Below are 109,751 nucleotides of genomic sequence, written 5' to 3' on the forward strand. Positions count from 1 at the left end.
CGCCACCCGCCACCCGCCACCCGCCCGCCACCCGCGTACGTCGGCCGGCGGGCGCTGGTCCTGCGCGAACCCACAGTTTCGGGGGTTAACCTCCGAAAGTGTGGGTTGCTTGCGTGCATGCAGGCGACCAACCCGCACTTTGAGGGGTTGGCCTCTCAAAGTGCGGGTTCGCGCAGAGTCCAGGTGTTGCGCGTGAGGGGCCTCAGCTCGTGAGCGGTTTCTGCATGACTAGCTCGCGGGTGACGCCGTCCGGCATCACATCGCCCGGTTCATCAGTGTCGACGTAGCCGTTGCGGACGTAGAGCGCGTGGGCCTTTTCGTTGCCTTCGACAACTGAGAGTTTGAGGGTGTGGGCGGACGCCGCGCGGGCCCAGGTTTCGATCTGGGTCATGAGTTTGTCACCGATGCCTTTGCCGCGGCCCGTGGGTGAGATCCACATCGAGATGAGGTGGGCTACGCCTTCCTCGTCCGGGGGCAGGACGCCGCTGGCCATGCCGACGGGGGTGCCGTCGAGTACGGCGATCAGGTTGTAGGAGCGCGGCAGGTCGAGCCTGCCGCGCCACCGGTCTTCCTCGGCGTTCTCCCAATCGGCGAGCCGGGAGCCGAAGGCGAAGGGGGCGTCGGCGAGGGCGGCCAGTCGCAGGTCGCGCCAGGTCTTCCAGTCGTCCGCGGTCAGTTCAACTAGTTCGATCACGGGAGCAAGCCTCGCAGACCAGACGGCCGCCGAGCGACCGCTATTCGGCTGGCTGAGCCGGCTGGGGTTTGCGGAACCAGTGCATCGCGGGTGGCAGCCAGTAGTACGGGATCAGCAGGGCGAACACGGCGATGCCCAAGGCCGGCACCAGAGCGCCGAGGAGCGTGCCCACGCCGTACAGGATCGGGCCCAGGTAGAAGCGGCGGGCGATCCGTTTTGCCTCGGCGGGGGTGATGGTGGGGCCGAGGAGGCGGTGGTTCCGGCGGGCGTATTCCCAGATGGCGTTGAAAGGGATGCCGCCGGCGATGAGGACCACGCCGTACAGGACGACGGCGGTCCGCTCGGATTCGCCGGTGCGGAAGCCGGCCGCGAGCACGCCGGCGCTGAACGGGATGAAGACGACCAGCATCAGCAGGACGGTGTTGAGGAACAGCAGCGTCCGGTCGGCCGTGACGATGTGATCGAACATCGCGTGATGGTTCGCCCAGATCAACCCGATCACCAGGAAGCTGATCACGAAGCCGAGGTACGACGGCCAGAGCTCGCCCAGCTTCGTCAGCAGGTGGCTGGTGTCCTCCGGCACCTTGATCTCGATGATCAGCAAGGTGATCGCGATCGCGAACACCCCGTCGCTGAACGCCTCCAGGCGCGCCGTTTTCACGGCCAGACCCTAACCCAGGGTCCGGCCGGTGTTCAGCGGATTTTGGAGGAGACCCAGTCCTTGACGCCGCCGAGGCCCTCGCCCATGTCGCGGAGGAGTTTGGCCAGCGGGTCCTGCGAGCGGGCGAAGGCGTCGGAGTACGACTTGGCCGCGTTCTTCGCCTCCTGCGACATCGAGGCGTCGCCGTCCTCCTGCCGCTTCGGGTACGTCCCGGAGACGATCGCCGTGTACTCGCCCTCGTCCACCCAGCGCCGCAGTTCATGCGCGCGTACTACGGCCAGCGGGTGCGTCGCTGCTTCCAGCAACAGCAGCTTGAGCACGCTGTCGCGCAGGTCGCCCGCACTCTCGTACTCCGTGCCCTGCGCCAGGAACGCCGTGGTGTCCAGCTCTTCCAGCTGCCCACCGCTGGCCAGCTTCATCTGCACTCGCAGCGCGGCAGCAGGATCCTGTACTGCGAGCAGGCCGGCCCGATCGCCGGACAACTCCGCCTTGCGGGCCCACTCGTGCAGCGCGGCGATGATCGCGCGCAGGCCGAGTGCACCGATCGGCATCCAGTTCAGCGCGCCCGTGAGCCGCATCAGCCAGAACAGCAGCGACTGGTAGAGCGCGTGGCCGCTCTGTGCGTGACCGAGCTCGTGGCCCAGGACGAACCGGAGTTCCTCGTCGTCGAGGCCCTTCACCAGGCTGCTGTTCAGCACGATGAACGGCTTGTCCATGCCGATCGTGACGGCATTCCAGAGCGGGAAGTTGGTGATGAACAGCTCCGGCAGCTCCCGGACGTCGAGCGTGGTCGCCGCCTCGGTGTACAGCCGGTGCACCTTCGGGAACTGCCGCTCGTCGACCCGGATCGCCGACCCGAGGAACTGCAGCCGGAACGCCCGCTCGTTGATCAGCCCGGACATCTTGCGCAGCACGAAGTCGAAGCCCTTGAGCTGGCGCAGCGCGACCAGCGCGCCGCGGTCCGCGGGGTGCTCCCAGGCGCGCGAGCTGATGTCGGTGAGCGTGACCCTGGTCCTGGTCGGCCGCTCGTCGTTGTCGGTCATCGTTCCCCCACAGGTCGGCGTGTGCGTTCCCAAGGTAGCTCGATCCGGGGTCTGGTCGAGTTTGGTCGATCTGCTCGTCGTGGTCGCGCGCTGCTCCCAGGCTGGGAGCGACAACTCTCCTACCGCCCTATGGAGGACCCGATGTTCAAACCCGCCCTTGGTGCGGCCGTTGCCCTGGCCGCCCTGACGATCGCGCCCGCGTTGACCGCGAGCGCAGTACAAGCGCCGGCTGCCGGCGTAGCCGCAGTACAAGCGCCGGCGCCCGGCATGAGCGCAGTGGAAGAGGCCGCGCCGGCTCCGCAGAGCTACGAGGCGCAGCGAGCCGCAGTACCAGCTGCGAAGGCTGCTGCTGTGCGGACTCAGGTAGCCCAGTCTCTGACTGCGCGGCCGTTGCTGCGGGTGCCGTTCCGGTGTGGTGAGACCTGGTCCGGAGCCAGTCGCGTCGGCCACAGCCCGTCGTACTACGCCGTCGACCTGAACTGGGGTTCCGGTAGCGACGACCTGGGCAAGCCGGTGAAGACCAGCGCGGCCGGGACCGTGGTGCGCTCGTCGTACGACGCCGGTGGGTACGGCAATTACATCGAGATCGCCCACGGTGACGGCTGGCACACGCTGTACGCGCACCTGCAGAACCGTGGGGTGGCAGTCGGAGACCACGTGACCGACAGCCAGCAGATCGGGCACGTCGGCGGCACCGGTAACGTCACCGCGCCGCACCTGCACTACGAACAGATCAAGGACGGCGTAGTGGTCGCCGCACTCTTCGGCACCTCCACCTGGGTCGATTACCCGGGCCCGGCAACCTACAGCCGGATCCGCGACTGCTAGCGCCAACCCGGCACGGTACGGCTAGCCTGCTCCCATGAGTGAGGTCAACGGGGTCAGCAAGCCGCTACCGTGCCGGGAGTTCGACCGGCGCGACGACAAGGATCGGGCCTGGGTGTCGGAGGCGATCCGGATCGTCGACGCGGACGCCAATCGCAGCGCGGACACGCACCTGCACGTGTTCCCGATGCCGGAGATCACCGGGGTCGACCTGTACCTCAAGGACGAGTCCGTGCACCCGACCGGCTCGCTCAAGCACCGGCTGGCCAGGTCCCTGTTCCTGTACGCGCTGTGCAACGGCTGGATCCGCGAGGGCACCACGGTGATCGAGGCCTCCAGCGGCTCGACCGCGGTCAGCGAGGCGTACTTCGCCCGCATGCTCGGGCTGCCGTTCATCGCGGTGATGCCGGCCTCGACCAGCCAGGAGAAGATCGACCTGATCGAGTTCTACGGCGGCACCTGCCACATGGTCGAGCGGTCCGGGCAGATCTACGGCGAGGCCAAGCGGCTGGCCGAGGAGACCGGCGGCCACTACATGGACCAGTTCACGTACGCCGAACGCGCCACCGACTGGCGCGGCAACAACAACATCGCCGAGTCGATCTTCGGCCAGCTCTCCCTCGAGCACCACCCGGTCCCGACCTGGATCGTGGTCGGCGCGGGGACCGGCGGTACGTCGGCCACCATCGGCCGCTACATCCGCTACCAGCGGCACGACACCTCGGTCGCCGTGGTCGACCCGGAGAACTCGGCCTTCTTCCCCGCCTTCGAGTCCGGGGACGGCGATTTCGCGACCGGGCGGCCGTCGCGGATCGAGGGCATCGGCCGGCCGCGGGTGGAGCCGTCGTTCGTGCTGGGCGTCGTCGACCGGATGATCGCCGTACCGGATGCCGCCTCGATCGCGGCGATGCGGTTCTGCTCGAAGGTGATGGGCCGGCTGGTCGGCGGATCGACCGGAACCAACCTGTGGGGGTCGCTGCGGCTGGCAGCCGAGATGCGGCGTACCGGCGTACGGGGCAGCATCGTCACGCTGCTCTGCGACGGTGGTGAGCGCTACAGCGACACGTACTACGACGACGAGTGGCTCAAGCGCAACGGGATCGACCTCGCGCCGTACGCCGAGACGCTGGAAGGTTTCGCTGCCACCGGTCGCTGGCGCGAGCCGGTGCGCTAGCTACCGAGGGCCAGGCCGACTGCGAGGCCGATGGCGTAGACGAGCTCGGTCAGGCCGGTGTCCTTCAGTACGGGGATCAGTGCCGGGCCGACTGCGTCGCTGACGACCACCTTGATCGCCCGGAAGCCCAGTGGCAGGGCGATCAGAGCCAGGAGCGTCCAGGGCGTTGCCAGCGCGGAGACAGCCGCTAGTACGAAGGCGAGCAGCACAAGCCCCGCATAGAGCCTGCGAGACCGCGCAGCACCCAGTACTACGGCCAGTGTGCGCTTGCCGGTCACTGTGTCGGTGGGGATGTCGCGAAGGTTGTTGGCGACCAGTAGTGCGCAGGCGATCGCACCGATGGCTACAGCACCCGCCACAGCGGTCCAGCTGAGCTTGCCGGCCTGCACGTACGTAGTACCGAGTACTGCGACCAAGCCGAAGAACAGGAAGACGCTGACTTCACCGAGTGCGCGGTACCCGTACGGCTTCTTGCCCCCCGTGTAAAACCACGCACCGACCAGCGAAGCGGCTCCAGCGATCAGTAGCCACCAACTGGAGGTCGCACAGAGCACGATGCCGAGCACTGCGCCGACACCGAAGCAGATGAAGGCCGCTGTCTTCACCTGCTTCGGGCTGGCGACCTTGGAGCCCACCAGGCGGAGCGGCCCGACCCGGTTCTCGTCCGTACCGCGGATGCCGTCCGAGTAGTCATTGGCGTAGTTGACGCCGATCTGCAGCGCCAGGCCGACTCCGAGGGCCAGTAGCGCCTTCCACCAGACGAAGCCGTCGAGGTAGGCGGCAGCGCCGGTCCCGACGAGCACGGGGGCGATGGCGGCAGGCAGCGTGCGCGGGCGAGCGCCTTCGATCCACTGGGCAGGGGTGGCCATGACCGACGATTCTGTCAGCCCGCTGGTAAGGGGTTGCAGGCGGGACAGGCTGCGGCCGCGTCCGGGCCGCGCCGTACGCTCGGAGGGACATGGCTACGCCGAGGGAAGGACGGAACGCGGTGTTACGGCTGGTCCCTGGCACCCCTGATGCCGTATTGCCCGCCCTGACGGCCGTACTGGACGGCGCCGGTACGCCGTTCGCCCCGGTACCGGCGGACTCGGCGTCGGCCGAGCGGGTCAAGCAGGCCGTGGCACCGGACGAGCCACTGGAGTCGGACGACTGTGCAGTGATCCTGACCACTTCTGGCTCGTCGGGTGAGCCGAAGGGCGTGATGCTCTCCCGCGCGGCCCTGGTCGCATCAGCCACGGCTACCCATGAACGACTGGGCGGACCGGGCCAGTGGGTGCTGCCGATGAAGCCGTACTTCGTCGGTGGGCTGCAGATCCTTACGCGTTCCCTGCTCGCCGGGTACGCGCCGGTGATCGCCTGGGACCACCCGGACCTGACGGCGGCCGCTGCGGCGATGACTGCGCCTCGGCGGTACACAGCGATGGTCCCGACCCAGCTGGCGCGCTACCTGGAGACCTCCGCGGACGCGCTGCGGCGCTTCGACGCGATCGTGATCGGCGGCGCGGCGATGCCCGCTTCGCTGAAGGAACGCGCCCTGGCGGCTGGGGTCGCCGCGATACCGGCGTACGGGATGACGGAGACCGGCAGCGGATGCGTGTACGCCGGGGAGCCGCTCGCGGGGACCTCGCTGCGGCTGGAGGACGAGCGGATCCTGATCAGCGGGCCGACCCTGTTCTCCGGGTATCGGCTGCGGCCGGAGGTGACGGCGGAGGTGCTCCGGGACGGCTGGTTCCGGACGCAGGATCGCGGGAGGTTCGTCGACGGGCGGTTGCAGGTGATCGGGCGGCTGGACGATGTGGTGATCTCGGGTGGGGTCAACGTCACGCTGACCGCTGTGCAAGCGCGGCTGCTCGAGCATCCCGCGGTGAAGGACGCTGTCGTGCTCGGTGTTCCGGATGCCGAGTGGGGGAGCCGGGTTGTCGCTTTCGTCGTTGGAGACGTGGCGCTTGCCGAAGTGCGCGACTTCGTGGCGGAGGTGCTGCCGCGGACCTGGGCGCCGCGGGACGTGATCGGTTTGACGGCGCTGCCGATGCTTGCCTCGGGCAAGGTTGACCGGCAGTCGCTGCTGGAAGGTGTGCGGTGATCACGTACGCGATCGGGCTGAAGAACCGCTTCCGCGGCATCACTGTCCGCCAGGGGATGCTCTTCGAGGGGCCAGCCGGTTGGGCGGAGTGGAGTCCGTTCCTGGACTACGACGACGCTACCTGTGTCGCTTGGCTTCGGGCCGCTCGTGAAGCGGCAGTGGACGGGTGGCCGGCGGCAGTGCGTTCCGTCGTACCGGTGAACTGCACTGTGCCTGCTGTGGGTCCGGAGAAGGCTGTTGAGATCGTTCGGGCTTCTGGGTGCCGCACTGCCAAGGTGAAGGTGGCTGAGCCCGGGCAGACGTTGGCGGACGACCTGGAGCGAGTCGAAGCCGTGCGGGATGCGATCGGCGACGGCCGGGTCAGGATCGACGCAAACGGTGCTTGGTCGGTCGACCAGGCGCTGCGTAGCTTGAAGGAGCTCGCGCGGTTCGACCTGGAGTACGTCGAGCAGCCGTGTGCCTCGGTAGAGGATTTGGCTGCGGTCCGTCGGCGTACCGACGTACTGGTGGCTGCGGACGAGTCCATCCGGCGGGCTGAGGATCCTTTGCTGGTAAGGAAGTTGGGCGCCGCCGACATCGCAGTGCTGAAGGTGCAGCCCATCGGGGGAGTGCGGGCGTGCCTGGAGATTGCTGAGCAGATCGGCCTGCCGGTGGTGGTGTCCTCGGCGCTGGAGACGTCGGTGGGCATCGCGGCCGGGGTGGCGTTGGCAGCGGCGCTGCCCGAGCTTCCGTATGCGTGTGGGCTGGCCACTGTCTCCATGTTCACCTCTGAGGTCGCTGCGCAGCCGTTGCTGCCGGTAGATGGCTTCCTCCCCGTCGGTAGGGTGCAGCCCGATCCGTCGTTGCTTGCGGCATCTACTGCCGACCAAGAGATCACTGCAGCTTGGGAAGCCCGGTATGCCCGGGTCGAGAGCCTCCTGAAGGGGAGTGTGGGATGAACCCGTCCACGGCGTTTGCGACTGTGGTGGTCGACGAGCTGATCCGGTCCGGCGTACGGGAAGCCGTGCTGGCGCCCGGGTCGCGCAGTGCGCCGCTGGCGTTGGCCTTAGCTGCAGCTGATCGCGAGGGTCGCCTGCGACTGCACGTGCGCATCGACGAACGTACTGCGGGGTTCCTGGCGATCGGCCTGATTCGCGGCACCGGGCTGCCGGTGCCCGTGGTGACGACGTCCGGTACTGCGGTGGTCAACCTGCACCCGGCTGTTCTCGAGGCGTCGCACAGCGGGCTGCCGTTGATCGTGCTGAGCGCCGACCGCCCACCTGAGCTGCGGGGGAGCGGGGCGAACCAGACGACGGACCAGCTCAAAGTGTTCGGCTCTGCTGTGCGGTTGTTCCACGAGGTCGGTACGCCGGTGCGGGAGCTCGGGCAGATGGCGTACTGGCGGTCGACGATCGCGCGTGCTGTCTCTGCTGCTGTCGGGGCGCGTACTGCCGATCCGGGGCCGGTGCAGCTCAACTGTGCATTGGCCGAGCCGCTGGTGCCCGATGAGTCTGCGGATTGGCCCGAATCGCTTGAGGGACGCAGTGGTCCTTGGACGAGTGTTCACGCGGGTGCTGCGCAGCCGACTGCGGTTTCTGCTGGTCCGAAGACGGTTGTGGTCGCTGGTGACGGCGCGTCTCAGGCAGCGCGGCTCACTGCCGAGGCTGGGCGCTGGCCGCTCTTCGCGGAACCCTCCAGTCGCGCGCGGACGGGGCCTGCGGTGATTTCGGCGTACAGGTTGTTGCTGTCTTCCGAGCTAGGCGACGAGATCGAACGGGTGCTGGTATTCGGGCATCCGACGCTGTCCCGGCCGATCTCTCGGTTGCTTGCCCGGCCGGATGTGGAGGTCGTGGTCGTCGCGCCGACCGGGTTGTGGCCGGATGCCGGTCGTCGCGCTGCTGCAGTGGTGACTGGGCTGGAGGTGACCGCTGCTGACGACACGGACTGGCTGGCGCGGTGGCAGCACGCGGACCAGGTGGCCCGGCCCGCTATCGACAAGGTGCTGGCCGAGGGGCTCACCGGCCCGGCGATCGCGGTGATCGTGGCGGAAGCGGCCGGAGCGGACGGCATGCTGGTCGTTGCCTCATCGAACTCCGTGCGCGACCTGGACCTCGCGCCCGTCGTACCGATCCGCACCATCGCGAACCGCGGCCTCGCCGGCATCGACGGCACCCTGTCGACCGCGGTGGGAGCCGCCTTGGCGAACGGCGGCGCAACCCACGCCCTCGTTGGCGATCTGGCGTTCCTGCACGACTTCAACGGCCTGGTGATCGGCCCGGACGAACCACGTCCCGATCTACGTATCGTCGTCGTCAACGACAACGGCGGCGGCATCTTCTCCACCCTCGAGCAAGGCTCCGAAGCCCACGCCACCCACTTCGACCGCATCTTCGGCACCCCCCACAACACCAACCTCGCCGCCCTCTGCGCCGCCACCAACATCCCCCACCACCTGGTCACCACCCAAGAAACCCTCCGCGCCGCCCTGACCCCCACAATCGCCGGCATCACCGTCATAGAAGCCCACCTAAACCGCACCACCCACCGCCCCTTAGCCAGCCAACTCCTGCAAGCAGTCAGACAGTCGTAGCCGGAACGCGCGCGGGTCGTGCGGGCTGCAGGGTGGGGAGGTTGGTTAGGAGGGTGGTTAGGAGCAGGAGGACGAGGGAGGTGGTGACGAGGATGGGGATGGCGGCGCCGCGGAGGGAGGAGTTGAGGGGGGCGGCGATGGTGAGGATGGTGCTGGCGCCGATGAGGGCGGTGGTGAGGCGGCGGCCAGGGCGGGCTACGGCGAGGAACGGTAGGCACCAGACGAAGTACCAGTCGTGAGCTGTGGGGCCGAGGAGAATCACCGCCAGTAAGGCGATTCCTACAGCGCGGGCTGCGTTGTGGATGGAGGAGCGCAGGCTTAGGGCGGCGATCAGGGCCAGTGCCATGAGCATGCCGATGAGGCGGACGAGCTGCAGGGCTTGAGCGGCTGCGGTGGTGTCGCCTAGCCAGCTGAGTAGGGCGGAGGCGCCCAGGCCGATGAGGTTGGCGATGGACAGCGGTGAGCGGACGAGGCCTGGTACGCCGAGGGCGCTCAGCCAGCCTGAGCCGACGCCTGTCAGTTCACCGATGGTTGCCAGGGTTACTACGGCGACCACGCCGGCTATGGCGAGACTGGCCAGCCGTAGTCGAGGTCGAGCCAGTGGGCTCATCACCGCGGCGATCGCGATCACCACCAGGCCGCCAGGGAGCTTCACAGCTGCTGCAGCTCCCGCTAGTACCGCAGCAGTTCCCCAATGACCAGTGAGAGCCACCGCGAAGGCTGCGCAAGCAATGCCGAGCATCAGTACGTCGTTGTGCGCAGCACCCAGGCCGTGCGTGATCAGCACTGGGTTGGCGACCACCAGCCAGGTCGCGATCGTCGGGTCCACTCTGCAGGCGACGGCGAGTCGCGGTACCGCCCAGGCGATCAGCACGATGCCCAGCAGCGCCAGGGCGCGGTGCGCGAGCATCAGGAGATACGGGTCGAGCGTCAGGCGCGCCAGCGCACCGCCGTACGCGAGTGGCACGGGTCCGTACGGCGCTGGAGTCGCCATCCACATCGGATCGACTGCCTCGACGATGTGGCCTGACAAGGCACCCGGCCCCACGGCGTACGGGTCGAAGCCCTTTGCTACCAGGGCTCCCTGCGCGGCGTAGCTCCAGGCATCCCTGCTGAACAGTGGAGGCATCAGCAGCAGCGGCGTGCTCCAGGCGATCACCAGGGGAGTGATGCGATGCCGTACGCCGGCCAGTACATCGCGGCCGATCGACAGCCACGCCCACACCATCAGCCCGAGCCCACCGACCATGAACGCCAACCCGGTCATCCGTCCGGGCAGTGTTGCTCGCAGCTCGCTGGTGATCGGCAGTGAGGCCACCCAGGAGGACTCCGGTACTACGGACGTCACCAGCGAGGCGGCTGCTACTACGCACGCGCCTACCGCACCACGGACCAAGGGCGAAGGCAGGCGCATGGTCGCGACGATAGAGGCCGCAGGCGACGCAGTTATGAACAACCGCTTGCGCCCGAAGAACGTCTTCGGGCGCAAGCGGCTACGGCATCAAGGCGGCTACGGCATCAAGGGCTAGGCGGATTCCTTGCGGAATGTGCGGGCGCCGACGGTGAGGCCGACGATCGTCAGCAGTACTACCCAGAACAGACCCCACAGTGACGAGCTGCTGCCGATGTCACCGCGGAAGAGCGCGCGTACGCCGTTCACCACGTGCTTGAGCGGGCTGATGTCGGACAGCCGCTGCAACCACTTCGGGCCGATCTGCATCGGCAGCAGGATGCCGGACAGCAGCAGCAACGGCATCGCGATCCCGTTGAGCAGCGGCGCGAGTGCGTCCTCGCTCTTGGTGATGAGCGCTACGGAGTACGACAGTGAGGCGAACGTCGCGCCCAGCAGGGCCACGATCACCAGCGACAGCAGTACGCCGCCCCACGGCGCGCGCAGGCCCATCGGGATCGACACCACCAGCAGCAGGATCGACTGCACGACGAGGACCACCACGTCACGTAGTACGCGGCCTGCCATCAGTGCGATCCGGGACGCCGGGGTGACCCGGTCCGCCTCGATCACGCCGGCCCTGTACTCCGCGATCAGGCCGAAACCGACGAACATCGCGCCGAACATGCCGAGCTGAACGATCAGGCCGGGGATGAACACCTGGTAGGCGTTGGTGGTCGCGCCCTGGCTGATCTGCGCGGTGATCGGCTTCAGCAACGGGCCGAACAGGAACAGGTACATCAGCGGCTGGCTGAGCATCAGGATCGACCACATCGGATTGCGCAGCGACAACCGCATCGCCCGGTTGAACACGATCCACGTCTCCTGCAGCGTCCTCATGCCGCGGCCTCCTCGTCAGCCGGTACTGCGTGGTCCTCGTCGCGCAGAGAGCGGCCGGTCATCGTCAGGAACACGTCGTCCAGTGTCGGGCGGCGCACCTCGACCCCGTTCAACTCGATGCCCTGGGCATCGATCGAGCGGAGCAGGCCCGGAAGGATCGAACCACCCTTCGGGATCCGGAACGCGACCACGTCGCCATCGGTCTCGATCGCGACCGCGCCGTCGAGTTCGGCGACGATCTTGCTGGCGGCCGGGGCCTGTGAGGCGTCGGTGAGGCTGAGCCGTACGCCGTCGCCGGAGACCTGCTGCTTCAGCTCCTCGGGGTTGCCGGAGGCAACGATCTTGCCGTGGTCGATGACCAGGATCCGGTCGCAGAGCGCGTCCGCCTCGTCGAGGTAGTGCGTGGTGAGGAAGATCGTCGCGCCGCGCTCGCGGAGGCCGCGGATGTGCTCCCAGAGGTTGGCCCGGGCCTGCGGGTCGAGACCGGTGGTCGGCTCGTCGAGGAAGATCAGCTTCGGGTCGTGGATCAGGCCCATCACGATGTCGAGGCGGCGGCGCTGACCACCCGACAAGGTTTTGCACTGGCGGCGCCACAGGCCGGGGAGATCGAGCTCGTCGAACATGCGCTGACCGTCAGCGATCGCCTGCTTCTTGCTCACGCCGCACAAACGCGCGTGGTCGACGACTTCGTCGCCGGCGATCGCCTCGGGCAGCGTGGAGCCGCTCTGTGGCACGTAGCCGATGCGGCGGCGGACGCCGACCGGGTCCTCGGCGAGGTCGCAGCCCGCGACGGTCGCGGAGCCGCTGGTCGGCTTGATCAGGGTCGCCAGCATCCGCATGGTGGTGGTCTTGCCGGCGCCGTTCGGGCCGAGGAAGCCGACGATCTCCCCGTCGGCGACGTTCAGGTCTACCCCCTGCACGGCCTGCACCTGGCCGCGCTTGGTCTTGAAGGTGCGGACAAGCCCGCGAGCTTCGATCATCATGGTCGGTAGTCTGACCGCTCAACATTGACTAGTCAACATTGATTAAATCCCCAAGCGCTGGTGGCCCCGTCAGGAGGGCGGCTCCGGGATGGTTTGCCAGTCTTCGAGCATGGCGGGGGTGGGCGTCCAGTCGGGGGGCTCGCCCGCGAAGGAGTAGGCGCCGGCCGCGACTCGGTCGTGGAAGGAGCGGGTCCACTCGAGCTCGCCGCGGTCGCGGGCGGTGGTGATGCGGAACATCTCGACCACGTGGTTCGGCGTACCGGGGTCCTCCTCGACCTGGCGTTCGGCGAAGGGTTCGGCCTTGGCGAGCTGCTCCAGTTGCACGATCCGCGACTCGAGCGCCGCGAGCACCTCGTCGCGGCGCAGTGACCACAGGAAGCTGAGCGCAGCCTGCATCTGGTCCGGCCGGAACCCGTCGACGTTCCACAGCGACTTCCGCAGCAGCGTGAAGTACTCCGCCTCGCCGTCGACGGTCAGCTTGTACGACGTACGCCCCGGCTTGTTTCCGGCATCTCCTTCGAGTTCCAGCAGCAACCCGTGCTTGGCCAGCGTGCGCAACCCGGTGTAGATCGAACCAGGGTTGATGTTCGCCCACTCCTGCACGTTCCAGGTCAGCAGCTCGCGGCGCAGCTGGTAGCCGTACGCCGGCTGAAAGATCCGGACGACCCCGAGGAGCAGCAACCGCGTGGTGGACATGGTCGCAGTGTAAATCGGCTGACCACGACCCCGCGCCAGGCGTAACGTCCGTACGCATGGAGTTGCGTGTGACCACCGATCCGGCCGAATTCCAGGCGACCACGTTCGCCTTCCTGCAAACCGATCCGGTACTGCACACGATCATCATGAGCAACGTCGCCGAGCGCGCAGCCGGCACCTACCGCCGCGAAGACGGCGTCGGACATTACGTCTCCGTCCACGACGACAGCGGTGCAGTGATCGGGGCCGCGATGCGTACGGCGGGTCGGCCGGTCTACCTCGGCGCACTGCCCGAGTCCTTGGCCGGCCCGGTGGCCGACTCCTACCTCGGCGTACTGACCGATCTCAGCGCCGTCGCAGGAGACCGCCCTGCCGCGAGCGCCTTCGCGAAGCGCTGGACCGATGCCCGTGGCGTGACCGCCACCGAGACCAAGGCCACCCGGCTACACAAGCTCGGCGAGCTCACAACCCTTGAAGCGACTGGCGGAAGTCCTCGGCTGATGACGGCGGACGACGTACAGCTGGCCGCTGAATGGGTGGCAGTCGACTTCCGGGAAGAGCTCGGCGGCGTCGATGTCGAGTGGGCCGAGCGTCACCTGAAGGACGGCACGCTGTGGTTCTGGGAGGTCGACGGTAGGCCGGTGAGCATGGTCGGCCATCACCTTCCGCTGTTCAGCGTCTGCCGGGTGGGGCCGGTCTACACGCCCGCCGAGTTCCGCCGAAACGGGTACGCCGGTGCGCTGACCAGCCACGTCTCCGCCAGGATCCTTGCCGACGGCAACCAGTCCTGCCTCTACACCGACCTCGCCAACCCGACGTCGAACAAGATCTACCACCAGATCGGCTACCGCCCCGTCGCCGACTTCGTCGATCTCGTCTTCACCGCATGACGCCGGCGATCCGCGCGACCGGCGACCCGGTCGAGTTCAAGGCAACGGTCTTTCCCTTCCTGCAAAGGGATCCTGTCCTCAACACCGCCCTGCTGAGCAACGTCGACGGCCGGATCCAGGGCATCATGCACGACCCCGAGCCACCGCTGTTCGTCTCGCTCCACGACGGCGACGAGGTGGTCGGCGCAGTCGTCAGTACTGCGTTACGGGGCATCATCCTGGGAGCCCTCGCCGACGACTTGGTCCCGCCACTCGTCGACGTACTGGCTGAGCTGGTTCCTGGAGCAGACTCGGTGGAGGGTACGCCGAGCGCGGCGCGCCTCTTCGCCGAACTGTTCGCCGCCCGCGTCGGCAAAAGCTTCCAAGAGATCCGGGGCCTGCGATTGCACCAGCTCATCACCTTCGCCGAACAGAAGGCCGCCGGCACTCCCAGGCTGGCAAAGGAGACGGACCTCGAGGTCGCGGCCGAACTCTTCCGTGGCTACAGCGCCGAGCTAGGCCACGACTCGACGGGCGCCACGGCGCACGAGTGGCTCCGGCGCAGGATCGGCCTCGAGCGGGTCTGGCTCTGGGAGGACTCCGAACGTGTGGTGAGCCTGGTCGGCCAGAACGCCACGATCTTCGGTGCGACGCGGGTCGGCCCGGTCTACACGCCACCGAAGTACCGCGGCCACGGGTACGCGAGCGCGTTGACCGCTCATGTCACGCAACAGATCCGCGCGACCGGCTCGGAAGCGTGCCTCTTCACCGACCTCGCCAACCCGACCTCGAACAAGATCTACCACCAGATCGGCTACCGCCCCGTCGCCGACTTCGTCGGCTTCTCCTTCCAACTCTAGAAAGAGTGTGCGGATGCCCCTCCAGGAGCAACGACTGCAGGCTGTCCTCGATTCGCTCGTCAGCGCGGGTGCCGCCGGAGTACTGGCGCAGTACCGGGACGGGGACGAGGTCTGGAGCGGGGCGAGTGGTGTCGCGGAGCTCGGTCGTCCGGATGCGGTCGATCCGGCCGGGTCGTTTCGGATGGCCAGCGTGACCAAGACCTTCACTGCGACCGTTGTCCTGCAGTTGGTCGGCGAAGGCGTGCTGAGCCTCGACGACTCCTTGGAGCGTTGGCTTCCGGGCATGGTTCCTGGTGGCGACGGGATCACCCTTCGCCACCTGCTCAACCACACGAGCGGGCTCTACAACTACACCCAGGATCTACCCGACGCCGCCGGGATCGTCAGGGATCGCTTCCTGCATTGGGATCCCGCTCGCGCGGTCACGATGGCGACGTCGCACGACCCGCTGTTCGAGCCCGGTACGGCGTGGTCGTACTCGAACACCAACTTCGTCCTGCTGGGACTGGTGATCGAGGCGGCGACCCGCAGTACCTATGCGACTGAGCTGGAAAGCCGCATCCTGAAGCCGCTCGGGTTGCAGCAGACCTCACTCCCCGGGGACGAGGTCGCCCTGCCGGAACCGCACGCCCACGGATACCTGGCAGTGGACGACGAGCTGGTCGACATCACTGAGTTCAACGCCACCCAAGCATGGTCCGCAGGCGGCATGGTCTCAACGGCGGCCGACCTCAACCGCTTCTTCGCCGCCCTGCTGACCGGCAAACTCCTCCGCCCGGCCGAGCTAGAGGCCATGCTGACGACCCGGCCCACGGACGCCGACCACCACGCCAACGGCCTCGGCATCAGTCGCCTAACGCTGGCGAACCTCGTCGTCTGGGGCCACACCGGCGGCATCTTCGGCTACTCCACCTGGAGCTACCACTCCACCGACGCCACCCGCCAAGTCACCCTCTCCCTCACCACCACCGACAAACCAGGCCCAGAAGCCGAGGACGTCCTCACAGCGCTGTTCGGCTGAAGGCAGCTCGTAGTACCGGACGCCGAGTTCGCGGCGGCTGGCTCAGGGTTGCACGTGATCTTCTGAGCGATCTCCAGCACGCGCTCTAGTGAAAGCGGTGCGTCGTGCGTTGCATCCTTCGGCTTCTGCGCTGCGCTGTCGACGGTGACACTGATCCCATCCGAACGATCCAGCCGAACCGAGTAGCCATGGCCGGTGCCACCGAAGACGGTGAAGGCGTGCAGGTAGGCGGTCGACCCGTTCGGGAGCCGGCGCACCTCGGTACATGGAGTCGATCCGGTTGCGCCGTCGCACACGGGCGACACGTGTCCCCGGCGACCGACGACGACGTCCACCGTCACTTGGTTCGCCTGGGCCGGCCACCGCCAGTCCGATCCGGCATGGACCGTGCCGTCGTCGGGACCACCGACCTCCTCCATGTCGAAGAGCCGGCCGCCCGGTGTCTGCGCCAATTCGGGGATCAGAGTCACGACCTGGGCTCTGAGCGCCTTGGACTTCTTCGTCGGTGAGAACGTGCCCTTGTCTCCTGAGTTCAGAGGTTTACCCCCTGCCGGTCGCTGGGACACCACCGTGGCGTCGGACGCTGTCACTGTCGGCGTTCCCCTGGATGCAGGGCATCTGAAAGGCCGCTCGGCGTTACGACGCTTTCAGCGTGCGACGCGGGAGCTCGTGTCGGCCGTGCGTCCACGGCGTCTTGAGGAACTGGAGCTGCGGGCGAAACGCATTTCAGCGCGCGACGCAGGAGCGCGCTGCCACGCAACCGGGCTGCTTCGGGATCGGGCTGTGGCGCAACCGGGCTGCCACGTAACCGGGCTGCCACGTAACCGGGCTGCGGCGCAACGCATTTGAGCGGGCGACGTAGGAGCCCGCGACCCGGAGCGGAGGGAGCGACGGAGGAGCGAACGGGGGCGACCGCGCGGGGGATTAGTTTATCTCGACCGACTCGGCTGGTTTGAGGGCGACGTACGGTTTGTTGCCTTGGGTACCTATCCAGCGTTCGCCCATGGTGAGGCCGATCTCGCTGAGGAGGGCGTCGTGGATGCCGATGGTCTGCTGGGCGGCGACCTCGCGGACGTAGCTGATTGCGTTCGGCAACGAGAACCACGGGCCCGAGATCGGGACGAGGTTGGTGTGGACTTCGCGGTCGGGCTTGGTGAAGGAGTCGCCCGGGTGGTAGACCGCGTCGTCGATCAAGTAGCCCACGTTCTGGCACGGAACACCCAGCTCCGGCAGGATGATCGCGTGGTCGTTGCCGTAGGCACTGATCTGGAATCCGGCCGCCTCGAAGGATTCGCCGCCCTTGACGACGGCGATCCGGTCGGCCACGTCGCCGCCGTCCTTGGTCAGCTCCGCGGCGACACCGGCGTTCGTCCAGATCGGCACATCCGACGCCCGCACGCGATCAGCGTCGAGGTGGTCGAAGTGCTCGTGCGTGACCAGGATCGCGTCGATGCCCTCGAACGCCTCGTCCTCGGCCCAGATCCCCGGATCGACGAGCAACTCCTTGCCGTCCTTGGACAGCCGGACACAGGCGTGCTTGTACTTCGTGAGCTTCATGAGTCAGTCCCCTAGGGCGTCGCGCATCGGAACAAGCTTGGCGATCGTCTCGGCGAGTTCGGCCTCCGGATCGGAACCGGCGACGATGCCGGCGCCGGCGAAGATCCGCATCCGGGTCGGGTCGGCCGGGTCTGCCTGGCCGCAGCGCAGGGCGATGCACCACTCACCGTCGCCGCCGGCGTCCATCCACCCGACCGGCCCGGAGAACCGCCCACGCGACATCCCCTCGATCTCGCCGATCAGGTCACGCGCGGTGTCGGTCGGCGTACCGCAGATCGCGGCCGACGGGTGCAGAGCAGCCGCAAGCCCAAGCGCTGACGCCCCATTGGCCGCAACCCCGGCAACGTCGGACGCGAGATGCATCACATTCGGCAGGTGCAGCACGAACGGGGTCTCCGGCACGTTCATCGACTTGCAGTGTGGCTTCAAGGCGTCGGCGACCGACCGTACGGCGTACTCGTGCTCCTCCAGATCCTTGCTTGATCGGGCCAGCGACGCGGCCAGCGCGAGGTCGTGCGCGTCGTCGCCCGTACGCCGGATCGTGCCGGCCAGGACGCGCGAGGTGATCAGACCCTTCTCGCGCCGGACCAGCAACTCGGGAGTCGCGCCGATCAGACCGTCGACGGAGAACGTCCAGCAGTTCGGGTACGCCGCGGCGAGGCGGCGCAACGGCCAGCGCAGGTCGATCGGCTTCTCGGCGAGCGCGATCAGGTCGCGAGCCAGCACCACCTTGTCGAGCGCGCCGGTGGTGATCCGGCTCACCGCGTCGGCGACGATCCCGGACCATTCGGCACCGGATCGCGAGCCGTCGGCGAAGGCGACGAGGCCGACCGGATCCGGCTCGTGCGTGGTCAGCGAAGGCGCAGCGGCCAGTGAGCTGGCCGGTGAGATCGTGGTCACCCACGTGGTGCCGCCGCGGCGGCCGACGATCACCTCGGGGACGACGAGTTCGCTCGGATCGTCGTCGGTGAAGCCGAACGAACCGAAGCAGAGCAGGCCGGAACCCGGTACGCCGACCTCGTCGCGGATCACCGCGTGGCCGACGAGTTCCTGCCACCAGGACTGGGCCTGCACGAATCGGTTGCTACCGGCAACGTCCAGTCGCGCGGCCACGCCCCAGCCGACGTGACCGTCGCCGCGGCGTACCCAGGCCAGGCCGCCCTCGTCGGGCAGATGGTCCATCAGCCGGTCCGCGACGCCGTCGGCCGGCTGACTGCGGACCACCAGCTGTGGTGCCGGGAGACGGCCGGGTGGAACCGGGTCAGACAAACTCACGGCAACACTCCTCGCTCGCGCTCCGGCCCCGGGTCGCGACGGCCGGCCGACTCATCAGTGATGCACTCACGGCATGCAAGCGTATGCCTCCCTTGTGTCCAGCGAATTTCGACGCCTGTCCCGGCCGTGATCAACTAGACAAGTGAACCGCGCAGATCTCACGAAACAACCGCAGGCCGTGGCCGCGATGTTCGACAACGTGGCCGAGGGCTACGACCGGACGAACGCGGTGGCCACGATGGGGCTGGAGAAGCTGTACTGGCGGCCGCAGGCGCTGGCGGAGATCGCGCCGCGGAAGGGGATGAAGATCCTCGACCTGGCGGCCGGTACCGGCGCCTCCAGCGTGCGGCTGCGCGAGGCGGGCGCCGAGGTGGTGTCCTGCGACTTCTCGGTCGGGATGCTCCGGGTCGGCAAGCGCCGGTACCCCGAGCTCGACCTGGTCGCGGGTGACGCGCTGCGGCTGCCGTTCGCGGACGAGACCTTCGACGTGGTGACGATCTCCTGGGCGCTCCGGAACGTGAACGACGTCACGGTCGCGCTCAAGGAGATGCTGCGGGTGACGAAGCCGGGCGGCCGGCTCGTCGTGCTGGAGAACTCGCACCCGACCTGGAAGCCGTTCCGGGTGGCCTACCTGGAGTACATGATGCGCGCGGTCCCGGTGGTCGCGAAGGCGGTCTCCACCAACCCCGACGCGTACGTCTACCTGGCCGAGTCCGTGCGCGCCTGGCCTGGTCAGGCGCCGCTGGCCACTACGATCGAGGCCGCCGGCTGGACCCACGTCCAGTGGCGAAACCTGACCGGCGGCCTGATCGCCATCCACCGCGCCGTGAAGCCGCTGGGGCAGACCAGCTGGGCCACTGGTCCGTACTAGCAGGCAGGCTGAATTACGCAACGAGGGATGCGCGTAAATCGACGGTGGGTAAGGGATTCCGGGCCGGTTTCGTGTCGGAGTCAGGCAGTCCTAGACTGTCGGATGACCAGGCCTCGTGAATCCCTTCACGAGTGAGCAGCCCCCAACTTCCAGGCCGGGATGAGATGAGTCAGAGCACGTCGCCACGGCAGGCCGAGACCGCGGATGTGATCGTCGTCGGTGCCGGGCCGGCCGGCTCGTCGGCCGCCTACCATCTGGCCAACGCCGGGCTGGACGTCCTGCTGCTGGAGAAGACCGCGTTCCCGCGCGAGAAGGTCTGCGGTGACGGGCTCACGCCGCGCGGCACCAAGCAGCTGATCAACATGGGCATCGACATCTCGCCCGAGGCCGGCTGGATCCAGAACTACGGCCTGCGGATCCGCGGCGCGGGTCACACCCTGCAGCTGGACTGGCCCGATCTGGCCAGCCACCCGAACTACGGGCTGACCCGCAACCGGATGGACTTCGACGACCTGCTCGCCCGTCAGGCGGTCAAGGCCGGCGCCCGGCTGCGCGAGCGGACCAACGTCGTCGGCCCGGTGCTGGACGACAAGGGCTTCATCGTCGGCGTCAAGGCCAAGCCGGTGGACGACAACGGCCGGCGTGACGGCGACGACATCGAGTTCCGGGCGCCGCTGGTGATGGCCGCCGACGGCAACTCGTCGCGACTCAGCGTCTCGATGGGCCTGCACAAGCGTGACGACCGGCCGATGGGTGTCGCCGTCCGGACCTACTTCACCAGCCCGCGGCACGACGACGACTACCTCGAGTCCTGGCTGGAGCTGTGGGCGGACGACCCGGAGCACCCGGGCCAGCGGCAACTGCTGCCGGGCTACGGCTGGATCTTCGGGATGGGCGACGGCACGGTCAACGTCGGCCTCGGCATCCTGAACACCTCGGACGCCTTTGGCAAGGTGGACTACTCGGACCTGCTCAAGCAGTGGCTGAAGAACACGCCGGAGGAATGGCAGTTCCGCGACGAGTTCCAGACCATCCCGATCCGCGGCGCCGCGCTGCCGATGGGCTTCAACCGGCAGCCGCACTACACCCGCGGCCTGATGCTGCTGGGTGACGCGGGCGGCATGGTCAACCCGTTCAACGGCGAAGGCATCCCGTACGCGATGGAGTCCGGGTCGTTCGCCGCCGAGGTCGCCGCCCAGGCGCTGCACCGGCAGCCGAGCCAGCGCGAGCGCGCGCTGTCGGCGTACCCGAAGGCGCTCAAGCAGGAGTACGGCGGCTACTACACACTCGGCCGGGTCTTCGTGAAGCTGATCGGAAATCCGGAGGTGATGCGGCTGTGCACGAAGTACGGTCTGCCGCGCACCACCTTGATGAAGTTCACCCTGAAACTCCTGGCCAACCTCACCGATCCGCGCGACGGCGACGTGATGGACAAGATCATCAACGGGCTGACGAAGGTCGCGCCCGCCGCCTGAAAGCGGTGGGGCGAGTGACGTGAGCCACAGCGTTACTGATAACACAGTGCAGGCGAAACAACCACGCAGTACGTGGCAGCAGCAGGTCCATAGCCGGCAGTACGGACGCAAGTAAGGAGGGAGCAGCAGCCGATGCACCCTTACGTACCGATCCTGATTCTCGGGATCCTCGCGACGATCTTCGTGGCGGGCACCCTGGTGACGAGCTTCCTCGTCGGCCCGAAGCGCTACAACCGGGCCAAGCTCGACTCCTACGAGTGCGGGATCGAACCGACCCCGCAGCCGGTCGGTGGCGGGCGGTTCCCGGTGAAGTACTACATCACCGCGATGCTCTTCATCGTGTTCGACATCGAGATCATCTTTCTCTACCCGTGGGCGGTGGCCTTCGACCAGATGGCGCTGTTCGGGTTGGTCGAGATGGTCATCTTCATCGCAACCGTCTTCGTCGCGTACGCCTACGTCTGGCGCCGCGGCGGGCTTGAATGGGACTGACCAATGGGTGTTGAGGAACAGCTTCCGGCCGGCGTACTGCTGACGACCATCGAGGGTCTGTCGGGATACATGCGCAAGGCATCGTTGTGGCCGGCAACCTTCGGGCTGGCCTGCTGCGCGATCGAGATGATGACCACGGGCGCGCCCCGCTACGACGCGGCCCGGTTCGGCATGGAGGTCTTCCGGGCCTCGCCGCGCCAGGCCGACCTGATGATCGTGGCCGGCCGGGTGAGCCAGAAGATGGCCCCGGTACTGCGCCAGATCTACGACCAGATGCCGAACCCGAAGTGGGTGCTGGCGATGGGCGTCTGCGCGTCGTCCGGCGGCATGTTCAACAACTACGCCATCGTGCAGGGCGTGGACCACGTCGTACCGGTCGACATGTACCTGCCCGGCTGCCCGCCGCGGCCGGAGATGCTGCTGGACGCGTTCCTGAAGCTGCACGACGACATCCAGCACGGGAAGCTCGGCGCCAACAAGAAGGCGCTGCAGTCCGAGCAGGAGACCGCGGCGCTGACCGCCGCGCCGACCCTGGAGATGAAGGGGCTGCTCCGGTGAGCGACCACCAACCAGAGAACCTGCCGGCGACGACGGCGGCCGGCGACGCTCAGACGCCGGCAGCCGAGGTGGTCGACCAGCGCGAGGGCATGTTCGGCGTCCGCGGTACCGGTGACACCTCCGGCTTCGGCCGGCTGCGTCGCCAGGTCGCGCTGCCGGGCGGATCGGCCAAGCCGTACGGCGGCTGGTTCGACGGCGCCACCGAGCGGCTCGAAGGGCTCGTCGGCGACGACGCGATCGAGAAGGTCGTGGTCGACCGCGGCGAGCTCACCCTGCACGTCGCCCGCGAGCGGCTGGTCGAGGTCGCCCAGCACCTGCGCGACGACGAGGCGCTGCGGTTCGAGTTCTGCTCCGGCGTCAACGGCGTGCACTACCCGAACGAGACCGGCCGCGAACTGCACGCGGTCTACCACCTGTTCTCGATCACCCACAACCGGCGGATCCGGCTGGAGGTGTCGGTGTCCGAGGCGGACCCGCACATCCCGTCGGTGGTCTCGGTCTACCCGGCCAACGACTGGCACGAGCGGGAGACCTGGGACTTCTTCGGCATCATCTTCGACGGGCACCCGGCACTGACCCGGATCCAGATGCCCGACGACTGGCCGGGGCACCCGCAGCGCAAGGACTACCCGCTCGGCGGCATCGACGTCGAGTACAAGGGCGCCGTCATCCCGCCGCCCGACACGCGGAGGTCTTACAACTGATGACCGATACACACACCGCCGACCCGTACGCGCAGGGTCGCGACACCACCGAGGGCAAGGTCTTCACCGTCACCGGGCAGGACTGGGACTCGGTCGTGTCCGGCCTCGGCGACGAGCCCGAAGAGCGCATCGTCGTCAACATGGGCCCGCAGCACCCGTCCACGCACGGCGTACTCCGGCTCATTCTCGAGATCGAGGGCGAGACGGTGACCGAGGCCCGCTGCGGCATCGGTTACCTGCACACCGGGATCGAGAAGAACATGGAGTTCCGGTCCTGGACCCAGGGCGTCACGTTCGTCACCCGGATGGACTACCTGTCGCCGTTCTACAACGAGACGGCGTACTGCCTCGCGGTCGAGCGGCTGCTCGGCATCGAGGACCAGATCCCGGAGAAGGCGAACGTGATGCGGGTGCTCCTGATGGAGCTGAACCGCATCTCGAGCCACCTGGTCTGCATCGCCACCGGTGGGATGGAGATCGGCGCGCTGACCGTGATGACGATCGGTTTCCGCGAGCGCGAGATGACGCTGGACCTGTTCGAGCTGATCACCGGTCTGCGGATGAACCACGCGTTCATCCGGCCGGGCGGCGTCGCCCAGGACCTGCCGGCCGGTGCGCTGGACAAGATCCGGGAGTACATCACCTGGATGAACAAGCACCTGCCGGAGTACGCCGAACTCTGCAACGCGAACCCGATCTTCAAGGCCCGCCTGCAGGACGTCGGCTACCTCGACCTGACCGGGTGCATGGCGCTCGGCATCTCCGGCCCGCCGCTGCGCGCGACGGGGTACGGCCTGGACCTGCGCAAGACCCAGCCGTACTGCGGTTACGAGACCTACGACTTCGACGTACCGACCTGGGACACCGCCGACTCGTACGGGCGCTTCCGGGTCCGGCTGCAGGAGATGCACGAGTCGCTGAAGATCGTCGAGCAGTGTGCCGACCGCCTGGCCAAGATGGAGGGCGAGCCGGTGATGGTGGCCGACAAGAAGATCGGCTGGCCGAGCCAGCTGGCCGTCGGCAACGACGGGATGGGCAACTCGCTCGACCACATCAAGCACATCATGGGCGAGTCGATGGAAGCGTTGATCCATCACTTCAAGCTGGTCACCGAGGGCTTCCGGGTACCGGCCGGCCAGGCCTACGTAGCGATCGAGTCGCCGCGCGGCGAGCTCGGCTGCCACCTGGTCTCCGACGGCGGCACCAAGCCGTACCGGGCGCACTTCCGTGACCCGTCCTTCTGCAACCTGCAGGCGATGCCGATCCTGTGTGAGGGTTCACAGGTCGCCGACGTGATCGTCGCCGTCGCCAGCCTTGACCCGGTGATGGGTGGAGTGGACCGCTAAATGGCCGAGAACCACACGACAGCGACGAACAAGACCGTGCCGTACAGCACGGGCGACTCGAAGATCACCGACACGACGATCGCCGAGCTGCGCGAGCTGGCCGGCCGGTACCCGGTCGCCCGCTCGGCCCTGCTGCCGATGCTGCACCTGGTGCAGTCGGTCGAGGGCCGGATCACCCCCGAAGGCATCGAGGCCTGTGCCGACGTGCTCGGGCTGACCGGCGCCGAGGTGTCGGCGGTGGCGACCTTCTACACGATGTACAAGCGCCGCCCGGTCGGCGACTACCACGTCGGGGTCTGCACCAACACGCTCTGCGCGGTGATGGGCGGCGACCTGATCTTCGAGCGGCTCAAGCAGCACCTCGACGTCGGCAACGACGAGACCACCGAGGACGGCAAGATCACCCTCGAGCACCTCGAGTGCAACGCCGCCTGCGACTACGCGCCGGTGATGATGGTGAACTGGGAGTTCTTCGACGACATGACGCCGGAGTCGGCCACCCAGCTGGTCGACGACCTGCGTGAGGGCACCGAGGTGAAGTCGCCGCGCGGTGCGACGATCTGCACCTGGCGCGAGGCCGAGCGCGTGCTGGCCGGCTTCCCCGACGGCCGCGCGGACGAGGGCCCCACCGGTGGCAAGGCCACGCTGGCCGGCCTGCGGCTGGCTCGCGAGCGCAACTGGACCGCGCCGGCCTCGAACCACAGCGGCGGTTCGCCGGAGTTGCGCGACACGGTCTCCCCGGAGGCCGCTTCGGGCCCGCGTCCGGGCGACCAGCCGGGCAAGGAATCAGGCACCGGATCCCCGGCGACTCCCGACTCGCGGAAAGAGGACTGATCACCGTGCTGACCCCGGTACTGTCCGACAACTGGGACCAGATCCGCTCCTGGCAGCTGGCGTCGTACCAGCGCTCCGGCGGTTACGACGCGCTGAAGACCGCGCTGCGGATGCAGCCGGCCGACGTCGTCACCGCGGTGAAGGACTCCGGCCTGCGCGGCCGTGGTGGCGCGGGCTTCCCGACCGGGATGAAGTGGTCCTTCATCCCGCAGGACAACCCGAACCCGAAGTACCTCGTCGTGAACGCGGACGAGTCCGAGCCGGGGACCTGCAAGGACATCCCGCTGATGCTCGCCTCGCCGCACACCCTGGTCGAGGGCGTCATCATCTCCGCCTACGCGATCCGCGCGTCGACGGCCTTCATCTACGTCCGTGGTGAGGTGCTGCACGTCGTACGCCGTTTGCAGCAGGCGGTCGAGGAGGCGAAGGCGGCCGGCTTCATCGGCACCGACATCCTCGGCACCGGCTACGACCTCGACGTGATCGTGCACGCCGGCGCCGGCGCGTACATCTGTGGCGAGGAGACGGCACTGCTCGACTCGCTCGAAGGTCGTCGCGGTCAACCCCGGCTGCGTCCTCCGTTCCCGGCGGTGGCGGGCCTCTACGGCTGCCCCACTGTGATCAACAACGTCGAGTCGATCGCTTCGGTTCCCGCGATCATCAACAACGGCCCGGACTGGTTCGCCTCGATGGGCACCGAGAAGTCCAAGGGCATGACGCTGTACTCGCTGTCCGGCCACGTCACCCGGCCCGGCCAGTACGAGGCGCCGCTCGGCATCACGCTGCGCCAGCTGCTCGACTTGGCCGGCGGGGTCCGCGAGGGCCACACGCTGAAGTTCTGGACGCCGGGTGGTTCGTCCACGCCGCTGCTGACCGGCGAGCACCTCGACGTACCGCTGGATTACGAAGGCGTCGGCGCGGCCGGCTCGATGCTCGGCACCAAGGCGCTGCAGATCTTCGACGACACCACCTGTGTGGTCCGGTCGGTGCTGCGCTGGACCGAGTTCTACAAGCATGAGTCCTGCGGCAAGTGCACGCCGTGCCGCGAGGGCACCTGGTGGCTGGTCCAGATCCTGGAGCGGATGGAGGCCGGCAAGGGCAGCGAGGAGGACCTCGAGACCCTGCTCGACCTCAGCGACAACATCACCGGCCGGTCGTTCTGCGCCCTGGCCGACGGTGCGACCGCGCCGATCACCAGCTCGATCCAGCACTTCAAGGACGAGTACCTCGCGCACTTCACCAACGGTGGCTGCCCGTTCGACCCGATGGCGTCCACCCTCTTCGCGACCGCTGGAGCAAGCGCATGACCATCCAAGCGAACCCGCCGGCCGGGGCCGAGGTCGAGAAGACCGACCTGATCACGGTCACCATCGACGACATCGAGGTGAAGGTCCCGAAGAACACTCTGCTGATCCGGGCGGCGGAGCGGATCGGCATCCAGATCCCGCGGTTCTGCGACCACCCGCTGCTCGACCCGGTCGGCGCCTGCCGGCAGTGTCTGGTCGAGATCACCGATGCCGGTAACGGCCGCGGTATGCCGAAGCCGCAGGCGTCCTGCACGATCACCGTCGCCGACGGGATGGTCGTCCGGACCCAGGTGACCTCGCCGGTCGCGGACAAGGCCCAGCACGGGATCATGGAATTCCTGCTGATCAACCACCCGCTGGACTGCCCGGTCTGCGACAAGGGTGGCGAGTGCCCGCTGCAGAACCAGGCGATGACCAACGGCGCCGGTGAGAGCCGCTTCAACGCGGTCAAGCGGACCTTCCCGAAGCCGATCAACATCTCCGCCGAGGTGCTGCTGGACCGCGAGCGCTGCGTGCTCTGCGCCCGCTGCACCCGGTTCTCCGAGCAGATCGCCGGTGACCCGTTCATCGCGCTGATCGAGCGCGGCGCGCTGCAGCAGGTCGGCATCTACGAGAAGGAGCCGTTCGAGAGCTACTTCTCCGGCAACACGATCCAGATCTGCCCGGTCGGCGCGCTCACCAGCGCGGCGTACCGGTTCCGGTCCCGGCCGTTCGACCTGGTCTCGGTGCCGTCGGTGGCCGAGCACGACGCCTCCGGTTCGGCGATCCGGGTCGACTACCGGCGCGGCAAGGTGATGCGCCGGCTGGCCGGTGACGACCCCGAGGTGAACGAGGAGTGGATCTCCGACCGCGACCGGTTCGCGTTCAACTACGCGTCGACCGGTGACCGGCTGACCCACCCGCTGATCCGCGAGGACGGCGAACTGCGGCCGGCTTCCTGGCCGGAGGCACTCACCTTCGCGGCGTCGAGGCTGACCGCCGCGCGCGGCAACGCCGCAGTACTGACCGGTGGTCGCCTGACGCTGGAGGACTCCTACGCGTACTCGAAGTTCGCGCGGGTCGCTCTCGGTACGAACGACATCGACTTCCGGGCCCGGCCGCACTCCGCCGAGGAGGCCGACTTCCTGGCCGCCGCGGTGGCCGGCACCGGACTCGGTACGACGTTCGCCGACCTCGAGCGGGCCGGTTCGGTGCTGCTGGTCGGGTTCGAGCCGGAAGAGGAAGCGCCGGCCGTGTTCCTGCGGCTGCGCAAGGGTGTCCGCAACACCGGTACCAAGGTCTTCACCGTCGTCTCGCTCGCGTCGCGGGGGATCGAGAAGCTCTCCGGCGTCGTCGTCCAGGCGTCGCCGGGTACCGAGGCCGCCGTACTGGGCGACCTCCGCAACACCGGTGAGGCCGGCGCCGCGGCGCACGCCTCGCTCGGTGCCGACTCGGTCATCATCGTCGGCGAGCGGCTCGCGACCGCGCCCGGTGCGTACTCCGCGGCGCTGCGACTCGCGCTCGACACGGGTGCCCAGCTGGTCTGGATCCCGCGTCGTGCGGGTGACCGGGGTGCGCTCGAGGCCGGTTGCCTCCCGGGTCTGCTGCCGGGCGGCCGCCTGGTCAGCGACGCGGCGGCACGGGTCGACCTGCAGGCCGCTTGGAACGTGGAGAGCCTGCCGAGTACGACGGGCCGGGACACCGGCGAGATCATCGCGGCGGCCGGATCGCTGCAGGCGCTGGTCGTCGCGGGTGTCGAGATCGACGACCTGCCGGACCCGGCGGCGGCACTGGCCGCTCTCGAAGCCGCGCCGTTCGTGGTCAGCTTCGAGGTTCGTACCTCGCAGGTCACCGAGCATGCCGACGTCGTCTTCCCGGTCGTACCGCCGGCCGAGAAGGACGGCACCTTCGTGAACTGGGAGGGCCGCGAGCGGCCGTTCCCGGTCGTGTTGAAGGTGCCGGTCGCGATGCCGGACGTGCGCGCACTGGCCGCGCTGGCCCAGGAGATGAACTCGTCGCTCGGGTTCAGCACCCCGGCCGGGGCGAAGAAGGAGTTCGACGAACTCGGCCGCTGGGACGGCGACCGGGCCGGCGAACCGTCGTACCAGGCCGGTCCGGCGCTCGGCGCGTTCGACTCGACCCGGCTCGCCACCTGGCGGATGCTGATCGACGACAGCCGCAGCAACGACGGCGAGCCGCACCTGGTCGCCACCGCGCGCAAGCCGGTGGCCAAGATCTCGCTGACCACGGCCCACCGGGTCGGGGTCGCCGACGGTGACGAACTCGTGGTCTCGACCGACGCCGGCTCGATCCGGCTGCCGGTCGTCATCACCGCGATGGCCGACAACGTGGTCTGGCTGCCGACCAACTCGGCCGACAGTCACGTCCGCCGGTCGTTGCACGCAGACCATGGCTCGATCGTGACGATCGCCGGAGGGAACGCATGAGTCTCATCCCCCTTGCAGCGCCGGCCGACGCCGGCGTCGGCCACGATCCCTGGTGGGTCGTGGGCATCAAGGTGCTGCTGATCTTCGTCTTCCTGGTCGTGCTGACCCTGTTCAACATCTGGTGGGAACGCCGGGTGGTGGCGCGGATGCAGCACCGGATCGGCCCGAACGTGCACGGCCCGTTCGGTCTGCTCCAGTCGCTGGCCGACGGTATGAAGCTGATGTTCAAGGAAGACCTGATGCCGAAGGGCGTGGACAGGTTCGTCTACGTCGCGGCCCCGGTGATCGTCTCGATCCCGGCCTTCCTGACCTTCGCGGTGATCCCGTTCGGGCCGACGGTGAAGATCCCGTTCACCGACACCTACACCCGGCTGCAGCTCACCGACCTGCCGGTCTCGGTGCTGTACGTGATGGCGATCGCCTCGATCGGCATCTACGGCATCGTGCTCGGCGGCTGGTCGTCCAACTCGACGTACTCGCTGCTCGGTGGTCTGCGCTCCAGCGCCCAGATGATCTCCTACGAGGTCGCGATGGGGCTGGCGCTGGTGACGGTGTTCCTGTTCGCCGGCTCGATGTCCACCTCGGAGATCGTCGCGGCACAGGGATCGCACCAGACGCTGCACCTGTTCGGCGCGGACATCCCGGTGCCGGGCTGGTACGCGTTCCTGCTCTTCCCGTCCTTCGTGATCTACGTGATCTCGATGATCGGTGAGACGAACCGCGCGCCCTTCGACCTGCCGGAGGCCGAAGGCGAGCTGGTGGCGGGCTTCCTGACCGAATACTCGTCGATGAAGTACGCGATGTTCTTCCTGGCCGAGTACATCAACATGGCGACCGTTTCGGCGCTCGCCACGACGCTGTTCCTGGGCGGCTGGCGGGCCCCGTGGCCGATCTCGATCTGGGACGGCGCGAACTCCGGCTACTGGCCGGTGCTGTGGTTCGTCGGCAAGATGATGTGCTTCATCTTCTTCTACATCTGGTTGCGCGGAACGCTGCCGCGACTGCGCTACGACCAGTTCATGAAGCTCGGCTGGAAGGTCCTGATCCCGATCTCGCTGGGCTGGATCCTGCTGGTCGCCACGGTGCGCGCGGTCAGCCGCGAGTCCAGCGGCTCCACCCAGCGCAGCTACCTGCTGGTGGTCGCCGGGGTCATCCTGCTGTTCGCGATCGTCCCGATGTTCCTGCCGCAGAAGAAGACCGAGCAGACCGAGCCGGTCACCGAGGCCGAGTTCGACGCCTTCGCCGGCGGCTTCCCGGTCCCACCACCTCTCGTCGACTCCAAGAGCGAGACAGATATTCGCAGCAAGGAAGGCAGCCGTGGCTAGCGTCAAAGAGTCCCTCTGGGACCCCGTAGCCGGGTTCGGCGTCACCTTCCGGACGATGTTCCGCAAGGTGTTCACCGAGCAGTACCCGTTCGACAAGAAGCCGACCGCGCCGCGGTTCCACGGCAGGCACCAGCTGAACCGCTGGCCCGACGGGCTGGAGAAGTGCATCGGCTGTGAGCTGTGCGCGTGGGCCTGCCCCGCGGACGCCATCTACGTCGAGGGCGCCGACAACACCGAAGGCGGCCGGATGTCGCCCGGCGAGCGGTACGGCCGGGTGTACCAGATCAACTACCTGCGCTGCATCCTCTGCGGACTCTGCATCGAGGCCTGCCCGACCCGGGCGCTGACGATGACGAACGAGTACGAGCTGGCCGACCGCACCCGCGAGTCCCTCATCTACGAGAAGAAGGACCTGCTCGCGCCGCTCCTGCCGGGGATGGAGGAGCCGCCGCACGAGATGCAGCTGGGCAAGTCCCAGACCGACTACTACCTCGGCCTGACCGGTTCGGCCGTCGTACCGCAGAGCGCCTCGGTCCACCCGGAGAGCTCGCTCAAGGGTGGTGCCGACCAGTGATGGTTCCCCTCGTCACCGGCGGCCAGGTCGCCTTCTGGATGCTGGCGCCGATCATGGTGCTGGCCGCGATCGCGATGATCCTGGTCCGCAAGGCGGTGCACTCGGCGTTGCTGCTGGCAACGGTGATGATCTGCCTCGCCGTCCAGTACGCCGCCCAGGACGCACCGTTCCTGTTCGCCGTGCAGATCATCGTCTACACCGGCGCGATCCTGATGCTGTTCCTGTTCGTGCTGATGCTGGTCGGCGTCGACGCCTCGGACTCGCTGGTCGAGACGATCAAGGGCCAGCGGCTGTGGGCCGGCATCGGCTTCCTCGGCATCGCGGTGCTGCTGATCTTCGCCACCGGCAACTCGTACTACGGTGACCCGGTCGGGCTCGGCAACGCCCAGCCCGACGGCAACCCGAAGGGCATCGCGCAACTGCTGTTCGGCAAGTACGTGTTCGCCTTCGAGGTCACCTCGGCGCTGCTGATCACGGCGGCGCTCGGCGCGATGATGCTGGCGCACCGCGAGCGGCTGACCAAGAAGCTGACCCAGCGCGACCACGCCGAGGAGCGGATCCGCAAGTACGCCGAACTCGGCGTCCACCCCGGCCCGCTGCCGACCCCCGGCGTACTGGCCCGGCACAATGCCGTCGACACCCCGGCGCTGCTGCCGGACGGGTCGATCGCACCGACCTCGGTTTCGCGAGTACTGCAGGCGCGTGGCACGGTGTTCCCCGAGACGGAGGAGCGCGAGGAGCTCGAGACGGTCCGCAGGATCGCCGACGGCGACGCGGGCGACGAGGTCCCGGCCGAGCCCACCGGCACGGACCTGACCGGATTCGGCGAAGGAGACAAGCTGTGAAGACAGAGCCGTACATCGTGCTCTCGGCGATGTTGTTCAGTATCGGCGCGCTCGGCGTGCTGGTACGCCGGAACGCGATCGTCGTCTTCATGTGTGTCGAGCTGATGCTGAACGCGACCAACCTCGCGTTCGTCAGCTTCGCCCGCCAGCACGGCAACCTCGACGGCCAGATCGCCGCCTTCTTCGTGATGGTGGTGGCGGCGGCCGAGGTCGTGATCGGGCTGGCGATCATCATGGCCATCTTCCGCACCCGTCGCTCGGCCTCGGTCGACGACGCCAACCTGCTCAAGTACTGAGGTAATCACCGATGAGTCATGAGCTGACGTGGCTGCTGGTCGCGATTCCGGCGGTCTCCGCGGCGATCCTGCTGATTGGTGGCAAGGCCACCAACGGCTGGGGTCACCTGCTGGGGACCGCGGCGTCGCTGGCGTCCTTCGTCTGCGGGGTCCTGCTGTTCTTCCAGATGCAGGGCAAGTCCGGCGAGGAGCGGTCCGAGACGGTCCGGCTGTTCGAGTGGTTCTCCGTCGGCAGCATCAAGGTGGATGTGACGCTGCTGGTCGACCAGCTGTCCATCCTCTTCGTGCTGCTGATCACCGGTGTCGGATCGCTGATCCACATCTACTCGATCGGCTACATGTCGCACGACCCGCGGCGGCGCCGCTTCTTCGGGTACCTGAACCTGTTCATCGCCTCGATGCTGCTGCTGGTGCTGGCCGCGGACTACCTGCTGGTCTTCGTCGGCTGGGAAGGCGTCGGCCTGGCGTCGTACCTGCTGATCGGGTTCTGGCAGCACAAGCACTCGGCCGCGACCGCCGCGAAGAAGGCGTTCGTTGTGAACCGCGTCGGTGACATCGGCCTGTCGCTCGCGGTGATGAGCATGTGGGCGCTGTTCGGCTCCTCGGCCTTCGCCAGCGTCAACGCCGGCGCCCAGGGGATGTCGAAGACGTGGGCGACGCTGCTCGGCCTGATGCTGCTGCTGGCGGCCTGCGGTAAGTCCGCGCAGGTGCCACTGCAGTCCTGGCTGCTCGACGCGATGGAGGGCCCGACCCCGGTCTCGGCCCTGATCCACGCGGCGACCATGGTCACCGCGGGCGTGTACCTGGTGGTCCGCTCGCACGCGATCTACGCGGTCACCGAGTCGGCCTCCACCGCGGTGGTGATCGTCGGTACGGTCACCGCGCTCGCCGGTGCGATCATCGGTTGCGCCAAGGACGACATCAAGAAGGCGCTGGCCGGTTCGACGATGAGCCAGATCGGCTACATGATGCTCGCCGCCGGCCTCGGCCCGGTCGGGTACGTGTTCGCGATCTTCCACCTGCTCACGCACGGCTTCTTCAAGGCCAACATGTTCCTCGGTGCCGGCTCGGTGATGCACGGCATGAACGACGACGTGAACATGCGCCACTACGGCGGCCTGGCGAAGTACATGAAGGTCACCTTCGTCACCTTCGCCTTCGGCTACCTGGCGATCCTCGGTATCCCGCCGTTCGCCGGCTTCTTCAGCAAGGACAAGATCATCGAGGCCGCGTTCGCGGACAACATCGTGATCGGTCTGTGCGCGCTGCTCGGCGCCGGCATCACCGCGTTCTACATGACGCGGGTGATGCTGATGACGTTCTTCGGCGAGAAGCGCTGGGAGAAGGACGTGCACCCGCACGAGTCGCCGGCCGTGATGACGGTCCCGCTGATGATCCTGGCGGCCCTGTCGCTCGGTGGCGGTGCGCTGTACTTCGCGGGTCACTGGATCGTCGACTGGCTGGAGCCGGTCGTCGGCCACGAGGAGGACCACGCTCCGGTCAGCGCGCTGGTGATGACGCTGATCACCCTCGCGGTCGTTGCCGTCGGCATCGTCATCGCGGTGCTGCTGTACCGCCGCGACATCCCGCGCGAGGCGCCTGTCCGGGTCTCGCCGGTCACCACCTTCGCCCGCCGTGACCTCTTCGGCGACGCGCTGAACGAGGCAGTCCTGATGCGCCCGGGTCAGTACCTCACCCGGACGCTGGTCTGGCTCGACAACCGGGGCGTGGACGGCCTGGTCAACGGCCTGGCCGCGCTCTTCGGTGGACTGTCCGGCCGGCTGCGCCGGTTCCAGACGGGCTTCGTCCGTTCCTACGCACTCAGCATGGTCTTCGGCGCCGCATTCGTGGTCGTCGCCCTCCTCGCGGTGAGGTTGTCGTGAACATCGGTTGGCTGACCCTGACACTGCTCCTGCCGTTCGTGGGAGCCCTGGCCACGATGGCCGTGCCGAAGTCGAAGGCCCTGCTGGCCAAGCAGGTCGCGCTCGGCTTCGCACTGGCGACGCTGGTGCTGACGATCGTGATCGCGATCGGCTACCACCGCAACGGCCCGGCCGACTACGCCGAGGACGTCACCTGGATCAAGGCGTTCGGCGCGCACTACGCGCTCGGCCTGGACGGCGTCGGGATCGTGCTGGTGGTGCTCACCGCGCTGCTCACCCCGATCGTGCTGCTCGCCTCCTGGAACGACGCGAAGACCGGTCGCTGGAGCGAGAAGTCCTTCTTCGCCTGGGTGCTCGGCCTGGAGATGCTGTCGATCGGCGTGTTCGCCGCCACCGACGTGTTCCTGTTCTACGTGCTGTTCGAGGCCACGCTGATCCCGATGTACTTCCTGATCGGTGGCTTCGGCGGCGCCCAGCGCTCGTACGCCGCGGTGAAGTTCCTGCTCTACTCGCTGCTCGGCGGGCTGCTGATGCTGGCCTCCGTGGTCGGCCTGTACGTCGTCTCGGCCAAGCACGGCGACCCGTCGTACCTGCTGGCCGACCTGGTCAAGGTGGACATGAGCCAGAACACCGAGCGCTGGCTGTTCCTCGGCTTCTTCTTCGCCTTCGCGGTGAAGGCGCCGATGGTGCCCTTCCACACCTGGCTGCCGGACGCCGCCGCCGAGGCGACGCCGGGTACGTCGGTGCTGCTGGTCGGCATCCTGGACAAGATCGGCACCTTCGGGATGATCCGGTTCTGCCTGGGCCTGTTCCCGGAAGCCTCGAAGTGGGCCACCCCGGTGGTCCTGGTGCTCGCCCTGATCAGCGTGCTGTACGGCGCGTTGGTGGCGATCGGGCAGACCGACATCAAGCGGCTGATCGCGTACACCTCGATCTCGCACTTCGGCTTCATCGTGATGGGCATCTTCGCGCTCACCTCGCAGGGCCTGACCGGATCGACGCTGTACATGTTCAACCACGGTCTCTCCACCGCGGCCCTGTTCCTGGTGGCCGGCTACCTGATCTCGCGGCGCGGATCGGCCCGGATCGCCGACTACGGCGGTGTCGAGAAGGTGGCTCCGGTGCTGGCCGGTACGTTCCTGTTCGCCGGGCTGTCCAGCCTGGCGCTGCCGGGGCTGTCGCCGTTCATCTCCGAGTTCATGGTGCTGGCCGGAACGTTCAGCAAGCACAAGGTGATCGCGGTGATCGCGGTCCTCGGCATCGTGCTGGCCGCGCTCTACATCCTGATCATGTACCAACGCCTGATGACCGGTCCGGTCCGGGACGGCATCGAGAAGCTCAAGGACCTGAACTACCGCGAGGTGTTCGCGATCGCGCCGCTGGTGGTGCTGATCATCGGCTTCGGCGTCTACCCCAAGCCGGTGGTCGACATCATCAAGCCGGCGGTCGAGTCGACGATGCAGCAGATGGGCGTCACCGACAAGGCCCCGCAGGTTCCCGTGACGGAGGGACAGAAGTGAGTGCAGTACTCATGCCGCTGGTAGCGCAGGCGTTGCCGCTGGCGGACTTCGTCAAGCCGAAGATCGAGTACAACGAGTTGGCTCCGCTGCTCGTCGTGTTCGGTGCGGCGTGTGTCGGCGTCGTCGCGGAGGCGTTCCTGCCGCGGGCCTACCGACACCTGGTCCAGGTCGCGCTCGCGATCGTCGCGCTGCTCGCGGCCGGCGTACTGACCGGGATCCTGATGCACGACAAGAAGTCCCTGGTCGCCGCGCAGGGTGCCATTTCGGTGGACGGCCCGGCGCTGTTCACCTGGATCATCCTGCTCGCGCTGACGCTGATCAGCGTGCTGCTGTTCGCCGAGCGCTCGATCGACGGTGGCCTGTCCGCCTTCGCCGGCCAGGCTGCCGCAGTACCGGGTAGTGAGGCCGAGCGGGAGGGCACCGCTGCCAAGGTCGAGCACAGCGAGATCTTCCCGCTGACGCTGTTCGCGGTCGGCGGCATGATGCTGTTCGCCTCGGCGAACGACCTGCTGGTGCTGTTCGTCGCGCTCGAGGTCTTCTCGCTGCCGCTCTACCTGCTCTGCGGGCTGGCGCGCCGTCGCCGGCTGATCTCGCAGGAAGCCGCGATGAAGTACTTCCTGCTCGGCGCCTTCGCCTCGGCCTTCCTGCTCTACGGCATCGCCCTGCTCTACGGGTACGCCGGAACGATGTCGCTGCCCGGTATCGCCGACGCGCTGGCCACCAAGACCGGCGGCGACGCGATCCTGCTCGCCGGTACCGGCCTGATCGGGGTCGGACTGCTGTTCAAGGTCGGCGCGGTCCCGTTCCACTCGTGGACGCCGGACGTCTACCAGGGCGCCCCGACGCCGATCACCGGCTTCATGGCGGCCTGCACCAAGATCGCCGCGTTCATCGGGCTGATGCGGGTCTTCTACGTCGCACTCGGTGGAACCCGCTGGGACTGGGCGCCGATGATGTGGGTCGTCGCGATCCTCACCATGGTGGTCGGCTCGATCGTCGCGATCACCCAGACCGACGTGAAGCGGATGCTCGCCTACTCCTCGATCGCGCACGCGGGCTTCCTGCTGACCGCTTTCGTCGGCCTGGCGCAGAGCGGCTCGGGCGTGACGAGTGGGATCACCTCCACGCAGGCGGTGCTGTTCTACCTGGTCTGCTACGGCTTCCCGACCATCGGCGCCTTCGCGCTGGTGACCCTGGTCCGCGACGCGGGCGGCGAGGCGACTCACCTGTCGCGCTGGGCCGGCCTGGGCAAGAAGTCGCCGCTGCTGGCGGGCATCTTCGCCTTCTTCCTGCTGGGCTTCGCGGGTATCCCGCTGACCGCAGGGTTCACCGGCAAGTGGGCCGTGTTCACCGCAGCCTGGACCGGTGGCGCTTGGCCGCTGGTCGTCGTCGCGGTGCTCTGCAGCCTGGTCGCGGCGTTCTTCTACGTCCGCGTGATCGTGCTGATGTTCTTCTCGGACCTGCCGGCCGACAGCCCCGACGTGGCGCTGCCCGGCTGGCAGACCACCACCGCTGTCGCTTTGGGGCTCGCGGCAACCGTCGTACTGGGCCTGGTGCCCGGGCCGGTGCTCGACCTGGCTTCGCGCGCGGGTGAGTTCATCCGGTGAGCACATCGCCTGCTGAGAGCCTGGGGTTCGAGTTCGTCGACGCGGCGCTCGAATCCCGGGTTCGTGCTGGGCTGGAGGCCGTCGAGCGCGCGCTCCGCGACTCCTCCCAGTCCGAGGCTGCCTTCGTGACGGAGGCAGCCCAGCACGTGATGGCCGCGGGCGGCAAGCGGTTCCGCCCGTTGCTGGTGCTGCTGGCCGCTGAGTTCGGTCCGTCGCCGGCTTCCTCGGAGGTCGTGGACTCGGCTGTTGTCGTCGAGCTCACGCACGTGGCGACCCTGTACCACGACGACGTGATGGACGAGGCTGCGCTGCGCCGGGGCGCGTCCACCGCGAACGCGCGCTGGGACAACTCGGTCGCGATTCTCACGGGGGACTGGCTGTTTGCCCGGGCCTCCGACCTGGTCGCTTCGCTCGGGCCGGAAGCGGTCCGCATCCAGGCGCGAACCTTCGGCCGGCTGGTCGAGGGGCAGATTCGCGAGACCCTTGGAGTGACCGAGGGTCAGGACCCGCTCGCGCACTACCTGTCGGTGGTCGCGGACAAGACCGGCTCGCTGATCGCTACTTCGGCGCTCTTCGGTGCTCGGTTCGCAGGTGCTTCTGAGGAGATCCAGGAGACGCTGCGCGCTTTCGGTGAAGAGATCGGCGCGGCTTTCCAGCTCGCCGACGACATCCTCGACGTCACCTCGGAATCGGGCCAGTCCGGCAAAACTCCGGGCACGGACCTGCGCGAAGGCGTACCCACGCTGCCGGTCCTCATCTTCCGCGCCCAGGCCGACCCCACGGACCCGGCCGACGCCCGGCTGCTCGAGCTGCTCGACTCGGACCTCACCGACGACGCCCGACTCGCCGAGACCCTCGCCGTACTGCGTGAGCACCCGTCGCTCCGCCAGGCCGAAGACGACGTACGCCGCCGAGCCGACGATGCCCGCAAACTCCTCGAGGACCTCCCCGTAGGCCCGGCCCGCGCGGCACTCGAGTCCCTCTGCGACATGGTCGTCACCCGCTCGGTCTGAAGCTCGTACGCCGACGCTGTCTCCCCTACCGCCAGTCCTGAGCAGCGAATCGAATGCCGGTGACCCGGTTCGCCTCGTCGCGGTTGAGGGTCAGCGCCGTGGCCGCGCCCGGAATCGCTTGAGCGGGGTCGGTGGCGGCCAGGTCTCGTAGCACCGGCCAGCGGCGGGTGTGGGTGGTCATGCTTGCTTGTCGGACGACGCGGGAGCGGGCCTGCTGGCCGAGTCGGGCGACGTCCCCTGGGACGTCGAGCATGATCAGGTGGAGTGGACGGTTGGCGCGCTGGGCGGCTCGGCCGATCAGATGCCTTGCCAGCGGGCGGGTTGCGCAGTCGTGGATGACGAGCGCACCGTCGGAGCGGATGGCTCGTAGTACGCGCAGGTAGTGGGTCAGGTGCAGAAGTGGGCGCCAGACGGCGTACGGGATGGGGCGGAGTAGTGGCATCCAGCGATCCCGGAGGTGTTCGGAGTCGAGGACACGTACGGTGCCTGGATCGCGGAAAAGCCTTCTGAGCAAGGTGCTTTTGCCGGCGCCGGGGATGCCGGCGACGACGACGATCGAGTTTTCGGGGTAGTGGAGTTCGGTGGTGCCCAGGTCTTGGCGGGCACTCGGTGGCATGAGCAGAACAGTCACGGGAGCCTCCCATCGGCCTTTCCCCGAACAACGGGAGGGGTGATGGGAGGCGTTCCGTGATCAGGGCTCAGAGCGCTAAGAACTCGATGAGAATCGGCTGAGGACTAGCGGCCGGTCCAGGCAGGGCTGTTGACGTAGTGGTTGTCGTAGAGGTCGCTGGTCGCGGCGAGTTCGGCCGGGTCGGTCTCGCCGCGGTACACGCCTTCGAGTAGGCGGTAGTAGTCGAAGCGCGGCTTGGCGTGCGTGAGAACGAAGAGCACCTCGGCGTCCGTAGTACCGGCTGCTTCGAAGGCGTGTGCGGTGTTCGGCGGTACTACGAGGAAGTCGCCTTGCCCCAGTGTGATCAGGTCATCGCCGGTGAGAACGCGGAGACTGCCGTTGAGAACGAAGAACATTTCGGAGGCCTCCTTGTGCAGGTGCGGGGGAGCTCCTTCCTTGCCCGGCTTGAAGATCGAGCGGTGGCTGGTGAGGTGGCCGCTCGTGGCCGGGGTGTCGGCGAGCAGGGTGACGCCGCTGGCTTCGAGTACCTCGGCGTCGGTCGAGCGGACGAGAACGGTCATGGCTTTCTCCTCTTGTTGTGGATGGCAAATATCCAGAATTACCGCATGGTGAGATCGGCGGGAATGCCCGTCGGGCTCAGGACTTGAGGTTGGCGAACCAGTGGCGGGTGTTGTCGGCGCTGTCGGGGTAGGCCGACTCGACCTGGGCGACGATGTCGGCGACGGTCTGGCTCGCCAGTTCGCGCCGGTAGGTGAGCTCGGCCTTGCGCATGGCCTGCGAGACCAGGCAGGTCTTGCGGTAATCGGCCTTCGGGTTGGCGCCCGGGCCGGCGTGCAGGATCTCGGTGCATCTGAAAGCGTCGTCGGCGCCGTCGATCGCGATTACGACGTCGAGCAAGCTGATCTTGTCGGGCCGCCGAGCCAGCTGGAAGCCGCCCTTGGGTCCCGAGGTAGAGCTGAGGATGCCGGCTTTCGCGAGGGCCTGAAGCTGCTTGTTGAGGTAGGCGGCCGGTAAGTCGTAGAACGCAGCGAGCCGCTTCGCGGTCACCGCCTCGCCCGGAACGAAGCACAGATTCACACAACTGTGCAGCGCCCACTCCACGCCCTCGTTCATCTTCATAACCTGGACATTACACATCCAGAATCAGAACCGCAACTCCGATTGACTGACACGATGTTCTCTCAGCTGAGACGCTGTATTAGTACAGCTGTCAGACCGCTGTGGCGGTTACTTGTTCCGGGGCTGGGCGGCGGCGGGCTGCTAGGCCGCTGGTGGTGAAGATGGCCAGCGCCAGCCAGACGAGGGCGAAGCCGGCCCAGCGCATGGGGGACATCGCTTCGTGGAAGACGAGGACGCCGACGATGAACTGCATGATCGGGGCGATGTAGTTGAGCAGGCCCAGTGTGGTCATCGAGACCCGGGTTGCCGCGGAGCCGAAGAGGAGTAGCGGTACGGCGGTCACCGGGCCGGCCAGTACGGCGATCGCCAGGTACCCCGGTCCGTGATGGGTGACCGTGCTGTTGCCCTGGATCGCCAGCACGATCAGGGTGATCACGGCCAGCGGGGCGACGGTCGCGGACTCGATCGCCATTCCCTCGATCGCGCCGGCGTCAGCCTGCTTCTTGGTCAGCCCGTAGAAGCCGAACGAGAAGGTCAGCACGATCGCGACCCACGGCGGCCGGCCGTTCTCGATGGTCAGCCCGACCACTGCGATGAACGCGACCCCGAGCGCCACCCACTGTCCGACCCGGAGGCGTTCGTGCAGGATGACGACGCCGAGCAGCACGGTGAACAGCGGCGTGATGAAGTAGCCGAGCGACGTCTCGACCACGCGGCCGTGGTTGACGCCCCAGATGTAGGCGCCCCAGTTGACCGAGATCAGCACTGCCGCCACCATCAACGCCCAGCGACTGCGTGGATTCCGCAGCAGTTCCCGCACCCGGCCGTACCGGCGCGTGGCAACCACCAGAACCGCGATCGTGAGCACGGCCCAGACGATCCGATGGGCCAGCACCTCCACCGCACCGGACCGGTCGAACAGTTTCCAGTACAGCGGGAACAGGCCCCACATCAGATAGCTGAGGACCCCGTAGACAAGGCCTTTTCGCTGTTCGGGCACGACCGCGAGTCTAGACCCGCGGTCATTGGTGTCCAAGGAGTTTGCTCATGACGTGAGATGGGCTGGCGTGATGAGGTTGGATAGAGGGGTGAACACGAGGAGGCTCGCGTGGCTGTGAGGACCGGTTTGGTCTCGGTGACGTTCCGGCAGTTGGCGGTCGAAGAGGTCGTCGAGGTGGCCGACCAGGCCGGGCTGGCGGCGATCGAGTGGGGTGGCGACGTGCACGTCCCGCTCGGCGACCTGCCGGCCGCCCGGAAGGCGCGGGCGCTCTGCGAGGACCGTGGCCTGGCGATCGCGGCGTACGGGTCGTACCTGCGGGCAGGCAGTGTCGACCGCGAGGAGATCCGTACTGCGGTCACCACCGCGGTCGAGCTCGGCGCGCCGCGGATCCGCGTCTGGGCCGGCACGGTCGGTACGGCGGAGGCCGGCGTGGGCGACCGGATGGCGGTGACCCGGGGGCTGGCGGAACTCGCCGACGTGGCCGCCGGATCCGGGATCGAGATCGCGATGGAGTTCCACCGCAACACGCTCACCGACGAGGTGGACTCGACCATCACCTTGCTGCTGGACGTCGGCGCGCCCAACCTCACGACGTACTGGCAGCCCCCGGTGGATCTCGACGACGCCGAGTGCCTGCAGCAACTCGAGGCGCTGATGCCCTGGTTGAGCACGGTGCACGTCTTCTCCTGGTGGCCGTCGAACAACCGGCTCCCGCTGGCGGCCCGCGAGTCGCTGTGGCGTCCCGTCCTCGACCGGCTCGCCGCCGAGCCGCGCGAGATCAACGCGCTGCTCGAGTTCGTCGCCGACGACTCGGTCAGCCAGCTCACCACCGACGCCGCGGATCTGCACTCCTGGGTCTGAGGCCGGGCCGCGGGCGATAGCATGGCGGGTCCCCGCAGTGGGTTCACCGGCAATGTGCAGGAGACATGGCTCAGTACGCGTTACTCATTCTTCCGTCGACCAATCGGGTGTACGCCGAGTCGTCCACCGAGCTGACGATGGCGGAGCTGGCCCTGTTCGGCCGGACCGCGCTCGAGACGCCGGTCGACGACATCGCTCGTACGACGATCGGCGGCGTCCCGTACGTCACCTTCGAGGCCGACGACCTGACCGAGGCCGACGCGGCCAAGCTGGCCAACCTGTCGTCGATCTACGCGCTGTTCCGCTTCGACGGGAAGCTGCTGGAGCCCGTCCACCTGCAGTCGCTCGATCGGCTCGACAGCGACCTGATCACCATCCCGAAGTACCAGGGCAAGACCAACGAGCTGTTCACCAAGCTGCTGCTGAACGTCACGCTGCTCTCGTCGGACTTCGCCGGTGACCTGCTGGAGCGCAAGTTCTCGGTGATCGACCCGCTGTGCGGACGCGGTACGACGATGAACCAGGCGCTGATGTACGGGTTCGACGCGGCCGGGGTCGATGTCGATCGCAAGGACTTCGAGGCGTACGGGACCTTCGTGCAGACGTGGCTCAAGCGCAAGCGGCTCAAGCACGAGGCCGAGGTGATCCGGGTCCGGCGCGACGGCCGGGTCGCGGCGCACCGATTGCAGGTGTCGTTCGGGCTCACCAAGGAGGACTGGAAGGCGGGCGACAAGCTGAACCTCAGCTACGTCAACGCCGACACCACCAAGGCCCTGGACTTCTACAAGCCTGGCACCTTCGACCTGGTGGTGACCGACGCGCCGTACGGCGTGCAGCACGGCAGCCGTACTGCGGAGAGCGGGTTGCACCGCAGCCCGATCGACCTGCTGAAAGCTGCTGCTCCGGTCTGGGCGAGGCTGTTGCGCCGAGGCGGCGCACTCGGCATCGCCTGGAACACCAACGTCGCCAAGCGCGACGCGGCGATCGAGATCCTGGCCGGCGCCGGACTCGAGCCGCTCGACGACCCGCCGTACCAGGACTTCGTCCACCGCGTGGACCAGGCCATCGTCCGCGACATCCTGATCGCCCGCCGACCTTCTTAGCCCGGGCTGCTCTGCTCAGTCGGCGGGTAGGTAGAGGCCGATCATCAAGGTGCCCCGGGTGGGAGTGCTGCCGACCGGGCGGGCCTCGACCTGGCCGGCGGCTTGGGCTTCGACCGCGACCGACTTCAGGCCGGCCAGCGGTCCGTCGCCGGGGCCGACGGTGAAGGTCTGGCCTCCTGAGACCCCGGCGATCTCGAAGGTGTGCAGTTCGGGGACGTCGAGCGTTCCGAAGACCACGACGAACGGCTTGAACGCCGGCGTCTGGAGGCTCACGCCCGGCTGGGCCTGCGACTTGGCGAACTCCGTGGTCATGCTGTCGGCCCAGCGATAGAGGTGTCCCTGGTGCTCGATGAGCGCAGGAAAGGACACGTCCGGCTTGGTGAAGATCGGCCGGTCGTCCGAGCGGCTGTAGATGCCGAAGCCGACCTGCTGATCGGGTGAGACCGACGGTATGCCGTTCAGGTCGACGATCTCGGCGCTGATGTTCGCAGGTCGCGTCGGATCTGCGAACAGCTTCTTCGCGGTCAGCCGGGCGGTCACGATCGACCCGGGGTCCGTGGCCGGGTAGGAACTGCAGTCCTCGGTCGTGATCACCCGGCCGTCGATGCGCAGGACAACCTTCCGGCCATCTTCGCCTCGAGCGATCGGGCGGTCGCAGAACACCCTGATGTCGACCTGCCGATCGCCTGGAACCCAGCGCAGAGTGGCCGCTCCTTGGCCGACCTTGCCGACCGTCGCGGCCTGCAGGGCATCACCGGCGACCTCGGCGCGGTACCGGATCCCGTTCTGGACGTGGTCCTTGCCCGAGGTCTTGGGCGCCTGGCTCGGCAGGCCGTCCGACGGCTCGGTCGGTCGCATCGACGGACTCGAGGCCGGGGGCGCATCGGTGACGACTCGAAGGCCGTTGCCTAGAGCAACTAACGCGATGACGGCGACGACTGCCGAACCAGCGGCGGTGGCTATGGCGCGGCGACGACGGAGCTGGGCCCTGCGCCGTCGTACGGCGAGCAGCGGGACCGGTTGGGTCGGGTCGATCTCTGTGGCCTGGTCGTGCAGGTGATCCCGCAGGTCGTTGAGGCTCATGACTGCTCCCTGGCGGCGTCGAGGAGGGCGGGGTCGATCCGGAGTTTGGCCAGCGCGCGACTGGTCTGGCTCTTCACCGTGCCGACCGAACAGCCGAGGATCCGGGCGGCCTCAGCCTCCGTCAGGTCCTCGTAGAACCGGAGCACGATGACGGCGCGCATCTTTCGCGGCAGCCGGCGGAGGGCCTCACCGAGGTCGGTGCGGTCGTCGGCGCCGAGGTGATTGGTGGTGGGGGTGTGGGGTAGGTCGGCGGTCGGGTACTCGCTGTTCCAGCGGCGGCGCCACCAGGACGTGTAGGTGTTCACCAGCGTTCGGTGCACGTACGGCGCCGGGTCGTCGATCCGCCGCCAGACGGGCCAGCATTTCGCCAGCACCGTCTGCAGCAGATCCTCGGCGAGGGCGCGGTCCTGGGTCAGCAAGTAGGCCGTCCGCAGCAACGCGGCATAGCGAGCCACGACGAAGTCCTCGAACTCCACGCCCTCGCTCATCTCTTCCACCACGATCTCCACACCGCCTACCAGCGGTCAAACCCCCGAAAAGGTTGCATCACTCCGATGGCAAACAGACAGCGAGTGCTCACGTCGGCGTGCCGGCCGGTGCGGGGAGTTCGTTGGTCGGTGAGGTGTAGATGCCGAGTGCGAGCTGTGCGTTCTGGTCGCCTTCGCGGTGGCTCAGTTCGTCGACGACGGCCAGTCTGACCCGGGCGGGTTTGCCGATCGGCGTGTCGGCCCAGAGCGCGTCGGTCGGGATCAGCCGCCGGACCGCCTCGCCGGAGGCGTTGGTGTCGCTGGTGCATTCGAGCTCGGCGACGAGTCGGGTGTTGATCCAGATCCGGATCCCTTTCGGGCTCGAGGTGGTCGAGCGGCAGGCGCTGCGCAGTACGACGTTCTTCGTCGTGGGCGTCCAGGTGAAGGTCAGCGGGCCTTCGCCGGGGCTGCCGATCCAGGCCTTCTCCAACCGGTCGTCGCCGACCGTACCGGGGAAGGTGATGCCGTCCTTGGCGTAGTCGGCGGGTGGCGGGTCGGCCGGTTCCGGTGTGGTCGAGGTCAGGGCGGGCGTCAGCAGCCCGGCCGTCAGGAGGGCGACGACGGCGGTGCCGCCGAGGGCAGCGGCAAGGCGGCGTTGTTTGGTCCGCCGGATCTTGCGCCGCGTGCCGGCCACCAGGTCGGTGGGGTGTTCGTCCGCCGATGTGGCGCGGGAGTCGAGTTCGGCGCGGAGATCGGTGAGGTTCATCGGCTGACCTCCTGGTCGGCAGGGGTGCCCGCGAGCAGGGCCGGGTCGAGACGGAGTTTGGCGAAGGCCTTGCTGGTCTGGCTCTTGACCGTGCCGGCGGAGCAGCCGAGGACGCGGGCCGTCTCGGCTTCGGTGAGGTCTTCGTAGAACCGCAGTACGACGACCGCGCGCTGCCGGCGGGGGAGCCGCTGGAGGGCCCGCCAGATGTCGGTGGGCTCCTCGGCGCCGGTCTCGTGGGCCTGCTCGGGCAGTTCGTCGGTGGGCTGCTCGCCGTTCCAGCGGCGCCGCCACCAGGTGGCGTACGTGTTCACCATGATCTTGCGGACGTACGGCTCGGGATCGCCGCCCTCGATCCTGCTCCAGGCGAACCAGGCCTTCGCGAGGGCCGTCTGGACGAGATCCTCGGCCAGCGCGTGGTCCTGGGTGAGCAGGTAGGCGGTTCGCAGCAGGGTGCGCGATCGGGCCACCACGAAGGCGTCGAAGCTCTCCGCTGCGGTCACCTGATGCCCCGTCCCCCGTGCACGCAGGGTAAGCGCGCTGTCGTCGATGGTCACATCATGGCTGACCATCCGGTGCAGGGAATTGGTTGTCCATTCGGCGAAAAGTTTCCGGTGGGCTCTGGTCAAGCGGCAGATAATGACGCGATGCTGACCGGTGACCACGCGTTCCGCCCCTCGCGTCCCCGGAGGTTGACCATGCAGCTCAGCAGCAGACGACTCCCCAGGATCCTCGCCGTACTGGCCCTGTTCGCGGCGATGCTCGCGACGAGCATCACCACCTCGATCGTCACGGCGACCAAGGCCCACGCCGACGGTTGCTACACCTGGAACCGCACGTTGAGCGAAGGCGCCAGCGGCGAAGACGTCCGGCAGTTGCAGATCCGGGTCGCCGGCTATCCGGCGTACGGCGGTCATATCGCTACCGACGGCGCTTTCGGGCCGGCGACCAAGGCGGCGGTGCAGCGGTTCCAGTCCGCCTATGGGCTCGGCGCGGACGGCATCGCCGGCCCGGCGACGTTCAGCAAGATCTACGCGTTGCAGGACGACGACTGCACGCCGATCCACTTCACCTACGCCGAGCTTGACGACGGTTGCGGCGGCAGCGGGTACGACGGTGGGCCGCTGTCCGAGGCGGCGACCAAGGCCAACGCACTCCAGACCATGTGGCAGTTGGAGGCGCTCCGGCACGCGCTCGGCGATGTGGCGATCAACGTCAGCAGCGGCTTCCGGAGTATCCCGTGCAACAACTCGGTCGGTGGCGCGAGCAACAGCCAGCACCTGTACGGCCGGTCCGCCGACCTGACCGGATCGCCTTCCCTGTGCACGTTGGCGAAACAAGCGCGCTACCACGGTTTCGGCGGCATCTTCGGCCCCGGCTACCCCGATCACAACGACCACACCCACGTGGACATTCGCACCACGAACTCCTGGTCCGCGCCCAACTGCGGCATCTGAGCAAAGCGCCGGTACTGCAGGGCGCCGGTACTGCGGAGGCGCCGGTGCCCTGTACTACGGGGTGCCGGCGCTCCGGATCAGCTGGGTGAGGGTGATCCCGGCGGCGCGATCCAGATGCTCCGCCGTCAGCCCCGCGGCTCGTGCACCGAGGACGTCGAGTTCGAAGTTGTCGCCGATCATCAACGTCTCGGCCGGTTCCACCCCGAGCGCGTCGCAGGTCAGCCGATACGCCTCGACGGCGGGCTTGCTGTACCCGAGGCCTTGTGACGTACAGACCACGTCGACCAGGTCCGCCAGCCCGATGTGCTCGAGCTTGGCGTTCTGCTGCGGCGTACTGCCGTTGGTGAGTACGCCGATCCGCCATCCGTTGCTTCGGGCAACTTCCATCGCCGGGCGTGCGTCGTCGAAGGCGGCCCAGTTCCGGCGGTACCAGGCGAGGTAGCCGTCGAAGGTGACGTCCAGGTCGTCGTCCGTGCCGGGCACCGCCTGCTCGATCAACGGCAGGAACTCGCGCAGCCGGGCCCGGCGCTGTCCTTGATGGGAGTACGTGCCCGCCAGCCAGGCGTCGAAGGTGCGGCGCTCGATGTCGAACCACTGTGCGAGCAGCTCGGCGGTCGGAGTACGGCCGAGTTCCGCCACCCAGGCGTTGACCGCGTTGGTGGCCGACGTGGTGTGGTCGAACAGCGTGTCGTCGAGGTCGAAGAGGACGGCCTTCATGCGGCTCGCACCGAGTCGCGGTTCAGCTCGCGGTGGTTGGCGTACCCCGACAGGGCCAGCGTCAGATCGAGCTCCGCCAGCAGACAACGCAGTACGTGTTCGACTCCTGCCTGCCCGGCGAGCGCCAGCCCGTACAGGAAGGGCCGTCCGAGGAGGATCGCCTTTGCGCCAAGGGCAAGCGCCTTCGCGGCGTCGGAGCCGGTCCGCACACCGGAGTCGAAGAGCACGGTGATCTGCTCGCCGACCGAGTCCGCGATCGCGGGCAGCGCGTCGAGTGCGGCGATCGCCCCGTCGACCTGGCGGCCGCCGTGGTTCGACACCACGATGCCGTCGACGCCGTGCTCGGCCGCGAGCTTGGCGTCGTCGACCGAGGTGATGCCCTTGAGCACGATCGGGCCGTCCCAGTTGTCGCGGAGGAAGGACAGTTCGTCCCAGCCCAGCCCGACGTTGGGGAACATCTGCGCCCAGTGCATGACCGCAGCGGTCGGGTCTTCGGCGATCGGCTTGGCCAGCTTCGCCTGGAACGCGGGATCGCTGAAGTAGTTCGCCAGTCCCTCGCCCTTGAGGAACGGCAGGAAGCCGCGATCCAGGTCAGCGGGCCGCCAGCCGATCGTGCCGGTGTCGAGGGTGAGCAGCAGAACGGAGTACCCACTGGTCTTCGCCCGCTGCAGGAAGCTGAGGCAGACGTCCTTGTCGGTCGGCCAGTACAGCTGGTACCACTTGCTGGCCGCGTCGATCTGCTCGAACGAGTGGCTGGCCTGCGTCGAGTGCGTGTAGGTCAGCCCGAGTGCACTGGCTGCTCTTGCTGTTGCCAGTTCGCCGTCGGGATGCGCGAGCGTCTGTACGCCGATGGGCGCGATCACCACCGGCGCGGGCATCTTGGTGCCGAGGATCGTGCAGGACAGGTCCCGCTCGGTGCTGCCGCGAAGCATCCGTGGGATCAGCCGCCACCGGTCGAAGGCGGCCAGATTGGCGCGGGTCGTCGAACCGCTGCCCGCGCTCGGGACGATGTAGCCCATCGCCTCGGCCGAGAGGTTCGCCGCCGCCTGGGACTCCAGCCGGGACAGGTCGGTGGTGATCTCCGGCCTGGTGTTCTGGAACATCCCCTGCACGTAGATGCTCAACTGGTGATCGCCGTAGTTGGCCATGCCGGGATGTTTTCACGGATCCCCGCCGGCCCCAATCCTCGAGGGGGATCAGTAGAAGAGGTGGCGGGGCGAACGCGCGGTGATCCTGGTCGTCCGCACGCTGACCTGCCGGTGATCGGCGCCCTGGTCGTCCGCCGGGTCCGAAGCCGGATCCGTGCTGTCGGAGGACGCGGCGGCGAGCGCGGCCTCGCCGGTGAGCTGCAGGGCGATCAGGGTGAGCGCCGTCATGGTCAGGACGGTGGCCGCCAGGGGACGGGGTTGCTCCATCGGTGCGTCCTCTCCTCGAGTGGTGCGATCAGCCTCGGTCAGGGCGCTCTCGGGGCGCTCTCGTCGTGATCCCTGCGTCGGGCAGACTGGAGCGGTAGAGGCCGACAGGAGGATCGTGGAGTTCAGGGTCCTGGGGCCGGTCGAGGCCGTCGAGGAAGGCCGGCAGGTCGTGATCCCGGCCGTGCGGGTGCGGACATTGCTCGCGGTGCTGCTGGCGCGGGCCGGCCGGGTCGTCTCGGTGCCCGAGATCGTCGACGGCGTGTGGGGCGAGTCCCTGCCGGCGAATCCGAAGCCGGCGGTGCAGAACTACATCGGCCGACTGCGCGACTTCATCGGCGCCGACCTGGTGCGGACGCGGACGAACGGCTACCTGATCACCGTCGAACCGGCTGACCTCGTGGCCTTCCGCAGCCTGGTGGCCGCGGCAGGCGAAGCCACCGACCCGAAGGCTGCGGCCGACCTGTTGGCGCAGGCGCTCGGCTGCTGGCGTGGTGAGCCGTTCGCCGATGTGGACTCGGAATCCCTGCGTCGCCACGAGGTGCCGCGCCTGATCGAGGAGCGGCTCGCCGCCGTCGAGCAGCACCATGACGCCCTGCTGGCGCTGGGGCAGCATGCCGCGCTGGTTGCCCCGCTGACCGCACTCACCCAAGAGCACCCGGTCCGTGAGCGCTTCCACGGCCAGCTGATGACCGCACTGTACCGGTCCGACCGGCAGGCAGACGCGCTCGCTGTGTACGACGACCTCGCGGCGGCGCTGGCCGACGAGCTCGGGATCGAGCCTGGTCCTGAACTCCGCCGGATCAGGCAAGCGGTGCTGACCGGTGAACTCGACCGCAACCCGTCCAGCAGCGGTGCTGCCGAGCGTGGCCGGTCCGCGGATGGCTGGAGCACGGTCGCGCAGTTGCCACTGAAGACCGCGGGTTTCGTCGGCCGCGGCGTACTCATCGACGAGGCGATGGGCGCTGTCGCCGATGGCCGGCGACTGCTCGTCGTGACCGGGGCGCCGGGCGTCGGCAAGACCAGCCTCGGGGTACGGATCGCTTACCTGCTGGCCGAATCGTTCCCGGATGGTCAGTGGTTCGTCCGGTTGCGGGACACCACCGCGGAGGACGTCCTGGGCGCGCTGCTGCGGCAGTCCGGCGTACCGGCTCCAGCGATTCCCGACGGGCTCGACGCCCGGTCGGCCGCGTTGCGTTCGCGACTGGCGGACCGGCGCGTGCTGCTGGTGCTCGACGACGCGGCCGACGCCGATCACGTCCGGGCGTTGCTGCCGGGCTCCGGCGAGAGCGTGGTCCTGGTGACCAGTCGGTCCAGTCTGCACGGCTTGTCCCTCGACGGCGCCTACCTGATTCCGCTGGAGGTCCTGCCGCCCGACGAGGCCGGTGGACTGCTGGTCCAGTTCCTCGGTCCCGACCTGGTGCGGGCCGAGCCCGTTGCCGCCTCTGAGCTGATCGAGCTGTGCGGATCGCTGCCCTTGGCGTTGCGGATCGCGGCGGCGAACCTGGCGAACCGTCGCGGCGCACCGATCTCGGCGTACGTCGCGGAGCTGCGCAAGGGGAACCGGCTGAGCAAGCTGGCGATCAGCGGCGACCCACGCAACGCAGTACGAGCCGCCTTCGATCTCTCGTACGCCGGGTTGCGTCCTGCCGAGCAGCGATTGTTCCGGCTGCTCGGGCTGGTGCCGGGAGCCGATTTCACGCTGCCCGCAGCTACTGCGCTGGCCGGGGATGATTCGGAGGATGCGCTGGAGGCCTTGGTCACGGCGAATCTCGTTCAGCGGGTATCGCTCGAGAGGTATATCTTCCACGACCTGGTGCGGCTCTATGCGGCGGAACAGGCTGCGGACGAACCAGCTGACGCAGTACAGGGGTTGTTCGACTGGTACCTCAGTACTGCGGATGCAGCGGTGCAGTTCGGGCTGCGGCACGGAGTACAGCTGCCGCGGCCCGCGCTGCAGCACCAGCCGTTCGCTGATGGAGTCGAGGGCAAGGCCTGGATCACCAGCGAACTGGAGAACCTGGTTGCGGTCGCTCGCGTTTCTCCGGCGCACAGTTGGCAACTGGCCGACGTACTGCGGCAGTACTTCGTCGACGACCTGCGGATCGGGCCGTGGCGGGCTGTCACCGAGGCGGGGCTGACCGCTGCAAGGCAGACAGGGAATGTCGCAGCCCAAGGGGTGCTGCTGCAGAGCCTCGGGATCTTGTCGCACACCGTCGGTGAGGTGGAGACGGCGCTGGAGCAGTGGTACGAAGCGCTGGACTGTTATCGACGATCGCGGCTTCCCGACGCGGAGCCGTCGCTGCTGTCGAACCTGGGCGTCGCCCACATGATCCGGGACGAACTGGACCGGGCCGTCGCCGTGTTGACCGAGGCCCAGCAGGCGACGACGAACCAGGTGCTGTCGGCAACGATTCTGATCAACCTCTCCTACGCGCACTGTCTCGCCGGCGATCTGTCTGCCGCGGTCGACGCGGCAACCGCCTGTCTGGAGATCGCGGTAGCCAACGAGCGGCAGATGTTGTCGGCCCGGGCGAACCGCGGCACAGCCCTTCACCTGTTGGGCGATCACCAAGCGGCGCAAGACGATCTGCGGCAGGCGCTGCCGGTGGCGAACCGGCAGACCGCCGTCGGCGTGCGGGCCGAACTGGCGCACTCGCTCGCGGCGACGGGGGAGCTCGACGAGGCGCTCGCGATGGCGGAGGAGGCGCTCGAACTCGCCGGCGACAATCCGTGGGGTAAGGCCGAGGCGTTGATCGCCCGCGGCGTCGTACGGAGTACTGCGGCAGGCGCCGCGTCGGCGGTCGCGTCCGGCTCAGCGGCCGGCGCCCGGCCCGGCTCAGCCGTCGACGATCTGGTCGAGGCACGACGGCTGGCGGAGCTGCACGGCTTCCCGCGGTTCCTGGCGGTGGTCGACCGCCTGCTCGCCGACCGCGGACATGACATCCGTCAGGCCTGAATCAGGACGCACGGCATCCGCGCGCTGACGGCCCTTCGCCGAAGGTGGAGGCAGTCCACGAGAGTGAAGGAGTCTCAGATGAAGCGGCGCTTCTGGCCGGCAGTGGGGTTGTTCTTCCTGGCGCCGTTGGTGGCGGAGTACCTGCTCGGGAACCTGCCGATCACCGCCCTGTTCGCACTGGTCGGCCTGGCCGGCTTGTACGGCGGTGGCGCGGTGCTGATCCGCGAGTTCGTCCGGCGGCGGGGTTGGGGCTACCCGAGCATCCTGGTGCTCGCGCTCGCGTACGGCGTACTGGAGGAGGGGGTGACCACGCAGTCGCTGTTCAATCCGAACTACGCGGATCTGCGACTGCTCGACCCAGGCCACATCGGCTTCCTCGGCATGGGTGCGCCCTGGACGCTGATGGTGCTGACCTTGCACACGGTGTGGAGCATCACGGTTCCGATCGTGCTGGTGGAAGCCGTCTCCAAGCGGCCGCGCGAGCCCTGGCTCGGCAAGGCCGGCCTCACCGTCATGAGCGTGCTGTTCGTCCTCGGCGTGGTCGCGACAACGGCGATCCAGTTGAAGAACGACTCGTTCGTGGCGTCGCCTGCGCAGTTCGCCGGTGCCGCGCTGGTGTTCTTCGCGCTGATCGGCCTGGCCGCGAGGCTCGGATCCAATGTGTCGCGCCGCGGGCCCGGAGGGGTGCCCGCGGTGTGGCTCGTCGGGCTGAGCTCCTTGGCCGTCACGTCGGCGTTCATGCTGGTCAGTGATCTGGACCTGCCGGGCTGGCCGACCGCGGCGATCTATGTCGTCGGCTGGGTGGTTGCGAGTCTCATCGTCTTGTCCTGGTCGCGGCGTGAAGCGTGGACCCGGCAGCATGTGCTCGCCCTGGCGAGCGGAGCGCTGCTCACCTATGCCTGGCACGCGTTTCCCGAGTCGCCGGTGTTCGACGCCTCGAAGACGGTCGACCTGATCGGGAACGCGGTGTTCGCAGCGCTGGCCCTGATCCTGCTCTGGTTCGCCTGGCGCCGGGTGGCAGTGGTCACACCCGCGGCCGGTACGACGGCTGGTACTCCGGCCGTGGATGAGACAATCAGGCGTGACGAGTTCAGTGACTCCTGACAGCCGGCTGGCTGCGCGGCATGTCGGACCGGCCCTGCTGGCCCTGGCGATCGGTGGTTTCGCGATCGGGACCACCGAGTTCGTCACGATGGGCCTGCTGCCGCAGATCGCCGACGGGGTGCACATCTCCATCCCGACCGCCGGACACGTCATCTCGGCGTACGCGATCGGGGTCGTCGTCGGTGCGCCGCTGATCGCCGCCCTGGGCGCACGGACCGGCCGCAAACGCCTGCTGCTCGGCCTGATGGCGGTATTTGTCCTAGGCAACGTTCTCTCGGCCGTTGCCGGCAGCTACGAAATGCTGATGGCTGCCCGGTTCCTGACCGGCCTGCCACACGGTGCGTTCTTCGGGATCGGGGCCGTCGTCGGCGCGTCCATGGTGCCGGCCAACCGGCGGGCCTGGGCGGTCTCGATGATCATGGTCGGCCTGCCGGTGGCGAACATCATCGGTGTCCCGCTGACCACGCTGCTCGGTCAACGGGTCGGCTGGCAGATCCCGTTCCTCGCCGTCGGCGTACTCGGTCTGCTCACGTTGGTCGCGGTCTGGTTCTGGGTCACGCCGCAACCGGTCGGCAACGACGTCAACGTCCGCAGTGAGCTGAGCGCCTTGGCCAAACCGCAGGTCTGGATGGCCCTGCTGGTCGGCATGGTCGGCTTCGGCGGCATGTTCGCGACGTACTCGTTCATCACACCGACGATGACGGACCTGGCCGGCTTCAGCGAGGCCGCGGTGACGATCGTGCTGGCCGTGTACGGCGTCGGCATGACCGGCGGCACCCTGGTCGGCGGCCGACTCGCCGACCGAGCGCTGATGCCCAGCCTGTACGGCGGGTTGGTCGCCGTCACCGTCGTTCTCGGGACCTTCGGGTGGCTCGCGCAGTCCAAGGCCGGCGCCTTGGTCGGGGTGTTCGCGATGGGCTTCAGCGCGAGCATTTTGATTCCGGCGCTGCAGACCCGGTTGATGGACGTCGCGCACGAAGGCCAGTCGCTGGCGGCGTCGCTGAACCACTCGACGCTGAACGTCGCGAACGCTCTCGGCGCCTGGCTCGGCAGCGTCGTACTGGCCGCCGGCTACGGCTACGAATGGCCGAGCCGGGTCGGCGCGGTGCTGGCCGTCGCTGGTCTTGTGCTCGCACTGGTGTCGGGCCAGATGGACCGGCGGACGGCTGAGTCACCTGTGGTCGCGCCGTGACGCCGTAGCTGATCAGGTTTGCGCAGCCCGTTCCGGGCGTGGAGGTACGCGGCTGCGGCGGTATGGCGCGGCAGGGTGGGGTCGAGCTCGGCCAGCGCGGCCAGGCCCGCCCGTGGGCCTTCGGCCTCGCCGACTGCGACAGCGCGGTTGAGGCGGGCTACCGGATTGTCGGTGAGCCGCAGCAGTTCGTCGTACCACTCGACGATCTGTACCCAGTCGGTCTCATCGGCGGTGGGTGCGTCGGCGTGCAGCGCGGCGATGGCGGCCTGGGCCTGGAACTCGCCCAGCCGGTCGCGGGCGAGAGCCGTCTGGAGTACGTCGACGCCCGCCGCGATCAGGCGGGTATCCCATCGGCTGCGGTCCTGTTCGGCGAGCGGCACGAGGCTGCCGTCGGCGCGGATGCGTGCAGGGCGTCGAGCATGGTGGAGCAGCATGAGCGCCAGGAGACCGGCAACCTCCTCATGGTCGACCTTGGCCGCCAGTTGGCGGGTGAGTCGGATCGCCTCGGCCGCGAGGTCGACGTCGCCGGAGTAGCCCTCGTTGAACACCAGGTAGAGCACGCGCAGCACCGTTGCGACGTCACCGGGCTGGTCGAATCGGACACCGGACAGGGTCCGCTTGGCCCGGAGGATCCGCTGGGACATGGTCGCTTCGGGGACGAGATAAGCCCGCGCGATCTGACGTGTGGTCAGTCCGCCGACCGCGCGCAGCGTCAGCGCGACCGACGATGCCGGGGTCAAGGCGGGGTGCGCGCACAGGAAGTACAGCTGAAGCGTGTCGTCCGCAGTCTCGGCCGGTCCGGGCCGGGGCTCGCCGCCGACCCGCAGCTCGCGCCGCCGCCGGGCGGTGTCGGACCGTTCGGCGTCCAGGAACCTGCGCCAGGCAACGGTGATCAACCAGCCCATGGGGTTGTGGGGCGGCCCGTCCCGCCACACGCCCACGGCCTCGGCCAAGGCGTCCTGGACGGCGTCCTCGGCCGCCGCGAAGCCGACCCCGCGGCGGACCAGGACTCCGATCACCGTGGGTACGAAGTCCCGCAGCGACGTCTCGTTCACCTGGCGATCAGATCCTTGGTCTCGACGAACGGCCCGTCGGTCATCGGTGGCCGCCGCCGGCCGCCGTACCGCAGGTCGCGCGTGAACTGCACCTGCGCGTCGATCTCGTCCAGCGTCCACCGGTCCATCGGAGGAAGGGCGACGGCGCGGGCCGGGCCACCCCGGTAGTGCTTGAGCTTCAGGTACTTGGCCATCACCTTCTCCTCACGGTCAGCGGATCCCGGCGTCGGCCACCAGACTCGCTCCGGGGACGGCCCGACCGGCAGATGACGATGTGGACAGTTGGAGATGACAGATGTCATCGGTCGGTGTGGATTCGCGCATCTGTCGCTGTGCGAGCCAGGTCGGGCAGGCTGGCACGGGAGGAGGGCAGATGGCGATCGTGCTGGAGCTCCGCCGGCCGAGGAACGCAGTACGGCCTGCCGGCGGCATAACGTATGGAGCTGTGACTCCGTACCGGGCAGAGGGCCGAGTGGCGTACCCGGACCGGCTGGTCCGGTTCATCGCCCTCGCCCCGCTGCTCGCCTCGACCCTGATCGCTGTCGTCCAGCTGTCGAACCTCACCGGGAGTCCGACCCGGATTCTGATCGACGTCGCGCTCAGCCTCTGTCTGATGGCGCCGCATCTGCAGCATCTCTGGGCCCTCGCCCACGCGGAGCGTCCGCGGGCGGGAGGTTGGACCCTCGCCGTGGTGCTCGTGGCCTACCTGGCAGGCCTGCCGCTGGCCGGTATCGCCTGGCCCTTGATGGGCGTGCAGGTGCTGGTCTCGCTGGCCATCGTGCTCCCGCGGTCCTGGTCGGTGGCGGCCGGAGGCGGGCTGGTGATCGGGATCCTGATCGTCACCCAGGTGTTCTACCCGGGCACGAATCCGCTCTGGATCACCGTGGTCATCCTCGACCGGTCCGGAGCCTGCTTGGTGCTGGCCTGGTTCTCCGCGGCTCTGCGCCAGCTGCTGGCAGCCCGTGCGGATCTGGCCACTCAGGCCGTACTGCGGGAGCGCCTCCGGATCGATGCCGAACTGGCCGAGACCGTCGGCACAGCTCTTCGCGCCATCGAAGCCCGTGGTGTCGTCGCCGGCCGGCTGGTCGACGCGGAGTCGACGGCTGCGGCGCAGGTACTCGGCGCATTGGTCGACGGCTCGCGTCGGACCCTGGCCGAAACCCGGCGGATGATTCGGGCGTATCAGCGCGGCTCGCTGGGTGCCGAGCTGGACACGGCGGTCGCCCTGCTCAACGCTGCCGGCATCACCACCCACCTCGTACTGCCCGGCGGCGAAGTGACCGAGTCGGCCGATGGCGAGTTCGCCAAGGCCCTTCGCGCCACGGTCGATCGCCTGCTGCACGACGGATCTGTTCGAAGCTGCCGGCTCACGGTGGTCCGCTCGGGGTCCGGCCTCCGGCTGCTGTCGGCCGTCGACGGCTCGACCGAGGCGGGTCTGGCATGACACCGGACGCACTGCAGTGGATCGCGCGGCGAGCCCCTTGGGCGATGCTCGGCCTGCACCTGACCATCATCGTCCTGCCGCTGGTTCTGGTGACCACCGGCGGGATGGCCCATCACAGCATCCAGCAGATCGCGTTCGCAGTACCGGCACTGACCGCAGTTGCCGTCCTGCATCTGCGCCATGTCCGGGCTGCTGCTCGGGGCTCCCGGCCCAGCGGATGGCCTTGGTCGCTCGCCGGTCTCGCTCTGCTGGCCTATCTGCCGCTGAACTGGATCGGGATCGACTGGAGCTCCACCGGCATCCTGCTGGCTTCGTCGGCGATGCTTCTGCTCCCGGGGCACTGGCGGTTCTCGGTCGGTTTCGCGGTTCCCTTCGTCATCAACACCGGGTGGAACGCCATCGTGGCCCTCGACCTCCTCGGGACTGCGCGAGGCGGTGCGACCGGCACCAACAACAGCCGGGTGGTCCTCGGGATCTACTGGGTCGGCATCCAGCTCGTCTTCATATTCGCCCTGTACGGCGTGGTCAGGCTGGTCGTGCTGGTGAACGAGCTGTACGAGACGCAGTCCGAGCTGGCTCAGCTGGCGGTCGACCGGGAACGGGTCCGGGTGTCGCGGGACCTGCACGATCTGCTCGGACAGAGCTTGTCGGCGATCTCGCTGAAGGGTGATCTGGCGATCCGGTTGTTACCGATCGATGCGGCCGGCGCGCAGACCGAGATCGCCGGCCTGACCGAGGTGGCCCGCACCGCGCTGCGCGACGTACGGGCTATCACCCGCGACGAGCATCAGGTGACGCTGCGGGACGAGATCACGGCGGCTGCCGCGTTGCTTGCCGCTGCCGGGGTGGATGCGCGGATCGACGACGGCGGCTACGAGTTGCCGGAGCCGGCCGAACGCGTGCTGGCCTGGGCTGTGCGAGAAGGCACCACGAACCTGCTGCGGCACAGCGACGCGTCGTACTGCGTGATCAAGCTGACCCTCGTCGACGGGCAGGTCCGGCTCGAGATGACGAATGACGGCGTACGGTCGGCGGTGAGTGTGGACGGCAGCGGGATCGCCGGGCTGCACGAGCGGGCGGCGGCGCTGGGTGGACGAGCGCATACGCAGACGGCCGGGAACACGTTCCGGTTGTCCGTCAGCCTGGAGGTCAGATGATCAGGGTCCTCATCGCCGAGGACATGCACATGATCCGCGGCGCGCTGGTGGCCCTGCTGTCCTTGGAGGAGGACATGGAGGTCGTGGCGGAGCTGGATCGCGGCGACGAGATCGTCGCCGCGGCGTTGCGGACGCGGCCCGATGTGGCGGTGCTGGACATCGACCTGCCGGGCGTCGACGGACTGACCGCGGCCGGTGAACTGCACGAGAAGTTGCCGTCAGCAAGGATCTTGGTACTCACCGGGTTGAGCCAGCCGGGCGTACTGCTGCGGGCACTGCAGGCCCACGTTCGCGGGTTCATCGTGAAGGACGCGCCGGCCGAGACGCTGGCCGACGGCGTACGACGGGTTCACGCGGGGGAGCGGGTCATCGACCCGGATCTGATCGCGGCCGCCCTCGAAACCGGCACCAGCCCGCTCACCGCCCGAGAGGCCGACGTACTGCGAGCCGCCGAGTCGGGGCTGCCGACAGATCAGATCGCGAGCCGGTTGTCGCTGTCGTCCGCGACGGTGCGCAACTACCTGTCCAACGCCATCACCAAGGTGGGTGCGCACAACCGGCTCGACGCGATCAGGATCGCGCGCAACGCCGGCTGGCTCTAGCCCTGCCCCTCCCGACCCGACCGATCTCCGCCCTCGCCTTCCTTCACCCGGCCTGCCTGCCTCCGGCTCCGATTTCAGGGGTGCTCCGGAGGCCGAGCCTTTGGTGAGTTGGTTGAATCAGGATATGGCGACCATGGTGTTGAGCGGGGCCGATGTGGTGCGGCGGCGTGGACTGCGGCAGATGCGGTTGGTGGCACTGTCGTTGCTGGTGCTCGCCGCCGTCATCTACGTCTTCACCCTGCATCACGACGGCGCGTGGGGCTACGTGAACTCGGCGGCCGAGGCGGCGATGGTCGGTGCGCTGGCCGACTGGTTCGCCGTCACCGCGCTGTTCCGGCACCCGCTCGGGCTGCCGATCCCGCACACCGCGATCGTGCCGACCCGCAAGGACAGCCTGGCGGAGAGCCTCGAGCAGTTCGTCACCGAGAACTTCCTGTCCGAGGCCGTCGTCGCCGAGAAGATGCGCACCGCCGAAGTCGGCCGCCGGGTCGGCGAATGGCTTGCCGCGGGCAACCATGCCGAACGGATCGTCGAGGAAGGCGCCCGCACGATCGGCGCCGCCCTGCCGAAGCTCGGCGATGCCGACGTCACGGCGTTCGTCGAGGGTTCACTGCTGCCACGCTTCGCGAACGAGCCGCTGAGCCCGATCGCCGGCCACTTCCTCAAGTCGGTTGTCGACGACGGCGCTCACCACGCCCTGTTCGAGCTCTTGATGGTCGAGGCGTACGACTGGTTGCTGGAGAACCGCGACACGCTTGCCGACGTCGTCGGGCCGCGCGCACCTCGCTGGTCGCCACGCTGGGTGGACGCGCTGGTGATCGACCGGATCCATCGCGAGGCACTCGGCTGGCTGGCCGGCGTACGGGACGACCCGCACCATCCCGCCCGCAAGGCCGTCGACCGGCTCCTCGACCAACTTGCCGACGACCTCCAGCACGATCCCGAGATGATGGAACGCTTCGAGGCGTTCAAGCGCCGGATGCTCACCCACCCCGACATGGGCACCAGTCTGACCGCCGTCTGGGACGCGGCCCGTACCGCGTTGATCGACGCGATCGCCGACCCCGACGGCCCACTCCGCAAACGCGGCGCCCAACTCATCAAGGACCTCGGCCACCGCCTCCAGACCGACGACACCCTCCGCACCCGCGTCGACGCCCGCGCCTCCGAGGCCGTCACCTACATCATCCGCACCTACGGCACCGAGATCGTCTCGGTCATCTCCGACACCATCGAACGCTGGGACGGCCGAGAAGCCGCCGACCGAATCGAACTCCACGTAGGCCGAGACCTCCAATTCATCCGAATCAACGGCACCGTAGTAGGCGCCCTAGTAGGCCTCCTGATCCACACCCTCACCCAACTGCTCTGAGTAATGGCTTCGTGACCTTCAGTGCGTCCCGATTGCAGTGATCGCCGCAGAACGATAAACTGAATCACCATGAGGGGGAGTGATTCAGATGATCCACGAGGACATGCAGTCTCACCGGATAACTGAAGCGCGCGAGGCAGCCAGACTGTCGCAGCGTCAGCTCGCGTCTCGATCCGGGATCGCCCAGGCGACGCTTTCGCGGATCGAGCAGGGTGTTCGACCCGCCAAGATGAACGAGATCGTCATTCTCGCAGAGGTGCTCGGCTGCACGATCGCCGAGTTGACCGGTCTCTCGGGAGTGCAGCAACGACTCGAGTGCGTCGCTCGTGCGACCGACAACTCGAGCATGAAGACCATGTACGGCGAACTGAGCCACTACATGGAACTGGACGCCTATCTTGAGGACCAAGGGATCTCACCGCAGATATGAACGCAGAGGACCAGGGACGGTCCCGAGCAGAAGCGTTCCGTAAGGAGCACAGACTCGGGCACGTCCCGTTGCCCGATCTGGTCAGCCTGATCGAGCTGACCCAGGACATCGACGTCGCGGTTCTCGCTGCGGAACCGGACGAGCACGGCATGACCGTGCGTGACCCGATCCGCGACGTGGTGATGGTGGCGGTCGCCACGACGTGCAATCCGGTACGCCAGCGGAGCACGCTGGCCCACGAGTTGGGGCATGTGCTCTTCGCAGACTTCGCTGCTGCGAAAGCCGGTGGTTGGTCCGACCGGAAGCCCGAAGAGATTCGTGCGGACGCGTTCGCACGGCACCTGCTCGTCCCCATCCCAGGCATCGAGGCGGTGCTGGCCGAACGCACGTCGAACAAGGCCATCGGCGACAGCAAGCGCGGTACGAAACAGATTTCGTTGCCGGAGTTGTCCATGATCGTGCAGCGATTCAAGGCATCGCCGAGCTTGGTGGCGATCCAGCTGTACAACGGCGGCTGGATCGGCGCGACCCAGAAGAAGGACTGGATGACGCTGTCGACTCCGACGCTGGCATCGCGCTTCGGATGGTCCGACCTCTACCACGGCTGGCAACAGGAGTCAGAGACCCGGCGAGCGCCGCAGCGCCTACTGTCCAGGGCAATCCAGGGCTATGTGGCGAACGTGGTCTCGCTCGCGGCGGTTGCACGGCTTCGCGACCTGCCCGTCGAACAGGTGCAGGCAGAATTCGAACTGGCCGGAATCGTCCCCGACCCGATCGAACCGATCGGCGCGCTGGCCGGTACTGCGGACATGCGTCGCCCGGACACAGACTTCAGTGACCTCGACGCGCTGGACGGGGTACCCGCGGATCCCTGGGTCTCAGGGCGGGATCGGAAAGCACCTCAGGGATGACTGACCCCGTCATCGTCGACGCCGGACCAGCTCTGAACTTCTTCTCGATCAACGCCGAACGCCTTCTCATCGACGCCATCGGCAAGATCGCCGTACCGGAAACCGTTGCCGGTGAGATCAAGGGCAAGGCGAGGCAAGATCCCCGATTCCGGGTCGCCGCAGACGTCTGGGCGAAGCTGGAACGCACTGCTTGGCTCGAGGTTCTGTCGGACGATGCGACGCCGGAGCTGGCGGCTGCCGTCCAGCGGATCTCCAAGGTTCCGATGGCAGAACGGGTGACCAGGGCCAAGGATCTCGGAGAGATCATGGTGCTCGGTCACGCTGCGGTCCGGGCGGAGGGCGGGACCGATGTCGTGGTGCTGATCGACGATGGCCGCGGCGCGGAGCTTGCCGCCCTCGAGAGTGCCCGCCTTCTTCGCTTGCAGAGGCTCGGCCGACCAGTCGGATCTTTGAGCCTGATGAACACACACGCTGTGCTGGAGCGCGCCGCCGGGCGGAGGTACCTGCCGGATCAAAGGACCATGCGCCAGATCTACGATCGGCTGCGCCGATGCGACGACGGGCTGGTCGATATCAAACAGACGGATCTGCTGTCCAAACGCATCTGGGCTTCATCCTGACGCCACGGTCAGCCTGACGCCACCACACCATTGAGCCGCGACGGGGAGCGGCGGCTCAGGGTGGGTGGGGGCGGCGACGAAGGACGTGCGTGGGGTTAGTTGACGGTCCAGGTGTCGGTGCCGGTTAGGAGGGATTGGAGGTCGCCGGGGCCTTGGGTTTCTTTGGAGGTGGTGACTTGTTGGCGGACCAGGTCGTCGTAGGCGGGGCGGTCTACGGAGCGGAAGACGCCGATGGGGGCTTGGTGCAGGACGCCGGCGTCGGTGAGGCGGGAGAGGGCGAAGGCGTACGCCGGGTCGTCGGCGTGGGCGTCGTGGATGACCAGGTCGGCCTCGCCGCCGGGCAGCGAGGCGACTTCGCGGACCGCGAGGGAGGCGAAGCCGTCGCGGACGACGCCGAGGCGGCCGTCGGTGCCGAAGCGGATGGGTTCGCCGTGCACGAGCGGGATGATCGCGTCGTCGCGGGTCTCGGGGTTCTTGAAGGCGTCGAAGGCGTTGTCGTTGAAGATCGGGCAGTTCTGGTAGATCTCGACGATCGCCGTACCGCGGTGGGCCGCGGCCTGGCGTAGTACGTCGGTCAGGTGTTTGCGGTCCGAGTCGATGGTGCGCGCCACGAAGGTCGCCTCCGCGCCGAGCGCCAGCGAGACCGGGTTGAACGGGTTGTCCACCGAGCCCATCGGCGTCGACTTCGTCACCTTGCCCGGCTCCGAGGTCGGCGAGTACTGCCCCTTGGTCAACCCGTAGATCCGGTTGTTGAACAGCAGGATCTTCAGGTTCACGTTGCGGCGCAGCGTGTGGATCAGGTGGTTGCCGCCGATCGACAGCGCGTCGCCGTCACCGGTGACGACCCAGACGCTCAGGTCCGGCCGCGCCACCGCGAGCCCGGTCGCGATCGCCGGCGCGCGGCCGTGGATCGAGTGCATGCCGTACGTCGACAGGTAGTACGGGAACCGTGAGGAGCAGCCGATCCCGGAGACCATCGCGACGTTCTCGCGCTTGATCCCCAGCTCGGGCAGAAACCCTTGAAAAGCAGCCAGTACTGCGTAGTCGCCGCATCCCGGGCACCACCGGACCTCCTGGTCCGACACGTACTCCTTGCGGTTCTGCGGCTCGTCGGCGGTGGGGACGCCCCGCAGACCGGGCAGACCCAGATCGATCGAGGTCATCGTGCTCCCTCCGGGTTCAGGTGGCCGGTCGAGGTGTGGCCGTTCGAAGACTGGCCGTTCGAAGACTGGCCGTTCGAGGTGTGGCCGTTGTGCGCGATCGGGTCGTGCAGGGCCTCGCCGTGGGTGACAGCGGCCGCGTCGGCGCCCAGGTGCCGGGCGTCGTCGTCGATCCCCTCGGTCTCCTCGACCAGGTTGCCGATCACCTCGGCGAGCTCGGCCGCGCCGAGCGGCATACCCCGCACCTGCGCGTAGGACACGACATCGACCAGGTACTTCGCCCGCAACAGCATCGCGAGCTGCCCGAGGTTCATCTCCGGCACGAGCACCTTGTCGTAGGAGCGCAGGATGTCGCCCAGGTTCGGCGGGAACGGGTTCAGGTGCCGCAGGTGTGCCTGCGCGATCTTCCCGCCCACCTTGCGAACACGGCGGCAGGCAGCACCGATCGGCCCGTACGTCGAACCCCAGCCGAGCACCAGCACCTTCGCCGTACCGTCGGGGTCGTCCACCTCCAGCGGCGGGACGGTGATGCCGTCGACCTTGGCCTGCCGGGTGCGGACCATCAGATCGTGGTTCGCCGGGTCGTAGGAGATGTTGCCGGTCTTGTCCTCCTTCTCCAGACCACCGATGCGGTGATCGAGCCCCGCCGTACCGGGAACGGCCCAGGCGCGGGCCAGGGTCTCCGGATCGCGCAGGTAGGGAAGGTAGACCGGCTCGCCCTTGTCGTTGGTCGCGTTGGGTGCCGTCGTGAAGTTGGGATCGATCGTCGGCAGGTCCTCGATCACCGGGATCTGCCAGGGTTCGGAGCCGTTCGCCAGGTACCCGTCGGACAGCACGATCACCGGGGTGCGGTAGGTGACCGCGATCCGGGTGGCCTCGACCGCGATCGCGAAGCAGTCCGCGGGGGACTGGGCCGCGACCACCGGCAGCGGGGCCTCGCCGTTGCGGCCGAACATCACCTGCAGCAGGTCGGCCTGCTCGGTCTTGGTCGGCATACCGGTCGACGGGCCGGCCCGCTGGATGTCGCAGACGACCAGCGGCAGTTCGAGCATCACGCCGAGACCGATCGTCTCGGACTTCAGGCTGATCCCCGGACCGGACGACGTGGTGACACCGAGGGCGCCGCCGAACGAAGCGCCCAGGGCGGCGCCGACACCGGCGATCTCGTCCTCGGCCTGGATCGTCGTCACGTCGAACCTCTTCAGCTTCGACAGCTCGTGCAGTACGTCGGATGCCGGGGTGATCGGGTACGCGCCGAGCACCAGCGGCATACCGGCTCGCTGAGCGCCCGCCACCAGGCCGTACGCCAGCGCGAGGTTGCCGGAGATGTTGCGGTACTGACCGGTCGCCATCCGCGCGGGCTTCACCTCGTAGCGGACCGAGAACTCCTCGGCCGTCTCGCCGAAGTTGTAGCCGGCCCGGAAGGCGGCGATGTTCGCGTCCCGGATGTCGGGCTTGCCGGCGAACTTCGTCTCGAGGAAGGAGATCGTCGACTCGACCGGCCGCTGGAACAACCAGGACACCAGGCCGAGCGCGTACATGTTCTTGGCCCGGGACGCGTCCTTGCGGGTCAGCCCGAACTCCTTGACCGACTCCACCGTCATCCCGGTGAGATTCAGCGGTACGACGTGGTACGCGTCGAGCTCGCCCGTCTCCAGCGGGTTCTCGTCGTACCCGATCCGCTTCAGGTTGCGCGCCGTGAAGTCCGCCGTGTCGATGATCAGGGTGGATCCGCGCGGTACGTCGCGCAGGTTCGCCTTGAGCGCGGCGGGGTTCATCGCGATCAGCACATCGGGTGCATCACCCGGCGTGAGGATGTCGTGGTCGGCGAAGTGCAACTGGAACGACGACACTCCCGGCAGAGTCCCGGCTGGTGCCCGGATCTCGGCTGGGAAGTTCGGCAACGTCGACAGGTCATTGCCGAACGACGCCGTCTCCGCTGTGAATCGGTCCCCCGTGAGCTGCATCCCGTCACCGGAGTCACCGGCGAACCGGATCACCACGCGGTCGAGCTGCCTGACCTCGATGGTCACTGTTCTGTTCATCTCCAAGTCGAGCTTGGGCCGGCCGGAGCTCTCGTGGAGACAGCCGATCCCCCCGGGTAAGGGCGATACCCCCATATTAGTTCGCCCTTAGTACGGAACCATGCGAAAGCCGGTGCAGTCCACAGCCTGGGATCAACCGATACCCACCGGCCCGGCAGTGGTTTGATGCGCCCTTCGCGGTCCCGCCGCCAGCGCGTACTACGTGCTTCGGCCTGGCCGGCCTGAGGTCACTGCGAGCAGTCGCTCGCTTGCCTTCTGCAGTCAATGCGGGCAGGGTGTCGTCATGAATTCGTGACCTACCCCGGGATCCACCCGGGCTCGAGGGAGTTTCGCCATGGGCCTTCGCCCGATCGTCGCCGGCCTGATCACGGCGGCCCTGCTGACCGCACCGCTGACCGCCTGCGGCGCGACCCCGCTACCGGCCGAGAGTTCGCTCTCGCTCCAGCGCAGTCAGGTGGCGACCCAGGCCACCGCTCCGGTCCGGACCGTGAAGATCACCAGCCTCCGGACGACCGACTACACCAAAGGCACGCTGACCGTTGCGGGCACGCTCACGCCGGCACCGGCCGCCGGTTCGCGGATCGCCCTCCAGCGCTGGTCGTCGACCGCGGGCTGGCAGGAGATCGGCCACGCGAGCTCGTCCGGCACGCAGGTGACGATCTCCGCGAACCAGCCCGGCTCGATCCGCACCTACCGGCTGGCGATCGGCCCCCAGGCGCCGTACGCCGCTGCTGCCTCCGCGCCGGCCGGCTTCTACCACTACGTCTGGCGGGGCATCTACAAGAAGCCGCTGCTCGCCACCGGCGGCAAAGGGCACCCGCAGTACAACGTCGTGTCGCCGTCCGAGGCGCCGCGCCGGGCCGAGGCGGAACTGCTTGCCGACAAGGGCGGCGTGGTCTGGGGCGACATCAACAGCGCGGGCTGCACGTGGGTGAAGAACTGGCTCGGCAACATCACCGACGGCACGATCCGCGCGTTGCTGCTGAACGGCAGCACAGTGCTGGGCACTCTCGATCAAGCGCAGGAGACCGAAGGCTGGCTGAACCGGAAGATCACCGGTGTCACCCGGCTGCGCCTGCAGATCGCCGATGTGCGTTCCGGCTACGGCCCGCAGGTCGCCACCGACTCGATGCTGCTCTGCACCAACTGAGAACCGACGGACGCCGTACGAACCAAAGGACGCCGTACGAACTAAAGTGGGCCAGGTGTCAGAGGCCTACGGAGTTGTCGCGGCGATCCTCGTCCTGGGGCTCGGCGGGCTGATCGGTGCGTTCGCGCTGAACCGTGCCCTCACCGTCACCTATCCGACGTCGGAGAAGCTCAAAACGTACGAGTCGGGGGTGGACCCGGTCGGCGAAGGCTGGGCGCAGGTCCACATCCGCTACTACCTCTACGCCTACCTGTACGTCATCTTCGCCGTCGACGCGATCTACCTCTTTCCGTGGGCGGGCGTCTACGCGGCCCTCGGCATCTCGTCGCTGATCGAGATGTTCGTCTTCCTCGCCTTCGTCACCGTCGGCCTGCTCTACGCCTACCGCAAGGGTGTCCTCACCTGGACCTGACGGCGGTGACTGTGAGTCACCTGCCCGCGCAGGGAACTATCGTTGCTCGCTCACCCTGAGTGATTGCTTCTGACAACAATATCGATCAGATGCCTTGTTATGTCACGGATTGCAATTGAGGCATCGCCAATTCGTCAGAACAAGGTTATGGTGACTACTCGGGGACACGGGGCGAATACGGGGTGGTGAGGCATGTCTTGGCAACTCTGGGTATTGGTTGGGCTGGCCGTCACAGGCGCGATCGGGTTGTTCGCGTGGAAGCTTCGGCACGCTCAAGAAGTCTTCGACCGCATCGTCCGGCAGACCGATCCGGTCGGACAGACTGATCCGGTGGCACAGGCCGATCCGGTGCGACAGGCCGTTCCGCCGGTTGACGAGGTGGCCCGTCGGCGCCTCGCCCGTACGCCGGCCCCGCGCCGCGTCGTCGGTCACCTGCCCCACATCGCCGTCCACTCCCGCCGCCACCACTGACCCCCGCTCGCAGCGCACACCGCCGCGAGCACCGAACACCGCCGCGAGCACCGAACACCGGCGCGGGCACCGAACACCGCCGCGGGCACCGAAACCTGGCGGACGCGAAAGATCGCACTTGTCCGGGAAGCCGCGAGGCGTTCGGCTCTGCGGGAGCGTGGTTGTCAGGTGCCGAGGAGGCCGTCGCGGCGGGCTACGGCGGCGGCTTCGGTGCGGGAGCGGACGCCTAGTTTGGCGAGGATGTTGGAGACGTGCACGCTGACCGTCTTCTCGCTGATGTAGAGCTCGCGGGCCAACTGCCGATTCGTCCGGCCTTCCGCCAGCAGAGCCAGCACCTCGGTCTCCCGAGCGGTCAGCGCCGCAGGTCCTTCCCCTGTCTCTGCTCCGCCGAGCTCGTCGAGCAGCGGCTTGGCGCCCAGCGTTCGCGCCACCTCGGCCGCGAGCTGCGCCTGCTCGTGCGCCTCGGTGATCCGCCCAGCCGCACGCAGCGCCGCGGACAGATGCGCCCGCGAGCGTGCCTGCTCGAAGACGTACCCGTACCCGAAGGCGTCGACCGTCCGCTGCCAGGTCGCGACATGCTCCTCGGCCGATGGCGGATCGATCCCCGCCAGCCAGCGCAGCCGCTCCCACTCCGCCTCCAGCCTGGCCAGCCAGGCGATTCCCTCGACGCCGAGCACGCGACCAGGCGGCAATCCCTTTTCCGCCGTCGCCTGCCCGTCGGCGAGCAACTCCGCGCCTCGCGCGACCAGCTCGGCGGCGGCGGTCGGCTCACTCACCACCCGATGGCTGAGCAACTGCAGGCCGAGTGCCGAGAACCGGATCTTCGCCATGAACCACTCGGTCTGGAACACCTCGGCGCACAACGTCGACACGTCAGCGATCAACTTCTCTGCCTCGGCGACCTGATCCAACGCGCGGTAAGCATCCACCGCGGGTTGCAGCCCGATGATCGGCAGCATCACGTCCAGCGACCACCATTTGCGCAGCCGCTCCAAGTCTTCGGCGACGGCGGTGTCGCCGCGACCGCCGCGCACCGCCAGGGCCACCCCTCGCAGTGATGCCTCGGCCGCGACCGGCGTCATCGTGTCGACCCGTGCCGTCTCGGCAGCGCCGTCCCAGTCGCCCAGGATGAATTGGGTCAACGCGAGCATCCGGCGAGCGTCGAACCCGTATGCCGCCCACTGACGCCCGAGCTCACCCGCCCGCTGCCAGGCATTCTCCATGGAGGCCCGTGCGTTGATCAGGTCGCCCTGCTCGTACTGCGTCGAGCCGAGTAGGAACCGGCTGCGTACTTCGGCCGCCGAGTCGCCGGCCAGCTGAGCCCGTACGGCTGCTTCTTCCAACTGCTTCACCGCGATGAGCGGGTCGCCGGCCTGGCGGCGGAGCAGGGCCAGGGTGATCCCGGCGTCACCGGCCGCGGCCTCCTGGCCGATCTCGCGGGCGATCTGGACCGCCTCCAACGCCCAGCGCTCCGCCTCCATCGGCCGGCCGAGCTGGTAACAGACATTCGCATAGAGCGAGACGACCTGGGCCTTGAACACGCTGGCCGGCTCGTCGGAGGTCAGCCGCAACGCCTGTGAGACAGCCTCGTGGGCTTCCTGGTCGTTGTCGATGTAGAGGGCGATCTCGGCCAGCGGTATCAGCAGCTGAGCCCGCTGCAGGCGCGGCGCGTCGGCCGGCAGCTCAGCCAGGGCCTTGCGGAGCAGCTTCAACGCCCGCGGTTGCTGAGCCGACAACGCGGCCGCCCTTGCGGTCTCGACGATCAGCCAGGTCTTGTCGATGCTGGCGTCCCCGGCCGCGTTGGGATAGAGCTCGAGCGCCATCTCGTAGTGCTTCAGCGCTTCCTGCGGGGCCGCGACCGAGATCGCCTCCTGCCCGGCCCGCACCCGCGCTTCGAATGCGGTCGCCAGATCGTGGGATCGCGTGGCGTGCCCGGCCAGCTCCGCCGCAGTACCGGCGACTGTTTGGTCTTTCAGTGCTTTCGCGTACGCCGCGTGTTGGCGCACCCGCTCGCCGGGCAGCAGGTCGTCGTACACAGCCTCGGCCAGCAGCGCGTGGCGGAAGTAGTAGCTCGCGTTGCCCGGGTGCTCGATGATGTGCGCGTCGATGAGCTCGCGGAGCGCGGCGTCGAGCTCGCGGTCGGGGAGTCCGGCCACCGAGGTCAGCAGGGTGTGCGGAACCCGGCGCCCGGCGACCGCGATCACGCGGGCGACCTGGCGGGCGTCGTCCGACAGCGGGTCGAGCCGAACCAGCAGGAGATCGGCAAGATCCGGCGGTACGGCGTCGGCGTCGCCCATCGACGCGGCGGCGACCAGTTCCTCGGTGAAGAAGGCGTTCCCGCCGGCGCGCTCGAGGATTCGCCGTACCTCGACCTCGGAGAGCGGCTCGGTGGTCAGCTCGTTGAGGAGCGTCAGCGACTCGTCGGCGTCCAGTGGAGCCACGTTGACCCGGCGTACCCGGGGGATGCGGGACCACTCGGCGATCGGGCGGCGGAGCGGGTGTCGCCGGTGCAGGTCGTCGCTGCGGTAGGAGATCACCAGCGCCAGTCGCTGCGAGGTGAGCCGGGTGAGCAGGAAACCGATCAGGTCCCGGGTCGAGTCGTCGGCCCAGTGCGCGTCCTCGATGATCACCAGCAGCGGCTCGCTGGTCGACAACGCGGTGAAGGCTCCGAGCACCGCGTCGAAAAGCGCGGCACGGTCCAACTGGCCTTCCTGGGGAACGGCCGGGGCACCGATCAGCCGGTGCGTGGGCAGCAGCCGGCCGATCGCGGGGAAGTTGTTCAGCACGCTGTCGACCACGTCGGGTCGCTCGCCGGCCAGCCGGCCGAAGATCTCGGTGAAAGCCAGATAGGGCAGGCCGGCGTCGCCGAAGTCGGTGCAGTGCCCGACCAGGACACCGAACCCGCGTTCGTGGGCGCCGGTGGCGACCTCGTCCAGCAGGCGGGTCTTGCCGACGCCGGCGTCGCCGGACAGCAGAACGGCGCCGGCGCGACGCGTTTTGGCGTCGTCGACGGCGCTGAGCAGGGCGGCCATCTCGGTCGAGCGGCCGACGAGAGGTGTCGAGTTCCAGGGCACGACGTCCATCTTCGCCCCTGGAGCCGACACAATTCGACGGCATCCCGTCCGCGCGGCGTCCGCGGCCGCACCAACGACTGTCCGGACACCCGTTCCGGCACCCTTTTCCCGGCCGGTGGCTGGTAAAAGAACACCGTCCCCGACCTGAACTAACTGGTCGGGGACGGTGGTCACGGCGTTCATGCGGCGTGCGTGGGTCGCAGGGCCCGGCGTGCGTGCCGGGGTTCGGGCTTCGGGGCCCGCTCCTGGCTCTCGCTCCGGGCGGTGGCCCGGAACTCGCGCTTGGTCCGCTCGTGTCGGTAGGCGGTCTCCGCCTGGATCGATTGCGTGGTGATGAACATGGTTGCCTCCCCTCAGACGTTCTTGGTGAACAGGTGGACGAGGTGCCGGCGGGCTCCGGTACGGCGAGCCGTCCGGCCGTAGTCGCGGGCGAGACGCTCGCGGCGGTAGGTGACCTCGGCCTTGACGCTGTCGGTGGTGAACATTTCTTTTGCCTCCTGGTTGTTCTCGGCTCCTTGCCGATGCCCCTAATCTGCTCGCCTGAGGAGCACCCGCACATCGGACTTCCTCCCTATCCCCGCCCCTAGCCACTCACTAGGTACTGCTCGTCAACTGGTTTCACCCCCTAGGACCCCTCCGGTACGCCGTACGCCACCACCCCGGCGGGGCCCGGAACGCGCGGCGTGGTGGGGGCGGGACGCGGCAGCGTGCTGGGGCCGGGAAACGGCAGCGCGGCCGGGTTCCGGTGGGAACCTCGGCCGCGCTGGGGGTGGATCGGGACGGGTGGTGGACGCGCGCTCACATCGCGTGCCGGGCCTGGACCGCCGGCCGGCAGACCGGCTGCGGAGTGGCCTTCGGGGCGGGCTTCTTCTGGAACCAGAGCGGGCGCCGGAAGTCCCGCCTCAGCCGCTCCTGCCGGTAGGCGATCTCCGCGTCGAGGTACTGCGACGAGTAGAACAACATCATGGTGTCCTCCGGGAGCTTGTCGATGCGACGACTCTGCTCGCCTGAGGAGTGCGGGCACATCCGCACAACTCCCTATCCAGCTCCCTAGGCCCGTCACGCCCTCCCTAGTGCACCCTTAGGAACCCCTCCAGCTCCGCTCGCGAAGGCCCTGTAGCCGGTCCCCGCCGCGTGACCGCAAGAGCCGCCGCCGCGTTGGCCCACCGGGCGGCCCCCGCCGGTTCCTTGCCTTCGGCAATCCCCGCCAGAAACGCCCCCGAATGAGCATCCCCCGCCCCGTTCAGATCCACCGCAGCCACAGCGAACCCGGCCACGCTCACAACCTCACCCTGTACTCCGAGTAGGCAACCCTCGGCTCCAACCCGCACCAACACCCCGCCCGAACCGCCGGCTTCGGAGCGGCTCCCACCTCTCGCCATCAGCTCCTTCGCAGCGTCAGTGGAGTCGTTCAAGCCGGTCATCGCCTGCGCTTCGGCCCGGTTGCAACTGAGCCAATCCGCTCGGGCGAGAACGGGTTCGAGCGCGGTTGAGGGGATGTCGGCAACCAACGGACCGGGATCGAAGAAGACGTGTACGCCGGCCGGGATCGTCGCCAGCCAAGGAATCAAGGCGTCCCGGTTGGCGTCGTGGAGCAGGCTGTAGCCGGAGAGATACACCAGGTCGTCGAGTCCGGGCTGCAGCAGATCGGTACTGCGCAACGTGGCCTCGGCGCCGGGGCTGGTGACGAAGGTTCGTTCGCCGGAGGAATCGACCAGGGTGACCACGAAGCCGGTGTCGAGGTCCCTTCTTGCCGGCAGCAACCAGTCGATGCCTTCCGCGAGCAGGGCTGCCCGGGCTCGATCGCCGAAAGGTCCGGTGCCGAGCGGGCCGCCGTACAGGGTGGTCAGGCCCAGGCGGGATGCGGCGGCCATGACGTTGAAGCCGCCACCGGGCGAAGCCGTCGTACTGGTCGCGATCACGTCACCGCCGCGGACCGGAAGGTCGCCGACGGTGAGGACCAGGTCGACGACGACGTTGCCGAGGTGGACCAGTCTCATGCGTCGCGTACTTCGAGGAGCCGGGCGGCCAGGTCGTCCAGGTACAGGTTGTTGACCTGGGCAACGGTTCGCCGGGCGTCGGCCGGGAAGGCGTCGAGGCCGTGGCAGGCGCCGGCGATCGCTCCGGCGATCGCGGCGATGGTGTCGGTGTCACCGCCGACCGATGCGGCCAGCCGGCAGACCAGCCACGGATCGTCCGGGTAGGCGGCGAGGACGGCGAACGCTGCCGGTACGGACTCCTGGCTGGCGAGGCTGGTGCCGATGAGGTCGTACACCAGTGCGGACACGGCGCCCGGCCGAGGAGGGGTAGTACCAGGCGCCGTGTCGATCAGGGGAGTGCCGGTGAGCGTCGGGTCCGCACGATCTGCCGATGTGATGAGGGAGGTGGCCCAGGCAATGCGGGTGGCGACGTCTGCGCCGGCTGTCCAGTGGCCGTGTCCGGCTGCGGCCGAAGCCGCCTGGATCGCGAGGGGGATCGCTTCAATCACGGTGGCGCCGTCGATGCCGGCGCTGACGGCGGTTGCGACGGCTGCGGCCGCTGAGAGGGCGAGGCCGGTGTTGTGGGTCGCCGCGCTGGCTGCGACCACGCGGTCGAGCAGGAGACCGTTGAAGTGAAGTGAGGTCGCGATACCGACGGGCGTGATGCGCATCGCGGCGCCGTTGGTGGTGCCGAAGCGGCCGGTTTCGGTGATGTCTGTCCCGGCCAGCAGTTCGTCGATCGCTCGCTTCGTGGACGGGCCGAGGAGGTCCAGCGAGCCGCGAGCGCGCATCGAGTCTTCCCAGGCGAGGAGTTTGCGCGCCAGTTCGTGGCCGTCGATCTTGCCGTGCGACGAGACCACGAGTTCGCCGAGGAGCATTGCTTGTTCGGTGTCGTCGGTGATCGCGCCGGCCGGCATCCCGGCGGCCAGCGGCTGGTCGTCGGGGGCCGGATGGAAACCGTCGAGCAGTTCGCCGTACCGGTCGACGATGAGGGCCCGGGGCAACGATTGGGTCGGCATGCCGAGGGCGTCGCCGATCGCCAGGCCGTAAAGGGCGCCGGCGGCACGCGCCGTACGGGAAGGGGTCACTGGGTGGTTCCGGTGTAGGTGTGGCTGAGTTCGAAGTGCTGGGGGTCGAGCAGGCTGTCGACCTGCTCGGCGAAGCGGTCGTCGGCGGTCCAGCTCGTGCGGCGGGTGTGCAGGAACCACGTGCCGGGCGGTCGCTGCAGCAACGCGGCCTCTTCCTCGTCCAGTGGACGGCCACGGAGGCGTTGCCGGCCGTGGTCGAGGTGGAGACCGGCGTGGCCGAGGGTCGCGATGATCGAGTCGTTCAGCAGTCCCCGCGACGGCAGGTCGCGGAGCTCGCCGATCGCGGGGATGCGGCTGCGCTCGATCGAGATCGGTTCGCCGCCGATGATCACCCGGAGCCGCTCGATCACGATCAGGTCGGGCGATTCCAGGCCCACCCGCTCGGTCAGCACCGGGTCCTGCACGAGCGCGAGCCGTAGTACGCGGACGTGGGTCTCGACTCCTTGGGCTGCCAGGGCGTGGGTCCAGCCGAGCCGGTCGTCGAGCGGGCGGCCGTCGAAGAGGACGAACGATCCCTTGCCGGTCCGGGTGGTGATCAGGCCGTCTTCGTTCAGTACTGCGAGCGCCGAGCGGACCGTGTTCCGGCTGACGGCGAACCTTTTCGCCAGCTCGACCTCGCCGGGCAGTTGATCGCCGTGCCCGACCCGGCCCGACCGGATCTCCCGGGCCAGGATCGATGCGATCCGCTCGTGTTTGAGGTTCACGCCTCGGATCACTGCTGCCCCGCGCGATTCACCAGCTCGTCGACCGTGACGACCTCGAGCATGGGGGAGTAGAGGCGCATCAGGTCGATCGCCTTGCGGTGACTGGCCTCGTCCACTCCGGCACACGCGTCCTCGACCACCTGTACCGCGACGCCCGCGTCGACCGCGGCCAGTGCGGTCGTGAGCACGCAGCAGTCCGTGGTCACCCCGCTGAGCACGAGTTGCCCGTTGGCGGCTGCCGCGAGTTCGGGGCCCCACTTGCCGAAGGTCGTCTTGTCGAGCGTCGGGGCGCCGCGGAACTCGTCGACCAGCTGGTAGGCGTACGAATCGGGGGGCTGGAGCGCGAACGGCCACTGTTCGTAGTACGGGATCCAGGAGCCGGTCGGGTGCTCGGGCGCGATGAAGCGGGTGAAGACGACGTCGTCGCCGAACAGCTCGACCAGTCGCTGGGTCGGTTTCACCACGCGCTGGAAGTCCGGGGTGGCCCAGCCGCTCTCGGGTTCGGCGAAGATGCGTTGCAGGTCGATGACCGCCAGCACCATCAGGCCACCGCCTCTTGTTCCTGCACGGTACGCCGGCCCGCCAGCAGCTGGACGACGAACGCGACGACGAGCGCGAACAACACGCCGAGGTTGGCGAAGGCCCAGGTGCCCTGCTTGCCGCCGAGTCCGAGCGGGCCGAGCAGATAGCCCTGCCAGGTCAGCCAGTGCGCGCTGGCGTTGGTGACCAGGCCCCAGCCGATCGCGGTGGTCACCACAATGATTGCTATCGGCAACCAGCGGATGTCGCCGTACCGGCCGGTGCGGTCGAACAGCTCCGCCTCGGCGTAGTCACGCCGGCGACTCGCGATGTCGGCCAGCATGATGCCGCACCAGGCCGCGACCGGGACGCCGAGCGTGATCAGGAAGCCGGTGAACTGACCGAGGAACTCGTCGCCGAAGAACACCACGTAGACGGTGCCGGCGATCATGATGACGCCGTCGACGAAGGCCGCGACGTACCGCGGTACGGGCAGTCCGACCGAGAGCAGGGCGAGCCCGGAGGAGTAGATGTCGAGGACGGCGCCGCCGACGAGGCCGAGCACCGCGACGATCACGAACGGCACCAGGAACCACGTCGGCAGTGCCTTGGCGAGAGCACCGATCGGGTCCGCGGCGATCGCGGCCGACAGATCCGTCGACGAACCGGCAAGCAGCAGGCCGAAGACCAGCAGCACGATCGGCGCGAGCGAGGAGCCGAAGGTGGTCCAGCCGACCACGCCGGTGCTGGACGAGGAGCGCGGCAGGTAGCGCGAGTAGTCGGCCGCCGCGTTGACCCAGCCGAGGCCGAACCCGGTCATCAGGAAGACCAGCGCGCCGATCACCGCCTGGGTCGAGCCGTTCGGCAGGTCGCTCACCTTGCTCCAGCTGACCTGGTCCGCGACGAGCACGATGTAGACGACGGTGAGCACGCCCGTGACGATCGTGATGACCGTCTGCATCCGCATGATCAGGTCGAAACCGAGCACACCGCACGCGACGATCAAGGTGCCGACGACAACGAGCGCGATCACCTTGGTGATCCCGCCGCCACCCCAGCCGAGCCGCTCGAACACGGTCGCCGTCGCGAGCGTGGCGAGGATGGTCAGCACGGTTTCCCAGCCGACGGTCAGCAGCCAGGAGATGAGCGAAGGCAGTTTGTTGCCCCGTACGCCGAAGGCCGCGCGGCTCAGCACCATCGTCGGCGCGGATCCGCGCTTGCCGGCCAGCGCGATCAGGCCACAGAGCAGGAACGAGAAGACGATGCCGGCCAGACCGGCGATCACCGCCTGCCAGAACGAGATGCCGAAGCCGAGCGCGAACGCCCCGTAGCTCAGCCCGAGCACCGACACGTTGGCGCCGAACCAGGGCCAGAACAGGTGACTCGGCCTGCCTTTGCGGTCCGCGTCGTCAATCACGTTCAACCCGTTGAGCTCCACCTGCAGAGCCCGTACCTCGCCCGGCTCGACCTGCACCTGATCGGTCATCGGCTCTCCATCGCTCTTTCGGAATGAACCTGTCCAGTCCTGTTCAATCAAGCTACGACGCCACCCGCCGCCGGTCAAGGAGTTTGACCTAGAGGTCGCTCTAGCACCTAGCGTCTGGAGTCCGACCTGGAGGAGATGGCTGTGAAGAGGTTCGAGAACCGGGTGGCTTTCGTCACCGGAGCCGCGCACGGCATCGGCCGCGCGACCGTACTGCGCCTTGCGGCCGAAGGTGCCGCCGTCGGAGCGGCAGATGTCGATGCCGAGGGGACGGCCTCCGTGGTCGCCGAGGTCAACGACGCCGGTGGGTCTGCCATGGCGGTCGGTTGCGACATCACCGACACCGCTTCGGTCGAGGCGGCGGTGGCGGCGACCGTCGAACGGTTCGGGCGACTCGACGTACTGGCCAATGTCGCCGGGCACAACATCGGTGGTCTCGAGGGAGGCGAACCTGCTGAGGAGCAGTGGGGTCGGCAATACGACTTCACCTTCACCGGCGCGGTCCGCTGCATCAAGACGTCGCTGCCGCACCTGATGGCGTCGCGCGGTGCGGTCGTTCTGGTCGGCTCGATCAGCGCGGAGGTTGCCCTCGGCACCGCCCCGTACGCCGCTGCGAAGGCGGCCGTCGCGAACCTCGTCCGGAATCTGGCCGCCGACCACGGGCCACACGGCGTCCGCTTCAACGTGGTGGCCCCGGGGACGGTTGCGACCGATCGGTTTCTCGGCAAGGAGAAGTTGCTGGACGAGCTGAAGGCGATCTATCCGCTCGGCCGGGTCGGGCAGCCCGAGGACGTGGCGGCCGCCATCGCCTTCCTCGGCTCCGACGACGCGGCCTGGATCACCGGAATCACGTTGCCGGTCGAGGGCGGTCTGACAACAGGCCCAGGTCATCTCCTCGACAAGATCGGGTGATTCTCCGGCGGCGGGCCGGGCCGCCGGACCATGATGGGGCGTATGCCGAACAGTGCTGCGGTGGACGGGTTCTCGTTGGCGTACGACCGGGACGGTGAAGGGCCTGCCGTGGTGTTGTTGCACGGCTGGCCTGGGGATCGGACGGATTACCGGCTGCTCGCGCCGATGCTGGTGGAGCAGGGGTGCGAAGTCGTCGTACCCGATCTGCGCGGGTTCGGGGAGTCGGACAAGCACGAGGCCGACGCGGCGACGCAGTACGGGCTTGCTGGGCAGGCGCGGAGTGTCCTGGGGCTGATCGAGGAGTTGGGGCTCGAGCGGCCGGTGCTGGCCGGGTACGACATCGGGAGCCGGATCGCGCAGGCGATCGCGCGGAGTCGGCCCGACGCGATCCGGGGGCTGGTGGTGGCGCCGCCGTTGCCGGGGATCGGGAAGCGGGTGTTCTCGGAGCACGCGCAGGCGGAGTTCTGGTACCAGGCGTTCCACAAGTTGCCGCTGATCGAGGAGTTGGTCGACGGGAACGCCGACGCGGTACGGGCTTATCTGCGGCACTTCTGGACGCATTGGTCTGGGCCTGGTTTCGAGCCGTCGCTGGACCACTTGGTGGAGGTCTACTCGGCTCCCGGGGCTTTCACGGCGTCGATCAACTGGTACCGGGCGGGGGCCGGGTCGGTCGCGACCTCGGCTGCCGAGACGGCGCCGGCGCGGTACGACCGGATCGGCGTACCGACGGTGGTGTTGTGGCCCGAGTTCGATCCGCTGTTCCCGCGGGCGTGGTCGGACCGGCTGGACGACTTCTTCAGTGACGAGCGGCTCCGGTTCGTCGACGGGGTCGGGCACTACGCGCCGCTGGAATACCCGGAGATCCTCGCCGAGGAGATTGTCGGACTAGGCTGAGCCCATGCCTGACAGCCCCGTCCATCTGCCGACGCCGACCGTCCGGCCGGCCGTCGGCGCGCTGGCGAAGCTGGCCCCCGAGCCGGTGCGGTACCTGCTCAACTGGGGCCGCAAGTACTCGCTCTGGGTGTTCAACTTCGGGCTCGCCTGCTGCGCGATCGAGTTCATCGCGGCCTCGATGGGGCGGCACGACTTCATCCGGCTCGGTGTCATCCCGTTCGCGCCGGGGCCGCGGCAGGCCGATCTGATGGTCGTCTCGGGCACGGTGACGGACAAGATGGCGCCGGCGATCAAGCGGCTCTACGACCAGATGCCGGAGCCGAAGTACGTGATCTCGTTCGGCTCGTGCTCGAACTCGGGCGGGCCGTACTGGGATTCGTACTGCGTGACGAAGGGCGTCGACCAGATCATCCCGGTGGACGTCTACGTGCCGGGCTGCCCGCCGCGGCCGGAAGCGTTGCTCCAGGGCATCCTCAAGCTGCAGGAGAAGATCGCCGGCGAGAACGTCACCAGCCGGTACGAACCGTCCGTTGGTGCATTGACCCGCGGCCTGGTCGCTCCTGGGCAGGGCTCCTCGATCGCTTCTTCCTCGGGTGCTCCGGGGTCGGCTTCGGGTGCTGCGGCTGACGGCGTGGGTTCGGCGTGAGCGATCAGGTGCTTGCCGCGTTGACTGCGGCGGGGATCGAGGCGACCGCCTCCGACAGCTTCGGCCCGCAGGCGTACGACGTACCGGCTGCTGCTTGGGTCGCGGCTCATGAGGTACTGCGGGACGAGGTCGGGCTCACCTTCTTCGACTTCCTGACCGCGAGCGACGAACTCGGGGACGGCTTTCGGGTGGTGACGCACCTGGCCGACTTCTGGGGCGGCTCGCACGTCGAGCACGTGATGGTGCGGACGCTGATCCCGCGGGCGACGCCGCAGCTCGCGTCGCTGGCCGAGGTGTACGCCGGCGCGAACTGGCACGAGCGCGAGACCGCCGAGATGTTCGGCATCACCTTCGACGGTCACCCGAACCTCGTCCCGCTGCTCCTGCCCGACGGCTTCGAGGGCAACCCGCTGCGCAAGGAGTTCGTCCTCGCCTCCCGCGTCGCCAAGCCCTGGCCGGGTGCCAAGGAACCAGGCGAATCCGACCACGCCCCCACCCCCAAACCAGGCGCCCCCAGCCGCCGCCGCACCCTCCCCCCAGGCGTCCCCGACCCCGAATCCTGGGGCCCCCGCCCACCAGGCACCCCCGACCCAGACCCCCTCGCCCCCGCCCTCACCGCCGCCACCCCAACCCGCCCCCGCCGCTCCCCAGCCGAACGCCGCACCCGCAGCACCACGCCCCCCACCGACGCCGCGTCACCAGGCGCGCCTGCCACACCGCCCGCTGACGCGCCATCACCACCAGTGGCGCCCGCCCCACCAGCCGACCCAGCTTCGCCCACGCCCCCACCCACCCCGGAACCAACCGACCGCCCGACCGAAACCCCCGACGCCTAAGGCCGGGTCCACAGCTCTGGTCAGTCGTGGAAAGCGGGGGCGTGTTCTTCGGCCCAGGTGCGGTAGGTGAGGGCCGGGCGGTTGAGGAGGGTGGGGACTGTGGGGGTGACTGGTTCCGGGTTGGTGACGAGGGAGGACCAGTAGGCGACTGAGGACTCGGCGAGGGTGGGGTCGGCGCCGAGGGCGAGCATGGCCTGGCGGGCTTCGGCTGGGGTCTGTTCCTCGATGCGCATCGGTTTGCCGGTGACCTCGCTGAGGATGGCGATCTGCTGGGTCTGGGTGAGCACCTCGGGGCCGGTCAGCACGTATTTCTGGCCGATGTGCTTGTCGTCCAGCAATGTGACGACCGCGACCGCCGCGATATCGCGCTCGTGGATCAGCGACCGCCCCGCCTCCGGCGACGCAACCCGTACGACGTTTCCGCGGCGGAACTCGTCTGCCCAGCCGAGCGTGTTGACCGCGAAACCACCGGCCCGCAGGAACGTCCAGTCCGAGCCGATCAGCAGGTCCTCGAGCTGCCCCCAGACCCCGTTCGCGGCGGGCGGTTGATCGTCGCGCACGCTCATCGATGACAGGTAGACGACCCGCGAGACCTGCTCGGTCAGCGCCGCGACCACGGGCTGCGCACCTTCGGCGCTGAACGACGGCCACAGCAAAAAAGCCGCATCCACCCCGGCCGCGGCCCGCTCGACAGTCGCCGCGTCGGTGATGTCGCCCTGCACCACCTCAACAGCCTCGGGCAGCGCGGCACCAGCCGGATTGCGAACCAGCGCGCGCACCGTAGTACCGGCTTCCAGCAGGCCCTGTACTACGTGGCGCCCGACGCGCCCGGTTGCTCCGGTGACGAGGATCGTGGTCATTCCAGCTCCTTCAGACGGTTGTTTGTCCACACCCTGCGACCTCAACATTGGTTCAGGTCAAGCAAGACTCGATAGGCTGCGCGCATGCTCGAGTTCGTGGTGCGGGTCGTCGGCGTGCTGGTCGCGTTCCTGGTGACCCCGTTGCTGGTCGGCCAGGCCGAGCACAAGGTGATGGCGCACATGCAGTCGCGGCTCGGCCCGATGTACGCCGGTGCCTTCCACGGGTGGGCGCAACTGGTCGCCGACGGGGTGAAGTTCGTCCAGAAGGAGAGCGTGACCCCTGCCGCGGCGGACCGGCGGGTCTTCGAGTGGGCGCCGATCGTCGCGATCCTGCCGTACATGGCGGCAATGGCCGCGATCCCGATCGCGCCCGGCATCGTCGGCGCGGACCTCGACTCGGGCCTGTTCTTCGTCCTCGCGGTGATGTCCGTCGGCGTGCTCGGCTCGCTGATGGCCGGCTGGGCCAGCGGCAACAAGTACAGCCTGCTCGGCGGTCTCCGCGTCGCGGCCCAGCTCATGAGCTACGAGCTGCCGTTCGTGCTGTCGGCAGCCAGCGTCGCGGTCGCCGCCGGCACGCTGAGCCTGAGCGGCATCGTCCACCAGTGGAACCCGTGGTGGATCCTCTGGCAGTTACCCGGTCTCATCGTGTTCTTCATCGCCGGCCTCGCCGAGCTGCAGCGACCTCCCTTCGACATGCCGGTGGCGGACTCGGAAGTGATCTTCGGTCCCTACACGGAGTACACCGGACTCCGCTTCGCCATGTTCCTGCTCGCCGAGTACGCCGGGATCGTGGTGCTGGCCGGCCTGACCACCGTGCTGTTCCTCGGCGGCTGGAGCGGTCCCGGACCCGACGGACTCGGCTGGCTCTGGACGGCGATCAAGGTCGCGATCGTCTCCCTCGTCGTCATCTGGGTCCGGGTCGCCTTCCCCCGCATGCGCGCCGACCAACTCCAGAAACTGGCCTGGCAGGCCCTCGTCCCCTTGGCCCTGCTCCAACTGGCTCTCACCGGCATCGGCGTCGCAGTCTTCTACTGAGCCCACGACGTACTACGACGCCGCCAGTACTACGGCGTCGCCGGCTGGCCGAGGGTTACGGCGTCGCCAGCGCCTCGGTCGGGGCGAGCCGGGACGCGCGGATCGCCGGGTAGAGGCCGGCCAGGCCGCCGATCACCAAGGTCGACGCGAAGCCGCCGAGCAACGCCCACACCGGGATCACCGTCAGCCAGTTCTGGTACGCCGCGTACCCGGCGGTGACCGCGCTGCCGAGCACGGCTCCGCCGGCACCACCCAACGCGGACAACAGCAACGACTCGGTCAGGAACTGCGTCCGCACCTGTCCGCGGGTAGCGCCCAGGGATCGCCGCAGCCCGATCTCGGCCCGGCGTTCGAGCACGGAGATCACCATGATGTTGGCAACGCCGACCCCGCCGACGAGCAGCGCGACCGCACCGAGCCCGAGCAGCAGCCCGGTGAACGCCTCACCCGCGGCCTGTTTCGCCGCGAGCGCATCGGACGGACGCGACACCTCGACCTCGTTCGGTGCCTCGGGGTTGGCTGTCGCCCCGAGGACGGAGCGGACCGCGTCGACCTGGGAATCCTGCGACCTGGTGTAGATCCTGGTCGCGTGTCCGTCGAAGCCGAGCGTCGTGTCGGCAGCGGGCCACCCGATCAACGCGGCGCTGTCGAGTTCGGGGGCGAGCGCGGCCGGCTGGAGGATTCCGATCACGGTGAACCAGCGGTTGCCGATCAGCACCTGAGTGTCCGGCCGGCTGATCCCGAGCCGTTCGGCCGCGGCCGAGCCGAGCACGGTCGCCGGATACCTGCCGGTCGCCGCGTCGAGCCAGCGGCCGCTGCGAAGGGTGCCGCCGACCGTGGCGAGGAGGTCGACGCGGGCGGCGTACGGGACGATCCCGTTGGTTTCGACCGTAGGGATCCGGTCGGTGCGGTAGACGTTCTTGTCGTTCACGCGGCCGATCGCGGACTGCTCCAGGACGGGGCCGATCCGGCCGACCATCGCCTCGGCGGTGAGTGGCAGCTGCGCCTGTGAGCCGGTCAGCGTCGTCCCGGGAGTGACGGTCAGCAGATTGGTGCCAAGGGCATCGAGGGTGTTGTTCAGCTCTGCCTGCGAGGACGAGGAGATGCCGACCACGGAGACCATCGCGCCGATCCCGATCGCGATTCCCAGCGCGGACAGGAACGCTCGCAGTGGCCGGGTCCTCAGCCCCACCGCGCCGACCCGCACGACGTCTCCCGCCCAGAGCCGGGCCGGACGCAAGACCTCGGGCGGCCTCAGCTCAGTGGCCGCCATCAGGCGGCCTCGGGGAGCAGGTGCCCGTCCCGCATGGCGAGCCGGCGGGGGAGCGAGGCGGCGATGTCGCGATCATGGGTGATGACGACGACCGTCGTACCGGCGGCGTTCAGGTCGCGGAGCAGTTGCATCACGCCGGCGCCGGACACCGAGTCGAGTGCGCCGGTCGGCTCGTCTGCGAGAAGGAGCGCGGGATCGCCCGCCACAGCGCGGGCGACGGCGACCCGTTGCCGCTCGCCGCCGGAGAGTTCGTGCGGTCGGTGGTGCAGCCGATGTCCTAGGCCGACCCGTTCCAGCGCTGCCTCGGCCCGGCGACGCCGTTCGCCCCGGCGCAGACCGGAGTACAGCAACCCGTCCGCGACGTTGTCCAGGGCCCGTACCCCGGCCGCGAGGTGGAACTGCTGGAACACGAAACCGATCCGGCTCGCTCGCAAGGCCGACAAGCCGGCGTCGGACAGCCGCGCCACGTCGTACCGGTCGATCCGCACCCGGCCGGTGGTCGGCCGGTCGAGCGTGCCCAGCACGTTCAGCATCGTCGACTTGCCGGAACCGGACGGCCCGACGATCGCGACCAGCTCGCCCGCCTCGATCCGCAACGACACACCGGCCAGCGCGCTGACCCCGCCCGGATAGATCTTGGTCACCTCGGTCAACTCGATCACTTCGGCACCCCCACTCTCGTCCCCGCGGCGATCCCGGCACCGCTGATCTCGACCCGTCCTGCTGCGAACATCCCGGTCTTCACCGGCGCGTACTGCGAACCGTCGGCGCCGACGACCTCGACACCGAAACCGCCCTCCTGCAACGCGAGCAGCGCGGCGACCGGGACGGTCAGCACGTTCTTCCGCTCCGAGGCCGTGAACTCCACATCGACCGAAGCCGGCGCCGGCGCCTTCTGGTTGCTGATAGCAACAAGTACTTCGAACTTCGTCGTCGGCTCCTGGTCCGGAGCGGCGGCCGGGACGATCTTCGTGGACACCTCGTCGATCCGGCCCGCGACCGTACTGTCGTCGGGCAAGGTGACCGACACTTTGGCGCCGCGCTTCGCCAGCCGCTGATCGGCGGCGTCGAGTTCGACGGTGACAGCCTTGGTCGTGCCCGTGTAGGTCAACACCGGCTGTCCGGGCGCGATGGGCGCGCCCAGTGACGCCGCGAGGCTGTCCACCCGCACTGGGCCGTCGGTGAAGACGATCTGGCCGAGTTCGACCGCCCCTGTTTCGTCGAAGCCGCGGTCCTCCTGCCACTCCTCGACGGCGTTGGCCGTGGCCGACGTGTACTCGTCGTCGACCGTGAACCCGGTGTACCCGAGATTCTTGAGGTTCTGCTCGAGTTGCAGGACGTCTGGCCCCTCGATGCCGACTGCGAGCCGCCGGTACGCCGGCAGGGCGCCGTACATGATGCTGGTGGGTTCGTTGTTCACCTTGTAGAGCGCCTGGCCGCGACTGAGGGCCTGGCCGGTATCGGGGAGCCAGGTGATGGTGCCGGGCTTGCGACTGACCGCGGAGGTCGTGGTGCCGTAGCCCAGCTCACCGTCGACGGTCTCGCTGTCGGTGAGGGTCTGGCGTGTCACCTCGGCCGTCTTAGGCGGCAGAGCAACGGTGTTCTTGTCCGCGGCCTGACTGCTGTCGGACCGGCTGAGCAGAACGGCTGTCAACGCGCCCCCGGCTGCCAGCGCCACTACGACCAGTACTGCGCGCCGCGGCATCACTTGCCCGCCAGGATGGGCTGACAGGTCTCCTGGGCCTTCTGCAGGTCCGGGTCGTCCGCGGTCGCCTTGTCGATCAGGATCCCGCGCTGACCAGGCTTCGGGTCGGGGAACTTCTCGACCCCGTTCTTCCGCATGCACTCCGCGAACTTCCGCCCGTTCTCCTCCGCCTGCGGATTGGCGTTGTTCGACCCGTCGGCCTGCGGGTCGTACTGCTTGCAGGCCTCCATGGCCTTGTCGACGTCCTCCTTGCTGACGCCGCTACTGGGGTCGATCTTGAGCTGGATACCCTTGCCCGGTTCGGGATCTTTGACGTCGATCCCGTTCTCGCGCAGGCACTGGGCGAACTTGACGCCCAACTCGTCCCGGCTCAGGCTCGCCGGCGCGCTGCTCGGGCCGGCCGCCGCCTGGCTGCCGTTGCCCGAGGCCACCTGCTTGTCGTCGGTCCCGGTCCCGCAACCGGTCAGGGTCACGGCCAGGACGATCGCGGCCAGGGCGCCGAGGGTGTGCTGTCGCTTCACGGTGTCTCCTTCTGAGTTGGCTGACCTGCCCCAGCCAAGGGAGCCCGGCGTTTCCCTGGCGTTTCCAGTCGTCGCTAACGCGGAGGAAACACCGCGGTCGGAGATCATGGGAGAACCGAGGAGAGGGTGGCGCTCGAATGCGGGTACTGGTGGCCGAGGACGAACCGTTGCTCGCGGCAGCGATCGCGGAGTGGTTGCGCGACGAGGCGCACGCCGTCGACCTGGCCGCCGACGGCTCGGCGGCGCTCGAACGGTTGACGGTCAACGAGTACGACGTACTGGTGCTGGACCGGGATCTTCCGCGTGTTCACGGAGACGACGTCTGCCGTGAACTGGTGGCGTCCGGATCGGCCACCCGGGTGCTGATGCTGACGGCCGCGGCGGCGATCAACGACCGGGTGGAGGGGCTCGGTCTCGGTGCGGACGACTACCTGACCAAGCCGTTCGCGTTCGCCGAGCTGGCTGCTCGCGTGCAGGCATTGGGACGCCGAAGCCGTCCCGCGGATCCACCTGTACTACGGCGCAACGGGCTGACGCTGGATCCGGCTCGGCACGAGGTGTTCCGGGACGGTCGGTATGTGCCGCTGGCGAAGAAGGAGTTCGCCGTACTGGCCGAGCTGCTTCGGGCCGACGGGGCCACGGTGTCTGCTGAGCAGCTGTTGGAGAAGGCCTGGGACGAGCATGTCGACCCGTTCACCGGGGCTGTGCGGCTGACGATCCTCAAGCTCCGCCGCAAGCTCGGCGAGCCTGCGGTGGTCGAGACCGTCACGGGAGTGGGGTACCGGATCCCGTGAAGCACCTGTCCCTTCGCGCCCGGCTGACCCTGATCTACGGCGGGCTGTTCATGGTGGCCGGCATGCTGTTGCTCGGCCTCACCTATGCCCTGTTCAACCAGCAGCTGTCGTCGGACCATCGGATGATCATCAAGGGCACGTACCTGACGCCTGCTCCGAGCGGCGCGACGCCGACCAAACAGCCGCAGAAGGAATTGGTCGTCCTCAACAGCGCGGGTGACGTCCTCACCGGAGCAGACGCCGAGCGGGTGATGAACGAGCAGCGCGATCAGGTGCGCTCGGCCGCGACGGAGTCTCTGCTGACTCAAGGCGCGATCGCGCTCCTGCTGGTCGGCGGTCTGGCCGCCGGGTCCGGCTGGCTCGTCGCGGGTCGCGTCCTCGCGCCGCTGTACCGCGTCACGGACACCGCCCGCCGGATCGCGACGGCGCCGGCGGCCGGGCGCGGACTGCACGAGCGGATCGCGCTGAGCGGACCGGACGACGAGGTGAAGAATCTCGCCGACGCGTTCGACACGATGGTGGAGCGGCTGGACCACTCGTTCGACGGGCAGCGCCGGTTCGTCGCGAACGCCTCGCACGAACTCCGTACGCCGCTCACGGTCGGCCGGGCGCTGGTGGAGGTCGCCATGCACCGGCGATCGGCCTCGGCGGATGTGAAGCAGCTGGGCGAGAGTCTGCTGGCGATCAACCACCGGCACGAGCAGTTGATCAGCGGCTTGCTGATCCTCGCCGATTCGGAGAAGGAGCTGACGGATCGCTACCCGGTGAACCTGGCCGATGTGGTCGGGCACGTGGTGGCCCAGTCGGCGAGCGAAGCCGCGGCCGCGGACGTCGAAGTACGGGCTGATCCGGGCGATGGGCCGACGTCGGGGGACGCGTTGTTGCTCGAACGGCTGGTGCACAACCTGGTCGAGAACGCGATCCGGCACAACCGGGCCGGCGGATGGGTCGAGGTCAGCAGCCGGCGGGCGGCCGATCAGGTCGAGGTCGAGGTGGCGAACAGCGGGGCCGACATCCCGCCGTACGAGGTGGAAGGGTTGTTCAAGCCGTTCCATCGGCTGAACGACGACCGGCTGGTCTCGGCGAAAGGCGCCGGGCTGGGGTTGTCGATCGTCCGGTCCGTGGCCGAGGCGCACGGTGGATCGGTCCGGGCCCGGGCACGTGAAGGTGGTGGACTCGTGGTGATCGTGACGTTGCCTGTCGATCCGGGATGAGCCCGTTCGTGTAGTGGGTGAGACCGAATCTCTGGAGGACCTCGTGAAGAAGTACCTGCTCAGCATCTACCAGCCGGACGGGCCGCCGCCGGAGCCGGCGGTGCTCGAACCGATCATGCAGAACCTGACCAGCCTGGCCGACGAGATGCGCGCGGCCGGGTCCTGGGTGATGGACGCGGGACTCCATCCGCCGGAGTCGGCGACCGTACTGCGGGCCGCGGGTGAGGAGTTGCTCGTCACGGACGGTCCGTTCACCGAGGGCAAGGAGCACCTCGGCGGGTTCATGATCATCCAGGCCGAAGATCTCGACGAGGCGCTGGACTGGGCCCGCAGGCTCGCCCGGATCCTCGAGCCGCTGTCGATCGAAATCAGACCCGTCGTCTGATGCCTGTTTCGGCAGCGGACATCGCCGGTGTCTTCCGGGCCGAGCACGGTCGGGCCGTCGCCGTACTGGCTCGCGTCTTCGGTGATCTCGACATCGCCGAGGACGCAGTACAGGAAGCGTTTGCGGCGGCGCTGGAGAAATGGGTCGAAGGGCTGCCGCCGAGCCCGGCCGGCTGGATCATCACCACCGCACGCAATCGCGCGATCGACCGGTTGCGGCGAGAGGCGTCGCGGGAGGACAAGCACGCGCAGGCGGCGCTGCTGCATGCCCAGGACGAGCCAGTGGAGGAGGGTGTCGTGCGTGACGACCGGCTGCGGTTGATCTTCACCTGCTGCCACCCGGCGCTGGCCTTGAACGTCCGCGTGGCGCTGACTCTGCGCCTGCTCGGCGGCCTCACCACTTCGGAGATCGCCCACGCGTTTTTGGTGCCTGAGGCAACGATGGCGCAGCGGCTGGTGCGGGCGAAGGCGAAGATCCGTACGGCGGGAATCCCGTATCGCGTGCCGTACGAGGCTGATCTGCCGGAGCGGGTGCGCGGCGTACTGGTTGTCGTGTACTTGATCTTCAACGAGGGGTACGCCGCTTCGTCGGGCGACGAGCTGATCCGCTCGGAGCTCTGCCTCGAGGCGATCCGGCTCGGCCGGCTGCTCGTCTCGCTGATGCCCGACGAGCCCGAAGCCGTCGGTCTGCTCGCGCTCATGTTGCTGCAGGAATCACGCCGACCGGCGCGAGTCGGGGCTGACGGCGCGCTGATCCCGCTCCCGCAACAAGACCGCTCACTGTGGGACCGCGACTTGGTCGCGGAGGGTCACGAGCTCGTACGCCGTTGCCTTCGCCGAGGCGCGCCAGGTCCGTACCAACTCCAGGCGGCGATCAACGCCGTCCACAGCGAAGCGGCTTCGGCCTCCGACACGGCGTGGGACCAGATCGTCCAGCTCTACGACCATCTCCTGGCCCTCACCCCCACCCCGATCGTCGCCCTCAACCGAGCAGTCGCTGTAGCCGAGGTCGACGGCCCCCTCGCGGCCCTCACCCTCGTCGACGACCTCGACCTCGGCAACTACTACCTCTTCCACGCCATCCGGGCCGACCTCCTAACCCGCCTCCACCGCTTCCCGGAAGCCGTCGCCGCCTACGACGCAGCCATCACCTTGACCACCAACACCACCGAACAAGCCTTCCTCACCCACCAACGGGCGAGGCTGACCTGAATCCGAATCTCCAGCGCTGACCAACCCCTCGCCACCCGCCGGCAGTACGCGGCAACCACCAGCCGGACGAGTCGTTGATCAGTGCTGGAAGTCCGGCCGGCCTGCTGTGGCGATCGGTAGGGTCGGGGGATGTTCGAACTGATTTGTGAGGTGGAGCCGCCGACGCGGCCGGATCTGCGGAAGGTGCGGCATCAGATCGGGGTGATGAGCCCGATCGCGGACGCCTTCTTGATCCCGGACAATCACATCGGGCGGGCGACGGTGTCGAGTGTCGCGGTTGCCAACGAGGTGCAGGCGATGGGTGCGCGCGGAATCGCCTGCCTGAACTCGCGGGACCGGAACCTGCTCGGGTTCCGGCGCGACCTGCTGACGGCGGCGGCGTACGGCGTGGAGCAGTTCCTGTTCATCCACGGTGACGAGCCGACTGCGGGCGCGCGAACCAGCCAGTTGACCGTCCGGACGATGATCGAGGAAGCCCGGGCGACCTCGTTCCCCGGCATCGCGCCGTTCCAGGTCGGTGCCGCCACCCGTCTTCGCCCGATCCCGGCGTGGAAGGCCGAGGCGGACTTCCTGTACGTCCAGGTCAGCTACTCGCTCGACGACCTCCTGCGCTGGCGCGACACCGTCACCGCCGACATCCCGATCTACGCCGGCGTGATGGTCCTCGCCAGCGCCAAAATGGCCCACAACCTGGCCGCCCTCCCGCAGCTCACGATCCCCGACCATCTGATCGCCGCCGTGGAACAAGACCCGGACGTCGGCGTCGAGGCGGCCTGCGAGCACATCCTCCAGATCAAGGAATCGGGCGCCTTCGACGGCGTACACCTCATCCCCGTGAGCCGCTACCGACAGGTCGCCGCCCGCCTCGAACGCGACCTTTGACCCAGTACTGCGCCCGCCTTCTCCACGATGGGCTGGTGTCGGCTGCGTGGGGGGTTTTGGGCGGAGTACGCGCCCGTTCGTGCTCTCCCGGGGTCGGAGCGACTAGTCTCAGCGTGCAGAACCGACTGACGGAGGAGGAGGCGTGGCCGTACCTGGCAAGGGTCTGATCGATGGCCTGAAGGTCACCGCGAAGACGCTGTCCCGCCGCTCCGTCACCGAGCAGTACCCCGATGTCCAGCCGGAGCTCCCACCGCGGTCGCGCGGAGTGATCGCGTTGATGGAGGAGAACTGCACCTCCTGCATGCTCTGCGCGCGCGAGTGCCCGAGCTGGTGCATCTACATCGACTCGCACACCGAGACCGCGCCGTCGGTCGGTGAGCAGGCGCGGGAGCGGAGCCGGAACGTGCTGGACCGGTTCGCGATCGACTTCTCGCTCTGTATGTACTGCGGGATCTGCATCGAGGCGTGCCCGTTCGACGCGCTGTTCTGGTCGCCCGAGTTCGAGTACGCCGAGACGGATCTGCGCAATCTCACCCACGAGAAGGACCGCCTCCGCGACTGGATGTGGACCGTACCCGCGCCCCAGCCGATCGACCCCGGCCCCTCGGTGATCGAGCCCATCGATCCCGGACCGCGCAGCGCCCGGCCGGGCGACGCGGGGCCGGGCGACGCGGGACCAGGTGACGCGGCGCGAGTGGATGAGCCGAGGAGCGACGGGTGACCACTGCGCTCTTCTCCATCGCGGGGGCGGTGGCGGTGGTCGCGGCCGTGGTCGTCGTCACCACGCGCCGGATCGTGCACGCCGCGCTCTGGCTGGTGGTCGCGCTGGGAGCGGTGGCTGGTTGCTTCGGCGCCCTGCATGCCGAGTTCGTCGCGCTGGTGCAGATCCTGGTGTACGTCGGCGCAATCGTCGTACTGGTCCTCTTCGCCCTCATGCTGACCAAAGCGCCCACCAACCCCCTACCAGCGTTGACGACCCGCCGCAGCCCGTTCGCTGCCGTCGTCGCGGGCGTCCTCTTCCTGCTCCTCGGCACCGGCGTAGTAATTGCCTTCGGCAACAAAAAGATCAAGCCCGTACCCGCCGGAGCCGCGGCAGATGTCGGTACTGCGGTGTTCCGCGTCTGGGTGTTGCCGTTCGAGGTGCTGTCGGTATTGTTGCTCGCGGCATTGATCGGTGCGATCGTGCTTTCCCAGCGGTCCGGGAAACTGTCGGAGCCGGATGAGACGGTGTCGTCCTCGGGGAAGGGGGACGACTGATGCCGTTGATCCTGCCGCTGCTGCTGGCGGTGCTGCTGTTCTGCCTGGGCGTGTACGGCGTGCTCGCGCGCCGCAACGCGATCACCATACTGATGTCGTTCGAGCTGATGCTGAACGCGGTGAATCTCAACCTCGTGGCCTTCGACGCCTGGCGCCTCGACGGCCTGGCCACCGGCCAGACGCTCGCGGTCTTCGTGATCACGCTGGCGGCCGCCGAGATCGGGCTCGGTCTCGCGATCGTGTTACTGCTGTTCCGCGGCCACGGCCATGTGGACGCCGACACGGCCCGTGACCTGCGCGAGCAGCCCGAGCTCCAGGAGAACGAGCTGTGATCGCGACCGCCTGGCGGGTGATCGGCGTCGGCTTCTCGCTGCTCGTCATCCTGACCGCTGCCCTGCTGCACGGCGTGGATCCGCAACAGGCCGATTTCGCCGGCAGCTACGCCGGAATCCACACCTATATAAGTTTCGGGGTCCGGACCGACGACCTGACCGTGCTGATGCTCGCCGTCGTCGGCGTCGTCTCGGCCTGCGTGCAGGTCTACTCGATCGGCTACCTGGAGAAACGCGTCGCGTCGTACACGGCGCTCGTCACGCTCTTCACCGCGGCGATGGTGACGGTGGTCGTCTCGGACAGCCTGTTCCTGCTGCTGATCGGGTGGGAGGTGATGGGTGCCTGCTCGTACCTGTTGATCGGCCACTACTGGGAGCGCCAGGACGCGCGCGCGGGCGCGATGAAGGCCTTCCTGATGACCCGGCTCGGCGATGTCGGCTTCCTGTTCGGCATCTTCGTGCTCGGCGTCGCCGGTGACACCTTCCGGATCTCCGACCTGCACGCCGACCAGATGTCATCGCCCGCACTGACCGCGGGGACGTTGTTGCTGCTCGTCGGTGTGGTCGGCAAGTCCGCGCAGGTGCCCTTGCAGACCTGGCTTCCGGACGCGATGCCGGGTCCTAGCCCGGTGAGTGCCCTCATCCACGCGGCCACGATGGTCGCCGCCGGTGTCTTCGTGATCGCCCGCCTGTTCGACCTGTTCACCGCTGCCGACGCGACGCTCACCGTGCTGGCGATCGTGGCCTGCGTGACCATGGTGTTCGCCGCACTCTGCGCGATGGCCGCGGTCGAGGTGAAGCGGGTGCTCGCCTGGTCGACCGTGAGCCAGTTGGCCATCATGTTCGCGGGGCTCTCGCTCGGCACCAGGGACGGTCGGCACGCCGCGCTGTTCCACCTGCTCACTCACGCGGCTTTCAAGGGTCTGCTCTTCCTCTGCGCCGGCGTTCTCCTGCATCAGGTCGGCAGCGCGGCATTCGTCGTACTCCGGCGCTACACCCGCCGCGGTGTGCTCAGGAAGGCGATGCCCGTCACCTTCGTCACGATGACGATCGGCCTCGGCGCGCTCGCCGGCGTACCAGGGCTGGCCGGATTCTTCTCGAAGGACTCCGTGGTCGAAGCAGCCTGGGACCACGCCCGCGACGGCTCCACCGTCGGCTGGGTCGTCCTGGTCTCGGTCTGCCTCACCGCCGTGATGACCGCCTTCTACTGCGTGCGCTTGTGGCTCTGGGTCTTCTTCCGTACGCCGGCCCTCGCGGGCGCGCTGGGAGCGTTCGAGGCCGACGATCCGATGGCGGATCTGGAGGACCCCGACACCTCCAAGCTGCACGACGGCTCCTGGCTGATGCTCGCTCCGCTGATCCTGCTCGCCATCGCTGCCGCTGGGCTCGGTTACGCCGACGGGGTGCACATCGACTGGCCGATCGCGCTGGTGACGACCGTGCTGGCGCTGTTCGGGGCGCTCCCGGCCTACTCGTTGTGGCAGCGTGGCGCGGATCCACGGCCGGTGCTGCTGGAACGCGAGTTCGGCGTCGACTCGGCGTACCAGCGGCTGTTCGTCGTACCGGTGCAGTGGTTTGCCAAGCTTGCCGTCGGCGGCGACCGGGATGTGATCGGGGGATATGTGCGGGCGGCCGGCAAAGCTGGAACGCTCGCGTCCGAAGGTTTCCGGCGGTTGCAGACCGGCAATGTGCAGACGTATCTGACCGCGGCCGTGGTCGGGGTGGTCGCGCTCGCGATCCTGGCGGGGGTGATCGGCTCATGAGTTGGCTGCTGATCGCTCTGCTCGCAGTCCCGGCGCTGACCGCCGCGCTGTTGTGGGCCTTGCCTGCCGGGACGGGCGAGCGGGTCGCCGCCATCGTCGGGTCGGTGATCTCGGGTCTCGTGCTGATCGGCTCGGGCGTGCTCTGGTGGAAACTGGTCCGGCCGGATGGTCCATCCGTGCTGACCGCTGGAGACCTGCCTCGGACGCTACCCGGCAAGGTTCATGGGTACGCCGAGACCGACGTCTCCTGGATCCCTTCGCTCGATGTGCGGTTCCACCTCGGCATCGACACGATCTCGATGCCGTTGATCGCGCTGACCGCCTTGCTGGTGTTCCTGTGCTGTCTGTACTCCTTGCGCATCACGCCGCGCGCGGGCCGGATGCGGTCGCTGATCGCGCTGCTGCTGGTGATCGAGACCGGCGTGATCGGGACGTTCTCGGCGCTCGACCTGGTGTTGTTCTTCCTGTTCTTCGAGGTCGTGCTGATCCCGATGTGGCTGGTGATCGACATCTGGGGCGACGACCACGATCGCGCCGGGCGGCGGCGTGCGGCGACCACCTTCGTGCTGATGACGGTGCTCGGCTCGGCGCTGATGCTGCTCGGTTTCCTGCTGGTGCATCGCCTGACCGGCTCGTTCGACATCGAATACCTGAGCAGCCATCCCTGGCGGAGCAGCGGCGGCACCGGCCTCAAGGCCGCGCTCCTGATCGCGGTCGGCCTGGCGGTGAAGATGCCGCTCTGGCCGCTGCACATCTGGTTGCCGGACGCGCACGCCAAAGCTCCCACGGTCGGCTCGGTGCTGTTGGCCGGCGTCCTGCTGAAGCTCGGCAGTTACGGGATGATCCGGATCCTGCTCCCGGTGCTGCCCGGCGACTCCGCCACCATCGCGCCGTACCTCGGTGGTCTCTCGACCGTGGCGATCATCGCCGGCTCGCTGGCCTGCCTGGCTCAGACCGATGTGAAGCGCCTGATCGCCTACTCCAGCGTCGGTCACATGGGGTTCATCGGGCTCGGTATCGCGACCATGTCGCCCGAGGGGCTGACCGGCGCGCTCTTTGCCAACATCGCGCACGGCATCATCACCGGTCTGCTGTTCTTCCTGGCCGGCGCGATCAAGGACAGGCACGACACCAGCGACCTGCGCGCGATCGGCCGTGCCCTCTATGCGCGACTGCCGCGCATCGGTGGGTTGCTGACGTTCGCCTGCCTCGCCTCGCTCGGACTGCCTGGGCTGGCCGGGTTCTGGGGCGAGATGCTGGTCCTGCTCGGCGCGTACCATCCCGGCAATCTGTTGCCTCGGACAACTTTCTTGGTGTTCATGGTGGTCGCCGGAATCGGCACGGTGCTGACCGCGGCGTACTTCCTGCGCCTGGTCCGGAACCTTTGCCAGGGTGACCCGGCCGAGTATCCGGCGGCGGCCTTCGCGGTCGACCTGAGCCGGATCGAACTGATCGCCTGGGCGCCGCTGATCGTGCTCACCGTCTTCCTCGGCCTGTGGCCCTGGTTCCTGCTGCAGTACTGGACGTTCCTATGACGATGACCTGGACCGACTGGCAGGCGATCGCCGTACCGCTGGTGCTCGCCCTCGGCGCCATCACCGTGCTGCTGGCGGACGCCTTGTGGCGGACCGGCAGCAAGCAGGTCAGGCACACGGTGATCACGCTGATCACCGGAGCCGCGATCCTGTTCGGACTCGCGTTCATCGCCGTGCAGCGCAACAGCGTGAAGCCCGCGTTCTGCCGGCCGGCGGTCGAAGGGCCGGCCCAGTGCAGCCTGGTCTTCGAGCCACTCACGGTCGGCTTGTGGGCGGTGCTGCTGATCGGCGGTCTCGGAGTCGTCGGCCTGTCGGCGTACCGGTTGCTCGACGTCGACATCCCGGTGGGGGAGTACCACTTCCTCCTGCTCAGTGCGTTGACCGGGGCAACTGTTCTGGCCGGTGCGCGCGATCTCGCCACGGTCGTGATCGCGCTCGAGGTGGTCTCGCTGCCGAGCTTCGCGATGGTCGCCCTGCGACGCGATCGGCGTGGCTCGGAAGGGGCGTTGAAGGCGTTCCTCGTCTCGGTGCTGTCGACGGCCGTGATGCTGTTCGGGATCTCCTACCTGTACGGCGTGACCGGGTCGCTCTATCTCCAGACGATCGTCACGCGGCTGCCCGCGATCGATCCGGATCTGCGCCGGGTGGCGTTCGCGGCGGGGTTGTTCGTGATCGTCGGGTTCGGGTTCAAGATCGCCGCGGTGCCGTTCCACGGCTGGCTCCCGGACACGTACGCCGGTGCGCCGGTCGAGGTCGCCGCCTTCCTCGCGGTCGTGTCGAAGTCGGCCGGTGTCGGCGGACTGCTGGTGCTCGTCACTTTCGGCGTGGCACCGAGCGGCTCCTCCTTGCGCACAGTCGTCTGCATCCTCGCGGCGCTCACGATGACCGTCGGCAACTTGGCTGCGCTCCGCCAGGCCGAGGCCGTTCGGCTGCTCGCCTGGTCGTCGATCGGCCAGGTCGGGTTCCTGCTCGCGCCACTCGCAGTCGGTGATGCGCAGGCGGCGGTCGGCTACCTCGCGGCGTACGTCGTGGTCACGCTCGGCGCCTTCGGTGCGGTGGCAGTCGTCCAGCGGCATCGCCCGGCCGGTCTGCTCACCGACTACCGCGGCATGGTCCGCTCCGAGCCCGGTCTCGGCGTCGCCCTGGTCTTCTTCCTCGTCGTCCTGGCCGGCCTGCCGCCAGGTCTGGCGGGCCTCTTCACCAAGTTCGCCGCCTTCCAGGCCGTCCTCGACGCCCACATCGGCTGGCTGGCCGCGGTGATGGCCGTGAACGTGATGATCGGCCTGGCCGTCTACCTCCGCTGGATCGCAGAACTCTTCCGCCTCCCCGCCGACGACCCGTTCTCGGTCGACATCGAAAACCCCGCGGTCGCCGTGATCAGCACCTGCGCCGGCGCCGCCGTAGTCCTCTCCATCCTCCCCAGCACCCTCTTCGCCCTCGTCACCTGACGGGGAAAGGCTCGCCGGTCAGATAGCAGAGTCAGGCGCTGGTTGAGGCAGCGTCTGGTGCAGCGGGGAGACTCGGCGCCTCCGGGTGATACCGGCGCTGCCGCTCGATCGGCGCAGTGCCGAAGTCCCCCGAGCCGTTGACGACCTCGCCTACTTCGAGGGTCAGACCGCGGGCCTTGCCAAAGCCTTTCAGGACGGCGCCGCGGTGGTCGGGATCGGGGTGGGAGTAGGCGGCACCGCCGGCCAGTTGTACTTGCTGTGCAGTGATCTGACCGAGGACTTGGCACCCGTCGCCGAGCTCCACCGGCGCAACGATCACCGGTGAACTGCTGAGCCGCGTTCGGTCGCCGATCCTCACCTGCGCGCCCGCGGTGCCTGCCATGATTCGCGCGCCGCCTTCGCCGATGCGGTTGTTGTCGCCGATGACGATCGAGCCGCCGCCGGAAGCCGCGATGAAGGTGCCGGGGAGCAGAGCGTTGTCCGAACCGAGTTCGCAGGAGCTGTCTGGATCGCACTCGATCACGACACCGGGGTAGAGGACGTTGCCCTCACCCAGACGCACCCGGGTGCCCAGCAGGACGGAGTACGGGTCGAGGATGATCGTGCCCGCCTCGGCCAGCTCCAGTAACTCGGCAACGGTCCGGAGACCACGGGCGGTGCGTTGCTCGTCGATGATCACCCGGCGACATTACCTACTCCGCAAGACCCGAGCACTCGCCTGAATGGTGGATCGGTGGGTGCTGCGGCTAGCGGGACCTGGCAGGGTAGGGGGTATGACTTCGGAGCGGATCTATGTCGGTGGGTACACCAGTCAGGCAGGCGGCGGGGACGGGATCGGGTTCGGTCCGCTCGACGCGATCGGGGTTGCCGCGGTGACCGAGGATCCGTCGTTCCTGGTTCGGTCGGCCGACGGGCGGTTCCTGTACGCGGCGAACGAGCTCGACGCCGGCCGGGTCAGTGCGTTCCGGGTCCAGGACGACGGCTCGCTGGAGTTCCTCAACGACCAGCCGACCGGTGGGGCGCACCCCTGCCACGTCGAGATCGACCCGACCGGCAGCTTCCTGTTGTCGGCGAACTACAGCTCAGGTTCGATCGCGATTCACCCGATCGCGGCCGATGGTTCGCTCGGCGAGGCGACCCAGTTCCTGCAGCGCGAGGGCACCGGGCCGAACGAGGAGCGCCAGGAGGGTCCGCATGCCCACCAGGTGACGTTCGACCCGACCGGCCAGTACGCGTTCGACGTCGATCTCGGCTCGGACTCGGTGCACGTGTCGACGCTGACCCCCAAGGGCCAGCTGGAGGCGGTAGACCGGCTGGCGATCCACCCGGGCGCCGGCCCGCGGCACATCGCGTTCCACCCGAGCGGCAGCGCGGCGTACGTGATCAACGAGCTGGACTCCACGCTGTCGGTTTGCAGCTACGGCGACGGCCAGCTGACCGTAGTACGGACGTTGTCGACGCGGCCCGAAGGCGCTGACGGGGAGAACTCGCCGGCCGAAGTGCTGGTGTCGGCCGACGGGCGGTTCGTCTACGGGTCGAACCGTGGTGACGACACCATCGCGGTGTTCGAGACCGGCGCCGACGGGATCGACCTGGCACTGATCCAGACGATCGGATCCGGCGGCTCCGGCCCGCGGCACCTTGCCTTCAGCAAGAATGGGACCGAGCTGTATGCGGCGAACGAAAAGTCGGACACCATTGCCGTCTTCGCCGTCGACCAGACCAGCGGCGCCCTCACCGCAACGGGGACGCCGCTGAGCTGGCCCAAACCGGTCTGCGTGCTGCCGGTCTGACGAAAGGCGGAACTCAGACTCAGACGAGCTTCTCGAAGAAGAACTCGTGCTTGAGGAACGACACGTCGTACTCGTGACCCGGCTGCGGCGGTAGCAGTTGCGCGGCCTGGAACAGCCGCCAGCCGTCCTTCAAAGCGTCCAGCCCGGTCCCGTATGGCGGTTCGTCGCTGTCACCCGTCGTCGGCGAGGTCTCCCCGGTGCCGTCGTACGTCGACCAACCGACCACTCGCGAGTCCAGCGCCGACGAGGCCAGGTAGAGCACCAGCACCTGCTGCCGAAGGGTTTGCTGAACAGTTGTCGTCGTCATGCCATCTCCTTCTTGGCGGCGTGCGGATTGAGGCTGCGCTGCGAGACCACGCGCTGCGGGCGGTTCGACACCCGGGTGACCCAGTAGTCCGGGTCGTAGGTGTCGTCACCGGTCAGCGCCTGCCAGAGCTTGACGCGGTTGTAGATCTCCAGCCGGCCGGTGGCGTTCTCGTACCAGGGGAAGTACTGGCCGAGCTCGGCCGCCACCTGGTCGTCGTACAGGTCGTCGGTGTTCCACAGCCGGACCTGGCGGACGGTCGGGTTGAAGCGGATCTTGAACATGTAGCGGTCGATGTCGCTGTCGTTCCTGCGGCCGCCGTGCCAGATGCCGTGGTGCAGGAACACGACCGTGCCGGGCGGGCAGGTGAGCCGCGTCTGGCCGAGCAGGTTCTGGTACCGGCCGGTGTCGGACTCGTTGGTCTTGCGCAGGTGGCTGCCGGGCACGCTGAGGGTGCCGCCCATCTCGAGCGTCACCTCCTGCGGGTAGTACATGAGCTGTATGTCGAACGCGTCCGGGCGGACGTCGATGATCGCGTCGCCGTGCAGGTTCTGCGCCTCGCCCTCGTTCGCCTTGCGGATGTGGACGGCGTGGTGGTCGACGGTCGGCTCCGGACCGACCAGGCTGTGGATGGCGCCGGCGATCTCCGGCAACTGCACCAGCTTCTGGACGAACGCGCTGCCCTCGAAGGCCTCCGACAGCGGAGTGCCGTACGGGACGCCGGGGATGCCGGCCTTCAGTACGTCGATCGCTTCGCGGTTCATCTCGTCGGGTACGACGGCATCCATCCGGAACGCTCCGGTGGCGACGAAATGCGCCATCTGGACCGAGGTGAGCAGGTTCTTGCGATGGGGATGGGGCATGTCTCTCCCTCTCGGGGCGACTGGTCCGTGGTGGTTGGTACTCGTCCAGGCTAGGTTTGGCGAGACTTGTTTCGCGTGGGTTGAGATCACCACTGGTGGTAATTTCTCACCATGGTCCTGTTGCACCTGGCCGAGCCGCCCGAGCGAGTGCACGCCGGCGTCGGGGTTCACGGCGTGCGCGGCCGGCGAGACACCTACTTGCTGCCCGACCTGTGGCAGTTCCACCTCTACGGGTACTCGGCGGATCTGACGGTCGACGGCACGGCGTACGAGGTGTCGCCCGGTTCGGTCAGCCTGGTGCCCGCGGGAGTGCAGGTGGAGTTCGCGTACCGCGGTCGCTCGGAGCACCTCTACGCACACTTCCGGCCGCGTCTCGTCGGCGAGCCTTCGTACGTTCCGGTGGTGCAGGACTCCGGTACTGCGGCGCCGGTACTGTCCGACCTGCTCCGCCAGGCGATCGAGGCGACCCCGTCCGGCACGGCCCGAGTCGCCGCCGAGGTGTGGACCGCGCTCTGGCGAGTCGCCCAGCTCAGCGCAGCCCTCGGCGAAGGCGGCGGTACTGCGGGTCACCCGGCCGTCGCGGCAGCCATCGCCTACATCGAAGCAAATCTCGCGCGACCGCTCACGGTTCCCGCCCTGGCCCGAGCCGCTGGTGTCTCGCACAACCACCTGACCCGCCTCTTCCGCTCGGAAACCGGTACGACGGTCGTCGCCTACATCCGCCAACGCCGGATGGCTCGCGCCCGCCACCTGCTCGTCTCCTCGACTCTCTCCATCCCCGCGGTCGCTGCCTCGGTCGGCATCCCCGACCTGCACGCCTTCAACAAGTCCTGCCACCGCGAACTGGGCGGCTCCCCGCGCTCTGTCCGCGCCGGTTAATTGGGCTGCGGCCGGCTGGTGAGCAGGGCATCGTTGGACCGGTGACGGACAAGCTGCGGCGATGGCTGGCCGAGGACTTCGGGCTCGACGTAGTGGCGCTCGAGCAGGTACACGAGGGCGCTGACATCGCTGCTGAGGTGTGGCGGGCTGTCGGCGACGCGTCGTACGCGGTGAAGTGGTCCGGTGGCGGCACGGACGCTGGGCCGCGCGCAACGGCGTACCTGGCAAGCAGAGGCGTCCAGGGAGTGCCTGGGCCGGTCCGGACTCTCACTGGTGGCTTGTGGAGTGAACGCGAGGGCCGACGGCTCTCGGTAATGCCGTGGATCGCAGGAGATCGCGCCGCCGACACAGGGCTCACTCTTGAGCAGTGGACGTCGTACGGCGTTCTGCTGGCGGCCGTACATCGCGCAGAGCCGCCCGCCGAGCTACGGGCCGTGCTGCCGCGGATCAACCCCATCAACGCTCGCATGCCCGACCTGGCTCGCTCTGTTCGAGCCAGGCTCGCTACGCCGTCCGACGCCGTCGAGGAGGAACTCGCAGCTATCTGGGAAGCTCACGACGACCTCATCACCGCTGTGCTCGACCAGTGCGCGGACCTTGGCGACCGCGACCTCGGCGGCACCCCTGTGCTCTGTCACGCCGACCCCCACCTCGCCAACGTGCTGGTCACACCAGAGCAGCTCTACCTCATCGACTGGGACGACGTAGTACTGGCACCGCCCGAGCAAGACCTCCTGTTCATCCTCGGCGGCATGGGCCCCATCGGCCCGACCACCCTGGACGAACAGGAGGCCTTCTTCACCGGCTACGGCGAGGTCGAGCTGGATCCGACCCGCCTCGCCTACTACCGCTCAGCCCGCGCCATCGAGGACTTCGTCGGCTGGTCCGACTACGTCCTCGGCGGAGCTCCCGACCGCACGGACCGCGTCGAGGTGGTCCGTTTCATCCTCGGGCCCGACGGCCTCGCATTGCGGGCTCTCGCTAGCGACTGACGCAAACAGCGAAGGGGCCGTCGGGGCTGACGCTGGCGCAAGCAGTCCAGCCCTGCGGATAGCCGTAGGTAGTGGTGTTGCCGCCACCAACCGGCACCCAGGCATCCGCCAACTTGTTGCCGTAGGCATCGTAAAGCGTGGCCCAGCCGCTGTAGCTGTTGTTCCAGGCGCGCGCGTGCCAAGCGCCGTCGCTCCATTGCTCGATGCAGGCCGTCCAGTTGCGTGCGCTGGCGCAGTACTGGGCCTGCTCGGTGGCGTGCGCGGGTGCGGCTGCAGTCAGGCTGGCGGCGAGTGCGCCGGTGGCGGCCAGGGCGGACATGATCTTGCGCATGAACTCTCTCCCCAGGTTTGAGAAATGGGCGAGGTCAGGCTAGGCAGCGCGGAACCGGAAGCGACAGCATCTCGAAAAATCTCGAAATGACTTGGCACCGGCTGCTTGTGGAACGTCCTCAGGCGTGGCGGAGCCAGATGTTGGGTTCTTGGTAGTGGCCGGTGTCTGTGGCGCGGTCGATGGTGAGGGTGGTGAGGCCGTCGGGGATAACGTAGGTGCCGGTGGCGGGGAATGCCATGCCGGTCCACTTCTCCCAGTCGGCGACGGAGCCGGTCATCGTTTGGCTCGCCGGAGCGGGGGCGAGCAGGGTGGCGCCGAGGCGGACGTGGGTGCGCAGCCAGGGGTCGAGCGGGAGCCCGTCGTCGCGGGTCCAGGTCATGAACTCGGCGATGTCGATCAGCGGGTACTGCGACTTGGAGGTCGGCCGGACCGGCGCGATCATCCGGGTGAGGCCGCGCGCCAGCGCCTGCTCCTTCACCGCCGTGATCACCCGGCCGGCGTGGCCTTTGCCCTGCTCGTCGTTCCGCACAGCCGCTGCCATCAGCACAAACGTGTCCGGAACCACCCCGGCCTCGTACGACTCGACCGAGCGCGCCAGCGAGTCCGTGAAGCCGCCCGGAAGATCGGCGACCGTGCCGTCCCAAGCGATCGGCACACCCCAGCAGCCCGCGATCAACCGCCGGTCGTCGCTGTCGACGAGGTAGAACTCCCAGTCGCGGAAGTATTCGATGCGGCGCTCTCGGTACGGCGCTACGCCCTCGTCGTGAAAAATGAACTCGGGCCAGTCCTCCACGAACCGCCGCTCGGCTTCCTCGTCCAGCTCGGGTGCGGTGGCGACGGGGATCAGCTCGTACATGCCGCGAACGCTAGTCGCGAAGCTCGCCCGCAGCCACCGGGTTTCGGGGTATGACAGCGGTATAGGCCGGAGCGCGAGCCTCGCAAGCATGAGCTCCCCGGCGAACACCTTCGAGGCGACCGCCTTCGGCCAGAAGGAGACGACCGCATCTGAGAAGGTCCCTGCGCCGGCTCGCCGCGAGCCCAGCCGCAATCGCCCGTTGGTGGTGCTGCTCGGCGCGCTGGCGACCGTACTGACGCTCGTCAGCAACCGCTACGGCTACTACCACGACGAGCTGTACTTCCTGGTCTCCGGCAAGCACCCTGCCTGGGGGTATCCCGACCAGCCACCCCTGACTCCACTGCTGGCCCGCCTCGGCGACGCGCTGGCTCCTGGTGAGGTCTGGGCGCTCCGCGTCCCTGCGACGGTCTGCACGGTACTGACGGTGCTCTTCGTCGCCCTGCTAGTCCGTGAGCTGGGTGGCTCGCTGCGGGCCGAGTTGATCGCTGCGGGCGCGTTCTCGTGCTCGACGATGGTGCTGATCACTGGGCACGTGCTGGGAACCAGTACGACCGACCTGACCTTCGTAGCGGCGCTGAGCTGGCTCCTGTGTCGACTGATCCGCACTGGCAACGACCGGCTCTGGCTGATCATCGGACTGGTGCTGGGCGTCGGCCTGCTCAACAAGATGACGCTGGCCCTGTGGGTGTTCGCAGTACTCGTGGCTCTGGTTCTGGTCGGCCCGCGACGGATCATGTACAGCCGGTGGTTCCTCGTCTCCGCTGTGCTGTCGCTGGCGCTGTGGACGCCGTACCTGCTCTGGCAGGCTCAGCACGACTGGCCGCAGCTGACCATGGCCTCGGTACTGCGTGAGCAGGCTGCCCAGGGCGGCTCGCTCGGCCTACTGCCGTACCAGGTCGTTGTCGGACCACTACTGCTACCGCTCTGCGTCGCCGGCGGCGTCTGGCTGTGGCGTAGCTTTCGCGTCTTTGCGGTGACCTTCATAGTGTTCGCTGCCCTGCTGATGATCACCGGCGGCAAGGCGACCTACCTCGCCAGCGCCTACCCAGCCGTCTTCGCCGGAGCCGGCATCGCCGCCGACCACTGGCTCCGCAAGCGCCAACGCGCAATCACCCTGTACGGCGTACTCGCTCTGTCACTCCTCATCGCAGCGCCGCTCGGCCTTCCCCTGCTGCCGGAGCGCACGGCGGTCGCCTACGGCAAGGCGCTGACCGTCGACCAGGCCCGCAGCCAGCTCGGCTGGCCGGAGCTCGCCGACTCGGTCGCTCGCGCTATGAACCAACTCTCCCCAGCCGAGCGCTCCCGTGCGGTCATCTATACCTACAGCTACGGCCAGGCCGCGGCGCTCGAGCGCTACGGACCGGCTCGCGGCCTGCCCTCGGCGTACAGCGGTCACAACGGCTTCGCCAACTGGGGCCCGCCGCCGGACTCGGCCGATATCGCCGTCGTGGTGGACGGCTTCCGGCGTACCGGACCTTCAGACGTCCCGGAATGGACCAGGCAGGCCTGCCAGACCCTCACCCAGGCGGGCGCGGTCGAGGCACCCACAGCCACCCGGGAGCGCGGGAAACCGATCTGGATCTGCCAACTCCGCGAGCCTTGGTCCACCCTCTGGCCCCACCTGACCCGCCTCGGCTGACGCCGTTCACGTCTAGTGAGATCAGTCACCTGCTGGCCGACTACCCGTACGAGGCGCCGGGCCCTGTCGGCGGGAGCCGGGCGAGCGTCGCCGCCGGCTCGGGGGTGGCCGGCGCGACGTTCGGGGGATCAGCGGTAGTTGACGAACTGGACGGCGAAGTCGAGGTCCTCGCCCTTGATCAGCGCCTGGACCGTCTGGAGGTCGTCGCGGCTCTTGCTCGACACGCGGAGTTCGTCGCCCTGGATCTGCGCCTTGACACCCTTCGGGCCCTCGTCGCGGATCAGCTTCGAGAGCTTCTTCGCGTTCTCCTGGGTGATCCCGGCGTTGATCGTCGCGGTGATCTTGTAGACCTTCCCGGACAGCTTCGGCTCGTCGGCGTCCAGGCCCTTGAGCGAGATCTGCCGCTTGACCAGCTTGTCCTTGAGCACGTCGAGGACGGCGTTCACCCGCTCCTCGGTGTTCGCCTGCATGTCGATCGTCTCGCCGGTCAGCTTGATGGCCGCGTCGACGTTCTTGAAGTCGAACCGCTGGCTGATCTCCTTCGCCGCCTGGTTCACGGCGTTGTCCACCTCCTGATGATCGACCTTGTTCACGATGTCGAAGGAGGACTCCGAAGCCATGGGCACTTCCTTTCCGAGTTGCTGTCTTTCCGATTTGCTGTCAGGGGCACTGTCTGTTGTATCGTCTCTCACGCCGGTCCACGGACCAGCAGCGCCCTGGCGGGTTGCCCGAGCGGCCAAAGGGAGCAGACTGTAAATCTGTCGGCTTATGCCTACGCAGGTTCGAACCCTGCACCCGCCACAGGAGCAAAACAGCCCCTGACCTGGAGTGATCCGGGTTGGGGGCTGTTTCGTTGGGTGGGTGGCTGTAATGGGGGTGGGGGTCGGGACATAGAGGGGGTATGAGGCAGACGGGTGAGGTGGAGCGGGCGGCGTTCGAGGGGCTCTATCGGGAGCACTACTGGGCGCTGTTGCGGTTCGCGGTTCGGCGGTTGCCGGATCAGGAGAGTGCGCGGGATCTGGTGGCTGACACGTTCGCCGTGGCCTGGCGACGTCGGCAGCGGATTCCGCCTGATCGGGTGCTGCCGTGGTTGTACAGCGTCGCCGGCAAGTTGCTGGCGAATCGGCGTCGGAGCCGGGTGCTGGCCGACGACGTGACGCGGCGGCTTTCGTCGTACGCCGTGCTCGATCATGCGGCGGGTCCCGAGGAACGTGCTGAGTGGACCGAAGTGCTGAACACCGTGCTCGAGGCACTCCGCACGCTTCATCGGCGAGACCAGGAAGTGCTGTTGTTGCACGCCTGGGAAGGCCTTCAAGGCGACGACCTGGCGGCGGCGCTGGGTTGCTCGACCGGTGCAGCGGCCGTCCGGCTGCATCGTGCCCGGCGTCGGCTTCGAGCCGCTCAAGACGCACAGCCCACCTCGCCGCCTGCCGAGCCCTATCCATCCCGCGCATCTGACGGAGTGACGACATGAACCTGAACCGAGACAGCATCGACGACCTACGCCTGATGGATCCGGCCGGCGACTTGACCGACGGCCCGCTGGACGCCCGGGCGCTGACCGACCTCCACCGGATGACCGCCCAGAGACCAGCAAGGTCCCGGCGCCGGCTGGTCCTCGCAGCGGCGGCTGTCGGAGCACTCGCCGTGGTGGCGGCGGTCGCGATGGACCGCGGTGGCGCCCCGGCGTACGCCGTGACACGGAATGACGACGGCACGGTGACGATCAAGATCGAGCGATTCGAGGACGCGGACGGGCTCGAGGCGGCGATCGAGAAGTACGGCGTCAACGCCGAGGTCGACTACCTGCCCTGGGGCAAGACCTGTCGGGAGCCGCGCTACACGGTCGCGCCGGACGCGGACCAGCAGGCCGCCGCCACCAGCGTCGGTGACAACTCGGGCGACAGTGTCCTGCTGCGTCCCAACGAGTTCGCCGCCGATGAGACCCTGGTCATTGTCCACAGCGGCTATGAGGACCCGAGCGTCAAGGTGAGGTCGTTCAGGCAACTCGTCGCCAAGGGACCGGTATCCCCTTGCGAGCCCGTGGACCAGAGGGGTCCGCGCTAGTCAGGCCATCACTGGGCTGCTCGCAACGACGGCCCCTGACCTGGAGAGATTCGGGTCGGGGGCTGTTCGTGGTGTCAGACTCTTGGGGTGGAGCAGAGGCTCGGCTCGGTGGTGTTGAGGGACGGGACCGCGATTGCGTTCGCGGTGGCCGGGGTGGGGCCGGTCGTGCTTTGTGTGCCGGGGTGGGTTTCGCATCTCGAACTCGGCTGGGCGATGCCCGCGGAGCGCTTGTTCTACGAGAGCCTCGCCAGTGGCCGCACGGTGGTGCGGTACGACCGGCCCGGGTGCGGGCTGTCCGGGGCGACGGATCGTTCGGACGTCGTCGAGCTTGAGCTCGAGGTCATGGCGGCAGTGACCAAGGCAGTCGGCGTCGACAGATTCGACCTGGTCGGTACGTCGTTCGGAGCGCCGCTGGCGGTGAAGTTCGCGGCCCGGCGCCCCGAATCGGTCAACCGGCTGGTCCTGTACGGCGGTTGGGTGCAAGGCGATCAGGTCTCTCCGCCCGCTCTTCGCCAGCACTTGCTCGGGCTGGTGGAGCAGCACTGGGGATTCGCCTCCGACGTCCTGGTCGAGATCTTCGCACCTGATGCGGACGCGGGATTCCGGGCCACCTTCTCGACGTACCAACGTCAGTCGGCGTCCCCCGCAACAGCCCGGCGGCTGCTGGCCGCCTGCTACGAGATCGACGTGAGCGAGGACCTGGCCCGCATCGGCGGCGCGCAGACCACGGTGATCCACCGTGCCGATGATCGCGCGGCGCCTGTGGCGGAAGGCAAGCGGTTGGCGGAGGGCATCGCCGGCGCGACCCTCAAGCTGTTGCCGGGCCGTACGCACGTGCCGTTTGCCGGCGACGTGGAGACTCTCGTCGACGAGATCCGCGCCGGCCTCGGACTACCGCGGCTGCCACGGACCGCGCGGCCCTCGCTGACTCCGCGCCAGGCAGAGGTCGCTGCCCTCGTCGCCCAGGGCTGGTCGAATCGCCAGATCGCCGAGGAACTGGTCATCACCGAACGTTCGGCCGAGTCGCACATCGAGCGGATCCTGATGCGGATGGGGTTCCGCTCCCGCGCACAGATCGCCGCCTGGTACGCCGCGACGCACCCGACGCACCCGACGCACCCGTCGCACCCGACGTACCCGACGCCCTGAAGTGCCGTATTTCCACGGCTGCCCCGGCGCACGCCGTACCCGCAGGATGACAGCGTGACCAAGACGGCGACTCACCGTGACGGGTTCGCGCTGCATCCCCTCCGCGGCCGGTTCAACTCGATGTTCTTCGCGGCGATCGGCGGCTATCTCGATCTGCAGCTGCGCAAACGCAAGCGCACGGTGTTCGCCGGGCTGCCGCAGACCGTGGTCGAACTGGGCTCGGGGGTCGGCGCGAATCTGCGCTACCTGGCTCCGGGAACCCGGCTGATCGCTGTCGAGCCGAACCGCTACATGCACACCCGGCTCCGGCGCGCAGCCGCCAGGCGCGCTGTGGAGGTCGAGATCCGCGACGTCGTCGCCGAGCGCATCGACCTGCCGGACGGGAGTGCGGACGCCGTGATCTCGAGCCTCGTCCTTTGTAGCGTGAGCGATCCCGCCGCAGTACTTGCCGAGGTACGACGCGTACTGCGGCCAGGTGGCCGGTTCAGTTTCGCCGAGCACGTCGTCGCGAAGAAGAACACCCCGACCCGGTGGGCGCAGCATGTGTTGCGCCGTCCGTGGGCGTGGGTGTTCGAGGGTTGCTCGTGTGAGCGAGATCTCGCGAGCGCGATCGAATCGGCGGGCTTCGCCGGCGTCGACCTCCAGCACTACCGGATCCATTCGCCGTTCCTGCCGTTCAACACTCATATCGCCGGCACTGCCACCGGGTAGCTCGCGAAGCGCCGGCTGGACGGCCGCTGCGGAATGGCCCGTCACCATGGGGAATAGTGGTGGAGCTGTCGCAGGTTGCTTGTCTAGTCGGGTCCGGCTGAGTACCAGGTAGGAGACGCGGGTATGAAACCCACTGAGTTCGTCAAGGTGAACGGGCAGTTCTGGGGTGAGCACCTTCGGGGTGTGAGTGAGCATCTGACGGCCAGTCACTCCCGTGAGTTGCCGGGGCCGTTGCTGTTTCCGCGGGTGATGGTGCTGACGGAGACGCCGGACTGGAACATCCTCGAGTTCACCGGGATCAGCCGGGAGTACCGCTCACTCGAAGTACGGCGGCAGAAAGCTGCCGGGATCGATCAGTACTTCGCGGATTCCGCCGGCTCCACGCCGGTCGTGATTCTGCGCGAGGCCGATGTCTATCAGGACGCGACGATCGCCACCGAGACCGGGCGGAGTGCTCTGCGGACCCGGTTCCCGGGTGCCGAGGGCCTGATCGGGCGTGAGCTCGTCGGCACCGGTGACGGCAAACTGCTGCAGTTCGCGCCGGGGAACTACTCGGTGCTCAACCGGGTGCTGCTCGCCTCCGGTCAGCGGCTGCACTGGACGTTCCTGGCGATCGCCATCCACCGGTCCGAGCCGGCCGACAAGTATCGCGACTTCCTGCAGAACCTGGTCAACTCCGTGCCCCACCTCGACCCGGTCGGTACGTTCGCCGTACCGCGTGGTGAGCTCGACCAGCTGATCAAGGCAGACCCGTTCGGGAGCACCTACCACCAGAGTCTGCACAAGACGACCGTCGGTGAGTTCCTACAGCAGCACGAGGCGATCCTGCTGTCCGCGTTCGACGCGACCCAGCTGATCCGCGAGCCGGTGCTCGAGGCAGAGGACGGTACGGCGGTCACGCCCGACTTCATCCTGGAGCGCACGGACGGGACTCACATCGTCGGTGACTTCGCGCTGCCGCTGCTGGAGACGGCGAAGGACGGCAAGAAGCGCCGGCGCTCGACGACGGCCGTTGGCGACGGTACGCAGTACGGGGAGTTCTTCAAGAACGCCGAGAACCGGGCCTTCGCGAAGACCAAGTACGGCGTGGAGCTCAACGATCCGCGGCGGCTTCTGGTGACGACCAGCCAGGATGCGGTCGAGGTCAGTGAGGCGGACGCCGTCGAGGTCGTCGACTACGACACCGTTCTTCGACTGTATCTGGCGGCAAAGTCGTAGCACCTGTCGGCAGATCCACAGCAAGCTCCCAGCTCGCGTGGGTCGTCGTCTCAGCAAGTCCGTGAACCATCGAGGAATCACCACTCCGCCAGGGAGCCTCGATGGACACAACGACAGGCGTACGCCGCCCCGCCGCAGCCGACCGCAGTACTACGACGCCGCCGCCCCACCCAGGCGCGGCCCCGCGGCACCCGAGCGCTGAGCTCCAGCAGCACTCGGGTGCGGCAACGCAGTACGGGGTGGGTGAGCGCGAGGCTTGGCGGCACGTGCTGGGGCGGCGGGCGCGGTTTGACGCGGGTGTGCGGGTTGTTGCGGGCGCTGCGCTGTGGTTGAGCCTGTTGGTTGTCACCTATTGGTGGGTGGCCGGTCGGGGCATCCAGGCGATGGGCGGGTGGGAGACCGGGCTGACCTCGCTCGGGCGGCTCAGCGGTCTGTTGGCTTCGGACCTGCTCCTGGTGCAAGTCCTACTGATCGCACGCGTCCCGCTGCTGGAGCATGCGTTCGGACAGGACCACGTGCTGCGGATCCACCGGGTAGTGGGCTTCACCTCGTTCAACCTCATGGTGGCCCACCTGGTGCTGATCACCTGGGGCTACGCCGCCGGTAGCGCCACGAAGATCCCCAGCACCTTCTGGGACCTCATCACCAACTACCCAGGAGTCCTGCTCGCACTAGCCGGTACTGCGTGCCTGGTGCTGAGCGTGGTGACCAGCGTGCGCGCAGCGCGTCGTCGGCTGCGCTACGAGTCGTGGCATCTCCTGCACCTCTACGCCTATCTAGGAGTGGGCCTAGCTCTTCCCCACCAGCTGTGGACCGGCCAGGAGTTCATCAGCTCGCCAGCAGCCACGGCGTACTGGTGGACGCTTTGGGGCGTCGCCGCAGCCGCAGTACTGGTCTGGCGTGTCGGAGCGCCGCTGGTCAACAGTGCTCGTCACCGCCTTCGCGTAGCTGCCGTTGCGGACGAGGGAGACGGCGTGGTGTCGGTGTACATCACTGGCCGACACCTGGGTCGACTAGGCGCGGAAGCAGGGCAGTTCCTCACCTGGCGGTTCATGGACCGCACTGGGTGGACCCGCGGCAACCCATACTCGCTCTCCGCCGCACCTAATAGTCAGAGCCTCCGGATCTCGGTCAAGGCGCTCGGTGACAACAGTGCGTCCCTCCGCAGCTTGCGACCCGGCACACCCGTGCTGATGGAAGGCCCGTACGGCCGGCTCTCCGCGCGAGCCCGCACCGGCCGCAAGGTCGCACTGATCGGTGCTGGAGTCGGGATCACTCCATTGCGCGCACTGGCCGAGGGACTCGACTACGGCCCCGGTGAAGCCATCCTGATCCAGCGCTACACCCGTACGCCGCTCTTCGAGCGAGAACTCCGGATGCTCGCCACCCAACGCGGACTCCTCGTCGGTCTGCTACCCGGCCACCGACGCGCTCCCGACTCATGGCTCGGCCACGGCGCGGACCACCTCGACGATGTGGCGGCTCTTCGTACGTGGATCCCTGACATCGAGGAGCGGGACGTCTATCTGTGCGGACCTGATCCCTGGACCGCCTCTGTGCAACGCGCAGCCGCTGCCGCCGGCGTACCTGCCGGCCGCATCCATCTCGAGAACTTCACGTGGTGATCCCATGAAACGCATCGCAACCTGGCTCCTCAGCACGATCACGGTCGTCGTCCTGCTCTTCGGCTACCACACCTCCACCTCCGGCAAAGCCACCAGCGCTCCAGAGGTGATCGGCTCCGCCAACCCTGCAACGAACTCCGGCGCAGGCGCGACCAGCAGCGAACCAACCAACGCACCGACCAGCGATCCCGCCGGCCCGACCCCGACCGCCTCTCCTTCACCGGGCTCAGTCGGTACGCCGCAGCCGAGCTCGACCGCCTCGCCCTCACCTACCGCTGCCACAGTGCAAGGCGATGTCGCCGACACGCAATGGGGTCCGGTCCAGGTCCAAGTAATCGTTGCCAACGGCAAGATCACCGACGTCTCGGTCCTGCAATACCCGAACGGCAACGGCAAGGACCAGCAGATCAACGCGTACGCGCTGCCGGTACTCATCAACGAGACGCTCGCCAAGCAGAGTGCCGCCATCGACATGGTCAGCGGCGCCACCGTCACCAGCGACGGCTACACCCGCTCCCTGCAATCCGCCCTCGACAAGGCCGGCCTGTGAACACCCCGATGGCCCGTTACGTCGAGCAGGTGATGGGCATGCCGATCAGCC

Annotated in this window: 113 protein-coding genes, 1 tRNA gene and 1 pseudogene (1 of these 115 running past the window's edge); 70 read left to right on the forward strand and 45 right to left on the reverse strand. The window is 68.2% G+C overall.

Going from position 1 to position 109,751, the window contains the following annotated elements; translation table 11 throughout:
- Positions 1–202: 202 nt before the first annotated feature.
- The 3 genes from DIZ26_RS35540 to DIZ26_RS35550 are packed head-to-tail and all read right to left on the reverse strand — an operon-like array spanning position 203 to position 2,398.
- The gene (locus DIZ26_RS35540) at positions 203–694 is read right to left on the reverse strand and encodes a GNAT family N-acetyltransferase (protein WP_112248967.1); all 492 of its coding nucleotides are present in this window, start codon (positions 692–694) and stop codon (positions 203–205) included.
- A gap of 40 nt (positions 695–734) precedes the next feature.
- On the reverse strand, positions 735–1,355 hold the full coding sequence (locus tag DIZ26_RS35545) for a TMEM175 family protein (protein ID WP_198676466.1): 621 nt from the start codon (positions 1,353–1,355) through the stop codon (positions 735–737).
- A 32-nt stretch (positions 1,356–1,387) separates the two neighbouring features.
- On the reverse strand, positions 1,388–2,398 hold the full coding sequence (locus tag DIZ26_RS35550) for a M48 family metallopeptidase (protein WP_112248969.1): 1,011 nt from the start codon (positions 2,396–2,398) through the stop codon (positions 1,388–1,390).
- Positions 2,399–2,539: 141 nt separating this feature from the next.
- Here DIZ26_RS35550 and DIZ26_RS35555 point away from each other — a divergent pair, with 141 nt between their 5' ends.
- The gene (locus tag DIZ26_RS35555) at positions 2,540–3,226 is read left to right on the forward strand and encodes a M23 family metallopeptidase (RefSeq protein ID WP_157979926.1); all 687 of its coding nucleotides are present in this window, start codon (positions 2,540–2,542) and stop codon (positions 3,224–3,226) included.
- 34 nt (positions 3,227–3,260) lie between these two features.
- Positions 3,261–4,397 carry an L-cysteine desulfhydrase Cds1 gene (gene cds1 / locus DIZ26_RS35560; protein WP_112248971.1) on the forward strand — a complete coding sequence of 379 codons (1,137 nt, stop codon included), beginning with the start codon at positions 3,261–3,263 and terminating at the stop codon, positions 4,395–4,397.
- Here cds1 and DIZ26_RS35565 read toward each other — a convergent pair.
- Positions 4,394–5,266, reverse strand: coding sequence for a 1,4-dihydroxy-2-naphthoate polyprenyltransferase (locus DIZ26_RS35565; protein ID WP_112248972.1), 873 nt, complete (start codon positions 5,264–5,266; stop codon positions 4,394–4,396). The two genes, cds1 and DIZ26_RS35565, sit on opposite strands and share 4 nt — an antisense overlap.
- A gap of 89 nt (positions 5,267–5,355) precedes the next feature.
- Between DIZ26_RS35565 and menE the strand changes: the two genes are divergently transcribed.
- The 3 genes from menE to menD are packed head-to-tail and all read left to right on the forward strand — an operon-like array spanning position 5,356 to position 9,049.
- Positions 5,356–6,480 carry an o-succinylbenzoate--CoA ligase gene (gene menE, locus DIZ26_RS35570; RefSeq protein WP_112248973.1) on the forward strand — a complete coding sequence of 375 codons (1,125 nt, stop codon included), beginning with the start codon at positions 5,356–5,358 and terminating at the stop codon, positions 6,478–6,480.
- Entirely contained in the window at positions 6,477–7,418 is a 942-nt protein-coding gene (locus tag DIZ26_RS35575) for an o-succinylbenzoate synthase (RefSeq protein ID WP_112248974.1), read from the forward strand. Before menE ends, DIZ26_RS35575 begins: the two co-directional genes overlap by 4 nt.
- Positions 7,415–9,049 (forward strand): 2-succinyl-5-enolpyruvyl-6-hydroxy-3-cyclohexene-1-carboxylic-acid synthase, encoded by a 1,635-nt coding sequence (menD, locus tag DIZ26_RS35580; RefSeq protein WP_112248975.1) that lies wholly within the window; start codon positions 7,415–7,417, stop codon positions 9,047–9,049. Before DIZ26_RS35575 ends, menD begins: the two co-directional genes overlap by 4 nt.
- Here menD and mptB read toward each other — a convergent pair.
- The 4 genes from mptB to DIZ26_RS35600 form a co-directional block, all read right to left on the reverse strand.
- Positions 9,036–10,463 (reverse strand): polyprenol phosphomannose-dependent alpha 1,6 mannosyltransferase MptB, encoded by a 1,428-nt coding sequence (mptB, locus tag DIZ26_RS35585; protein ID WP_198676467.1) that lies wholly within the window; start codon positions 10,461–10,463, stop codon positions 9,036–9,038. The genes menD and mptB overlap by 14 nt on opposite strands.
- Positions 10,464–10,574: 111 nt before the next feature.
- Positions 10,575–11,339: an ABC transporter permease gene (locus tag DIZ26_RS35590; RefSeq protein ID WP_112248977.1), complete on the reverse strand. Its 765-nt coding sequence runs from the start codon at positions 11,337–11,339 to the stop codon at positions 10,575–10,577.
- On the reverse strand, positions 11,336–12,322 hold the full coding sequence (locus DIZ26_RS35595; protein WP_112248978.1) for an ATP-binding cassette domain-containing protein: 987 nt from the start codon (positions 12,320–12,322) through the stop codon (positions 11,336–11,338). The genes DIZ26_RS35590 and DIZ26_RS35595 overlap by 4 nt, the downstream gene beginning before the upstream one ends.
- 69 nt (positions 12,323–12,391) lie before the next feature.
- The gene (locus tag DIZ26_RS35600; protein ID WP_112248979.1) at positions 12,392–13,018 is read right to left on the reverse strand and encodes a PadR family transcriptional regulator; all 627 of its coding nucleotides are present in this window, start codon (positions 13,016–13,018) and stop codon (positions 12,392–12,394) included.
- 56 nt (positions 13,019–13,074) lie between these two features.
- Between DIZ26_RS35600 and DIZ26_RS35605 the strand changes: the two genes are divergently transcribed.
- Genes DIZ26_RS35605 through DIZ26_RS35615 form a run of 3 tightly spaced genes read left to right on the forward strand, consistent with a single transcriptional unit; the run spans position 13,075 to position 15,768 of the window.
- The gene (locus tag DIZ26_RS35605) at positions 13,075–13,908 is read left to right on the forward strand and encodes a GNAT family N-acetyltransferase (protein ID WP_112248980.1); all 834 of its coding nucleotides are present in this window, start codon (positions 13,075–13,077) and stop codon (positions 13,906–13,908) included.
- Positions 13,905–14,747: a GNAT family N-acetyltransferase gene (locus tag DIZ26_RS35610; RefSeq protein WP_112248981.1), complete on the forward strand. Its 843-nt coding sequence runs from the start codon at positions 13,905–13,907 to the stop codon at positions 14,745–14,747. The genes DIZ26_RS35605 and DIZ26_RS35610 overlap by 4 nt, the downstream gene beginning before the upstream one ends.
- 13 nt (positions 14,748–14,760) lie before the next feature.
- Positions 14,761–15,768, forward strand: a complete 1,008-nt coding sequence (locus DIZ26_RS35615; protein WP_157979927.1) for a serine hydrolase domain-containing protein — start codon at positions 14,761–14,763, stop codon at positions 15,766–15,768.
- Between the two features lie 924 nt (positions 15,769–16,692).
- Here the strand turns inward: DIZ26_RS35615 and DIZ26_RS35620 are convergent.
- A complete protein-coding gene (locus DIZ26_RS35620; RefSeq protein WP_112248983.1) occupies positions 16,693–17,325 on the reverse strand; it encodes an MBL fold metallo-hydrolase in 633 nt (210 codons plus the stop codon).
- 3 nt (positions 17,326–17,328) lie between these two features.
- Positions 17,329–18,600 (reverse strand): isochorismate synthase, encoded by a 1,272-nt coding sequence (locus DIZ26_RS35625; RefSeq protein ID WP_112248984.1) that lies wholly within the window; start codon positions 18,598–18,600, stop codon positions 17,329–17,331.
- 142 nt (positions 18,601–18,742) lie between these two features.
- Between DIZ26_RS35625 and DIZ26_RS35630 the strand changes: the two genes are divergently transcribed.
- The 17 genes from DIZ26_RS35630 (at position 18,743) to DIZ26_RS35710 (ending at position 37,676) form a co-directional block, all read left to right on the forward strand.
- Positions 18,743–19,471 (forward strand): demethylmenaquinone methyltransferase, encoded by a 729-nt coding sequence (locus DIZ26_RS35630; RefSeq protein WP_112248985.1) that lies wholly within the window; start codon positions 18,743–18,745, stop codon positions 19,469–19,471.
- 164 nt (positions 19,472–19,635) lie between these two features.
- Positions 19,636–20,946, forward strand: coding sequence for a geranylgeranyl reductase family protein (locus DIZ26_RS35635; RefSeq protein WP_112248986.1), 1,311 nt, complete (start codon positions 19,636–19,638; stop codon positions 20,944–20,946).
- Positions 20,947–21,078: 132 nt separating this feature from the next.
- Positions 21,079–21,438 carry an NADH-quinone oxidoreductase subunit A gene (locus DIZ26_RS35640; protein ID WP_112248987.1) on the forward strand — a complete coding sequence of 120 codons (360 nt, stop codon included), beginning with the start codon at positions 21,079–21,081 and terminating at the stop codon, positions 21,436–21,438.
- A 3-nt stretch (positions 21,439–21,441) separates the two neighbouring features.
- Positions 21,442–21,996 carry a NuoB/complex I 20 kDa subunit family protein gene (locus DIZ26_RS35645; RefSeq protein ID WP_112248988.1) on the forward strand — a complete coding sequence of 185 codons (555 nt, stop codon included), beginning with the start codon at positions 21,442–21,444 and terminating at the stop codon, positions 21,994–21,996.
- Complete coding sequence (locus tag DIZ26_RS35650) at positions 21,993–22,700, forward strand: NADH-quinone oxidoreductase subunit C (RefSeq protein WP_112248989.1); 708 nt, start codon at positions 21,993–21,995, stop codon at positions 22,698–22,700. The genes DIZ26_RS35645 and DIZ26_RS35650 overlap by 4 nt, the downstream gene beginning before the upstream one ends.
- Positions 22,700–24,046, forward strand: coding sequence for an NADH-quinone oxidoreductase subunit D (locus DIZ26_RS35655; protein ID WP_112248990.1), 1,347 nt, complete (start codon positions 22,700–22,702; stop codon positions 24,044–24,046). The genes DIZ26_RS35650 and DIZ26_RS35655 overlap by 1 nt, the downstream gene beginning before the upstream one ends.
- Positions 24,047–24,880 (forward strand): NADH-quinone oxidoreductase subunit NuoE, encoded by an 834-nt coding sequence (nuoE, locus tag DIZ26_RS35660; RefSeq protein ID WP_198676468.1) that lies wholly within the window; start codon positions 24,047–24,049, stop codon positions 24,878–24,880. It begins immediately after the preceding gene.
- The gene (nuoF, locus tag DIZ26_RS35665) at positions 24,877–26,187 is read left to right on the forward strand and encodes an NADH-quinone oxidoreductase subunit NuoF (RefSeq protein ID WP_198676480.1); all 1,311 of its coding nucleotides are present in this window, start codon (positions 24,877–24,879) and stop codon (positions 26,185–26,187) included. Before nuoE ends, nuoF begins: the two co-directional genes overlap by 4 nt.
- Positions 26,184–28,613, forward strand: a complete 2,430-nt coding sequence (locus tag DIZ26_RS35670) for an NADH-quinone oxidoreductase subunit G (protein WP_112248992.1) — start codon at positions 26,184–26,186, stop codon at positions 28,611–28,613. Before nuoF ends, DIZ26_RS35670 begins: the two co-directional genes overlap by 4 nt.
- On the forward strand, positions 28,610–29,938 hold the full coding sequence (gene nuoH / locus DIZ26_RS35675) for an NADH-quinone oxidoreductase subunit NuoH (protein ID WP_112248993.1): 1,329 nt from the start codon (positions 28,610–28,612) through the stop codon (positions 29,936–29,938). Before DIZ26_RS35670 ends, nuoH begins: the two co-directional genes overlap by 4 nt.
- A gap of 55 nt (positions 29,939–29,993) precedes the next feature.
- Positions 29,994–30,512 carry an NADH-quinone oxidoreductase subunit NuoI gene (gene nuoI / locus DIZ26_RS35680; RefSeq protein WP_232828917.1) on the forward strand — a complete coding sequence of 173 codons (519 nt, stop codon included), beginning with the start codon at positions 29,994–29,996 and terminating at the stop codon, positions 30,510–30,512.
- Complete coding sequence (locus DIZ26_RS35685; protein WP_112248995.1) at positions 30,512–31,357, forward strand: NADH-quinone oxidoreductase subunit J; 846 nt, start codon at positions 30,512–30,514, stop codon at positions 31,355–31,357. The genes nuoI and DIZ26_RS35685 overlap by 1 nt, the downstream gene beginning before the upstream one ends.
- Entirely contained in the window at positions 31,354–31,653 is a 300-nt protein-coding gene (gene nuoK, locus DIZ26_RS35690; protein ID WP_112248996.1) for an NADH-quinone oxidoreductase subunit NuoK, read from the forward strand. Before DIZ26_RS35685 ends, nuoK (DIZ26_RS35690) begins: the two co-directional genes overlap by 4 nt.
- An 11-nt stretch (positions 31,654–31,664) precedes the next feature.
- Positions 31,665–33,536 (forward strand): NADH-quinone oxidoreductase subunit L, encoded by a 1,872-nt coding sequence (gene nuoL, locus DIZ26_RS35695; protein ID WP_112248997.1) that lies wholly within the window; start codon positions 31,665–31,667, stop codon positions 33,534–33,536.
- Positions 33,533–35,056: an NADH-quinone oxidoreductase subunit M gene (locus tag DIZ26_RS35700; RefSeq protein WP_112248998.1), complete on the forward strand. Its 1,524-nt coding sequence runs from the start codon at positions 33,533–33,535 to the stop codon at positions 35,054–35,056. The genes nuoL and DIZ26_RS35700 overlap by 4 nt, the downstream gene beginning before the upstream one ends.
- Positions 35,057–35,067: 11 nt before the next feature.
- The gene (gene nuoN, locus DIZ26_RS35705; protein ID WP_112249094.1) at positions 35,068–36,663 is read left to right on the forward strand and encodes an NADH-quinone oxidoreductase subunit NuoN; all 1,596 of its coding nucleotides are present in this window, start codon (positions 35,068–35,070) and stop codon (positions 36,661–36,663) included.
- A gap of 20 nt (positions 36,664–36,683) precedes the next feature.
- On the forward strand, positions 36,684–37,676 hold the full coding sequence (locus DIZ26_RS35710) for a polyprenyl synthetase family protein (RefSeq protein ID WP_112249095.1): 993 nt from the start codon (positions 36,684–36,686) through the stop codon (positions 37,674–37,676).
- Between the two features lie 25 nt (positions 37,677–37,701).
- On the opposite strand, the gene DIZ26_RS35715 is transcribed toward DIZ26_RS35710, so the two are convergent.
- The 4 genes from DIZ26_RS35715 to rarD form a co-directional block, all read right to left on the reverse strand.
- Complete coding sequence (locus DIZ26_RS35715; RefSeq protein WP_112248999.1) at positions 37,702–38,307, reverse strand: AAA family ATPase; 606 nt, start codon at positions 38,305–38,307, stop codon at positions 37,702–37,704.
- 104 nt (positions 38,308–38,411) lie between these two features.
- Positions 38,412–38,867, reverse strand: coding sequence for a cupin domain-containing protein (locus DIZ26_RS35720; RefSeq protein ID WP_112249000.1), 456 nt, complete (start codon positions 38,865–38,867; stop codon positions 38,412–38,414).
- Between the two features lie 76 nt (positions 38,868–38,943).
- Positions 38,944–39,426, reverse strand: a complete 483-nt coding sequence (locus DIZ26_RS35725) for an RrF2 family transcriptional regulator (protein WP_112249001.1) — start codon at positions 39,424–39,426, stop codon at positions 38,944–38,946.
- Positions 39,427–39,517: 91 nt separating this feature from the next.
- Entirely contained in the window at positions 39,518–40,426 is a 909-nt protein-coding gene (gene rarD, locus DIZ26_RS35730; protein ID WP_112249002.1) for an EamA family transporter RarD, read from the reverse strand.
- A gap of 108 nt (positions 40,427–40,534) precedes the next feature.
- Here rarD and DIZ26_RS35735 point away from each other — a divergent pair, with 108 nt between their 5' ends.
- Together DIZ26_RS35735 and DIZ26_RS35740 are read left to right on the forward strand one after the other, a co-directional pair.
- Complete coding sequence (locus DIZ26_RS35735; RefSeq protein WP_112249003.1) at positions 40,535–41,287, forward strand: sugar phosphate isomerase/epimerase family protein; 753 nt, start codon at positions 40,535–40,537, stop codon at positions 41,285–41,287.
- A 65-nt stretch (positions 41,288–41,352) separates the two neighbouring features.
- Complete coding sequence (locus DIZ26_RS35740) at positions 41,353–42,390, forward strand: TRM11 family SAM-dependent methyltransferase (RefSeq protein ID WP_112249004.1); 1,038 nt, start codon at positions 41,353–41,355, stop codon at positions 42,388–42,390.
- Positions 42,391–42,405: 15 nt separating this feature from the next.
- Here the strand turns inward: DIZ26_RS35740 and DIZ26_RS35745 are convergent, their stop codons facing one another.
- From DIZ26_RS35745 to DIZ26_RS35760, 4 genes are all read right to left on the reverse strand, one after another.
- Complete coding sequence (locus tag DIZ26_RS35745; RefSeq protein WP_112249005.1) at positions 42,406–43,473, reverse strand: hypothetical protein; 1,068 nt, start codon at positions 43,471–43,473, stop codon at positions 42,406–42,408.
- The gene (locus DIZ26_RS35750) at positions 43,470–43,961 is read right to left on the reverse strand and encodes a SigE family RNA polymerase sigma factor (protein WP_112249096.1); all 492 of its coding nucleotides are present in this window, start codon (positions 43,959–43,961) and stop codon (positions 43,470–43,472) included. Before DIZ26_RS35750 ends, DIZ26_RS35745 begins: the two co-directional genes overlap by 4 nt.
- Before the next feature lie 88 nt (positions 43,962–44,049).
- Positions 44,050–44,706, reverse strand: coding sequence for a hypothetical protein (locus DIZ26_RS35755; RefSeq protein WP_112249006.1), 657 nt, complete (start codon positions 44,704–44,706; stop codon positions 44,050–44,052).
- Entirely contained in the window at positions 44,703–45,275 is a 573-nt protein-coding gene (locus DIZ26_RS35760) for a SigE family RNA polymerase sigma factor (protein WP_112249007.1), read from the reverse strand. The genes DIZ26_RS35755 and DIZ26_RS35760 overlap by 4 nt, the downstream gene beginning before the upstream one ends.
- Before the next feature lie 126 nt (positions 45,276–45,401).
- On the opposite strand from DIZ26_RS35760, the gene DIZ26_RS35765 reads away from it, so the two are divergent.
- Entirely contained in the window at positions 45,402–46,160 is a 759-nt protein-coding gene (locus tag DIZ26_RS35765) for a D-Ala-D-Ala carboxypeptidase family metallohydrolase (RefSeq protein WP_232828899.1), read from the forward strand.
- A gap of 54 nt (positions 46,161–46,214) precedes the next feature.
- Here the strand turns inward: DIZ26_RS35765 and DIZ26_RS35770 are convergent, their stop codons facing one another.
- From DIZ26_RS35770 to DIZ26_RS35780, 3 genes are read right to left on the reverse strand one after another with little or no spacing between them, the layout of a single operon-like run.
- Positions 46,215–46,877 (reverse strand): HAD family hydrolase, encoded by a 663-nt coding sequence (locus DIZ26_RS35770; RefSeq protein WP_112249008.1) that lies wholly within the window; start codon positions 46,875–46,877, stop codon positions 46,215–46,217.
- The gene (locus DIZ26_RS35775) at positions 46,874–48,025 is read right to left on the reverse strand and encodes an alpha-hydroxy-acid oxidizing protein (RefSeq protein WP_112249009.1); all 1,152 of its coding nucleotides are present in this window, start codon (positions 48,023–48,025) and stop codon (positions 46,874–46,876) included. Before DIZ26_RS35775 ends, DIZ26_RS35770 begins: the two co-directional genes overlap by 4 nt.
- Positions 48,026–48,073: 48 nt before the next feature.
- Positions 48,074–48,292 carry a hypothetical protein gene (locus tag DIZ26_RS35780; RefSeq protein WP_198676469.1) on the reverse strand — a complete coding sequence of 73 codons (219 nt, stop codon included), beginning with the start codon at positions 48,290–48,292 and terminating at the stop codon, positions 48,074–48,076.
- A 115-nt stretch (positions 48,293–48,407) separates the two neighbouring features.
- Between DIZ26_RS35780 and DIZ26_RS35785 the strand changes: the two genes are divergently transcribed.
- The 3 genes from DIZ26_RS35785 to DIZ26_RS35795 all read left to right on the forward strand — a co-directional run bounded on the left by DIZ26_RS35785 (position 48,408) and on the right by DIZ26_RS35795 (position 53,544).
- A complete protein-coding gene (locus DIZ26_RS35785; RefSeq protein ID WP_198676470.1) occupies positions 48,408–51,248 on the forward strand; it encodes an AfsR/SARP family transcriptional regulator in 2,841 nt (946 codons plus the stop codon).
- Between the two features lie 78 nt (positions 51,249–51,326).
- On the forward strand, positions 51,327–52,352 hold the full coding sequence (locus DIZ26_RS35790) for a hypothetical protein (protein WP_112249012.1): 1,026 nt from the start codon (positions 51,327–51,329) through the stop codon (positions 52,350–52,352).
- On the forward strand, positions 52,330–53,544 hold the full coding sequence (locus tag DIZ26_RS35795) for an MFS transporter (RefSeq protein WP_232828901.1): 1,215 nt from the start codon (positions 52,330–52,332) through the stop codon (positions 53,542–53,544). Before DIZ26_RS35790 ends, DIZ26_RS35795 begins: the two co-directional genes overlap by 23 nt.
- Here the strand turns inward: DIZ26_RS35795 and DIZ26_RS35800 are convergent.
- Entirely contained in the window at positions 53,430–54,599 is a 1,170-nt protein-coding gene (locus DIZ26_RS35800; protein ID WP_112249014.1) for an RNA polymerase sigma factor, read from the reverse strand. The genes DIZ26_RS35795 and DIZ26_RS35800 overlap by 115 nt on opposite strands.
- Complete coding sequence (locus tag DIZ26_RS35805) at positions 54,596–54,793, reverse strand: hypothetical protein (RefSeq protein WP_198676471.1); 198 nt, start codon at positions 54,791–54,793, stop codon at positions 54,596–54,598. Before DIZ26_RS35805 ends, DIZ26_RS35800 begins: the two co-directional genes overlap by 4 nt.
- A 179-nt stretch (positions 54,794–54,972) precedes the next feature.
- Between DIZ26_RS35805 and DIZ26_RS35810 the strand changes: the two genes are divergently transcribed.
- The 7 genes from DIZ26_RS35810 to DIZ26_RS35840 all read left to right on the forward strand — a co-directional run bounded on the left by DIZ26_RS35810 (position 54,973) and on the right by DIZ26_RS35840 (position 61,135).
- The gene (locus DIZ26_RS35810; protein WP_157979928.1) at positions 54,973–56,043 is read left to right on the forward strand and encodes a sensor histidine kinase; all 1,071 of its coding nucleotides are present in this window, start codon (positions 54,973–54,975) and stop codon (positions 56,041–56,043) included.
- A complete protein-coding gene (locus tag DIZ26_RS35815) occupies positions 56,040–57,200 on the forward strand; it encodes a sensor histidine kinase (RefSeq protein ID WP_112249016.1) in 1,161 nt (386 codons plus the stop codon). The genes DIZ26_RS35810 and DIZ26_RS35815 overlap by 4 nt, the downstream gene beginning before the upstream one ends.
- Positions 57,197–57,802: a response regulator transcription factor gene (locus DIZ26_RS35820; RefSeq protein ID WP_112249017.1), complete on the forward strand. Its 606-nt coding sequence runs from the start codon at positions 57,197–57,199 to the stop codon at positions 57,800–57,802. Before DIZ26_RS35815 ends, DIZ26_RS35820 begins: the two co-directional genes overlap by 4 nt.
- A 124-nt stretch (positions 57,803–57,926) precedes the next feature.
- Positions 57,927–59,174, forward strand: coding sequence for a DUF445 domain-containing protein (locus DIZ26_RS35825; protein ID WP_112249018.1), 1,248 nt, complete (start codon positions 57,927–57,929; stop codon positions 59,172–59,174).
- Between the two features lie 88 nt (positions 59,175–59,262).
- Positions 59,263–59,604, forward strand: a complete 342-nt coding sequence (locus DIZ26_RS35830) for a helix-turn-helix domain-containing protein (RefSeq protein ID WP_198676472.1) — start codon at positions 59,263–59,265, stop codon at positions 59,602–59,604.
- A complete protein-coding gene (locus DIZ26_RS35835) occupies positions 59,601–60,515 on the forward strand; it encodes an ImmA/IrrE family metallo-endopeptidase (RefSeq protein WP_112249019.1) in 915 nt (304 codons plus the stop codon). Before DIZ26_RS35830 ends, DIZ26_RS35835 begins: the two co-directional genes overlap by 4 nt.
- On the forward strand, positions 60,512–61,135 hold the full coding sequence (locus DIZ26_RS35840) for a PIN domain-containing protein (RefSeq protein ID WP_112249020.1): 624 nt from the start codon (positions 60,512–60,514) through the stop codon (positions 61,133–61,135). The genes DIZ26_RS35835 and DIZ26_RS35840 overlap by 4 nt, the downstream gene beginning before the upstream one ends.
- A 95-nt stretch (positions 61,136–61,230) precedes the next feature.
- On the opposite strand, the gene DIZ26_RS35845 is transcribed toward DIZ26_RS35840, so the two are convergent.
- A complete protein-coding gene (locus tag DIZ26_RS35845) occupies positions 61,231–62,298 on the reverse strand; it encodes a 2-oxoacid:ferredoxin oxidoreductase subunit beta (RefSeq protein ID WP_112249021.1) in 1,068 nt (355 codons plus the stop codon).
- Positions 62,295–64,340 carry a 2-oxoacid:acceptor oxidoreductase subunit alpha gene (locus DIZ26_RS35850; protein ID WP_232828902.1) on the reverse strand — a complete coding sequence of 682 codons (2,046 nt, stop codon included), beginning with the start codon at positions 64,338–64,340 and terminating at the stop codon, positions 62,295–62,297. Before DIZ26_RS35850 ends, DIZ26_RS35845 begins: the two co-directional genes overlap by 4 nt.
- Before the next feature lie 334 nt (positions 64,341–64,674).
- Between DIZ26_RS35850 and DIZ26_RS35855 the strand changes: the two genes are divergently transcribed.
- From DIZ26_RS35855 to DIZ26_RS35865, 3 genes are all read left to right on the forward strand, one after another.
- A complete protein-coding gene (locus DIZ26_RS35855) occupies positions 64,675–65,490 on the forward strand; it encodes a hypothetical protein (RefSeq protein ID WP_112249022.1) in 816 nt (271 codons plus the stop codon).
- 55 nt (positions 65,491–65,545) lie between these two features.
- Positions 65,546–65,902: an NADH-quinone oxidoreductase subunit A gene (locus DIZ26_RS35860; protein ID WP_232828903.1), complete on the forward strand. Its 357-nt coding sequence runs from the start codon at positions 65,546–65,548 to the stop codon at positions 65,900–65,902.
- A gap of 192 nt (positions 65,903–66,094) precedes the next feature.
- Complete coding sequence (locus DIZ26_RS35865) at positions 66,095–66,373, forward strand: hypothetical protein (protein ID WP_112249024.1); 279 nt, start codon at positions 66,095–66,097, stop codon at positions 66,371–66,373.
- Positions 66,374–66,537: 164 nt separating this feature from the next.
- Here DIZ26_RS35865 and DIZ26_RS35870 read toward each other — a convergent pair whose 3' ends face one another.
- The 9 genes from DIZ26_RS35870 to DIZ26_RS35900 form a co-directional block, all read right to left on the reverse strand.
- Positions 66,538–69,456 (reverse strand): helix-turn-helix transcriptional regulator, encoded by a 2,919-nt coding sequence (locus DIZ26_RS35870; RefSeq protein WP_112249025.1) that lies wholly within the window; start codon positions 69,454–69,456, stop codon positions 66,538–66,540.
- 170 nt (positions 69,457–69,626) lie between these two features.
- Positions 69,627–69,788, reverse strand: a complete 162-nt coding sequence (locus tag DIZ26_RS37700; RefSeq protein ID WP_157979929.1) for a hypothetical protein — start codon at positions 69,786–69,788, stop codon at positions 69,627–69,629.
- 12 nt (positions 69,789–69,800) lie between these two features.
- Complete coding sequence (locus tag DIZ26_RS38680; RefSeq protein WP_269815419.1) at positions 69,801–69,932, reverse strand: hypothetical protein; 132 nt, start codon at positions 69,930–69,932, stop codon at positions 69,801–69,803.
- Between the two features lie 313 nt (positions 69,933–70,245).
- Positions 70,246–70,473, reverse strand: a complete 228-nt coding sequence (locus tag DIZ26_RS35875) for a hypothetical protein (protein ID WP_112249026.1) — start codon at positions 70,471–70,473, stop codon at positions 70,246–70,248.
- A gap of 44 nt (positions 70,474–70,517) precedes the next feature.
- Positions 70,518–71,447 (reverse strand): PfkB family carbohydrate kinase, encoded by a 930-nt coding sequence (locus DIZ26_RS35880; RefSeq protein WP_112249027.1) that lies wholly within the window; start codon positions 71,445–71,447, stop codon positions 70,518–70,520.
- Positions 71,444–72,514: an ADP-ribosylglycohydrolase family protein gene (locus DIZ26_RS35885; RefSeq protein ID WP_112249028.1), complete on the reverse strand. Its 1,071-nt coding sequence runs from the start codon at positions 72,512–72,514 to the stop codon at positions 71,444–71,446. The genes DIZ26_RS35880 and DIZ26_RS35885 overlap by 4 nt, the downstream gene beginning before the upstream one ends.
- Positions 72,511–73,218, reverse strand: coding sequence for a GntR family transcriptional regulator (locus tag DIZ26_RS35890; RefSeq protein WP_112249099.1), 708 nt, complete (start codon positions 73,216–73,218; stop codon positions 72,511–72,513). Before DIZ26_RS35890 ends, DIZ26_RS35885 begins: the two co-directional genes overlap by 4 nt.
- A gap of 8 nt (positions 73,219–73,226) precedes the next feature.
- Positions 73,227–73,760 carry a cysteine hydrolase family protein gene (locus DIZ26_RS35895; protein WP_112249029.1) on the reverse strand — a complete coding sequence of 178 codons (534 nt, stop codon included), beginning with the start codon at positions 73,758–73,760 and terminating at the stop codon, positions 73,227–73,229.
- The gene (locus DIZ26_RS35900; RefSeq protein ID WP_112249030.1) at positions 73,760–75,223 is read right to left on the reverse strand and encodes a purine-cytosine permease family protein; all 1,464 of its coding nucleotides are present in this window, start codon (positions 75,221–75,223) and stop codon (positions 73,760–73,762) included. Before DIZ26_RS35900 ends, DIZ26_RS35895 begins: the two co-directional genes overlap by 1 nt.
- A 141-nt stretch (positions 75,224–75,364) precedes the next feature.
- Here DIZ26_RS35900 and DIZ26_RS35905 point away from each other — a divergent pair, with 141 nt between their 5' ends.
- From DIZ26_RS35905 to DIZ26_RS35920, 4 genes are read left to right on the forward strand one after another with little or no spacing between them, the layout of a single operon-like run.
- Entirely contained in the window at positions 75,365–76,132 is a 768-nt protein-coding gene (locus DIZ26_RS35905) for an SDR family NAD(P)-dependent oxidoreductase (RefSeq protein WP_198676474.1), read from the forward strand.
- A 42-nt stretch (positions 76,133–76,174) separates the two neighbouring features.
- A complete protein-coding gene (locus DIZ26_RS35910; protein ID WP_112249032.1) occupies positions 76,175–77,026 on the forward strand; it encodes an alpha/beta fold hydrolase in 852 nt (283 codons plus the stop codon).
- Positions 77,027–77,030: 4 nt separating this feature from the next.
- A complete protein-coding gene (locus DIZ26_RS35915) occupies positions 77,031–77,672 on the forward strand; it encodes an NADH-quinone oxidoreductase subunit B (protein ID WP_112249033.1) in 642 nt (213 codons plus the stop codon).
- Entirely contained in the window at positions 77,669–78,508 is an 840-nt protein-coding gene (locus tag DIZ26_RS35920) for an NADH-quinone oxidoreductase subunit C (protein ID WP_112249034.1), read from the forward strand. Before DIZ26_RS35915 ends, DIZ26_RS35920 begins: the two co-directional genes overlap by 4 nt.
- Positions 78,509–78,528: 20 nt before the next feature.
- Here the strand turns inward: DIZ26_RS35920 and DIZ26_RS35925 are convergent, their stop codons facing one another.
- A complete protein-coding gene (locus tag DIZ26_RS35925) occupies positions 78,529–79,368 on the reverse strand; it encodes an SDR family oxidoreductase (RefSeq protein ID WP_112249035.1) in 840 nt (279 codons plus the stop codon).
- A gap of 84 nt (positions 79,369–79,452) precedes the next feature.
- On the opposite strand from DIZ26_RS35925, the gene DIZ26_RS35930 reads away from it, so the two are divergent.
- Complete coding sequence (locus DIZ26_RS35930) at positions 79,453–80,403, forward strand: complex I subunit 1/NuoH family protein (protein ID WP_112249036.1); 951 nt, start codon at positions 79,453–79,455, stop codon at positions 80,401–80,403.
- A 55-nt stretch (positions 80,404–80,458) separates the two neighbouring features.
- Here DIZ26_RS35930 and DIZ26_RS35935 read toward each other — a convergent pair whose 3' ends face one another.
- From DIZ26_RS35935 to DIZ26_RS35950, 4 genes are read right to left on the reverse strand one after another with little or no spacing between them, the layout of a single operon-like run.
- Positions 80,459–81,676: an ABC transporter permease gene (locus DIZ26_RS35935; protein WP_112249037.1), complete on the reverse strand. Its 1,218-nt coding sequence runs from the start codon at positions 81,674–81,676 to the stop codon at positions 80,459–80,461.
- On the reverse strand, positions 81,676–82,338 hold the full coding sequence (locus DIZ26_RS35940) for an ABC transporter ATP-binding protein (RefSeq protein ID WP_112249038.1): 663 nt from the start codon (positions 82,336–82,338) through the stop codon (positions 81,676–81,678). The genes DIZ26_RS35935 and DIZ26_RS35940 overlap by 1 nt, the downstream gene beginning before the upstream one ends.
- Entirely contained in the window at positions 82,335–83,381 is a 1,047-nt protein-coding gene (locus DIZ26_RS35945; protein ID WP_112249039.1) for an efflux RND transporter periplasmic adaptor subunit, read from the reverse strand. The genes DIZ26_RS35940 and DIZ26_RS35945 overlap by 4 nt, the downstream gene beginning before the upstream one ends.
- Positions 83,381–83,902, reverse strand: coding sequence for a hypothetical protein (locus DIZ26_RS35950; RefSeq protein WP_112249040.1), 522 nt, complete (start codon positions 83,900–83,902; stop codon positions 83,381–83,383). Before DIZ26_RS35950 ends, DIZ26_RS35945 begins: the two co-directional genes overlap by 1 nt.
- Positions 83,903–84,039: 137 nt before the next feature.
- Between DIZ26_RS35950 and DIZ26_RS35955 the strand changes: the two genes are divergently transcribed.
- The 11 genes and pseudogenes from DIZ26_RS35955 to DIZ26_RS36005 all read left to right on the forward strand — a co-directional run bounded on the left by DIZ26_RS35955 (position 84,040) and on the right by DIZ26_RS36005 (position 94,723).
- Entirely contained in the window at positions 84,040–84,696 is a 657-nt protein-coding gene (locus tag DIZ26_RS35955; RefSeq protein ID WP_112249041.1) for a response regulator transcription factor, read from the forward strand.
- Positions 84,693–85,910 carry a sensor histidine kinase gene (locus DIZ26_RS35960; RefSeq protein WP_232828905.1) on the forward strand — a complete coding sequence of 406 codons (1,218 nt, stop codon included), beginning with the start codon at positions 84,693–84,695 and terminating at the stop codon, positions 85,908–85,910. Before DIZ26_RS35955 ends, DIZ26_RS35960 begins: the two co-directional genes overlap by 4 nt.
- A 43-nt stretch (positions 85,911–85,953) precedes the next feature.
- On the forward strand, positions 85,954–86,295 hold the full coding sequence (locus DIZ26_RS35965; protein WP_112249100.1) for a YciI family protein: 342 nt from the start codon (positions 85,954–85,956) through the stop codon (positions 86,293–86,295).
- Entirely contained in the window at positions 86,295–87,506 is a 1,212-nt protein-coding gene (locus DIZ26_RS35970) for an RNA polymerase sigma factor (protein WP_112249042.1), read from the forward strand. Before DIZ26_RS35965 ends, DIZ26_RS35970 begins: the two co-directional genes overlap by 1 nt.
- A 129-nt stretch (positions 87,507–87,635) precedes the next feature.
- Positions 87,636–88,388, forward strand: a complete 753-nt coding sequence (locus DIZ26_RS35975; protein WP_112249043.1) for a methylenetetrahydrofolate reductase — start codon at positions 87,636–87,638, stop codon at positions 88,386–88,388.
- A 277-nt stretch (positions 88,389–88,665) separates the two neighbouring features.
- A pseudogene (locus DIZ26_RS38495) lies at positions 88,666–88,881 on the forward strand (4Fe-4S binding protein); the annotation flags it as partial.
- Positions 88,882–89,105: 224 nt separating this feature from the next.
- On the forward strand, positions 89,106–89,645 hold the full coding sequence (locus tag DIZ26_RS35985) for an NADH-quinone oxidoreductase subunit J family protein (RefSeq protein ID WP_112249044.1): 540 nt from the start codon (positions 89,106–89,108) through the stop codon (positions 89,643–89,645).
- A complete protein-coding gene (gene nuoK / locus DIZ26_RS35990) occupies positions 89,645–89,977 on the forward strand; it encodes an NADH-quinone oxidoreductase subunit NuoK (RefSeq protein WP_112249045.1) in 333 nt (110 codons plus the stop codon). Before DIZ26_RS35985 ends, nuoK (DIZ26_RS35990) begins: the two co-directional genes overlap by 1 nt.
- Positions 89,974–91,740, forward strand: a complete 1,767-nt coding sequence (locus DIZ26_RS35995; RefSeq protein ID WP_112249046.1) for an NADH-quinone oxidoreductase subunit 5 family protein — start codon at positions 89,974–89,976, stop codon at positions 91,738–91,740. Before nuoK (DIZ26_RS35990) ends, DIZ26_RS35995 begins: the two co-directional genes overlap by 4 nt.
- Positions 91,737–93,275 carry a complex I subunit 4 family protein gene (locus DIZ26_RS36000; protein WP_112249047.1) on the forward strand — a complete coding sequence of 513 codons (1,539 nt, stop codon included), beginning with the start codon at positions 91,737–91,739 and terminating at the stop codon, positions 93,273–93,275. The genes DIZ26_RS35995 and DIZ26_RS36000 overlap by 4 nt, the downstream gene beginning before the upstream one ends.
- Positions 93,272–94,723, forward strand: a complete 1,452-nt coding sequence (locus tag DIZ26_RS36005; RefSeq protein ID WP_112249048.1) for an NADH-quinone oxidoreductase subunit N — start codon at positions 93,272–93,274, stop codon at positions 94,721–94,723. The genes DIZ26_RS36000 and DIZ26_RS36005 overlap by 4 nt, the downstream gene beginning before the upstream one ends.
- Before the next feature lie 31 nt (positions 94,724–94,754).
- On the opposite strand, the gene DIZ26_RS36010 is transcribed toward DIZ26_RS36005, so the two are convergent.
- Positions 94,755–95,402 carry a hypothetical protein gene (locus DIZ26_RS36010; protein WP_112249049.1) on the reverse strand — a complete coding sequence of 216 codons (648 nt, stop codon included), beginning with the start codon at positions 95,400–95,402 and terminating at the stop codon, positions 94,755–94,757.
- 94 nt (positions 95,403–95,496) lie between these two features.
- Here DIZ26_RS36010 and DIZ26_RS36015 point away from each other — a divergent pair, with 94 nt between their 5' ends.
- Entirely contained in the window at positions 95,497–96,516 is a 1,020-nt protein-coding gene (locus DIZ26_RS36015; protein ID WP_112249050.1) for a lactonase family protein, read from the forward strand.
- Positions 96,517–96,535: 19 nt separating this feature from the next.
- Here DIZ26_RS36015 and DIZ26_RS36020 read toward each other — a convergent pair whose 3' ends face one another.
- Positions 96,536–96,823: a hypothetical protein gene (locus tag DIZ26_RS36020; protein WP_112249051.1), complete on the reverse strand. Its 288-nt coding sequence runs from the start codon at positions 96,821–96,823 to the stop codon at positions 96,536–96,538.
- Positions 96,820–97,683 (reverse strand): phytanoyl-CoA dioxygenase family protein, encoded by an 864-nt coding sequence (locus DIZ26_RS36025; RefSeq protein WP_198676475.1) that lies wholly within the window; start codon positions 97,681–97,683, stop codon positions 96,820–96,822. Before DIZ26_RS36025 ends, DIZ26_RS36020 begins: the two co-directional genes overlap by 4 nt.
- A gap of 111 nt (positions 97,684–97,794) precedes the next feature.
- On the opposite strand from DIZ26_RS36025, the gene DIZ26_RS36030 reads away from it, so the two are divergent.
- Complete coding sequence (locus DIZ26_RS36030) at positions 97,795–98,562, forward strand: AraC family transcriptional regulator (protein WP_112249052.1); 768 nt, start codon at positions 97,795–97,797, stop codon at positions 98,560–98,562.
- Positions 98,563–98,603: 41 nt separating this feature from the next.
- Entirely contained in the window at positions 98,604–99,554 is a 951-nt protein-coding gene (locus tag DIZ26_RS36035) for a phosphotransferase enzyme family protein (protein WP_157979930.1), read from the forward strand.
- Here DIZ26_RS36035 and DIZ26_RS36040 read toward each other — a convergent pair.
- A complete protein-coding gene (locus DIZ26_RS36040; RefSeq protein ID WP_112249053.1) occupies positions 99,544–99,885 on the reverse strand; it encodes a hypothetical protein in 342 nt (113 codons plus the stop codon). The two genes, DIZ26_RS36035 and DIZ26_RS36040, sit on opposite strands and share 11 nt — an antisense overlap.
- A gap of 118 nt (positions 99,886–100,003) precedes the next feature.
- Positions 100,004–100,741 carry a GNAT family N-acetyltransferase gene (locus DIZ26_RS36045; protein ID WP_112249054.1) on the reverse strand — a complete coding sequence of 246 codons (738 nt, stop codon included), beginning with the start codon at positions 100,739–100,741 and terminating at the stop codon, positions 100,004–100,006.
- Positions 100,742–100,829: 88 nt separating this feature from the next.
- Between DIZ26_RS36045 and DIZ26_RS36050 the strand changes: the two genes are divergently transcribed.
- A complete protein-coding gene (locus tag DIZ26_RS36050) occupies positions 100,830–102,380 on the forward strand; it encodes an ArnT family glycosyltransferase (RefSeq protein ID WP_157979931.1) in 1,551 nt (516 codons plus the stop codon).
- A 128-nt stretch (positions 102,381–102,508) separates the two neighbouring features.
- On the opposite strand, the gene DIZ26_RS36055 is transcribed toward DIZ26_RS36050, so the two are convergent.
- Positions 102,509–103,000: a YajQ family cyclic di-GMP-binding protein gene (locus DIZ26_RS36055; RefSeq protein ID WP_112249056.1), complete on the reverse strand. Its 492-nt coding sequence runs from the start codon at positions 102,998–103,000 to the stop codon at positions 102,509–102,511.
- A gap of 98 nt (positions 103,001–103,098) precedes the next feature.
- Between DIZ26_RS36055 and DIZ26_RS36060 the strand changes: the two genes are divergently transcribed.
- From DIZ26_RS36060 to DIZ26_RS36100, 9 genes are all read left to right on the forward strand, one after another.
- Positions 103,099–103,181: transfer RNA gene (locus tag DIZ26_RS36060), tRNA-Tyr, on the forward strand.
- A gap of 100 nt (positions 103,182–103,281) precedes the next feature.
- A complete protein-coding gene (locus DIZ26_RS36065; RefSeq protein ID WP_112249057.1) occupies positions 103,282–103,854 on the forward strand; it encodes an RNA polymerase sigma factor in 573 nt (190 codons plus the stop codon).
- Positions 103,851–104,447, forward strand: coding sequence for a hypothetical protein (locus tag DIZ26_RS36070; protein ID WP_112249058.1), 597 nt, complete (start codon positions 103,851–103,853; stop codon positions 104,445–104,447). The genes DIZ26_RS36065 and DIZ26_RS36070 overlap by 4 nt, the downstream gene beginning before the upstream one ends.
- A gap of 87 nt (positions 104,448–104,534) precedes the next feature.
- On the forward strand, positions 104,535–105,596 hold the full coding sequence (locus tag DIZ26_RS36075) for an alpha/beta fold hydrolase (RefSeq protein ID WP_198676476.1): 1,062 nt from the start codon (positions 104,535–104,537) through the stop codon (positions 105,594–105,596).
- A gap of 54 nt (positions 105,597–105,650) precedes the next feature.
- The gene (locus tag DIZ26_RS36080) at positions 105,651–106,307 is read left to right on the forward strand and encodes a class I SAM-dependent methyltransferase (RefSeq protein ID WP_198676477.1); all 657 of its coding nucleotides are present in this window, start codon (positions 105,651–105,653) and stop codon (positions 106,305–106,307) included.
- A gap of 123 nt (positions 106,308–106,430) precedes the next feature.
- Complete coding sequence (locus DIZ26_RS36085; protein WP_112249060.1) at positions 106,431–107,525, forward strand: hypothetical protein; 1,095 nt, start codon at positions 106,431–106,433, stop codon at positions 107,523–107,525.
- A 101-nt stretch (positions 107,526–107,626) separates the two neighbouring features.
- On the forward strand, positions 107,627–109,150 hold the full coding sequence (locus DIZ26_RS36090) for a ferredoxin reductase family protein (protein WP_112249061.1): 1,524 nt from the start codon (positions 107,627–107,629) through the stop codon (positions 109,148–109,150).
- A gap of 4 nt (positions 109,151–109,154) precedes the next feature.
- The gene (locus tag DIZ26_RS36095; RefSeq protein ID WP_112249062.1) at positions 109,155–109,700 is read left to right on the forward strand and encodes an FMN-binding protein; all 546 of its coding nucleotides are present in this window, start codon (positions 109,155–109,157) and stop codon (positions 109,698–109,700) included.
- Positions 109,697–109,751 carry the 5' portion of an FAD:protein FMN transferase gene (locus DIZ26_RS36100; RefSeq protein ID WP_232828907.1) on the forward strand. 737 nt of this gene lie beyond the right edge of the window, so only the first 55 of its 792 coding nucleotides appear in the window; the start codon lies at positions 109,697–109,699; the stop codon falls past the right edge of the window. Before DIZ26_RS36095 ends, DIZ26_RS36100 begins: the two co-directional genes overlap by 4 nt.

This window comes from Kribbella monticola, from assembly GCF_003261635.1.
Lineage (GTDB): Bacteria > Actinomycetota > Actinomycetes > Propionibacteriales > Kribbellaceae > Kribbella > Kribbella monticola.

What these genes read in the sequence shown, in the direction of transcription:
- DIZ26_RS35865 (WP_112249024.1), top strand. Translation starts at nt 66,095, where the DNA reads ATGTCTTGGCAACTCTGGGTATTGGTTGGGCTGGCCGTCACAGGCGCG.
- DIZ26_RS35550 (WP_112248969.1), bottom strand. Translation starts at nt 2,398, where the DNA reads ATGACCGACAACGACGAGCGGCCGACCAGGACCAGGGTCACGCTCACC.
- DIZ26_RS35720 (WP_112249000.1), bottom strand. Translation starts at nt 38,867, where the DNA reads ATGACCGTTCTCGTCCGCTCGACCGACGCCGAGGTACTCGAAGCCAGC.
- nuoH (WP_112248993.1), top strand. Translation starts at nt 28,610, where the DNA reads ATGAGTCTCATCCCCCTTGCAGCGCCGGCCGACGCCGGCGTCGGCCAC.
- DIZ26_RS35895 (WP_112249029.1), bottom strand. Translation starts at nt 73,760, where the DNA reads ATGGTGCTGGCGGTCATCGACCTGCAACGCATCTTCGCCGAACCCGAG.
- DIZ26_RS36040 (WP_112249053.1), bottom strand. Translation starts at nt 99,885, where the DNA reads ATGCGCAAGATCATGTCCGCCCTGGCCGCCACCGGCGCACTCGCCGCC.
- DIZ26_RS35855 (WP_112249022.1), top strand. Translation starts at nt 64,675, where the DNA reads ATGGGCCTTCGCCCGATCGTCGCCGGCCTGATCACGGCGGCCCTGCTG.
- menE (WP_112248973.1), top strand. Translation starts at nt 5,356, where the DNA reads ATGGCTACGCCGAGGGAAGGACGGAACGCGGTGTTACGGCTGGTCCCT.
- DIZ26_RS35760 (WP_112249007.1), bottom strand. Translation starts at nt 45,275, where the DNA reads ATGGTCAGCCATGATGTGACCATCGACGACAGCGCGCTTACCCTGCGT.
- DIZ26_RS35830 (WP_198676472.1), top strand. Translation starts at nt 59,263, where the DNA reads ATGATCCACGAGGACATGCAGTCTCACCGGATAACTGAAGCGCGCGAG.
- DIZ26_RS35605 (WP_112248980.1), top strand. Translation starts at nt 13,075, where the DNA reads ATGGAGTTGCGTGTGACCACCGATCCGGCCGAATTCCAGGCGACCACG.
- DIZ26_RS35835 (WP_112249019.1), top strand. Translation starts at nt 59,601, where the DNA reads ATGAACGCAGAGGACCAGGGACGGTCCCGAGCAGAAGCGTTCCGTAAG.
- DIZ26_RS35590 (WP_112248977.1), bottom strand. Translation starts at nt 11,339, where the DNA reads ATGAGGACGCTGCAGGAGACGTGGATCGTGTTCAACCGGGCGATGCGG.
- DIZ26_RS36055 (WP_112249056.1), bottom strand. Translation starts at nt 103,000, where the DNA reads ATGGCTTCGGAGTCCTCCTTCGACATCGTGAACAAGGTCGATCATCAG.
- DIZ26_RS35970 (WP_112249042.1), top strand. Translation starts at nt 86,295, where the DNA reads ATGCCTGTTTCGGCAGCGGACATCGCCGGTGTCTTCCGGGCCGAGCAC.
- DIZ26_RS35770 (WP_112249008.1), bottom strand. Translation starts at nt 46,877, where the DNA reads ATGAAGGCCGTCCTCTTCGACCTCGACGACACGCTGTTCGACCACACC.
- DIZ26_RS36070 (WP_112249058.1), top strand. Translation starts at nt 103,851, where the DNA reads ATGAACCTGAACCGAGACAGCATCGACGACCTACGCCTGATGGATCCG.
- DIZ26_RS35815 (WP_112249016.1), top strand. Translation starts at nt 56,040, where the DNA reads ATGACACCGGACGCACTGCAGTGGATCGCGCGGCGAGCCCCTTGGGCG.
- DIZ26_RS35615 (WP_157979927.1), top strand. Translation starts at nt 14,761, where the DNA reads ATGCCCCTCCAGGAGCAACGACTGCAGGCTGTCCTCGATTCGCTCGTC.
- DIZ26_RS35645 (WP_112248988.1), top strand. Translation starts at nt 21,442, where the DNA reads ATGGGTGTTGAGGAACAGCTTCCGGCCGGCGTACTGCTGACGACCATC.
- DIZ26_RS36065 (WP_112249057.1), top strand. Translation starts at nt 103,282, where the DNA reads ATGAGGCAGACGGGTGAGGTGGAGCGGGCGGCGTTCGAGGGGCTCTAT.
- DIZ26_RS35740 (WP_112249004.1), top strand. Translation starts at nt 41,353, where the DNA reads ATGGCTCAGTACGCGTTACTCATTCTTCCGTCGACCAATCGGGTGTAC.
- DIZ26_RS35595 (WP_112248978.1), bottom strand. Translation starts at nt 12,322, where the DNA reads ATGATGATCGAAGCTCGCGGGCTTGTCCGCACCTTCAAGACCAAGCGC.
- DIZ26_RS35750 (WP_112249096.1), bottom strand. Translation starts at nt 43,961, where the DNA reads ATGAGCGAGGGCGTGGAGTTCGAGGACTTCGTCGTGGCTCGCTATGCC.
- DIZ26_RS35565 (WP_112248972.1), bottom strand. Translation starts at nt 5,266, where the DNA reads ATGGCCACCCCTGCCCAGTGGATCGAAGGCGCTCGCCCGCGCACGCTG.
- DIZ26_RS35870 (WP_112249025.1), bottom strand. Translation starts at nt 69,456, where the DNA reads ATGGACGTCGTGCCCTGGAACTCGACACCTCTCGTCGGCCGCTCGACC.
- DIZ26_RS35930 (WP_112249036.1), top strand. Translation starts at nt 79,453, where the DNA reads ATGCTCGAGTTCGTGGTGCGGGTCGTCGGCGTGCTGGTCGCGTTCCTG.
- DIZ26_RS36090 (WP_112249061.1), top strand. Translation starts at nt 107,627, where the DNA reads ATGGACACAACGACAGGCGTACGCCGCCCCGCCGCAGCCGACCGCAGT.
- nuoL (WP_112248997.1), top strand. Translation starts at nt 31,665, where the DNA reads ATGAGTCATGAGCTGACGTGGCTGCTGGTCGCGATTCCGGCGGTCTCC.
- DIZ26_RS35640 (WP_112248987.1), top strand. Translation starts at nt 21,079, where the DNA reads ATGCACCCTTACGTACCGATCCTGATTCTCGGGATCCTCGCGACGATC.
- DIZ26_RS35875 (WP_112249026.1), bottom strand. Translation starts at nt 70,473, where the DNA reads ATGTGCCCGCACTCCTCAGGCGAGCAGAGTCGTCGCATCGACAAGCTC.
- DIZ26_RS35935 (WP_112249037.1), bottom strand. Translation starts at nt 81,676, where the DNA reads ATGGCGGCCACTGAGCTGAGGCCGCCCGAGGTCTTGCGTCCGGCCCGG.
- DIZ26_RS35820 (WP_112249017.1), top strand. Translation starts at nt 57,197, where the DNA reads ATGATCAGGGTCCTCATCGCCGAGGACATGCACATGATCCGCGGCGCG.
- DIZ26_RS35845 (WP_112249021.1), bottom strand. Translation starts at nt 62,298, where the DNA reads ATGACCTCGATCGATCTGGGTCTGCCCGGTCTGCGGGGCGTCCCCACC.
- DIZ26_RS35805 (WP_198676471.1), bottom strand. Translation starts at nt 54,793, where the DNA reads ATGGCCAAGTACCTGAAGCTCAAGCACTACCGGGGTGGCCCGGCCCGC.
- DIZ26_RS37700 (WP_157979929.1), bottom strand. Translation starts at nt 69,788, where the DNA reads ATGTTCATCACCACGCAATCGATCCAGGCGGAGACCGCCTACCGACAC.
- DIZ26_RS35945 (WP_112249039.1), bottom strand. Translation starts at nt 83,381, where the DNA reads ATGCCGCGGCGCGCAGTACTGGTCGTAGTGGCGCTGGCAGCCGGGGGC.
- DIZ26_RS36020 (WP_112249051.1), bottom strand. Translation starts at nt 96,823, where the DNA reads ATGACGACGACAACTGTTCAGCAAACCCTTCGGCAGCAGGTGCTGGTG.
- DIZ26_RS35850 (WP_232828902.1), bottom strand. Translation starts at nt 64,340, where the DNA reads ATGAACAGAACAGTGACCATCGAGGTCAGGCAGCTCGACCGCGTGGTG.
- DIZ26_RS36000 (WP_112249047.1), top strand. Translation starts at nt 91,737, where the DNA reads ATGAGTTGGCTGCTGATCGCTCTGCTCGCAGTCCCGGCGCTGACCGCC.
- DIZ26_RS35620 (WP_112248983.1), bottom strand. Translation starts at nt 17,325, where the DNA reads ATGAAGCTCACGAAGTACAAGCACGCCTGTGTCCGGCTGTCCAAGGAC.
- DIZ26_RS35880 (WP_112249027.1), bottom strand. Translation starts at nt 71,447, where the DNA reads ATGAGACTGGTCCACCTCGGCAACGTCGTCGTCGACCTGGTCCTCACC.
- DIZ26_RS35745 (WP_112249005.1), bottom strand. Translation starts at nt 43,473, where the DNA reads ATGAGCCTCAACGACCTGCGGGATCACCTGCACGACCAGGCCACAGAG.
- DIZ26_RS35655 (WP_112248990.1), top strand. Translation starts at nt 22,700, where the DNA reads ATGACCGATACACACACCGCCGACCCGTACGCGCAGGGTCGCGACACC.
- DIZ26_RS35725 (WP_112249001.1), bottom strand. Translation starts at nt 39,426, where the DNA reads ATGAAGATGAACGAGGGCGTGGAGTGGGCGCTGCACAGTTGTGTGAAT.
- DIZ26_RS35780 (WP_198676469.1), bottom strand. Translation starts at nt 48,292, where the DNA reads ATGGAGCAACCCCGTCCCCTGGCGGCCACCGTCCTGACCATGACGGCG.
- mptB (WP_198676467.1), bottom strand. Translation starts at nt 10,463, where the DNA reads ATGCGCCTGCCTTCGCCCTTGGTCCGTGGTGCGGTAGGCGCGTGCGTA.
- DIZ26_RS38680 (WP_269815419.1), bottom strand. Translation starts at nt 69,932, where the DNA reads ATGTTCACCACCGACAGCGTCAAGGCCGAGGTCACCTACCGCCGCGAG.
- DIZ26_RS35755 (WP_112249006.1), bottom strand. Translation starts at nt 44,706, where the DNA reads ATGAACCTCACCGATCTCCGCGCCGAACTCGACTCCCGCGCCACATCG.
- DIZ26_RS35810 (WP_157979928.1), top strand. Translation starts at nt 54,973, where the DNA reads ATGGCGATCGTGCTGGAGCTCCGCCGGCCGAGGAACGCAGTACGGCCT.
- DIZ26_RS36045 (WP_112249054.1), bottom strand. Translation starts at nt 100,741, where the DNA reads ATGTACGAGCTGATCCCCGTCGCCACCGCACCCGAGCTGGACGAGGAA.
- nuoN (WP_112249094.1), top strand. Translation starts at nt 35,068, where the DNA reads ATGCCGCTGGTAGCGCAGGCGTTGCCGCTGGCGGACTTCGTCAAGCCG.
- DIZ26_RS35900 (WP_112249030.1), bottom strand. Translation starts at nt 75,223, where the DNA reads ATGACCGATCAGGTGCAGGTCGAGCCGGGCGAGGTACGGGCTCTGCAG.
- menD (WP_112248975.1), top strand. Translation starts at nt 7,415, where the DNA reads ATGAACCCGTCCACGGCGTTTGCGACTGTGGTGGTCGACGAGCTGATC.
- DIZ26_RS36030 (WP_112249052.1), top strand. Translation starts at nt 97,795, where the DNA reads ATGGTCCTGTTGCACCTGGCCGAGCCGCCCGAGCGAGTGCACGCCGGC.
- DIZ26_RS35685 (WP_112248995.1), top strand. Translation starts at nt 30,512, where the DNA reads ATGGTTCCCCTCGTCACCGGCGGCCAGGTCGCCTTCTGGATGCTGGCG.
- nuoI (WP_232828917.1), top strand. Translation starts at nt 29,994, where the DNA reads ATGTTCCGCAAGGTGTTCACCGAGCAGTACCCGTTCGACAAGAAGCCG.
- DIZ26_RS35910 (WP_112249032.1), top strand. Translation starts at nt 76,175, where the DNA reads ATGCCGAACAGTGCTGCGGTGGACGGGTTCTCGTTGGCGTACGACCGG.
- DIZ26_RS36050 (WP_157979931.1), top strand. Translation starts at nt 100,830, where the DNA reads ATGAGCTCCCCGGCGAACACCTTCGAGGCGACCGCCTTCGGCCAGAAG.
- DIZ26_RS35840 (WP_112249020.1), top strand. Translation starts at nt 60,512, where the DNA reads ATGACTGACCCCGTCATCGTCGACGCCGGACCAGCTCTGAACTTCTTC.
- DIZ26_RS35635 (WP_112248986.1), top strand. Translation starts at nt 19,636, where the DNA reads ATGAGTCAGAGCACGTCGCCACGGCAGGCCGAGACCGCGGATGTGATC.
- DIZ26_RS36025 (WP_198676475.1), bottom strand. Translation starts at nt 97,683, where the DNA reads ATGCCCCATCCCCATCGCAAGAACCTGCTCACCTCGGTCCAGATGGCG.
- DIZ26_RS35975 (WP_112249043.1), top strand. Translation starts at nt 87,636, where the DNA reads ATGTTCGAACTGATTTGTGAGGTGGAGCCGCCGACGCGGCCGGATCTG.
- nuoK (WP_112249045.1), top strand. Translation starts at nt 89,645, where the DNA reads ATGCCGTTGATCCTGCCGCTGCTGCTGGCGGTGCTGCTGTTCTGCCTG.
- DIZ26_RS36085 (WP_112249060.1), top strand. Translation starts at nt 106,431, where the DNA reads ATGAAACCCACTGAGTTCGTCAAGGTGAACGGGCAGTTCTGGGGTGAG.
- DIZ26_RS35775 (WP_112249009.1), bottom strand. Translation starts at nt 48,025, where the DNA reads ATGGCCAACTACGGCGATCACCAGTTGAGCATCTACGTGCAGGGGATG.
- DIZ26_RS35825 (WP_112249018.1), top strand. Translation starts at nt 57,927, where the DNA reads ATGGCGACCATGGTGTTGAGCGGGGCCGATGTGGTGCGGCGGCGTGGA.
- DIZ26_RS35790 (WP_112249012.1), top strand. Translation starts at nt 51,327, where the DNA reads ATGAAGCGGCGCTTCTGGCCGGCAGTGGGGTTGTTCTTCCTGGCGCCG.
- cds1 (WP_112248971.1), top strand. Translation starts at nt 3,261, where the DNA reads ATGAGTGAGGTCAACGGGGTCAGCAAGCCGCTACCGTGCCGGGAGTTC.
- nuoE (WP_198676468.1), top strand. Translation starts at nt 24,047, where the DNA reads ATGGCCGAGAACCACACGACAGCGACGAACAAGACCGTGCCGTACAGC.
- DIZ26_RS36005 (WP_112249048.1), top strand. Translation starts at nt 93,272, where the DNA reads ATGACGATGACCTGGACCGACTGGCAGGCGATCGCCGTACCGCTGGTG.
- DIZ26_RS35555 (WP_157979926.1), top strand. Translation starts at nt 2,540, where the DNA reads ATGTTCAAACCCGCCCTTGGTGCGGCCGTTGCCCTGGCCGCCCTGACG.
- DIZ26_RS35955 (WP_112249041.1), top strand. Translation starts at nt 84,040, where the DNA reads ATGCGGGTACTGGTGGCCGAGGACGAACCGTTGCTCGCGGCAGCGATC.
- DIZ26_RS35600 (WP_112248979.1), bottom strand. Translation starts at nt 13,018, where the DNA reads ATGTCCACCACGCGGTTGCTGCTCCTCGGGGTCGTCCGGATCTTTCAG.
- DIZ26_RS35925 (WP_112249035.1), bottom strand. Translation starts at nt 79,368, where the DNA reads ATGACCACGATCCTCGTCACCGGAGCAACCGGGCGCGTCGGGCGCCAC.
- DIZ26_RS36095 (WP_112249062.1), top strand. Translation starts at nt 109,155, where the DNA reads ATGAAACGCATCGCAACCTGGCTCCTCAGCACGATCACGGTCGTCGTC.
- DIZ26_RS35765 (WP_232828899.1), top strand. Translation starts at nt 45,402, where the DNA reads ATGCAGCTCAGCAGCAGACGACTCCCCAGGATCCTCGCCGTACTGGCC.
- DIZ26_RS36015 (WP_112249050.1), top strand. Translation starts at nt 95,497, where the DNA reads ATGACTTCGGAGCGGATCTATGTCGGTGGGTACACCAGTCAGGCAGGC.
- DIZ26_RS35915 (WP_112249033.1), top strand. Translation starts at nt 77,031, where the DNA reads ATGCCTGACAGCCCCGTCCATCTGCCGACGCCGACCGTCCGGCCGGCC.
- DIZ26_RS35610 (WP_112248981.1), top strand. Translation starts at nt 13,905, where the DNA reads ATGACGCCGGCGATCCGCGCGACCGGCGACCCGGTCGAGTTCAAGGCA.
- DIZ26_RS35670 (WP_112248992.1), top strand. Translation starts at nt 26,184, where the DNA reads ATGACCATCCAAGCGAACCCGCCGGCCGGGGCCGAGGTCGAGAAGACC.